This is a genomic window from Polyangium jinanense, assembly GCF_028435365.1.
In genome coordinates, this window is record NZ_JAGTJJ010000026.1 from 57,672 (window position 1) to 163,030 (window position 105,359).

Here is a 105,359-nt window from a genome sequence, read left to right on the forward strand (position 1 = left end):
GGCGCGCACGCGGCGGAGCTCGGCCCCGACGATCCGATGATCGCCGCGCTGCGCCCCGCCCTCGCGACGAAGCCCACGGCCGGCATCTTCGTCCCGATCCGCATCGGCGAGTCCACGATCGGGGGCGCGGCGCTGCTCGCGGAGGACGCGCCGCTCGGCGATCACCACCTCGAGATGGCCGAGCGCCTCGCCGAAGTGCTCGCGTTGACGGTGGAGTCGTTCCGCACCGAGCAGATGATCTTCTCGCTCTTCGCGCGGGCGCTGCCGGACCTGCTCGGCGCGGACGCGCCCACGTCGCTGCGCGAGTCGCTCGCGCAGTACATCCACGCGCTCCGGCTCGGGCCGACGTACAAGGAGCGGCTCGAGCTCGCGCTCGCCGTGGGCAAGCTCTGCGATCGCGGGCCGGCCGAGGCCATGCTCTGCGCCGAAGTGCTCGCGCGCATCGACGCCTACGCGGCCTCGATGGGCGGCGTCGCTTCCTACGACGGGACGCCATGACGGAGACGAACCCCGAAGCGGCGGAAGAGCCCCGGCGCGTGCGTGTCGCCCTCGTGGACTCGGGCGTGGACACGTCGCACCCGTGGCTCGTGAACGCAGAGCTCCGCTCGCTGCGCGTCGAGCGAAAAGGCGAAGGGTACGCGGTTTGTCCCGACGATCCGGTCGATCGATCGGGTCACGGGACAGCGTGCGCGGGCATCATCCACAGGCTCGCGCCGTTCGCCGAGATCACGAGCGTCTGCGTGCTCTCGCCCGAGGGCCGATGCTCGCGCGACGGGCTGCTCGCGGCGGTGCGCTTCTGCGTGCGCGAGGGCTTCGACGTGGTGAACCTGAGCCTCGGCATCGACGTGCCCAAGGGCGCGCCGCTCCGGCCGACCGACTACAAGTCGATCGTCGAGCTCTACGAGATCGCGGACATCGCCTACACGGCCGGCGTCGTGCTCGTCGCCTCGGGGCCGAACGCGTCGGCGTTCCGGACCTATCCGGGCCGCTTCAAATCCCTGATCGGCGTGGGGCGCGCGTCGTCCGACGATCCGGAGTTCTTGCGGACCGAAATCACGGTCGACTGGGAGATCCTCGCGCCGGGCAACGACGTGCTCGCGCCCGCGCTCGGCGGCGGTGAGCGGCGGTGGACGGGCACCTCGTTCGCCGCGCCCCACGTGGCGGCGCACGTCGCGCGGCTCCGGCGCGACCGATCCGATCTCTCGATCCAGGACATCAAGGCCGCGCTGCACGCGCTCGCGGCCCGGCGGCTCGAACGCGAAGCAGGCCTTCCGCGTGTCTCGATGCCCCCCGCGCAGATCGATCACGGAGGCGCGCTCTCATCATGATCCGTCCCTTGGACCCCCTGAACGAGGTCTCTTCGATCGCGCGGCTCCTGAAGAGCGCGCCCGCGGAGGAGGCGCACGCCGAGATGGCGCGCCTCGAAACCCAAGGCCTCGACCCCTTGCGCGCCGCCGCGCGAAACTTCGCGAAAGGCGCTCTCGGACAGCGCGAAGGCGCGCTCGACGTGGCCCGCGAGAGCCTGTCCGCGGCGGCCGCGGCGTTCGCGGATCTCGGCGAAACACGCGCGAGCAAGATCGCGCGGTGCGAGGCGCTCCTCGCGGCCGTGCGGCGGGGCCCGCGCCCGGTGTATCGCGAGTCGATCGCGACGCTCGAGGCGATCACACGGGAGGCGGACGGCGACGCGCTCGTCGAGGTCGTCGCGACGCACTACCGCGGCACGGCGGAGCGGCTGCTCGGCGACGCGGCCGCGACGCAGCGGAGCCTGCTCTGGGCGCTCGAACGATCGCAGCCGTTCCTCGACGAACGCGCGAAGATCCTGAACTCGCTCGGCACGCTCTACGTGGTCATGGGCGCGCACGGCGCGGCGCGGGAGCTGCTCGAGCACGCGGCCGAGCTGCACCACCAGCACGGCGACGTCATTGGCGAGGCGATCTCCTTCGGTCAGCTCGGCTCGGCCGCGCTCGCGCTCGGCAACCTCGAACGCGCGCGGCATTTCTTGCAGCGGCAAGAGTGGCTCTGCTCGCGCGTCGGCGACGTCTTCGGCCAGGCCCGCGCGCTGAACTTCCTCGCGGACGTGGCGAGCGCGCGTGGCCGCCCCGACGACGCCCTCGCCCTCGCGACCCGCGCCCGCGAGATCGCTGCCGCCGCGCGCCCGCCGCTCCGCCTGTGGATCGCCTACGCCACGCGCGCGATCGGCCGCGCTCGGATGGACCTCGGCGATACGAACGCGCGTGAAGAACTCGAAGCGGCCGCGACGCTGTTCGGCGAGGTCGGCAATCCCCTCGGCGCCGCGCTGACGAGCTGGGATCGCGCGCGGATCGAGGCACGCGCGAACGCCGCCGCGCCCGAGCCGCGGGCGCACGCGAGCTTCTTCGGCCCCGCCTCGCAGCTCGCCGCGCTCGGCCTCTCGGGCCGCGTCGCCGAGGTGCTACGGGACGATCGCACGTTCTCCCGGTCCGACGCGCGCGCCTCCGAGAAGGCCATCGCGGCCGCGTCGCAGGGCTTGCCGCACCTCTCCGTGGCGCAGGAGGTGGAGCTCCTCCACGGCTCGCCGGACGAGCTCGCGCGCCTGGCCGAGGCGAAGACCACCGCACAACGCAACCTCGCCCGCCTCTCCTCGTTTTGCCTCGCTCCCCCGGGCCTCCTCGTGGCGGCCGTGGCGAGCCCGAGCGCGGGCACAGGAAGGCCCTCGCTGCCTTCCGAGCGCAGCGCGGCCGCGGCGATCGCGGACATGCCCGGCCTCGTCGTGTGGGCCTGGGTCGCGAGCGCGCCGGTCGACGAGGTGGCTCGAGATCTCGCCTCGCTGAAGGTCGCGCTCGGCGGCGATGCGCGGGCGAGGCTCTCACGCGTGGCGGACGCGCGGGTACTCTCGGCGCCACTCGCGGGCGAAGTCGGGCCCCTCGTCGAGGCGCTGGATCTCGGCCCGATCGTGGCTGCGGCGCTCTCCTTGCCGCCGGGGACGCTCGAGGTCGGCGCGGGCATCACGTGGGATGCCGAGGCCGAGGGGCGCGCGGTGATGGCGGGCTTTGGGGTGCGCAGGGATCCTACGGACGGGCCCGCTTGACGTAACGTCACCTCCCCCTATGTTCCGCGTCGCCGGATGAAAAAACCCGAGACGTTCGAGGTGCGGCTCGCGTCGGCGACGATGATCGCGCCGATGGTGCGGCAGCTCGTGTTCGAACGGGTCGACGGTCGGCCTCTCGATCACGACCCGGGTCAGTGGATCAACCTCGCCTTGCCGCTTCCCGAAGGCGAACGGCGACGCGCGTATTCGATCGCGTCGGCGCCCGACGGATCGAACCGCTTCGAGCTCGCCGTCACGCGTGTCCCCTGCGGCTCGGGCTCGATGTTCCTCCACGATCTCCCCGAGGGCTCCGTCCTCTCGGCGATCGGCCCGCATGGCCTGTTCACGCGCGCGTCCGAGGACCCGAGCCCTTCGCTCTTCGTCGGCACGGGAACGGGCGTGACGCCGCTCCGCGCGATGATGCAGGCCGCGCTCGCGACCCGTTCGAGGGCGCCGCTCTGGCTCCTCTTCGGCGCGCGCTTCGAGGAGGACATCCTCTACCGCGCCGAGATGGAAGCCTTTACCCGCGCGCATCCGCACGTGCGGTACACGATCACGCTCTCGCGCCCTGGTGAGTCATGGACGGGCAAGAGCGGTTATGTCCAGACGCACGTCCCTGCCCTGCTCCGCGATCTCCAAGCGGCGAGCGCGCCAGCTCTGCCACACGTCTACGTTTGTGGCCTCGAACGAATGGTGAAGGCCGTGCGCGAGCTCTGTCGCCACGAGCTCGGCGTCGACCGCAAGCACGTGCACACCGAGCGGTACGACTGACGACGCCATTCGCCCGAGGGCAAGCAATACTCGGGGAAGCCGCGCGCGCGGCCTCTCGCCAGGAGTCTCCGCATGCCCTCGCTTCGCCCTCGTTTCGTGCTCTTCGCGTCGTCCTTGCTCGCCACCTTCGCGACCGGCTGCGGCGACGGCGGCGGTGGTGCCGGCGGCTCCGGCGGCTCTGGCGGATCGGGCGGGAGCGGCGGATCGCATGCAGTCGCGTGTGACGAAGCGCCGACCACGCTCGATCTCTCGGGCACCTGGGCCGCCTACGCCCGGCTCGCCGTGACGCTCGAAGGGACGCCCGGCGGCGCGATCACCATCTGCCCCGCCGATCAGATCGGCGAGTCGACGATGCTCCTCTTCGTCACGATGAGCGCGGACATCATGTTTCCGACGCAGCTCTTCGTGAGGTCCACGCTCTGCTCGATCGAGCTGCCCATCGTGACGGCGCTCGTCGGCACGTGCGACCCGAACGCGGAGACGCTCGTGTCGACGCAGATCATTGCACCTCAAACGTTGATCGACGCGCTCCCCGGCGTGCCCGCCGCGCCCGTCGCGGGCTCGCTCGACGGTCTCTCGCCCGGCGCCGAGCTCGCGGTCGAGCGCTTCTTCGTGACCGTCGGCTCGAACGAGACGGGTCTCTCGATGCCCGCGTGGAACGACGCCGCCGCGGGGTGTGGCGGGACGAACCTCGGCCGCACGGACCTCTGCGAGCCCACGTGCGTGACCGACTGCATGGGTCTGCGCGACGACGACGGGGATGGTTATCCGGGCGTCACGGTCGAGGTCTGCGGAAAAACCTCGGACGACGTGAATTCGGGCGTCGCCTGCAACGCGGCGGAGCCCAATGTCCCGGGGACGACGCTCCAGGGCCGCGCCTTCATCGACATGGAGATCAATCCGCTGTTCACGGGCCAGGCGAAGAGCTCGTGCGAACTTTCGGGGACCGTCGACTCCGAGGTGCTCTACAACCTCGTCGGCGCGGACATCTACCTCGCGGGCACGCCGATCGGGGTCACGAGCGCGATCAAGTCGCTCCCCACGTTCCAGGTCGAGCCTCTGGACAGCCGTTTCCGCATGGTGCGCATCGACGGCAAATTCGGCGCGCCCGACTGGAACGTCGACCCCCAGAACGCTGCCGCGGCCTGCGCAACGCTCCTCGCGCGCCAAAACGAGCTCTGAGCAACCCGCCGTAGGGACGGGCGACCCATCGCGTCGACGAGCGCCAAAATCCCGGCACGTTCGGTGGACGACGGCTGGCGCCGAAGCTATAAATTTTCCATGTTACGTCGAATGTCTGCTCTTGGAGAAGCTTCTTCTATGCGAGGAGGGGTCATGCGTTTCGTCTTACTGGCTCAGGTTGCTGGGGCCGCGCTGTTTTTGGCAGGATGCCCGGGAGATCAGCAGGTCGAGCCCAGCGGCGGCAACGGCTGCCCGGCCGGTCAGGTCTGTCCCCCCGGAGCGGGCGGCGGAGGCAACGGCGGAAACGGCGGCGACGGCGCCGGCGGCGCGGGCAACGGCACCGCGCAAGGCGGCAGCGGGCAAGGCGGCGCAGGCAATGGCGGCGCGGGCGGCGCGGGCAACAATGGCGGCTCGGGCGGCGCGGGCAACAATGGCGCGGGCGGCAATGGCTCCGGCGGCGCGGGCAACAATGGCGCGGGCGGCGGCACCGGCGGCACCGGCGGAAACGCGGCGGTCTGCGAGCCGCTCGAGGCCGACGTCAATCTCAAGCTCGTCCCGGCGACGAAGTGTTACCCGCAGCAGCCCGAGATCCCGCAGTGCCAGGAGATCATCGACGGCCCCTGCTGCCCGATCAGCGTGGTCGCCCAGGATCTGCCCGAGGTCATCGCTTACAAAGAGGCGCTCCAGAAGTTCAAGAACGAGAGCTGCGAGCCGGCGGAATGCCCCCTTCCCTGCCCGGCGATGCCCCAGTTCAAGTGCACGGCGGACCAGGGCGATCCGACCACGGGCACCTGCACGCCGGTCACGCCCTGACGCACCGGGAAACCCCCTCCACGCTCCCCTGCCCCTTCGTCTTCGCCCCCGCGGCGCGGAGAGAAGGGGCAGTCGTTTTTTTGGCGCCTCTGCGCGCCGACCGATGATTCGATACCGATCGCCCCTCGCGACCGAGGCGGAAGATAGAGGAGCTCCCATGACCCCGCATGAATCCCTGTTCGAGCAAGCCGCCCGCGCCCTCGAAAACGCGCGTGCACTCGTCATCACGGCGGGCGCGGGCATGGGCGTCGACTCGGGGCTGCCCGATTTCCGCGGCAACGATGGGTTCTGGCGCGCCTACCCGCCGTACAAGGAGCTCGGCCTCGGCTTCTCGTCGCTCGCGAATCCACGCTGGTTCGCAAGCGATCCCACCCTCGCGTGGGGTTTTTATGGTCATCGCCTGGAGCTCTACCGGACGACCGTGCCGCACGCGGGCTTCGAGATCCTCGCGCGGTTCGCGCGGCGCATGGCAGAGGGGTATTTCGTGTTCACCTCGAACGTCGACGGTCAGTTCCAGCGCGCAGGCTTCGACCCGGAGCGCATCGTCGAGTGCCACGGCGCCATCGACTTCCTGCAATGCACGGGCGTCTGCGGCGCCGGCATCTTCCCCGCGGACCCGTACCACGTGAAGGTCGATCGCACGTCGTTTCGTGCCGCGGAGCCGCTCCCGAAGTGCCCACGCTGCGGCGCGATGGCCCGCCCGAACGTGCTCATGTTCGGCGACGGACACTGGGATGGAAGCCGCTCGTACGCGCAGGAAGAGCGGCTCGGCGCGTGGTTTTCGGGGCTTTCGCGCGAGGCGCGCGGACGCGTCGTCGTCATCGAATGCGGCGCCGGGACGGCCATCCCCACGGTCCGATCCTTCAGCGAGCGCGCCGCGAAGAGCCTCGGCGGCCTGCTCGTTCGCATCAACGTGCGCGAGCCCGAGGTCCCGTCGGGCCATGTGGGTCTGCCGCTCGGGGCGCGCGCCGCGCTCTCGGAGATCCAGCTCCGGTTCGCGCGCGGCGCCCAGGTTTGACGCCGCGCCCCGCACGGGCGCCAAGACTGGGACGCCAAAAAAAGAAGCGGCGGCATCCCGGAGGACGCCGCCGCTCTTTTTTCGTTACTCGGACGAACTACGCCGCCTTGCGCCGCCGACGCGCCGCCACGAGCGCGCCCGCGAGCACGAGGACGACCGCGCTGCCCGCGTCGCGGGTCTCGCCGACGGTCCGGCAGCCGCAGCTCTCGTCACTGCCCGGGTCACGCCCGCCGGTACCCGCGCCGCCTTCGCCGCCGGCGCCGCCGGCGCCGCCCATGCCGCCGTCGCCGCCCATGCCGCCGTCGCCGCCGCCGCCGCCGGCGCCGCCCTGACCTTCGAGCTTGCAGTCGAAGGTGCAGCCATCGCCGGAGACGCCGTTCGCGTCGTCGCACTCCTCGGTGCCACCCCAGACGAACCCGTCGCCGCAGCTCGCCTTGAGGCAGCCGCTCAGGCAGGCGTCGAAGTTCGACGCATTGCCGTCGTCGCAAGCCTCACCCGGCTGCACCACGCCATCGCCGCACGTCGCGCTCGTGCACAGGTTCGAGCACGCGTCGTCGTTGTTCTGGTTGCCGTCGTCGCAGGTCTCGACGCCGAGCTCGACGTAGCCGTCGCCGCAGGCCGCGGCCTTGCAGTCCTGCACGCAAGCGTCGGAGTTCGAGCTGTTCTCGTCGTCGCACTCCTCGACGCCATCGAGGACGAACCCGTCGCCGCACGTCGCGTCCTTGCACGTCGTCGGGCACTCGTCGGTGTCGTCGGTGTTGCCGTCGTCGCACGCCTCCACGCCCGCGCGGACGAACCCGTCGCCGCACGTCGCGTTCTTGCACGTCACGAGGCACGCATCCGTGTTCGACACGTTGCCGTCGTCGCACTCCTCGTTCGGGCCCACGATGCCGTCGCCGCACCCCGGCAGGCTGCAGTTGTTCTTGCAGCCGTCGGTGTCGTTCTGGTTGCCGTCGTCGCAGGCCTCGACGCCGCCTTGCACGTAGCCGTCGCCGCACGACGCGCTCTTGCAATTGAGGACGCAGGCGTCCGTGTTCGATGCGTTGCCGTCGTCGCACGCCTCGACGCCCTGCTGGACGACGCCGTCGCCGCACGTCGCGTTCTTGCAGGCGTTGAGGCACGCGTCGCCGTTCGTCAGGTTGCCGTCGTCGCACTCCTCGACGCCCGCCTGCACGTGGCCGTCGCCGCACACCGCATTCTTGCACGTCGACGGGCACTGGTCGCTGTTCACCATGTTGCCGTCGTCGCACTCCTCGACGCCCGCTTGCACGAAGCCGTCGCCGCACGAGGCCGGCTTGCAGCTCGCGAGGCAGCCGTCGCCGTTCGACATGTTCCCGTCGTCGCACTGCTCGACGCCCGCTTGCACGAAGCCGTCGCCGCACGAGGCCGGCTTGCAGCTCGCGAGGCAGCCGTCGGTGTCCGACATGTTCCCGTCGTCGCACTGCTCGACGCCGGCCTGCACGTGGCCGTCGCCGCACGACGCGGGCTGGCACGAGGCGAGGCACGCGTCGCTGTTCGACGTGTTCCCGTCGTCGCAGGTCTCGACGCCTATCTGCACGTGGCCGTCGCCGCACGACGCGGTCTTGCAGCCCGCGACGCAGCCGTCGGTGCTCGACATGTTCCCGTCGTCGCACTGCTCGACGCCGACGTTCACGTAGCCGTCGCCGCACGAGGCCGGGACGCACATCGCGAGGCATGCGTCGCCGTTCGACGTGTTGCCGTCATCGCACTGCTCGACACCCGCCTGCACGAACCCGTCGCCGCACGAGGCCGTGACGCACGTGGTCAAGCAGGCGTCCGTGTTCGATGCGTTCGCATCGTCGCACTGCTCGGGGCCGTTGACCATGCCGTCACCGCAACGCGGGCCGGGCCCGGAGCAATCGGCCTTGCAGTAGCCGTACTGGCCGTTCTGCACGCCGTCGTCGCAGATCTCGCCGCTGTTCGTCACGCCGTCGCCGCAGAAGAAGGCCGGCGCGTACTCGTAGGCGCCCATGTCGTACGCGGCGCCGTTGATCCCGTCGCCGTCGATCGGGCGGATCTTGCCTTCGATGTCCGAGTTCGGCGCGCCCATCGGCGTGCCCGCGTCGATGCACACGCTCCCGGACGCGAGCTTGAGGTCCGTCGGCGCGTTGACGAAGTTCGGGTTCTGCGAGATGCAGCCCGTACCCGCGGCGGCGCTGGAATAGTTGCTGCTCGTGTTGCCCCAGACGTTGGAGTACGTGATGTTCGCCGCCGTCGTGCCGTTGGCGGTCACGCGGTAGACGCCGTACTGCTGCGGGCTCGACGCCAGACTCGTGATGATGGCGTTCTTGATGTTGACGGACATGGAGCCGCCGGTCGCCGCGAAGACGTACACGCCGTAGGTGCCGTTGCCGTGGATCGTCGCGTTCGTCAGGTTGAGCGTGCCGGCCGCGCCGCTCGACGCGCCCGTGCGCACGCCGTACGTGCCGCTCGAGCGAATGAGGGCGTTCTCGACCGTCGTGATCGAATTGCCGCTATTCGGCACGAAATACAGGCCCAAGGTCGAGTTCCCTTTGAGGGTCAACCCCTGCACCGTGGGCGCGGCGGTGCCCGTCACGTACATGCCGTACGAGCCGTTGTTCGCCGTGACGTTCTTCAGCGTCGGCGTGCCGGCTTCGAGGTAGACGCCGTACGTCGACGCGTCGCTCGCCACGTTCGTGAGCGAGAGGAGCGAGCCGTTGGCCGCCGAGCGCACCGCGTACGATGCGTACAACAGGTTCACGTTCGTCAGCGTCGCGCCCTTCGACGTCGACGGGACCACGACGCCGTACCAGTTGCCCGTGCCCACCGTCGTCGCGCGCAGCGTGATCGGCGAAGCACTCGTGCCGAGCGCGTCCAGCGTGCCGTTCACCCGGATCTCGCCGCGCGCCGTGTCGTCGCCCGACCCCATGAGGTCGCCGTTCGAGAAGTTCACCACCACGCCAGGCTCGATCGTGAGCTTCGCGCTCGGTCCCACCGTCATGTCGCCCGCGATCGTGTAGGGCGAACCCGCCAGCGTGAGCGTCGTGTTGACCCACAACGTCCCGTGGTAGCCGGGCGTCGCGTCGTTCGTGTAGTCGAGCGGCCCGAGATCACCGCCCGCGTCACCCGCGAAGCGCGACGGCGAGTTCGACGTCAGCCGCATGTTCGTCGGGACCGACACGTACAGCGGGTTTGCCGAAAAACACCCCGTACCCGCCGCCGCGCTGCTGTAGTCGGCGCTCGAACTGCCCCACACGTTCGAGTACGTCGTCGTCACCGCCGTCGTGCCGTTGGCCGTCACACGGTAGATGCCGTACTGCTGCGGGCTCGACGCCAGGCCCGTCACGTTGGAACTCTTCACGTTCACCGTCGTCGAGCCGCCCGTCGCCGCGAACACGTACACGCCGTACGTGCCGTTGCCGTGGAGCGTGCTGTCCGTGATGTTCACCGTCGACGTCGCACCGGAGCTCGCGCCCGTGCGCACGCCGTACGTGCCGCTCCCCTGCACCAGGCAGCCCGTGAAGCTGTTCGTCGTGATCCCGCTCGACGGCACCACGTAGATGCCCGCGCTCGTGTTGTTCTTCGACGTGCAACCCGAGACGGTCGCGGACGTCGCGCCCGTGACGTAGAAGCCGTACGAGCCGTTGTTCGCGGTGACGTTGGTGAGCGTCGGCGTGCCGGCTTCGAGGTAGACGCCGTACGTCGACGAGTCGCTCGCCACGTTCGTGAGCGAAAGAAGCGAGCCGTTGGCCGCGGAGCGCACCGCGTACGAGCCGTACTGCAGGTTCACGTTCGTCAGCGTCGCGCCCTTCGACGTCGACGGGACCACGACGCCGTACCAGTTGCCCGCGCCCACCGTGGTCGCGCGCAGCGTGATCGGCGAAGCACTCGTGCCGAGCGCGTCCAGCGTGCCGTTCACCCGGATCTCGCCGCGCGCCGTGTCGTCGCCCGACCCCATGAGGTCGCCGTTCGAGAAGTTCACCACCACGCCAGGCTCGATCGTGAGCTTCGCGCTCGGTCCCACCGTCATGTCGCCCGCGAGCGTGTACGGCGACCCCGCGAGGGTCAGCGTCGTGTTGACCCACAACGTCCCGTGGTAGCCGGGCGTCGCGTCGTTCGTGTAGTCGAGCGGCCCGAGATCACCGCCCGCGTCACCCGCGAAGCGTGACGGCGAGTTCGACGTCAGCCGCATGTTCGTCGGGACCGACACGTACAGCGGGTTTGCCGAAAAACACCCCGTACCCGCCGCCGCGCTGCTGTAGTCGGCGCTCGAGCTGCCCCACACGTTCGAGTACGTCGTCGTCACTGCCGTCGTGCCGTTGGCCGTCACACGGTAGATGCCGTACTGCTGCGGGCTCGACGCCAGGCCCGTCACGTTGGAGCTCTTCACGTTCACCGTCGTCGAGCCGCCCGTCGCCGCGAACACGTACACGCCGTACGTGCCGTTGCCGTGGAGCGTGCTGTCCGTGACGTTCACCGTCGACGTCGCACCGGAGCTCGCGCCCGTGCGCACACCGTACGTGCCGCTCCCCTGCACCAGGCAGCCCGCGAAGCTGTTCGTCGTCGTCCCGCTCGACGGCACCACGTAGATGCCCGCGCTCGAGTTGTTCTTCGCCGCGCAACCCGAGACGGTCGCGGACGTCGCGCCCGTGACGTAGAAGCCGTACGAGCCGCCGTTCGCCTCGACATTCGTGAGCGTCGGCGTCCCGGCTTCGAGGTAGGCGCCGTACGTCGAGCTGTTGATGACCGTGTTCGAGACCGCGAGGCCCATGGCCGTCGCGCTCGATCGAATCGCGTAACTCGCGTTCGTCATCGTCGCGTTGGCGATCGTCGCGACGCCCGTCGACTCGACGACGATGCCGTACCAGATGCCCGCGCCCGAGCCGCTCTGCGCCGCGAAGGTCACGGGGCTCGCCGCCGTGCCGTTCACGTTGAGCTGGCCCTTGGCGGTGATCTCGGTGCGCGCCGAGTCGAGGCCCGCGGCCTGGGCGTCGCCGTTCGCGAACTGCACGACGGTGCCGGCCTGGATGGTCAAGAACGCGCCTTCAGGCACGGTGACGTCGCCCGAGACGATGTACGGGCTGCCTGCAGGGGTCCACGTCTGGTTGATGACGTTGCCGCCCGTGACATTCGTCGCCGCGCGCGCGGCGCGTGGCACGAGGGCCACGAGGGCGAGCGCGAGCGCGAGCACCACGAGGTGCGCGGCACGCGCGATCGATCGATTCGACATACGAGAAGCCTCCGGGGACGAACCCCGCCTTCGAGACTGTTGGGGCACAAATCATCCGGCGTACGCCGCCGCCCCGGCGCCACGGAGGCCCCGGCCGGGCAGGGTGAATTCACCGAAATGATTTGGGTTTTTGAGGAGATACGTTCGCTTCGGAACGTCCAGGTGGAAAAGTACAACCGATCCGAGGCAGCGACGTCAAGCGGCGGACCCCAGGATCCGCCGCCGTTCGACGCATCGATCAGCCAGACGTGAACGCGCTGCCCGTCCAGCGGAGTGTCACGGGCTTGCCGGTCGGCGGGAGCTCGACGTCGATTGAAACGAGCTTCGGCGGCTTGCCGTCGCCGTCGGGCACGAGCGCATCGACGCGAACCTTCGTGGCGCGCGCGGGCGCGAGCTCTTCGGGGCGCGCGAGCTGCAAGGAGATCGGCGATTTCTCCGCGAGGCCAAAACGGAGCGCGTAGAGGCCCACGCCCGCCGCGACGACGTCGGGGCCGAGGGGGTCGGCGGCCTTGTCGCGCAGGAGCTTCACGTCGAGGGCGAGGGCGCCCGCAGGCGCGCGGACGAGCGCGACCACGGCCGCGTTCGGATACGGGAGCTCGAGCGAGGCCCGCGCGAGGCGATCCGTGTCCGACTCCGCGAGCCCTTGGCGACCACGGCCCTCGGCGAGCAGGACGTGCGCGAGGTAGCCCGCGAGCCTGCCGAGCGTCTCGTCACCCGCGCGACCGCCCGTCTGCGTGACACGCGCGAGCATGCGGTGCGCGATGTCGAGCCGGCCCGCGCCCGCATGCGCGAGCGCAAAACGAATGACGGCCGCGGGCTCCTCGGGGACGAGCTCTTCGAGCACGGCGTAGGCGAGCGACGCGTCGTCGAAAAAACCCTCGTTGCGCAGGCGATCGCCGAGGAAGGCGCGTGCCCACGGGTCCCGCGGGGCGCGCTCGGAGAGCTCGCCGAACGTCCGGCGCGCCTCCGCCTCGTCGCCGATGCGCAGGAGCGCGGACGCCGCGTCCGCGAGCAGGCCCGCATCCGCGAAGGGATCGCGGCGGGCGCGGCGGATCTCCTCGGAGAGCTCGGCCTTCATGTCGAGCGCTTCGAGCAGCGCGAAGAGCCGGCGCCGAAGCCGCGCATCGTGCGGCGCGATCCCGAGGAAACGGCGCACGACCGCGAGCCGCCCCTTGTCATCGTTCGCCGCGCGGTACTGCTTGCGGAACGTGCCCACGGGGTAGCGCTCACTGCCCACGAGCTCGCGCTTGATGGCAAAGAGCTCCTCGGGGCTCTGCGCGCGACGGATCGCTTCGCGCCGCAGCAGCGCGGCCGCGTCACTCTCGCCGAGCAGCTCGAGCTTCCCGGCGACGCCCACGCGCGCAAGGCCGTTCGGCTCATTCACGAGGATGAGCTCGAGCAGCGCACGACGATCGGTCCACGTGGGCAGCTCGCACGACTGCTTCGCTTCGACGTACACCACGTCGGCCTGGCCGCGGTCGAGCCGCTCGCGCCACACGCCGCGGCGGAGCGGCAGCGGCAGGAACGAGGTCGGCGAGCACTTGCGGCCCCGCAGCGTCGCGCGCGGCGGCGGCAAGCCGAGCGTGCGCGTCACGTCGATCGACACGGTGAGCCCGCTCGCAGGGAAGATCATCCCACGCACCACGACCTCGACGCAGCGGTCGAGCGCGTCGTCGTCCGCGCCTGACACGCCCTTCACGCGGACCTTCTCGGCGCGGCCGTCGCCGTCGATCGAGAAGTTCACTTCGAGCTTGCCCGAGAGCTCGGGCCGGAGCGCCGCGCGCGAGTCGCGGCACGCCCGCACCGAGGGGCCGGCCTCGTCGAGCAGCCTCGCTGCGGCCTCGGCCACCGCGGCCTTGTAGGCGGCCTCGTCGTCCTTGTCCTCGGCCGACTCGGTCTCCTGCGGGACGTTCATCAGCGTCCCGGCCGCCGCGCGCGGCGTGGCGAACGCCGCGGAGAAGCCGGACTCGGGCCCGGCCGAGAGATCGAGGATGCGCGTCTGCAAGAGCGTCGGCGTGTAGACGCGCGGGCCGCCGATCACGAAGCCGGTCCACGGCGTGAGCAGGCCGGCGCGCAAGGCCACGTCGGTCGCGGCCTCCCGCCCCTTGCCCTTCAGCGCGATCTCCTCGACACGCGCCGCGGCCCAGCGCCGGGCCACGTCCTGCTCGCGGAACGCGCGCTCCACGACGACGGGCCGCTTCTCCTCGTGCACGCCGCGCGCGTCGCGGTAGCGCAGCGTGATCGAGCGAGGCGGATCGCCCCGCACGCGGCCCACCGCGAAGACCGTCTCGCCGGCCGTGATCGCCCGCGCCGAGCGCGGGTAGATGCGATCGACCTCGGTCCCGAACACGATCTCGACGCCCGCCACCGCGGGCTGCAGCGCCTCGGCGATGAGCTCGGTCGCGACACGCGCGGCGTCCGTCGTGTCCGCGATCTCGAGCAGCGGCCCCGAGCCGCGCACCAGGCTCGCGAGGGCGAAACGGTTCACGAGCGGCCCGACGCCCACAGCGCCGAGGCGCGGCGCCCCACCCTGTCGGCGCGCGAGCCGCGCCTGGATTCGATCGACCGTTGGATCTCCAACGGTCGGCCAGCCGTCGCCCACGTAGATCACCATGCCGGCGGGCGCGTCGACCGGCAGCGCGTCCGCGCCGACTTCGAGGGCACGGCCGAGATCCGTCGCACCGCCCGTCGAGATCTGCCCGAGCGCCTCGCGGATCGCCTTGCGGCGCGCCTCGTCCACCGGCCCGATCGTGGGCGGTCCGATCGGACGCACCGTTTGATCGGCGGCCAGCACGACCACCTTGTCCCGCGCTCCCAGGCCCGAGAGCACCGCGTCGACGAGCGCGCGCTCCGCGTCGAGCAGCGCCGGCTCCACGCTCGACGAGACGTCGAGCACGAGCGCGAGCGTCACCCCGTCCTCGGCGCGCGCCTCGGGCACCTCGGTGCGCACGAGGATCGTCGAAGCCGGATCATCGTCGTCGCCCTCGAACGGCGGCGCCACGAAGAGCCGCGCGGGCGACGACGAAGGCTCGATCGCCACGTCCACCACGAGGTCCGCGGTCGGCCGATAATCGGGCCGCCGCAGCTCGACGGTGCTGCCCGTCACGCGCGCGCCGAGTCCCGCGCCGATCGACTTCGGGCTCGACTGCGTCGCGTCGATCTTCGCGGAGAACTCGCCGATGAGCGGGGGCGCGGCATCCGAGACCATCGGATAGCGGTACTGCACGACCCAGGTCCCATCGCCCTTCGGCCGCGGCGAGAGCCACTCGACGTACCGGACGATCACCTGCACCGTCGCGCCGGGCGAGATGCTCGGAATCGTCGCGCGGACCCAGCCTTCGCCGGCCCACTCGAGCACCTCGCCGCTCGAGCTTCCGCTCCCGGGGCCGCGTAGATCACGCGTGGCGAGCGCGATGTGTCCCTCGTTCGGGTTGCCAATGCGGACCGAGGCGAACCGCGCCACGATCGCGCCCGGCGGGATCGCCAGGCGATAGTCGCCGGTCACGTACGTGCTGCCGGCGTTGAAGAACGTCGTCCGCACCTCGGTCTCGGCGAGCTCGCGCGCGACCGTCGCCTCGACGTCGTGCGCGCGGATCGTGAGCGGCGAGCCGGCGTCGCCGGGGTTGTCCTGCCGACCCTCCGGCCGACCCCAGAGCTCACCGACGGCCCTGCGCGGCGCGCCCTTCGCGCCCCACGGCGCGGCCATGCCGCCCGTCCAGTCGTCGTAGCCGCGCTCGGGCGCGACCTCGACCTTGCTGCCGTCCACCGTGGCCGTCTCGCCCGCGCGCACCGTCTTCTCGGCGCCGCCCGCGCGCACCGTGATCTCCTCGGTCGCCGCGTAGAGCTTCGCGCTCGAGGGGCGCTCGCGCGAGCGCTCGATGCCGGTGTTCGCGCCGCTCACGATGCCCGTGGCCTCGCCGAGCTCGATCTCGGTCCGCGCGCCGAGCGCACCCTGCACGAAGATGCGCCCGTGCTCGAGCGCCACGCCCTTCTGCGTGATGCGCAGGCTCGTCGATCGATCCAGCACGAGGCCCGTGCCGTCGTCGAGGCGCAGGCGCGCCCGACCGTCGGCGTCGGTCTTGACGACATCCCCCTCGGAAAGCCGCCGCGTCTTGTGCACGGGCACGCCCGCGGCGGTTACCGACGCGTGCACCGCCTGCAGATCGGCCACGGTCGGCACGAGCGGCTGGCTCGGCTTCCGTTCGCCTTGCCCGCGCAGGAGCATGACGGTCACGAGGATGACCACGATCGAGCTCACGATCGCGAAGAGCGCGGGCGGGATGGTCCCGCCTTCGGGCGGCAGGGGCGTCGATGGCGTCCGCCGGATCTGCTCCTGCGCGCGCGGATCACTCACGGGTAGCCATTCGGCCGTGTCGAGTTTGTCGCCACGCGTGACCACGACGATACGGCGCTCGTTCACGCGCGGAGGCTCGGGCACGGCGGCCGCCGGCTCGTCGTCGCCATCGTCGTCATCATCGTCGTCGTCGCTTCCGCCGTCGCTCCCGCCTCCGCCACCGCTGTCGCTACCGCCTCCGCTTCCGCTGCCGCCTGCGCTCGCGCTTTCGTCTCCGCTTTCGCTCGCGCTCGCGTTTTCCTCCGCGCTGGTCGTGGGTTCTTCGGGACGAACGGATGCCTCTCCGGCCGCCAGGGTCGCTTCCTCGGAGGGCGTGCCCTTCACGTCTTGCTCTTCTCGTCGCTCGTCGCTCACGGCTCGACCTCCCGGGCCTCACCCTTCGAGATGGCGAACGCCCGCACCGGCTTGCCGCCGCGCGCGAAGCGGATCGTTTGCTTCACGATGGTCTCGCCGTCCTCCCCCTCGTCGAACACGATCGTCAGGATCGCTTCCGCGCCGAGGCGCGCGGCATGCTCCACGTCCTCGCCTTCGAGCCGCACCTCCACGCGTGCGTCCGGACGCATCGGGAGGAGCGCCTGCGCGATCCCCAGCGTCACGTCGCCCTCGGGTGCCGGCATCTGCGTGCCGAGCCCGTTCGTCCAGAGCGACGGATGGAACTCGGGGTGCGACCACGTCAGCAACACGCGCGCCCCGCGCGGCGCCTTGCCGGCCGCGCGTTCGGTCGAGATCACCCGCAGGAGCCGCGCGCGCAGCGTCTGTTCCTCGTCCTTCTTGCCGTTCTTCTGCGCGAGGAGACGGCCCCACGCGAGGTACGTCGCGGCGAACGCGCGCGCCGTCACGGCCGGGCTCTGCTCCGCGTCGGGCGCGCCCGCTGCGCCGCCCTTCTCGGTCCACTTGATGGCCTCTTCGAGCTTGCCCATGCCCTCGGCGGCCGCCGCGAGCAGCAGCGAGACGCTCGTGTCGTCGGGCGCGAGCCGCGCCAGCGTCTCGTACTGCCGCGCCGCGTCCGCGTACCAACCGTGGGCCCTCAAAAGATCGCCGAGCCTGCGCCGCGCGACCGGATCGTCGGGGGCAAACTCCACGATCTCGCCGAACGACCTTCGCGCCTCGGCCTCGTACGCGGCCTTCTTGCCCGCGTCGGTCTCCTTCGCTGCGCGGCGCAAGTACAGCTCGCCGACCGCGGTCCGCACCCGCGCGTCCGCGTCGGGCCTCGACCTGAGCGTCCGGCCGAGCTCACGCGCGCCCGCGTCGTCCGACGCGTCCTCCAGCATGTCGAGCAGCCGCAGCGCGAGCGCGAAATCGTCCGGCCACTGCGCCACGAGCTCCCGCAGCTTCTTCACCCGCTCGTCGGGCGACTTCGTGTCCTTGATGAGCTTCTCGAGCAGGCCCGGATCCATCGACTTCAGGCCGAGCGCGGCGTGAAGCTCGCGCATCTCCTGCGCGGTGCGCACGCGCGCGAGGATCCCGCGGTAGAGCGCGTCGGCCACGCCGAGGTCCGTGAACATCACGCGCCAGAGCGTCACCTTCGCGGCGATCGACGGCATCGCGTCGAGCATGAGCGACACGAGCTTCGACCTCTCGCGCCACGTCGGCGCCTCGCACGCGGAGAGCGCGGCGCGATAAACCGAGCGCACGCCCTGCGCGTTCCCCGCGACGCGACCGAACCGCTCGCGCCACAGGCCCACGCGCTCCTCGAACGGCACGAGCGCGGCGCCGCTGCACGGCGACGCCTGATGCGGCACGTCGCCCACGTGCACCACGATCGTCGTGCCCGTCGATCCGGCGACGCGCTTGGCTTTGTCCGTGGGCTTCTGGGCCTCGTCGGGCTTGTCCTCGCCTGCGGACGCCTTGCCACTCAGGTCCCCGCCCGCGAGCGGATCCCCCGGAGCGTTCGACTGCTTCGTGAACCCCTGCGGCAGCGACGGCGCGGCCTGCGGTGGACGCGGAGGCGCCGCCGGCGAGGCCGTCGCCGCGGCGCTCGGCATCGCGATCGGGGCCTCCATGATCTTCGGCGGCGCGCTCTTGTGCGTGCCGCCGAGCCGCCCGTGCCCCGAGCCGAACCCTTGCCCCGTGCCCGTGCCCGCGCCTTGCCCGATCGTCCCGATGGAACCGAGCCCGATGCCTTCGCCTCGTCCGCCGCCGCCTTCAGCAAGGCCCGAGAGCCCGAGGCCGCCGGCGCCGTACGCGTCGCCGATCGTGCTGCCCCACTGGTTGCCATTCGCGGCGAGACCATCACTCCCGAGCGAATCGTCGCGGCCCCACGGCGCCGTGGGCGCGTTCGGATCGCCGCCCGCGCCCGTATTCAGCATGCCGATCATCCCGAACTCGGCCGCGTCGCGCAGCGCTTGTTGCCGCGCGATGTGCGGATCGGCGTTGTCCGCGGGCCCTTGCACGCCGTAGCGGTTGCCCGACGAGCGAACCGGGCCGCTGCCCATGGAGCCTTCTTCGCCCTTCGCCCGCGTGCCCGTACCACCTTCCTTGTTGTCGCCGTTCGGCGCGGCAGCGACCTCCGCGGCCGCGACTCCGTTCGCCTCTTCTTCTTCGTCGTCGACGTCCGCCTTGATGATCGGCGTCCACATCATCCGGCGCTTCGTCTCCACGAGGCTCCGCGCCATGCCCTTCTTGCGCTCGAGCTCGGCGCGCTCCTCCGGCGTCATCTCGTTCTTCGTCGGCACGTAGAGCGACGTGACCGGCGTGATGATCGCGTGACGCGATCCGAGATCGACCATCGCCGCGCGCCCCGTCGCCTCGACCATCATCTGCAGGAGGCGCCCTTCCGCCCAGCGACGCCGCAGATCCCCCTCGTCCTCGATCCGCGTCACCTGAAGGTTTGTCCGGACCGTACCTGCAGGCCCCGTCAGCGCCACCGACGTCGGCAAACCCGCAGCCGTCACGCGGCCGATCACCGCGATGCTCTCGTCCGCCACGAGCGCGCCGAGATCTCGCGGGAAAATCCGCTCCACCGTGGGCCCGAGATCCACCTGCGCGCCCAGCCAAACCGGCCGCTCGGCATGCTCGAGCAAGCGAAGCGCCACGCGCGCCGCGGCGTTCGCGTCGGCCACGCGCTCGGCGAAACCGCCCCGCGCGAGACCTTCGAGAAGCGCCATGTCCGCGTCGTCGCCCACGCCCACGCCGAACATCCGCACCGGCCGCGGCAGCTTCGCCATCCGATCCCGCAGTTCCTGCAGCCGGAGCTCGCCGACCGTGGGCGCGCCGTCGCCGACGTACACCACCGCGCCACGCCGCGAAGGATCGAGCAGCGCCGCGGCCTGGCTCAACATCGCCCCGAGATCCGTCGCGCCGCCTCGCTCGATCCGCGACATCCGCGCGAGCACCTCGCGCCGCCCCGCCTCGTCGATCGGCGCGAGCCCGTCCTTGCCCGGCACGACCGGCACGAGCGACGTATCCCCGCCGAATACGCCCACCCGATCGTCCTTGCCGAGGTGCGCGAGCAAGGCCGCCGTCGTCGCCCGCGCGATCGCGAGCGAGGGCGCGTCCGTCGCGGCCGACGTGTCGATCACGATCGCCAGATCGAGCCCGCCCTTCGCGATCGGAACGTCGGCGGATCGCACCGGCACGATCACGTAGTCGGCCTCCGTCTTCGCGCGTTCCATCGCGTGCGCGCGCTCCGAAGGCTGCACTGTCTCGAGATCCATCGTGTGCGGCGCCGTGTAGCCGCGCGGCGCGACGAGGCCGTCGTCGAAGAGCTCGATCGCGAGATCGGCCCTCGGCACGAAGTCCTGCGCGCGCACCCTGATCGTCCCGCCCTCGCGCACGCCGCTCATGCCCGTGCGCACCTCGCGCGCGCCGGCCCGCGCGAGATCGATCGTCGCCGTCAGCTCCTCGATGTGCGGCAAGGACCCCTCGGCGCCCTCGGCCGCCATCGGGTACACGTAGAGCCGTCGCTCTCCGCGCGCCCCCGTGCGCCCGAGCCACTCGGCGTACCGCACCACGACGCGCCGCGATTGTCCGGGCAAAATCGGGTAGAGCCGCGCCTTGTACACGCCCGGCGCCTCCCACTCGAGCAGCGCCGGATCTTCCTTGCTGCCCTCGTAGACGTTCGCCTGGTACTGCGCCGCGGCGGCCTGCTTCTCCTTGACGTACCCCCAGAACACCACGCCGTCGCGATCCACGCCGAACTTGTGCAGCGTCGCGCCCGCGGGCGTGCGGAAGCGGTACACACCTTCGACCGTCGCCGAGCTCGGGTTGAAGAAAAGCTCGTCGACCTCGGTGATCGCGAAGTCGTCCTGGATCGACACGCGCACGTCGAGCCTCTGGATCGCGAGCGGGAAGCGCGGCGCGCCTTGCTCACCCGGCCGACGCGCGCCCACCGTGCCCACGCCGTACGGCGAAGGTTCGGCCGAACGATCCGTTGTCGCGAGGCCGCCCGTCCAGTCCTCCCACGTCAGCACCGGCGACGTCTTCGCCGTGGGCTCACCCTTGTGCGGCTCGAGCGTGAGCCGCTCGCCGGCCGTCGCGCGCGCCGAACCGTCCGTGCGCACCTCGCCGGCGAGCACATACACGTCCGACGCGCCGTCCTTCTGGGCCACATCGATGCTCGCGCGCACGTGCGCGAGGTGCAGCGGCCCGGTCGGCGTCTTGAGCTCGGTCGTGATCGTCGCAGGCGTATCCACGAAGACGCGCCCGTGCTTGATGTCGATCACATCGGCGTGGACGACGAGCTCAGCGGGCCCGCGGACGAGCAGCGTCGCGCCTCCGTCCCGCCGGAGCCACGCGAGCCCGTTTTGCTGCACCCGCACCACCTCGCCGTCCACGAGCCGTTCTCGTGGGTACGGTGGGCGTTCCGGCTCACCGGGCGGCGCGACGAGCACGTCGCGACGGACCGTCCTGAGCTCGGCCCAGGTCTGGGATCGTGGCAGGAGCGGGCGCTCCGGTTCACGACATGCGGTGAGCAGCCCCGGACAAACCAGGGCGAAAAACGCCAGCACCACGAGGGCGAGGCGCGGACGAACGCGGTTCGAGGACATCCTGGGGTGCCTCCACATCGAAAAGGAATGCGGAGACACAGGCGCGCCCCCGATCCTGTCGAGAAGACTCTACCAGGACACCCGACCCGGGATTTGGTTCCTTTTGGAGATTGGATCGCGAGGGAGGAGGGAGGGGCGAGGAGCGAGGCGAAGACGTCGTCGCCCCGCTCCTCCATCGAGCCGGCTCAGGGCGGGGGGGCCGCCTGTGCCTTCTTCGCCGACTTCAGGATGTTGAACTCGACGCGGCGGTTCTTCTGGCGGCCAGCGGCCTGCTTGTTGTCGGCGATCGGCTTATCCGGGCCGTAGCCCTTCGCCTGGAGCCGCGCCTTGTCGACGCCCTTGTCGATCAGGTACTTGACCACGGCCTCCGCGCGCTTCTGCGACAGCGCCCGGTTCTCCTCCGTCTTGCCGACGTTGTCCGTGTGACCCGCGACCTCCACGAGGAAGATCTCCTTGTGGATCTCGAGCACGCTCGAGACCGCGTTGAGCACGGCGAAGCTCGTCGCGCCCTGGATCTTGTCGCTGTTCGTCGCGAACTCGACGCGCTGGAGGATCTTGATGTCGTCCTCCGTGATCGTGACGAGCGCCGGGCCCTTGTCCGGGCAGCCGTCCGTGTCCTCGAAGCCGTTCAGGTTCTCGGGCTGCTTCGGGCACTTGTCCTTGTCGTCCGGGATGCCGTCCTTGTCCGAGTCCGGCGACTCGTCGGGGCAGCCGTCCTCGTCCTTGAAGCCGTTGTAGACCTCGGGCGTGTCGATGCACTCGTCGAGATCGTCGTTGATCTTGTCGCCGTCGTTGTCCGGATCCGGGCAGCCGTCGGTGTCGGAGAAGCCGTCCGTGTCTTCCGGCTGATCGGGGCAACCGTCGGCCTTGTCGGCGACGCCGTCCTGATCCTTGTCCGGGCAGCCGTAGAACTCCTTCACGCGCATCTTGCCGAAGTCGTCCGGGCACTTGTCGTCCGCGTCCCCGATGCCGTCCTTGTCCTTGTCGGGCAGCTCGTCGGGGCAGCCGTCGTCGTCCTTCAGGCCGTTGATCGTCTCCGGCTTGAGCGGGCACTTGTCGTTGACGTCGATGACCTTGTCCTGGTCGTTGTCGTCTTCCAGGCAGCCGTCGTCGTCCTCGAATTCGTCCTTGTCCTCGGCGATCGACGGACACTTGTCGTCCTTGTCGTTGATGCCGTCGCCATCCTCGTCGCCGACCTCGGCGACGAACGCGATGCCGCCGAGCGCGCGGAAGAGCGGCACGCCCACGCCTTGCAGCACGCCGCCGCCGCCGCCGAGCGTGAAGGCGAGCGGGACGCTGAGCGGCGTGATCTGGAGGGCGCCGTCGACCTCGAGCGAGTTCGTCCCGTTCTGCGAGCTGAACTTCGTGCCGCCGAAGCCCTCGGCGAACACGCGGACCGTCGGGCTCACGCGATAGCCGAGCGCGGCGCCGTAGCGGAACTCGAAGGGACCCACCGTCGTCGAGCCGAGGCGCGCCTCGGGGCGGTAGACGCCGCGCAGGTTCAGGCCGAACGAGACCCCGCCGAACGAGCCGTCGAAGATCAGCCGGCCGCCCGCGGTGATCGGCGTGCTGTTGCCGATGTACTTGTCCTTCGCGGTGATCGTGCCGAGTGGCGCCGACACGTCGACGGCGCCGCCGAGCACCACGGCGCTCGTCTTCGGATCACCGAAGAAGCGGAACTTGCCTTCGAGCGTCGCGTCACCCACGCCAAACGCCTTGAGGCCGTTCGGATCGGGCCCGCCCGTGTCGAGGTTGATGCCCGAGCCGCTCACGTACATCACGGGCAGGCGCAGGCCGATCTGCACGACCGGCACCGGCGTCAGCGACGCGAGCACATCGGCGGTGAACATGTCGCTGATGACCGCGACATCCTGCGTCGCGGCGTTCGGCGCGCTGCAGTCGGCCTGCGCCCTACAGCTCTTCACCACGAACGGCTTGTTCGCGTAGTTCACCATCAGGCCCGCGGTGAAGCCCATCGCGGCGTCCATGCGAGCCCCCGCGACCGTGAGGTAGTTCTTCGACCCCGGCACGGGTTCGAACCGCTGGACGGAGAACTCTCCCTCCTTCGCGCCGCTCGCGGCGCTCTCCTGGGACAGCGCAGCAGTCGGGACGAGCGAGACGGAGAGAAGTCCCAGAAGAGTCAGCAGCCTTGGCGATAGTCGCGTTCTCATCAACCCTCTTGGCGCGGACGGCAAACCGGCACGTTGGGAACGGCGGTACACGAGAATTGCAGGAATAGAAGACCGTCCCGAGCGCCGCAACGGGGATCCTGGATTCGGGTGAAATTTCGGGCCGTTCTGGCCGTACTGGACGCGATTCGCCGGCCGGCTGACGCTCGGCCGGCCGCTCCGGCCCCGCGAAAAGCACGTTCGCGGCGGGGCCGTCCGCGGCCCGAGGGGCCGGGCCGGGTTTTCCCCGAGGGACCTCGGAACCTGTCCCTTGGCCACGCGGCCAACATCGATCCACGTTGACCACACCCGCTCGGCGTGAGACATCGCCCCTGCCCGAGCGCCCGGACGAGCCGTGCGCGGGCACGGCGAGACGAACCTCGTTACGACACCCAAAGCGCGCGGCACGCGGATTCCAAGGCGGGGCCCCGTCCGGCGCGACACACGCAGCAAACGCGCCATGCGAATTTCGTCGCGGTACCTAGGCTCCTCGTACGGATCGGGAACGAGAACGGCAGCATCCCTCGCGGCGCTCGCCTTCGGCCTCACGGCGGCAGGGTCCGCCCTCGCCCAGCCCGCGGCGCCGCCTCCGCCAAAGCCCGCAGAAACCACGCCTGCGCCTGCGCCTGCGCCCGCGCCCGCGCCCGCGCCCGCAGACGAGCCGCTCGTGCCTCCGAACGGCACGGGCGCAGGCACGTCGACGCAAGCCGCGCCGGAAGCCGCGTCGCAGACCTCCACCCCGCCTGCGCCGAAGCCTGCCGCGCCCGTCGCTGCCACGCCGGATCCGGATCGCGACGCGCGCGCGCTCACGCGCCAGGGCGCCGATCGTCCTCCGCCGACGGGCGATGTCGGCGTGCGACCGAGCGACGTCTTCGCCGAGGACTGGTGGTCACAGGCGCGACCAAGCCTGGAGATTCACGGCCTCTTCCGCGTGCGCGCCGAGCTCTTCCATCACTTCGCGCTCGGCCGTCGCGAGCTGCCCGATCGCGCGCTCTGGCCGCAGCCGCCCGACAACGCCTACTACCCCACGTCGGGCGCGGTCCAGACCGTCCCCCTCTGCGGCGACGATCCCACGGCGACCTCGGCTTGCGAGAACAACACGCAGGCCGGCGCGAACATGCGCTTCCGCCTCACGCCGGAGCTGCACATCAGCGACAACCTCCGGGTCCTCTCGCAGATCGACATCCTCGACAACTTCGTCCTCGGCTCCACCCCCGAGGGCTACTGGAACACGCCCGCGGTCGGCGGCAACTACACCGTGGGCGAGCGCGGCGGCTACGCGCCGCTCGGCGTGCTCGCGACCACCTCGTGGGCGCCCGTCGCGGGACAAACCAGCACCGTCGACAGCATCATCGTCAAGCGCGCCTGGGGCGAGTACGTCACGCCCGTCGGCCTCCTCCGCTTCGGCCGCATGCCGAACCAGTGGGGCCTCGGCATCCTCAACAACGAGGGCAACGGCTACGACTCGGACTACCAGAGCACGGTCGACCGGATCATGTTCGTGACCGGCATCAAGAAGTACGACCTCTACTTCGCCGGCGCGTGGGACTTCATCAGCGAGGGGCCGACAAGCGCGGCGCTCCGCGAGCAGCAGGGCCAGCCCTACGATCTCGGCCAGCTCGACGACGTGAGCCAGTACGTGTTCATGGCCGCGCGCAAGCGTGATCCCGAGCTCGCGCGGCTCGACCTCGCCAAGGGGCTGCCGGTCATCAACGGCGGCATCTACTTCGCGTACCGCAACCAGGTCCTCGCGAACGACACCACCGATGCCGCGACGAGCGCCACGTTCGGCCAGTCGGCAACCGGCATCCGCGCCGGCTATGCACGCCGCGGCGCGCAGTTCTTCACGCCAGACCTCTGGTTCCAGTTCCTCTACAAGAAGTTCCGCTTCGAGGCCGAGGCCTCGATGACCTACGGCACGATCGACAACCTCCAGCCCGCGGGCAGCACCACCGTCGAGCGCAACCCGCTCGACGCCGAGGACACCGGCTGGACCGTGCGGAGCTTCATCGTCGCGTCGCAGAGCGAGATCCGCCTCCTCGACGACAAGCTCCGCATCGACCTCGGCTTCGGCTGGGCTTCGGGTGATCCCGACGTCGAGGGTCTCGCGCCGCCATCGGGCCGGATCGATCGGCAGCTCACGGCCGATCGGACGTTCTCGACGGGCCGGTTCCACCCGGACTACCGCGTCGATCTCATCCTCTGGCGCAACATCATGAGCCGCGTGCAGGGCGCGTATTACTTCCGCCCCTCCGTGCAGTACGACTTCGCGCGCGACCCGAACGGACAGCGCCTCGGCGGCAGCGCGGCGCTCATCTGGAGCCGCGCGAGCGAGTTCATTCAGACGCCGGGCAACAAGCGCGACCTCGGCGTCGAGCTCGACTTCTCGCTGTATTTCCAGGCGAAGGACGGCACGCTGAACGACAAGCCCGATCAGATGGGCGGCTTCTACACGATGCTCCAGTACGGCGTGCTCTTCCCGCTCGGCGGCTTCGACTACCTGCCCGGCGAGATCGGCCGCTACGAGAGCGCGCCGGAGAACCGCAATGCGCCCACGCTCGAGACCGAGACGGCGCAGACGCTCCGCTGGTACCTCGGGATCATGTTCTGAGGCGCGAAACATGGTAGATGGGCGGGCGCCATGTCCGCCTCGAGCCATCAGATTCGCCGCACCTTCCTCGATTTCTTCGCCTCCCGCGGCCACGAGGTCGTCCCGAGCGCGCCGATCGTCCCGCAGAACGATCCCACGTTGATGTTCGTCAACGCCGGGATGGTGCCGTTCAAGGACGTCTTCACGGGCAAGGATCGCCGCCCGTACACGCGCGCCGCGAGCAGCCAAAAGTGCATCCGCATCAGCGGCAAGCACAACGACCTCGAGAACGTCGGCGTCACCGCGCGCCACCACACGTTCTTCGAGATGCTCGGCAACTTCAGCTTCGGCGACTACTTCAAGGAAGAGGCCATCACGAGCGCCTGGGAGCTGCTCACGAAGGTCTACGGCGTCCCGAAGGAGCGGCTCGTCGTCACCGTGTTCAAGGGCGAAAACAACTTCCCCGCGGACGAGGAGGCGGCCGAGATCTGGCGCAAGGTCACGGGCTTCGGCGACGATCGCATCCTCCGGCTCGGCATGGCGGACAACTTCTGGACCATGGGCGACACCGGCCCGTGTGGCCCCTGCTCGGAGATCCACTTCTTCACGGGCGACGAGGTCGACCTCTCGCGGTTCGGCGAGGAGCCCCGGCTCGACGGCTCGGGCTGGACCGAGATCTGGAACCTCGTCTTCATGCAGTACGACCGCGCGGAGAAGGACGCGCCGGTCACGCCGCTGCCTGCGCCGAGCATCGACACGGGCATGGGCCTCGAGCGCATCTCGTTCGTGCTCCAAGGGGTCACGTCGAACTACGACACCGACCTGCTCCGCCCGCTCGTCGAGCGCGCGGCCGAGATCGCGGGCAAGACGTACGGGGCGAGCCTCGCGCCGGACGACATCTCGCTGCGCGTCATCGCCGACCACGCCCGCACCACGGCCTTCCTCATGGCCGAGGGCGTGATGCCCGAGAAGCAGCGGCGCGAGTACGTGCTCCGTCGCGTCATGCGCCGCGCGATCCGGCACGGCTACCGGCTCGGGATCGAAAAGCCGTTCCTCCACGAGGTCGCGCTGCTCGTCGTGGATCGCATGGGCGACGTCTACCCCGAGCTCCGCGACCGGCGTGAGCTCATCGCGCGTGTCACCGAGGACGAGGAGGTCCGCTTCCGCGCCACGTTGAAGCGCGGCATGAAGATCCTCGACGAGCACTTCGATACGATGCGCGAGAAGGGCGACAAGACCCTCGCGGCGCCCGCGGCCGCGGATCTTTTCACCACGTACGGCTTCCCCCTGGATCTCACGCAGGTCATCTGCGGCGAGCAGGGCTACGGCGTGGATGTCGAGGGCGCCAACAAGATCATCAAGGGCGCGGACGAGGCCGACGGACCGATCGATCCGACGGCCGCCCTCGACCCCGCGTACCGGCAGGCGCGGGAAAAACTCGGTTCGCCCGTGGCCTTCACCGGCTACGAGCGCGAGGCGGGCGAGAGCGAGGTCGTCGCGATCCTCGCGGTCGAAAAGAAAGACGGCCAAGGCAAACCCACCCGCGCGCTCGTCGACCGGGCGAACGCGGGCGCGCACGTCGAGGTCGTGGTGAAGGAGACGCCGTTCTACGCCGAGAGCGGCGGCCAGGTCGGCGACATCGGCGTGATCACGGCCGGCGACCTCCGCATCCGCGTCACGGACACGCAGCGCCCGCTCACGGGGCTCGTGGTGCACGAGGGCGTGATCGAGACGGGCGAGGTCAGCGTGGGCCAGAAGGTCACGCTCACCGTCGATCCCGCGGCGCGCTCGGCCACGCGGCGCAACCACTCCGCGACGCACCTGCTCCACTGGGCCCTGCGCACGGTGCTCGGCGAGCACGCGCAGCAGAAGGGCTCGCGTGTCGCGCCGGACATGCTCCGGTTCGACTTCGCGCACAACAAGCCCCTCACGCGCGACGAGATCGAGCGCATCGAGGACCTCGTGAACGGCAAGGTCCTGGAGAACGCGCCGGTGCTCACGGAGGTCCTGCCCGTCGACGAGGCCCGCAAGCGCGGCGCCGTCGCCATCTTCGAGGAGAAGTACGGCGACGTCGTCCGCATGCTGACGATGACCCAGGACTCGATCGAGCTCTGCGGCGGCACGCACGCGCGGGCGCTCGGCGACATCGGCCTGTTCAAGATCACGGGCGAGGGCGGCGTCGCGGCCGGCGTGCGGCGCGTCTTCGCGGCGACGGGCAAGAACGCGCTCGGCTACGTGCGGAGCCTCGAAGACGACATCCAGAAGGCGCGCCAGGTCGCGAAGGCGCAGGGCGGCGATCTCTCGGACAAGATCGGCAAGATCGTGGCGCACGAGCGCGAGCTCGAGAAGAAGGTCGCCGAGCTCGAGCGCAGGCTCATCGAGGGCGGCGGTCCCGGCGGCGGCGGGGGCGGCGGGATCGACGCGATGCTCGCGGAGGCCCGCGATATCTCGGGCATCAAGGTCCTCGCGCGTCGCATGCCCGATGGCACGCAGGCGGCGGCGCTGCGCGAGATCGCGGAAAAGCTCCGGGACAAACTCGGCGAGTCGAGCCTCGTGCTCGTGGGCGCGGTGGACGCGGGCAAGGCGCAGCTCGCGGTGATGGTCTCGAAGGCCGCGACGAGCCGCGTGAAGGCCGGCGACGTGATCAAGAACGTGGCCGCGATCGTGGGCGGGCGCGGCGGCGGCCGGCCCGACATGGCGCAGGCCGGCGGCCCCGAGGCCGGCAAGATCGACGAGGCCATCGCGGCGACGTATGGCGAGGTCGAGCGTCTCGTGACGGCGTAATTCGGGCGTCCCCCTACACGTCTCCCCTACCTCTTTCAGGATCTTCCTCACGCCGCGCTTGCCTCGGCGCGGCGTATTGCCCTACCGTCGACCGGTTCCACGGGTCGATGGGGATGAGCCAGGACACGGATTCGCTCGAAGCGCAGGTGGCGGAGCTCCAGCGCCGCAACGCGGAGCTCCAGCGGGAGCTGTGGTTGAAGACGCAGATGTACGCGACGCTGGTGGAGGACCAGCGTGAGCTCATCTGCAGGTTCAGCATGGATGGCACGCTCTCCTTCGTGAACGACGCGTATTGCCGCTACTTCAGCAAGACGCGCGAAGAGCTCATCGGCCACCGTTTCGCGCCCCTCGTCCCGGAGGAGGATCAGGTCCTCATCGCCGACGTGCTCGCCCGACTCGGGCCGAACGAGCCAGTCATCGAACTCGAGCACCGGGTGCTGCCGCCTGGGGGCGAGGTGCGATGGCTCAACTGGATCGATCGCGCGATCCTCGACGAAGCGGGCAACGTCGCGGCGTTTCAGGCCGTCGGGATCGACGTCACGGATCGGCGGCGCGCGGAGGAGCACGCAACGCGGAACGAGCAACTGCGCGCGGAGCTCATCGACGCGCAGGAGCAGGCGCTCCGGGAGCTCTCGGCGCCGCTCATTCCCATTGCCGACGACGTGCTCGCAATGCCGCTCGTCGGGCGTATCGACGAGAAGCGCGCGCAGGTCGTGCTGGAGACGCTGCTCGAAGGTGTGGTGAACATGGCGGCCGAGACGGTGCTGCTCGACGTGACGGGCATCACGACGATCGACACCCAGGTCGCCGAGGCGCTCGTGCGCACGGCGCACGCCGTGAAGCTCATCGGCGCCAAGGCCGTCTTCACCGGGATCCAGCCCCACGTGGCGCAGACGCTGATCACCATGGGCGTCGAGGTGCACGGCGTGATCACGGTGCGCAGCCTGAAAGACGGGATCGCGTGGGCGATCCAGGAGCGCGGCAAGGCCCGCAAGGCAGCGCGGCCCCGGCCCCGCCAAGCCTGAACCGCTAGGTCAGGAGGCCGGACGATTCCGGTCCAGCACCAGGATGCTGTACGCGGGGGACGTGGTCCCCTGCTCCGGTTCGTCGCGGCGCGTGATCTCCCGCCATTCTGCCCGGTCGAATGCGGGAAAAAAGGCGTCGCCCGCGGGCCGGGCGTGGACCTCCGTCAGATACAGCCGATCCGCCTGCGCGAGCGCCTCCGCAAACAAGGCCTCCCCGCCAATGACCACGATCTCGCCGGCGCCGACCTCCGCCGCAAAGAGGCGCGCCCGTCCGATGGCCTCGGCAAAGGAGTGGCAGACCACCGCTCCCGGCGCGCGATAATCGTCCTTCCGCGTGACGACCAGGTTCTTGCGGCCAGGCAGGGGTTTTGCCCCGATGCTCTCCCAGGTCTTGCGGCCCATGACAATGGGCTTGCCCATGGTCGTGGCCTTGAAGTGGGCGAGGTCGCCCGGAAGCCGCCAGGGCAGGCGGTTGTCGACGCCGATGACGCCATTCTCCGCGACGGCGGCGATCAGGGCGAGGCGGGGCTCGGTCGTCATTTCCCGTCCTTCACCTCGAGCCTATCGAGCAGCCACGCGTACTTGAACGCCATCTCCTGCATTCGCTCGTAACGCCCTGATTTGCCCCCGTGCCCGGCCGGATCGAGGTGAATGCGCAGGAGGAGCTGGTTCTGGTCCGTTTTCATTTCACGGAGCTTCGCCACCCATTTCGCGGGCTCCCAGTACATCACCTGGCTGTCGTTGTACGACGTGTTCACGAGGATCGACGGATACGCCTTCTTCCCGACGTTCTCGTAGGGGCTGTAGCGGGCGATGTATTCGAATTCGTCCTTCTTCTTGGGATTGCCCCACTCCTCGAATTCCTCGACGGTGAGCGGGAGGGATTCGTCGAGCATCGTGTTGATCACGTCGACGAAAGGCACGTCGGCGATCGCCGCGCGATACAGATCCGGGCGCATGTTCAGGACCGCGCCCATGAGCAGACCGCCCGCGCTCGCGCCCTGGATCGCGATGCGATCCTTCGCGGCCCAGCCCATTTGCACGAGGCCCTCGGTCGCGTCCACGAAATCGGTGAACGTGTTCATCTTCGTCTTCATGCGCCCGGCGTCGTGCCAGATCTCGCCGAGCTCGCCGCCGCCGCGAATATGGGCGATCGCGCAGACCACGCCGCGATCCACGAGCGAGAACGCCTGCGCCGAGAACATCGGGAAGATGGGGAAGCCGTACGAGCCGTATGCATATAGGAAGAGCGGGTTCTTCCCGTCCGGGTTCGTCCCTTTTTTGTAGAGCAGCGAAACCGGGATCTTCGTGCCGTCCTTGGCCGTCGCGTGCACCCGCTTCGACTCGTACCGGCCGGGATCGTAGTTCGGGACCTCCACGCGCTTCTTCTGCACGAGCGCGCGCTTCTTCGGTTCGTAATCGTACACCGTGGGAGGCGTCGTCGGTGATTCGAACCGGAATCGATAGAACGTCGCGTCGAACTCGCGGTTGTCCCCCTGCCGCAGCGTGAAGATCGGCTCGGGCAGCGTGACCCGGTGCGAGCCGTCGAGGGAGAGCTTTTTCGGGTCGAGCACCCGGATCTGGCGCAGGCCGTCCTCGCGCTCGAAGGCCACGGCAAACGTCGAGAAGAGCTCGACGAATTCGATCATCACGTTCTTGCGGTGCGCAATCGTCTCCTTCCACGACGCACGCCCCGGGGATGAGACCTTGGCCACGACGAGCCGGTAGTTCGTCGATTTCGGATCGCCCGGCTTCGCGGGGCTGTTCGTGCGGATCACGAGTTCGTCGCCGCGATGATCCACGTCGTACTCGTGGTCCTGCTCCCGCGGCTCGACGAGCGTGAGCGACGCGCTGGGTTTGTCCGCGGGCAGGAAACGGACCTCGCTCGTCGTGTGGCTGTTCGACTGGACGAAGATGAGCTTCTTGCTGCTCGAACGAGCCGAATGCAGGCGGAACCGCTCGTCCTTCTCCTCGTAGAGCAGCGCATCCTTGGCCGCGTCGTCGCCGAGGTTGTGCCGGAAAAACTTGTGCGAGCGCTTCGTGACGGGATCCTCGACCGTATAAAAGAGCGTCTTGCCATCCTTGGCGAACACGACCGACGTGACGCGCTCGGCCCGATCCGCGAGATCCTTGCCCGTCTTGAGGTCCCGCACGTGAAGCACGAATTGCCGGAAGCCGGTGGTGTCGAGGCCATACGCGAGGAGATTGCCGTCCTCGGAGAACGCGAGCGGGCCGAGGCCCACGTATTTCTCGGTCTTCGCGATCTCGTTCGGATCGATCACGATCTCCTCGGGCGCCTTGTCCCCGCCCTTCACGGCCTTGCGGCAGTAAATGGGGTATTGTTTCCCTTTTTCGGTGCGCGTGTAATAGAGATACGCGCCCTCCCGGGAGGGGACCTCCACGTCGGTCTCCTGCAGGCGGCCGAGGATTTCGCCATAGATGCGGTCCTTCACCGGCGTGAGCGCGGCGGTCATGGCCTCGCTGTACGCGTTCTCCGCGCGCAGGTGCTCGAGCACCTCGGGCGCGTCCTTCTTGCTCAGCCACGCATAGTCGTCGACGAGCTTCACGCCGTGGAGCTCGGTGACGCGCGGCTCCTTCTTGGCAATCGGCGCGACCGGGCCCTTCGGTGCCGGTTTTTCCGCGGCGGCGGCGCTCGTCGCGGCGGACGGCGACGCGGCCGGCAGGCTCGTGGTCGGCGCGGGCGCCGGAGGCAGGCCCTCGCCCGAACAGCCGAGGACGAGGAGGAGCGGAAGGACGAACGGGGTGCGTCGGATCATCGCGGCGAAGGATAGCCCAGGTTCGCCCTCGGGCATGGCCTACGGAACGCGCCTCCAGGAGCGGAACCGCCGAGCCGGCGCGTTCCGCGCCGCGCCCTGGCCCGGACATCGCATCGCCCCTACCGTCGCCGACGAGGACAGGCAACCCGAAACGTTTTTCAAATCTGCAACGTGCGGCGCGCGCGGGTGCTTCTCTCGCGTTCCGCCACGAGGTCCGGCTGCCCGTTGCGGCCCTCGGGGCGCCTTCGGTATCGTACGAGCCTGCCGCGGCGGAAAGACGCGGCCAGACGAGGAGCGCCATGTCGTATCGAGCGGGTGATGTCATCGACGGTCGGTACAAGCTCCTCGATCTCATCGGCAGCGGCGGCCACGGCTACGTGTTCCGCGCCGAGGACATGGACCTCAGCGCGCCCGTCGCCGTGAAGTGCCTCCTGCCGAACATCACGAGCGAGCCCGTGTTCACGACGCGCATCGCCCGCGAGGCGCGCGCCATGGGCCTGCTCAGCGGCACGGCGGCGACGCAGATCCTCGCCTTCAACCGCTCGGACAACGGCACGCTCTACATCGTGATGGAGCTGCTCGAGGGCAAGGATCTCGAGGCCTACGTGCGCGGCGTCGAGGCGAAAGGTGGGCCCATGCCCATCGATCGCGCGCTCGAGATCATGCGCCCCGTCGCCGAGACGCTCTCCGCCGCGCACGCGCGCGGCATCGTGCACCGCGACGTCAAACCCGCGAACATCTTCGTCCTGCGCACGCGCGCGCGGGGCCGCGTGCGGCTGCTCGACTTCGGCCTCGCCAAGGAGGTCGGAGGTTTCACGGTCACGCGCGACGGCACCATCGCCGGATCCCCGACGTACATGGCGCCCGAGATCTGGGCGGGCAAACCCAAGGACCTCGATCACCGCGCCGACGTCTACTCGTTCGGCGCCGTCGTCTTCCGCATGATCGGCAGCAGGCTCCCGTTCCCCGCACGCAAGATGGTGGAACTTTTGCGCGCTGTCTCGACCGACCCGCGCCCGAGCCTGCGCGCGCTCCGGCCCGATCTGCCGGAGGCCGTGGATCCGTGGGTCGCGCGGGTGCTCGCGAGCCAGCCTTCGCACCGCTTCACGTCGATGCAGGAGGCGTGGACCGAGCTCTGCAAGGCGCTCGGTCGCACCACGGAGCTCGAGGACGACGATCTCGGCTTGCCTTGAATCGGCGTTTGTCTGCCCGTACGCTCGGCACATGTCGGACCCCGGCGCGGACACGGTGCCGATCTTTCTGCTCGCCCCCGCGCAGCTCTTTCATGAGCGATACCGCATCGTGCGCACGATCCGCACGGGCGGGATGGGCGCCGTCTACGAGGCCACGGACGAACGCACCGCCGGCCGCCGCGCCCTGAAGATCATCCACCCGAACCTGCTCGCCGAGCACGCAGACTTCAAGGCGCGCTTCGAACGCGAGGCGCGGATCCTCGGGGAGCTCGAGAGTGATCACATCGTCCGCGTGATCGACGCCGGCGTGGACGTGCCCTCGGGTTTGCCCTTCCTCGCGATGGAGCTCCTGCGCGGGCGCGACCTCGGCATGGTCGTCACCGAGCGCGGCGCCCTGCCCCCCGGCGAGGTGCGCACCTACCTCGCGCAGGCCGCGTTCGCGCTCGACAAGACCCACGCGGCAGGCGTCGTGCATCGCGACATCAAGCCCGACAACCTCTTTCTGACGTACCGCGACGACGGCTCGCCGTGCCTCAAGCTGCTCGACTTCGGCATCGCCAAGGCCGACGGCCACCTCGGCATCGGGATGCAGACGAAGACCATCCTCGGCAGCCCCTACTTCATGGCGCCCGAGCAGATCTTCATGGACCAGCCCATCGGCCCCGCCGTCGACGTCTACGCGCTCGGGCACACGGCGTTCATGCTGCTCGTCGGCGCGCCGTACTGGGCCGAGGAGTTCGAGAAGGCACCCTCGATCATCACGCTCGCGCGTTGCCTCGACAACCCGCTGCCCGAGCCCCCCGCGACGCGGGCGCGGCGGCGCCACGCCGTGGAGCTGCCCGCGGCAGTCGACGCCTGGTTTTCACGGTGTGTCGCGCGAAACCCGGGCGATCGATTCCCGAGCGCCTCCGCCGCACTCGTCGCGCTCTCCGAGGCCCTCTTCCCCGCGGACCATGTGGACCCGAGCCACTCGACGCCGCCTCCGCCGCGGGAGCCCTACATTTCGGTCACGTACGAATCGACGCCGCCCCCTCCGGCGCGCGGCTCCCGCCCCTCGATCCCGCCGCCGAGCGAGGAAACGAAGCACCCGACGCCGTCACGGACGAGCCGGCACTCGACGCCGCCGTCCTCGCTGGAGCGGGTGAAGTCGTCCGTGTCGCGGGCCCGGAGCGGATACACGATCCGCGTGGAGCGGGAGCGTAGGCTCGTGCGGCTTTCGGTATGGGGCTTCTGGACGGTCGATCAGGCGCGGGCCTACTACGAGGAGTTCGCGCGCGTGACGCAGCCGCTCTGGGGCAAGCGCTGGCGCGTCCTCGCGGACACCGCGGACTTCGCAGCCCAGAAGCCCGACGTGAGCGCGTTCGTGGAGCGGACGATGGAGGTCGCCCAGAAAAACGGCTGCGTGCGAGCCGCAAATATCGTGTCGAGTACGCTGACGAAGATGCAGCTCGCGCGCATGTCCATCGAGCAAGGCTTGCCCTCGTTCGCGTTCTTCCAGGACGAGGCCGAGGCCATGATCTGGCTGCTCGATGGCACGTAAGAGGGGTTTTCACAGCGTAGCGCCGGGGTTTCACCCCGGACCCGACGAGGGGTTGTCCACCCCTCGACCCGGACCAGGGCAAGCCCTGGACGTTGGATGCAAAGGCCGCGATGCGGCCTTTGCACGCGATTCAACCGAGCAAGAACTTCCGGATCCGACCCGCGAGCCCGTCCGGGCTCGCTTGCCGCATGCGGCCCTCCCGATCGAGCTGCCGCGCGGCGATCAGCAGGCCGAGCTCGACCACGAGCTGCGGGCGTGACTCGATGATCGGCGCGAGCGCCTGCTTGCTGATCTCGTAGAGCGTCGACTCGCAGGTCGTGCGCACGGTAGCAGTGCGCTCGCAGCCCGTGAGCAACGCGACCTCCCCGAAGACCGCGCCGCGCTCCAGCGTGGCCACGGCGACGTCCTGGCCGCCCTGCTGGCGCACGAGGACCTCGACCGTGCCCGCGGCGAGGATGAAGAGTGAGGAGCCCCGGTCGCCCTCGCGCACCACACGATCGTGCGGGCCGTAGACGACGGGGCGTGTCTTCTGCGCGAGCCTTTCGACCTCGCGATCCGTGAGCGGCTTGAAGACCGGCACGCGGCGAAGGAGCGCCGCGATGTCGGCATGCGTGGGCTCGGGCCCGAGGGAGAGCGGCTCGGCCGCGTCGAGCCCGCCGCCGTAGCCGTCACGCCGCTGCAGGGCGTCGACGAGGGAGCTGTCGCCGCGCATGTACGCCTCGAAGAGGCTCGCGGTGCGCGGGATGCACTCGTCGCCCGTGTGATCCATGAGTCCACGCTCACGGGCGAAACGCGCGACCTCGTTCATCGACTGGCGGTACTGCCGACACGCCGAGGGGAAGAGGCCGTCCTGATCGCCGAAGGCCCCGGTCAACGACTCGGGAAGCGCGTAGCTGCCGAAGACGCCGCGCTGGTGCCACATGGCGAAGTCACGCGTGCGTTGGTCGAGCCAACCGAGCTCGGGGAACGCGGCGAGGCCGTTCTTGAGGACCGCGCGCTCGGCGTCGCGGAAGACGCGGTGCCAGGTCTCCTGCGCGTTCTCGACGTTCGGGCCGGCGAGCGCGATGGCGTGCTTCAGGTCCTCGTGATGCGCGTGCAGGAACGCGAGCGTCGCCTTCTGCTTGCGCAGGAGGTTCGCGAAGCTCACGGGCCCGGCCGCGAGCAGATCCGACGAGCGCGGGACGATCTCGCGCATGGCCCAGACCCGCCTCCACGCCGCGACGTCGATCCGCTCGCGGATCCGCGCGAAGACCGGGCTTTTCTCGAACACCTGGCGCTCGGCCGGCGAGAGCAGATCGGGGTGCTCGGCCCGCACGGCCCCGAAGATGCCGAGGCACGTGAGCAGCTCCAGGTAGAGGCCGACGCGCAGGAGCCACGCGGGATCGGGGAGGTTTCGCCGCTGCTCGCCGAGGTCCTGCCGGATGGCGTGCAGGTAGAGCATCGCCTTGTCGGTGCCAATCGTGAGGACCGGGAACCACGGGTGGTATCCGACGTGCAGATCCGGGATGTCCAGCACGTCGGCCTGCAGCTTCGTGTCGGCCGGGATGAGCCGCTCGCAGAGCCGCGCGTAGAGCGATCCGAAGCGGCCCGTGTCGTAGATCTCGGCCTCGATCGTGTCTTCGGCCATGTACTTGCTGCCCTCCGTGTGAAGGGCGAGCGTGATGCGCAGCTTCTGGTGGAAGAGGTGCGCGAACGTGAACGGATCGGCACCGTCGGGCGTGCGCGCGCGCAGGGAGGGTGCGACCTCGGACCAGTCGTACCCGCGCCCCTCGGGGCTGCCTTTGCGGCGCGGCAGGAGGCCCTCTGGATTCAACGTCGCCGCGTAGACGGTCTTGTAGAACTCGTTCCACGACGCCTCCTCGATCGCGGGGAACGGGTACGCGGCGGCCGAGACGACCTGTGGCTTGAGCACGATGCCCGAAAGCCCCGGGACGGGGCAAGGCTCGCCGTCGCCCTCGACGTGCGGCAGGAACTCGACCGACATGCGGACCTCGAACGAGCGCTGGAACGGCGCGACGTACGCGTAGAGGTCCTTCACCTGGTAGAGCAGGCAGAGGTCGTCTGTGTGCGCGTCCTTTGCCGCGGTCGACACGAGGCCCGCGTGCTCGCTCGCGCCGAGCCCGGGGCCGAGCGCCTCGTCCATGGGCCTTCGGCCGGCCTCGAACGGGACGATCTCGATCGCCGGCTCGAGCTCGGCGGACTCCTCCATCGGGTCCTTGCGCGACTCGAGCTCGCGCATGTACGCGCGCACGAACGCGAGCTTGTCCTCCCAGGACATGCCCGCGACGGGGCTCAGGAGAAGGCGTTTGAAGAGCTTCTTGAAGTCTCGGGGGTTCTGCATGCTTCGTCGCGATCACGCGCCTCGCGGGCGCGCGCATCGAGCTCCTCCTCGAGGTCCGCGTAGAGCGAAGGATCCACCGGAAGGAGGAACTCGCGGAAGGGATTTTGCGGCAGCCTGCGCACCCGCGCCCCCATGTCCCGGCAAAGGTCGTCGATGTAGTGGAAGTTCCACGGGACGATGCAAGCTCCGCCCGTGAACGCGTCCGGCCGCTCGCGCTTGCGGAAGGCGAGGTGCTCGTCGATGCGGGCGATCACCTCCTCGCGCGGCGGCAGCTTCATCCGGCCCCGGAAGAGCTCGCAGAGCCACCGCGCGCCGACCTCCGAGGTGAGCTGGCTGTAGAGGCTGTTGATGAAGCCGCAGAAACCGAGGCCCGGGACGTCGGGGTGGTAGAGGCCGCGATAGAGCCGGAATGTGCCCTCCTCGTCCTGCACGATGCGCTGGAGCGAGGGTTCGAGGAACGGGAACTCCTGGCGAAAACCCGTCCCGAAGATCACAACGTCGGCCGGGATGCGCTTGCCGTCCGAGGTCTCGACGGCGCCTTCGTGGAACCGCGCGATCTCGCCCCGGTGGAGCTTCAGCGCCCCGCGCTGCGCGGCCTCGTAGAAGCCCACGGGCGCCATGTTGAGCGAGCAACCGACGTCGCTCAGAGGCGCCTCGGGCCGGAGGCCGGTCTTGGTGAGCCCGAGGTCCATGTCGAGGGCGCCCATGACCTGGTTCCAGTACCAGGCGACAAACCCGAAAGCCTTTTCGTGCATCGCGCGCTCGAAGCCCTCCGCGCGCGGGTGCAGGAAAAACATCTCGGAGAAGCGGTTCAGGAGCAGGTACTTCGTGGGCACGACCCCGAACAGGAACCGCGGCGCCTTCCACGCAGTGCTCCGGTGGACGAGCGTCACCTCGCGCGCGGGCTCCACCGCGACGGACGCCACGTCGCACGCCGACTTCGAGAAGCCCACGACGACCACGCGTTTGCCCCGCACGACGCTCGTGTCGTGGAACGCCGTCGTGTGCAGCACGCGGCCCCCGTTCGCCTCGAACGCCTCGCGGCCGGGGATCGCGGGGATGTGCGGCAGGCTGAAGAGGCCGCTGGAGATGATCACCTGGTCGAAGGTGTGGGTGTTCCGCTCGGATGCGGGGGCGCCCACGGGGCGCGTGTCCACGACAAACCCGCCTCCGTCGCGGCGGCGGATCTCGCCCACCTGGGTGCGGAGACGGACGCGTGGCGTGACGCCGAAATGGTCGGCGTAGCTCGCGAGATAGGCCTGGACCTGGGCGCCCTCGGGCCACTCGGGGTAGTGGCTGGGCATGGGGAAATCGGAGAATGCGTAGGTGTCGCGGGCGTTTTGCGTCTGGAGGCCGGGGTAGCGGCGCGAGCGTGCCCAGACGCCGCCGACCTCGTCTTCCTTCTCGAACACCGTGACCTCGAAGCCGCCCCGCAGGAACGTCTTCGCGGCCACGAGCCCACTCAATCCACCCCCGATGATGCCCACCGATGCCATGCGCCCTCCGTGGTTCAAGAAAGAACCCGGATGCTACGGCAAAGGCCGGCCGAGGACCAGAGAGGCCGCCCGCAGCCCGGTTCACCAGGTGACGGGGAACTCGTTCATGCCGTAGACGGTGGAGCTGTCCTTGAACGAGAGCTCCTCGAAAGGCACGGCCGGCCTGAGCTCGGGGATGCGGCGGAACAGCGTGTCGATGACGATCTGGAGCTCCAGCCGGGCGAGGTTCTGCCCGAGGCATTGGTGCGGGCCGAAGCCGAACGCGAGGTGGTTGCGCGAGCCTCGCTCGAGGTCGAGCTCGTCGGCGTTCTCGAAGACCTCCGGATCGCGGTTCGCCGTGTTGGCCAGGGCGAACACGCCTTCGCCGGCCTTGATGACCACGCCGCCGATTTCCACGTCCGCCGTGGCGACCCGACCGAGCGCGGACTCCGCAATGGTGAAGTACCGCAAAAGCTCCTCGACGGCCCCGATGGTCTTCGACGGGTCCTGCTTGATGGCGGCGAGCTTCTCCGGGTGCTGCAGCAGCACCAGCGTGCTCAGCGAGATCATGTTCGCGGTGGTCTCGTGCCCGGCGATGAGGAGCAGGAACGCCATGCTGACCATGCCCTCGAAATCGACGGCGCCGGTCTCGGCCAGCTGCTTCCGGATCTGGCGGCTCAGCAGATCCTCGGTGGGGTTCTGCGCCTTCGCGCCCACGAGTTTTCCGAGATACGTCATGAGCTCGACGACCGATCCCATGATCACGTCGGCCGGCAGCTTCTGGCTCACGATGACCGAAGAGTGCTTCTGGAAGAACTCGTGATCGGCGTAGGGCACGCCGAGCAGCTCGCAAATGACGAGCGAGGGCACCGGCAGGGAGAGCGCCTGCACCAGGTCGACCGGGCGCGGCCCGGCGAGCATCGCGTCGATGTGCTCGTCCACGATCTGCTGGATGCGCGGCCCGAGCGCGTTGATCCGCTGCAACGTGAACTCACCGAGCACGGCGCGGCGCGCGGGCCCGTGCTCGGGCGGGTCGAGCTCGAGCAGCATCGGCTTGAGGTTGCTCGAGGCCGGGCGCTCGTACGCCAGCGAGGGGAAATTGGGATCGCGCCGGTTGCTGCTGAACCGCGGATCGGACAGGATCGCCCGAATGTCCTTGTGGCTCGTGGCGACCCACACGATCCTCCCATTGGGCAGTTTTACCTTGGCGATCGGCGTCTCCACGCGGAGCTTGCGATGCTCCGCGGGCGGCGCATACGGGCAGGTTCGGCTGATATGAAGCGTCGGAACGGCATCGGCTGACATGGTTCCACCTCGATTCGGGCGAGCAGCCTAGCCGATCGGCAAGCACAGCTCAAGCCGAGCGGCAAGTACGTGACCTGTGTCCAGCAGCCGGGGTACTGTCTGGCGTTCCGCGAGGAGAGCGCATGACCGCCGGCACCGCCGCCACCGACACCCGATCCAGACTGCTCGACACCGCGCTGAAGCTGTTCAGCGAACACGGGGTGGAGGGCACGTCCCTGCAGATGATCGCCGACGAGCTCGGCGTCACGAAGGCCGCCGTCTACTACCACTTCAAGACGAAGGACGAGATCACGGAGGCCGTCGCCGCGCCCGGGGTCCAGGAGCTCGACCAGATCATCGAAGAAGCGCGCGCGCTACGGAGCCGGGGCGCGCAGATCGATCACGCGCTCTCGGGATTCGTCGAGCTCATCGTCCGCCAGCGCTCGCTGCTCAGCCTGTACAACAGCGACCCCGGCATCCAGCGGGTCATCAACCGGGCGTTCCGGACGCCGCGCGGCGAGGACGTCAAAACCAGAATGAAAGCGGTGCTCGCCGGGGAAAACCCGAGCCTCGCCGACGCGATCGCGGTGCACGTCGTGTTCACGGGGCTCGCGATGGTCGGCGGCGCACCCGAATACGCGGGCATCGACGACGACACCCTGCGCGAGCACCTGCTCGAAGCGGGGCGGCGCCTGCTCGGCCGCCCCCGCCGCAAGCGCCCGGACAACCACCTGCCCGGGCGCTGAGGCCCCGCGTCAAACCTTCCGGTAGATCTCGCTCCCGCCCTCGACGAACTCGGCGCTCTTCTCCTTCATGCCACGCACGAGCGCCTTCTCCGGCAGGACCTCGCCCTTCTCGGCGGCGTATTTGCGCACGTCCTCGGTGATCTTCATCGAGCAGAAATGGGGGCCGCACATCGAGCAGAAATGGGCGACCTTGGCATTCTCGCTCGGGAGCGTCTCGTCGTGGAACGCGCGGGCCCGCTCGGGATCGAGGCCCAGGTTGAACTGGTCCTCCCAGCGGAACTCGAAGCGCGCCTTGCTCATCGCGTCGTCGCGCGCCTGCGCGCCCGGGTGACCCTTCGCGAGATCGGCCGCGTGCGCCGCGATCTTGTAGGTGATCACGCCCTCCTTCACGTCGTCGCGATTCGGCAGCCCGAGGTGCTCCTTCGGCGTGACGTAACAGAGCATCGCCGTGCCGAACCAGCCGATCATGGCGGCGCCGATGCCGCTCGTGAAATGGTCGTAGCCGGGGGCGATGTCGGTCGTGAGCGGCCCGAGCGTATAAAACGGCGCCTCGTGACAGATGCGGAGCTGCTCGGTCATGTTGTGCTCGATCATGTGCATCGGCACGTGGCCGGGGCCTTCGATCATGACCTGCACGTCGTGCTTCCAGGCGATCTGCGTGAGCTCGCCGAGCGTCGCGAGCTCGCCCATCTGCGCGTCGTCGTTCGCGTCCGCGATGCTGCCGGGCCGGAGGCCATCGCCGAGCGAGAAGCTCACGTCGTAGGCCCGCATGATCTCGCAGATCTCCTCGAAATGCGTGTAGAGGAAGTTCTCCTCGTGGTGCGCGAGACACCATTTCGCGAGAATGGATCCGCCGCGCGAGACGATACCCGTCAATCGATTCGCCGTGAGCGGGACGTACCGGAGCAAAACGCCCGCGTGAATCGTGAAGTAATCGACGCCCTGCTCGGCCTGCTCGATCAGCGTGTCGCGATAGATCTCCCAGGTGAGGTCCTCGGCCTTGCCGCCGACCTTTTCGAGCGCCTGGTAAATCGGCACCGTGCCGATCGGGACGGGGGCATTGCGGAGAATCCACTCGCGCGTCTCGTGGATGTTCCGGCCCGTGGAAAGATCCATCACGGTATCGGCGCCCCAGCGGATGGACCAGACCATCTTCTCGACCTCCTCCTCGATCGAGGAGGTGACCGCGCTGTTGCCGATGTTCGCGTTGATCTTCACGAGGAAGTTGCGGCCGATGATCATCGGCTCGAGCTCGGGGTGATTGACGTTCGCCGGGATGATGGCCCTGCCGCGGGCGACCTCGTCGCGGACGAACTCCGGCGTGATCTTCTCGGGGATCGCCGCGCCGAACGAGCGCCCCGGGTGCTGCTTGCGGATGCGCTCCGCGGCCCGCTGCTGCTCGCGAATCGCGACGAACTCCATCTCGGGCGTGATGATCCCGCGCCGCGCATAATGCATCTGCGTGACGTTTTTCCCGGCCGCGGCGCGCAGCGGCCGGCGGGGCGCATGAAACCGCAATGCGTCGAGCGAGCGATCGTCGAGGCGCTTCTGCCCATACTCCGAGCTCACGCGCGGGAGTTCGACGACGTCCTCGCGCGAGCGAATCCACGCGGCGCGCAGCGGCGCGAGGCCCTTCCTGACGTCGATCTCGGCCTCGGGATCGGTGTACGGGCCGCTCGTGTCGTAGACGCAGACGGGCGGGTTCGGCACGAGACGCACCGCGTCGCCGTAGCCTTCCCGCGTCGGTGTTTGCGAGATTTCGCGCAGCGGGACGCGCAGGTCCGGGTGGAGGACGCCCGTCTGGTACGACTTCTTCGATCCGGGCAGCGGCCCGCGCGTGATGGTCTGGAGGCGGGCCTCGTCGACCCGCTGCTGTTTCACGGTGCTCATGACACTTCCCTCCGCCGGTACGAACCGGTTCAGGTTCCAAGGGTTCGACCCGCCACAAAAAGCGGCAGACCGTCTCAGCCAGAGGCTCCCCTAGGTCGAGCCGTGGGTCTGGTCGAAGCTCGGCCCGGCGTCAACGCCCGAACGACACACATGGGTTCTCCGCGGCCCTTCGGCTTGACGTCCTCACCGGCCCGTGGTCCGCTCGCTCGCCTGCCATGCACCCCAATCAAGCCTTGATCGAGCAATTTTATCGGGCGTTTCAGAAGCGCGACGCCGAGGGAATGATCGCCTGTTATCACCGAGACGTCACGTTCTCGGACTCGGTTTTCGTGGGCCTCGACGCGGCCGGAGCGCGCGGGATGTGGCGCATGCTCTGCGAGCGAGGGAAAGACCTCACGCTCGAATTCAGCGACGTGCGCGCCGATGATTCCACGGGAAGCGCGCACTGGGAGGCCCACTATTCGTTTTCGGCCACAGGGAGACACGTGCACAACGTGGTCGACGCCTCGTTCGAGTTCCGCGACGGAAAGATCGCCCGCCACACGGACCGATTCGACCTCTGGCGCTGGACACGGATGGCGCTCGGGCCCGCGGGGATCCTGCTCGGATGGACGCCCTTCTTGCAGGGCAAGGTCCGCGCAATGGCGACGAAGGGGCTCGCCGAGTACATGGCAAAGAACCCCGAACGCGCGGGCGCCTGAAGCCGCGGCGCTCGTCGCCGGGGACGGCCCGGCTGCCCCCACATTTCGCGCGTGGATCGCGCCGCGAGTCCGCTTATCATGCGAGATCCGAGGGCCGCGCTCCCGGCCCCTTCCGCACTCCAAAGGCGAGGCTTCGCATGCGATATCGACGGCTCATCCCGCTCTGCTTCCTCCCGGCCCTCCACGTGCTCGTTCCCGGCTGCTCGGACGACGTCTCCGAGTTCGCGATCGCAGACGCGGTCGTCACGATCGACGCGCGCGCCAAGCCCGGCGGCACGGTCAACGTCAAGGTCGACGCACGAAACAGCGGGCAAGCGACGTGGGTGCCCGGCGAGGTCACGCTCACGCTCCCGGAGGGGCAGGGCTTCGCGAGCGCATCGCTCGCGCTCTCCGGCGAGGTGGATCCGGACGGCCGCGGCACGTTTACGGGCACGCTGACGGCGCCCGTGCGCACGGGCCTCTTCAAGCTGAACTTCAACGCGCAATACGAGGGCGCGAGATTCGGCGAGCCGATCACCTCGCCCGCGACGGAGCTCACGTGCAGCGACGGCGTCTACTGCAACGGCGCGGAGCGGCTCGTCGCGGGCCAGTGTGTAAACGGGAAAGACCCGTGTGACGACGGCGCCGAATGCACGGCGGACTCTTGCGACGAGGCCACGGACACCTGCAAGCACGAGCTCGGGCCGGGGTGTGCGTCGTGCACGTCGGATTGCACGCCCGACTGTACGGGCAAGGTCTGCGGCGACGACGGCTGCGGCGGGAGCTGCGGGAGCTGTCCCGCGGGTGAGGCGTGCGCGAACGCGACGAACGAGTGCAAACCCGCGAACCAGCCGGGCTCCTGCGCGGCGCCGCTCGAGCTGCTCCCGGCGGGCACGGAATTCCTCGGGGTCCACCAGATCACGGGGGACACGACGAACGGCCTGCACGAGGTCGTGCCGACGTGCAACTCGACGAGCACGGCGGTGGAGACGGTCTACACGTTCACGCTGACGGAGAAGATGGGCATCGAGGCGCGCGTCTCCGGCTACGATACGGTGCTTCACATCCGGACGAATTGCCTCGACAACAAACCCGCGGCGACCGTGGGCTGCAGCGACGACGCCTCGCCGCCCGGCGATTACGGCTCGCGCGTGGATGCGGCGCTCGATCCGGGGACGTATTACCTCATCGTCGACGGGTTCGACGCGTCCCAGTACGGCGCGTTCGACCTGCAGGTGAAGTTCACGGCGAACGGCTGCGTGCCGCATTGCGACGGTCTCTATTGCGGCACGGACGACGGCTGCGGCGGCGACTGCGGGACGTGCGATACGGGCTTCGCCTGCTCGGCCGAGGGCAAATGCCGTCCCGACCCGTGCACGCCGGATTGCCAGGACAAACAATGCGGCGACGACGGCTGCGGCGGGACGTGCGGGACGTGCGCCGAGGGCTCGCTCTGCGTGCCGGCGACGTCGAAATGCCAGGTGTTCGCGGACTGCAACAACGAGGCGCCCGTGTGTGATCCGCCCTGCGGCGCGGGCGAGTTCTGCGGGACGGACTGCGGCTGCCACGCGGCGAACGAGCCGATGGCGGACCTCGTAATCGACGAGAAGCGGCTCGCCGAGGAGATCCTCTTCGACAAGCTCGACGTGAGCCCGAACTCGTGCGCGTTCATCGAGGAGTGCGTGGGCGGGACGGGCGAACGAAAGCTCCTGCGCTTCAGCGTGGAGGCGAAGAACCAGGGCATGGCGACGCTGACGGTGCCACCGCCGTCGGAGCGGCCGGACCTGTTCCTGTTCTCGCCCTGCCACGGCCATTACCACTTCAACGGGTTCGCGACGTACGCGCTGCTCGACAAGAACGGCAAGGAGGTCGTGACCGGGCGCAAGCAGGCGTATTGCATGGAGGACACGCAGCAGATCGCCTTCGGCCCGAACGTGGGCTGCAACAAGATCTACACGTGCGAGGATCAGGGCATCCAGCGCGGCTGGTCGGATCTTTACGGCAACACGCTCGATTGCCAGTGGCTCGACATCACGGACGTGCCGGCGGGTGAGTACTTCATCCAGGTGAAGCTCAACCCGAGCCGGGAGTTCGAGGAGGTGAGCCTCGACAACAACACGGCCACGGTGCCCGTGACGATCCCCTGATCACCATGCATTACAAGGACGGCCCCCGCCCCCGCCTGTTCGCGCACCGCGGCGCCTCCGGTACGGCGCCCGAGAACACGTTGCCCGCCTTCGCCGCCGCGCTCGCGGCGGGGGCGGACCGCCTCGAGCTCGACGTGCACCTCACGGCCGACGAGGAAGTGATCGTGCTGCACGACGAGGACGTGGCGCGCACGACGGACGGCGCGGGGCCGGCCTCGAAAAAACGTTTTTCCGAGACTCGTGAGCTCGACGCGGGATACGGGTTCCAGGATCCGGACGGCGCCTACCCATTCCGGGGCCGCGGCATCCGGATCCCGACGCTCGCCGAGGTGCTGACGTCCTTCCCTGGCGTGCCGCTCAACATCGAGCTCAAGGACGACGCGGAGTCGCTGGTCTCCGCGGTGCAATGGGTGCTCCATCGGCACGAAGGGCGAGAGCGGGTGCTCTTGACGGCGGAGCCCGGGTCCTTGATGGAGAAGATCCGGCGGCGGATCCCGGGGGTCTTGACCGGGATGTGCCTGCCCGAGTCGCTGGAATTCCTCTGCAATGGGGGAAACCCGGGCTACGTGGCGCGGGGGTTTGCCTTGCAGGTGCCGACGAGCCTCGCGGGGATCCCGATCGTGACGCCGTATTTCGTGGAGGTCGCGCACGCGTGTGGGCTCGAGGTGCACGCGTGGGTGATCAACGAGGAAGCCGAGATGCGCGCGCTCGTCGCGATGGGCGTGGACGGGATCATGACGGACTTTCCGGAGCTCGGCGCGCGGGTGCTCGGGCGACAGCCGGGCGATTGACGCCGGACGGACGGGCTCCATGTCCCGCATGAGACGGTCTGCCTGCTCGGCCAGGGGGGTCGGGCGGCATTCCCTCGGGGGGAGTCACCATGAAGAGCTACTGGGCCGGCGCCGCATTGCTGATCGCGGGCCTCTTCACGAGCGCGGCCGCCGATGCGGCTTGCACCCGGAATCCTTTTCAAATGGGCTGGGACGCCGCGAATCAGGCGTGTCAGGACATCGCGCAAGGGTATACGCCCATGCCCTGGGGCCACAGGCGGCTCGCGAGCGGGGACTTCGTCCCGCTGCCGGAGCCGGAGCGGACGTGCACGTGGCAGGACGTCGTCGAATGCAAAAACGCGGCGGCCCAGTATCTCCGGCGATTCCACAACCAAGGCTGCGCCCGGCTCATCCGGCGCAACGTCCGGCTGACGAGCGCGATCGGCAGGCCCATCGGATCAGCCCAGCAGGTCTGGCGGACCTACGTCAACACGACCTGCAACCTGCCGTAACGTAGCGATTTCAGAATTTCCCGCGCACCCAGCCCGTGGACGACGTGATCGTCCGCTGCGAGTGGGGCGCCGCGTCGGGCGAGCGTTGCGAGAGAGGCGCCGCGTCGAAGCTGCGCTGCGACAAAGGCGCGGCGTCCGCGTTGCGCGACGAGAGCGCGGCGGCGGACAAGGGCGGGAGCGATTGGGACGTGGAGCCGGAGAGGGGCGGGACCTCCGAGGGGCGCGTCATGCGCGGCGGGACGTCGGTGCGCGGGCCCGGCGGCGCCGTGCTCGGCCGGATGCTCTCCGGGGCGCGGTCCCGCTTCTGCCACGTGCCATTCAGATACTCTTCGATGCGCGAGGCGAGCTCGTCACCGTCGTTCGTCTTCGAGATGAAGCCCGAGGCGCCCGTGCTCAAAACGAGGCTCTGGAGCTCCCGCGCCGGCCGGTCGGAGTGAAAAACGATGGGGCACGAGAGGATGCCCTTCTGGAGCGCCACCTCGACCAGCTTGCCCCCGTGCAACGCCGGCATGTTGACGTCCACGAGCACGAGATCCGGCTGCTCACGCGCCACAGCCGCGCCGAAGCCGAACGGCGAGTCGAGCGTGATCACCTCGAAGCCGCGAGATTGCAGGAGCAGCTTGACCAGCTCACGGCAAATCTCGCTGTCGTCGACCACGAGAATCCGTCGCTTCGTCGCGCTCATGGCTGCCTCTCGCCGGACGAGGGGGGTTCTGCCCGAGCGTCATGCTGGGGCCATTGACGGCATGGTATCGAGGAGCCGTTGCTACGGCAAGAAGGACGTAAACGTAGGGCACGATTCACGCGCGTGGCGGAAAAACCGGGTATGGACGGAGTCAGAATACCTCGGGCCGCACGAGCAGGACCTCGGCCCCATCGACGGTCACGATCTCGGCTGGGCAATCGTCGGCCGTCGGACAAAGGCGCGTGGCCACGGCCGCGTAAGGCGCTCCGCCGGCCCGCAACGTGAAGCGAGCTTCCCCGCGCCGGACCTCGATCCGAACCCCCTCGCCGCTCCGCGCACCACCCGGTGGCGCCATATCAAAGTATTCCACCGGATCGAGGGCCGGCATGCCCCCTTCGGCGGGCACGACGCGGACGCCGGGGCCGGCCGCCACGGCGAGGACGAGATCGGCGCCCCGCGCAGGAAAACACACGACGGGGAGCAGGTGGCTCGCCTGGGGGACGCGGAGCACGAGGAGCGTGCCCTGGCCGCGGCGCGTGGTGATGGAGATACAGCCGCCGACGCGCTGGATGGCCGCGCGCGCCGCATCGAGGCCGATGCCGCGGCCCGAGACGTCCGTGACCTTGGTGCGCGTGGACAGGCCCGGGCGAAAGAGCAGCTCCGTGAGCTCGTCGTCCTGCGCGCGCAGGGCGAGCTCCGGCGTGGAGAGGCCGAGGTCGATCGCGCGCCTCCGCACCGCCTCGAGGTTCACGCCCGCGCCGTCGTCCTCGACCGTGATCTCGATCTCGCCGCCCTTCTGCCGCGCCGAGACGCGGATCGAGGCCATGGACGCCTTGCCCGCGGCGCGGCGCGCCTCGGGCCGCTCGATGCCGTGATCCACCGCGTTGCGGAGGGCGTGGAGCAGGACGACCTCGACGGACTCGGCGACCTCGGCGCGGACGCGCACGTCACCCACGTCGAAGGCCACGCGGACCTCCTTGCCGAGGCTCTCCGCGAGGCCACGCGCTCCCGCTTCGTGGGGCGCGAGCCGCGGCGCGAGGGAGACGGCCGAGAGCGAGGTGACCTCCTCGGAGAGCGCGTGGACCACGTCGCCGAGCCGCCCGCGCGCGCGCCCGGCCGCGACATGCTCCAGAAAGACCCGCACCGCGAGGGCGGCGAGGCGCTGCTGCGTGGCCATCGACACGCGATCGCGCAGGTCGACCGGGGCGCTGCGGGACCCGGGGACGGGCGCCGGGGTTTCGGGCTCGTCGGCCGCGACCTCGGCGACGATCTCCTCGATCTGCTGCACGAACCCGTCGACGTCCATCCCCGCGCTCGAGGCTGCGTCCTTCTTGCGAAGCATCACGACCATGAACCGGATGGCCATGGTCACGACGAGATCGACCTCTTCGGGCACGCGCCGACTGCGCCTCGCCACGGCCGCGACGAGACCTTCGAGCGCGTGGCAGAGGGTGGCGAGCCCGCCGAAGTGCATCATCCGGGCTTCGCCCTTCAGCGTGTGCAGCTCTTGCTGCATCACGGCGGCGACCTCGGGCCGGCCCCCGCCGTGCATGAAGTTGCCCCAATCGCTCTCGACGCGGTCGAGCCGTTCGAGCGCCACGCCGCGGAAACGCGCGAGGAGCTCGCTGGGAAGCGCGGTCGGGCTCAAGTCGCCCCTTTCCGCACGGCAGGATCGCTCACGGGTTCGGACAACAATGGCGCCCCCTGGACGGCAGGCATCATACCGAAGCAAAGAGAGAAGCGGGAGCGCAATCAACGCTCGACGGGGCCGTTCGGTCCCTGTAGGGTCGCATCGGGACATGAGGAAGCGGCTTGCGATCGTGCTCTTCCTGTCCGTCGTCGGAATCGTGCCTCGTGTTGCGCGGGCCACGGACGGGGATGGGAACGCCGCGACGAACGGGCGTGAACCTTCGGCCTCGGAGCGGGTCGAAGCGCGGCTTCGGGCGCTCGAAGAGGAGAACCGCCGCATGCGCGAGCGCGTGGCGGAGCTCGAGCGCGCGGCAAAACAGAACGAGGCCGTACGCGAGAAAGTCGCGAAGCTCGAGGACGACGCGAGCTACGTCGACCAGCAGATCACGAGGCTTCTGCCGATCGTGAGCAAGCTCGGCGGCTACCTCGACTTCGGGTTTTTCCGGGCCACGGGCAACGGTTCGGGGATACGGAGTGACCGCGGGTACCGGTATTTCCCGGAGTACGAGGGCGACATCCCCGCGTCGTGGGTCTTTTATGGGGACCCGCTCTCGACGATGGTGAACGCGCGCGGCGAGCCGGCCGACACCGGCGAATCACGGGCGCTCACGTTCGACGCGATCGATAGCGGCGGAAAATCGTCGTTCGCCGTGAACGCGCTCAACATGCAGCTCTTCGCGGCACCGCGGGAGGACCTCACGCTGACGGCGTCGATCGACTTCGCGCCGCGGACGCGGGACGTCTCGGCGCCCGGGGATCGGGCGCTCGGCGATTTCATCGACGTCAAGCTTGCGTACGCCGAGTACCTCGTCCCGATCGAGCGCTTCGAGCTCAGCCTCTATGCCGGGAAGTTCGATTCGGTGCTCGGCTGGGAGTACCGGAGCCGCGAGGCGCCCGACAGGCTCACGGTGACGCCGTCTTTGCTCTGTCGATACACCTGCGGATCTCCGCTCGGGCTGAAGGCGCGCGGGAAATTCTGGGACGGCGCGATGATCTTGAACGTGGCCGTGACGAACGGCAGCCACGGGAGCGAGTCGTTCCCATTTCACGGCGAGATCGATCGAAACGACTGGAAGACCGTGGCGGGCCGGATCGCCTCGCGCGCGCCGCTCGGGGCCGGGCTCGAGGTGGGGCTCTCGGGCTCGATCGGCGCGCAGGACCTGCAAAGCGCCGAGGACGCGCTGCACACGCACGTCGGCGTGGACCTACACCTCGATTGGCGCGATCTGGAGGTGACGGCCGAGGTCATGCAGGGCGTCATCGATGGGAAGAGCGCCGCGGGGGACACGAAATGTGGCCTCGCCCCCTGCCTCCGGTACCGCGGTGGTTATGCGCTCGTGGGATATCGGGTGCTGAACTGGCTCACGCCGTATGCTCGGGTCGACGCGCGTGATGCAGTACATCGGAGCGGCGTGAGCTTCGTCTACCAGTCCCAGGTCCTGCGCGCGACGGCCGGGGTGCGGATGGAGCTCGGGACCCATCTCATCCTCAAGGCCGAGTACAATCTGAACCGCGAGCTGGGCCGCGCCCCCCAGTTTCCCAACGACGTGTTCACGAGCTCGATGCTCCTGAAATACTGACGCTCCCGAGGAGAATGGCGCATGCGTCTCTGGTCTCGCCTCCTAGGCCTCCTGATCCCCCTCGGCGTGGTGACGATCCCGCTCACCGTCTCCTTCTCCCCGCGCGTAAGCCGCGCCGAGGCGCCAGCCGCGGGCAACGTCTCGGGCGTGGTGACGGTCCTCGTGGACGACGCGCCGAAGGCCGATCGATCGGGCATCGTGGTCTACCTCGAGAACGCGCCCGGCTCGCCGGCGCCGGCCGGCAAGCGCGAGATTCGACAGAAGAACCTCACGTTCACGCCGGGGCTGATGGTCATCGTGAAGGGGACGACCGTGGAGTTCCCGAACGACGACAAGGTCTTCCACAACGTGTTTTCGGTCTCGAAGGCCGCGCGCTTCGATCTCGGGCTCTACAAGAGCGGCGAGAGCAAGTCTGTCACGTTCCGCGAGGCCGGCGTGGTGGACGTCTACTGCAACATCCACCCGCACATGGTCACGAAGATCAAGGTGCTCGACAACGGCTTCTACGCCGTGACGGGCGCGGATGGATCGTTCCAGATCAAGAACGTGCCCGCAGGGACCTACCCGGTCGTGGCGTGGCAAGTGCACGGGCCCGAGGTGCGAGGCGAGGTGACGGTGGCCGCGGGCGGGACGGCGTCGTTCAAGCCGACGCTCGCGGAAGGCGCGTCGCCGAAGCGGCACCTGAGAAAGGACGGGACGCCATACGGCCGCTACAAGTAACGGCGCTCCTCGCGTTCACGTTCGGCTGCGATCCCAGAACGCCGCCGGAAGGATCGCCGCGCGCGGCGGCGATGCAAGAAGCGTCCGCGTCCCCGTCCGCATCCCCGCCCCCGGACAAACCCTCGCTCGAAAAGCCGCGCGCCCGCGCGTTCCCCGCCGATCGATGCGGCGACTGCCACAGCATGCTCCACGCGGAGTGGAAGACGTCGGCGCATGCGCGCGCGCGGCACGCGCCGCTCTACGTCGCGATGCGGGATCAGTCGAAGAATCCCGTGTGCGAGGTGTGTCACGCGCCGCTTGCGGGGCTCACGGCTCCGGCGGAGCGGGCGGTCGACGAGGGCGTGACGTGCGAGGCGTGCCACGCGATCCGCGACGTCGGAGAGGACGCGGCCGAGCCGCGGTATACGTTTGATCTCGAAGGAAATCGGAAGTTCGGGCCGTACTGCGACGCGAAGGACAACTACTTCCACAAGGTGGGCTGCGCGCCCGCGTTCCGCGACGCGCGCGTCTGCGGAGGCTGTCACGCATTCTCGATGCCGCTCGCGGACGGCAAGAGCTTGCCGATCATCACCGAGTTCACCGAGTGGCGCGCGTCGAGCTTCGCGGTCTCGGGCACGGCCTGCCAGGAGTGCCACATGCCGGCGGAGATGACCTACGCGGCGACGGGCACGGAGCGAAAGGTGCGCGTGGCGCATCACGGGTTCATGGGCGAGAAGGGCGAGCTCGTGCGCAAGGCGCTCGGGATCGTCGCGTCGGCGACCGACCACGCAGGTAAGATCGCGCTGTCCGTGGTGCTGAAGAACGAAGGCGCAGGGCACGCGGTGCCGTCGGGGGTGGCCGGGCGGCAGGTCGTCGTGCGCGTGCAGGCGCTCGACGAGAAGGGGCAAATGCAGGCGCGCGAGGAGCGCATGCTCGGGCGGGTGCTCGTGGACGAGGCGGGGCGTGAAGTGCCGTTTTACCTCGCGCGGGCAGAGAAGAGCGACAACCGGATCGCGCCGGGCGAGGCGCGCACGCTCGCGTTCGAGCTCGACGCGCCGCAACCGGGATCGCTCGTGATCGAGGTGGCCTGGCGCTCGGCGTCGCCGGCGATTTCGGAGGCGCTCGGCGTGCCCGCGGAGGAGCGTTCGATGGGGAAGATCGAGATCCCGTTCGGCGGAAAGCGAAGCGGCAAGGGGCGCGAGCACCTGCCGAAGACGGTGGTGGTGCGGCCATGAAGTTTCGCAGCACGTTGCTCCTCTGGATCGTGCTGCTCATCGCGGCGATCACGGTGGCCACGGCGGGAAGCGCGGCGATCGTGCTGGAGCGGCGCGCGCGGGTGGAGCTCGGCGAGGCGCTCGAACGGAGCGCGCGGGTCTTCGAGGCGCACCGCACCGAGCGGCTGCGCGCGCATGCAGCGAAGGCGCACGTGGTGGCGGAAGAGCCGCGGGTCAAAGCCGTGGTGGCGACGGAAGACGTGTCGCCGGAGACGGTCCACGGCGTGGCCGACGAGCTGCACAAAGCTGTGAAGAGCGAGCTGTTCCTGATGACGGACGGAACGGGGCTCTTGCTCGCGGACGTGGCCGATCCGAAGGCGTCGGGCTTCGACATGTCGAAGGATCCGATCATCGCGGGCGCGCTGCGCGGCGGCGAGAAGTCCGGGCTCTGGACGAACGAGGGGAAGCTCTACGAGGTGGTCGCGCGGCGGCTCGCGTTCGGCACCGAGACGGTCGGCGTGCTGGTGCTCGGCTTCAAACTCGACCATGCGCTCGTCGAGGAGGTGCGTCTCCAGACGGGGAGCCTCGTGGTGGTGACGGATGGAGCCACGGTGGTGGCGCATTCGAAGCTCGAAGATGGGACGGAGGCGCCGAGCGAGGTGCTCCGGATGGTCACGGCGTCGTCCGCGTCCGAGGGTGGGCCGTATCTATCGACGTCGCGGACGCTGGATACGGCCGCGGGCGGGGCGCGCACCGTTCACCTCGCGCGCTCGCTCGATCGCGCGCTCGCGCCGTCCCGCGAGCTCGAGGCGCGCGTGGCGCTCATCGCGCTCGTCGCGCTCGCGGCGGCGGCGGCGCTCGCGATCGTGCTCTCGCGCAGGCTCTCGCGTCCGCTCGACGGGCTCATGGCGTTCGTGGGTGACGTGTCGCGCGGGAAGCTCGACGCGCAGGCGACCGTGACAGGCCCGATGGAGCTCCGCGCGCTCGGCGACGCGATGAACCGGATGGCGCGCGAGCTCGCGGAATCACGCGAGCAGATGGCGGCGAAGGAGCGACTCGAAAAAGAGCTCGAGATCAGCGCGCGGATCCAGACGTCGATCCTGCCGCGGCGCCTCGACGTGCCGGGGCTCGAAGTGGCGGCGCGGATGATCCCGGCGAGCGAGGTCGGCGGCGACTACTACGACGTCTTCCCCGTGGAGGGCGGCGGGATCCTCGCGATCGGCGACGTGGCGGGGCACGGGCTGCAATCGGGGCTCGTGATGCTGATGGTGCAGAGCGCGATCGCGGCGCTCGGCCGGGAGGATCCGTCAGCGCGACCGAAGGACCTCGTGCGCGTGCTGAACCTCGTGCTCTACGACAACATCCGCAACCGCCTGCGCAACGATGAGCACGTGACGCTCACAGTGATGCGCTACCACCGGAGCGGACGCGTGGTGTTCGCCGGCGCGCACGAGGACATCCTCGTCCTGCGCGCGAGCACCGGGAAGATTGAAGCGATCCCCACGCTCGGCCCGTGGGTCGGCGCGATGCGCGACGTCGCGCGCACGGTGCAGGACGACGAGCTCGTCCTCGAAGACGGCGACGTGATGGTGCTCTACACGGACGGGGTGACGGAGGCGCGAACCGCGTCGGGCGAAATGTACGGAATGGCGCGACTCACGGCGCAGATCGAGGCGCTCGCGGGCGAGCCCGTGGAGCGGATTCGCGATGTTATCCTCGACGACGTGGCCCGCTTCTCCCACGGCAAGGGGCAAGAGGATGACGTGACGCTCGTCGTCGTGCGGTTCCGCGCGAGCGAGACGCGCGCCGAAGGCTGAGATAGATTGGACCTCCGATCCGCAGAGGAATGATGACCGAGACCCCGACCGCTTTCGAGCTGACGTTCCGGCCCAACGTCGAGCTCATCTCCGTCGTTCGGAGGTTCCTGACCGATTTTTACGAGCGGATGATCGAGGACCACGACACCGTGTCGCGGATCGCGCTCGCGACCCACGAGCTTCTGGAGAACGCCGTCAAGTACGGGAGCGACGGCGTGACGTTTCTGTCCATCACGTTCGAGCCCGGAGACACGTCGAGCACGGTCTCCATCCGGCTCGCGAACCGGGCGAACGCCGAGCACATCGCCGCGCTCGCCACTATCTTCGAGGAGATGAGCCGACACGACGATCCCTTCGACCACTACCAGATCGCGATGGCGCGCAGCGCCAAGCGAAAGGTTGGTTCTGGGCTCGGCATCGTGCGCGTGCGGGCCGAAGGAGAGATGACGATGAGCCACACCATCGAGGACGACAGGGTCACGATCCTGGCGCAAACGACCGTTGCCGCGCGGAGGAACGCGTGAGCGCGACCTCGGATCTCTCGGTCTCGCTCCGCGACTTCTCGGCAAGCGTGCGCGCGGAAGGTCGCTCGCTCGTCGTCTGCCTCTCGGGCAACGCGGACATGGCGGCGAAGGACAGCTTGGATTCGCTCCTGCCACGCGTGCACGCCGAGGCTCTGCGGATGAGTGCCACCGAGGTGCAGGTGGATTTCCGCCAGCTCGAGTTCATGAACTCGTCCTGCTTCAAGAGCTTCGTGTCCTGGATCAGCGAGCTCGGCGAACTCGAAAGGAGTCAGGAGTACAAGATCCGGCTCCTGTCGAACCCCGAGATGCACTGGCAGCGCCGCAGCCTGCACGCGCTCCGGTGCTTTGCCGTGGATCTGATCACCGTCGAGTCATGACGCCGCCCGGCGCGCTCGCTCCCCGGTGAGATCCTTGGTCCCCAAATGAAAAGAGGCCCGGCGAGGTTGGTCAGCACGCCGGGCCGAGCCCAAGCCTTCCAAGGAGACCGGGCTTTTTCCAACGTACGTCGGGTGCGCGACGCGTTGCAAGCCCATCACGAGTGGTGACGTATCGTCATCGGGATGCGTGCGGCTCGTCCGTGGAAGGCCCGAACGAACCGTACGTTTCGTCCCGTCGCTTTCGCGCGGCTCGCGGATCCATCGCGTCGCGCAGCGCATCCGCGACGAGGTACGAGCCGCCCACGGTCACGAGGAGCAAGAAGACCGGCAAGACGAGCAAGCGCAGCGCCGCGGGGTTTCGCGCGCCCTGCGCGAGCGTCTCGCCCCAGGACGCCGCCGACGTCGGCGCGCCCATCTCGAGGAACGAGATCGCCGTTTCGAGGAGCACGACGGACGCGACACCGAACACCGAGCTCACAGTGACGGGGCCAAGCGCGTTCGGGAGCACGTGGCGCATGAAGATGCGCGCACGCGAGGCGCCGAGGGCACGCGCGGCGAGAGCATAATCTTCCGAGGCGCCGCGCAAGGTCTCGGCATGTACGAGGCGCGCGACCTCGGCCCAGCGCACGAAGGCCACCGCGAGCACGAGCGAGAGCGCGGAGGGCTCGTGCTCGATGGCACGCACGAGCGCGACGACGAGGATGGCGGGGAAGGTGTCGACGGTCTCGACGAGGCGCACGAGAGCGTCACGCGAGGTGCCGCCGCGGATGCCCGAGAGGCCGCCGAGGAGGACGCCGAGGAGCGCGCTCAGGAGGACGGCAACGAGCGAGAGACCGAGCGCGGTGCGCGCGCCGTAGACGAGGCGCGCGAAGAGGTCGCGGCCCTTCTCGTCGGTGCCGAGCGGGTGCACGCGGGACGAGGGCGCGAAGGGGCCCGCGGCACTCGACGCCTTGGGGCCGGATCGCACGAGGGGCCAGACGGCGAAGCTGTCCGCGTACGAGCGCGCGATTTCGTCCTGGGAGAGGTGCTCGTACCGCTCGGCGTGCACGATCGCCGGAAGGAGCTCGACGCCGCGCGGTCCTACGGCGAGGAGCGGCGCGGGCGCGGCGAGGATCTCGGCGAAGACGCCGACGAGCACGAGCAAGCCAAGCAGCGCAGCGCCGAGGCCCGCGCGGCGGCTGTGCGCGACGCGCCGGAGCACGATCCCGCGATGGCTCATGTGCGTGGCCTCTGGCGCAGGATGCTCTGCGCGAGCCGAGGATCGAGCGCGGTGTACACGAGGTCCGTCATGATGACCCCGAGCGTCGCGGTCGCGGCCGTGAAGATCGAGACGGCCATGAGCCAGCTCGTGTCGCGCGACTGCACGGCGACGATCGTGGCAGCGCCGAGGCCTTCGAGGCCGAAGACACGCTCGACGACGAACGCGCCGCCGAGGGCCATCGGGGCTTCGAGCGTGGCGAGCGTGACGACCGGGAGCAGCGCGCCCGGGAGCGCGTGGACCATGAGCGCACGCGCGCGGCTCGCCCCCCGCGCGAGCGAAGCCCGCACGTGATCTTGCGCGAACGCCGACGCGAGCCCCGCGCGCGCTTGACGTGCCGGCGCGGCCACGAGGCCGAGCGCGAGCACGACCGTGGGCAACAAGAGCCCGTGCCCGTCATAACCGCGCGCCGCGAGGATCGCGAAGAACGCCGTGGGGATCGCGTACAGCACGAGCACGATGGCCGCCGTGATCCCGTCGCGACGCCGCCCGCGCGACGCCGCCCCGACGAGACCGATCGGTACGGCCGCCGCGTATGCGAGCAGGATCGAGCCGAAAACAAGGGTCAGCGTGACGGGTGCGCGTCGGAAAATGCCGTCGAGCACGGGCACGCCGTCGATGCCCACGCCGAGCCGCCGCGTGATGGCGCCGAGCGCCCACTTGCCGTAGCGTGTTTCCAGCACGATGGCCGCGATCCGCGAGGGACCGTCGAGCGTGACGAAGTCGTTCTTGTAGACCATCCAGAACGAGCCCCACCGCTCGACGCAGGCGCGGGCCGTTTCGTGGTCGTCGCCGGGCGAGATGCGATCGTCGCGGCCCGTGACGTGCGCGGCGATGTCGACGAGGGCCCGGGCCCGCTCGAACGAGGCCGCGTCGGTCGGATGTTCGAGCGCGCCGAGCACGTCCTCCAGCACGAACGTGTCGAGCTCGCGCAACTCGGCCGCGCGCGAGGTGCTGCCGTAACGCGAGAGCCTGCGGACCGCGCTGCGCACGGAGGCGCGGCGGAACTCGATGCCGCGGTCGTCCCAGAACCGCGTCCAGAACGCGACCGCGCGCGCCGGATCCGCGAGCCGCTCCCCCGAAAAACCCATCCGCTCGCCCACGGGCGCGAGCGCGAGCGCGACCTCGGCGCGTGGCCCGGGCGCGAGCGAGTCGAGCGCGGGCAGCACATGCGGTAGTGCCGCGCCGCCGAGCCGCGCGAGCTCTTCCTGCCCACGCGCTTTCTTCGCGGCGTCGCCGTCGACGATCGCGCGCATCGCCTCGGCGGACTGCGTGCGGACGTCACGCGTTCCGAGGTTCACGAAGCGCGGCAGGTCGAGGAACCGCTCCCGGCGCAGGCGCGCCCGCTCGGAGGGCGACACGGCGAGCGCCGGATCGTCCGTCGGATCGGGGACGTACGAGAGAAACAGGAACGTGACGACCGAGACCGCGATCAGCGTCGGAAGAATGAACAGCAGCCTGCGGATCGCCAGCCTGAGCATCGTGACTACTTGAGGAGCGCCTCGACGAGATCGATCCGCATGCCGAACTTGTACGGTGAGGCCTTCACGACCTCCGTCTTCCGACCTGCGATCTTCTCCTCGCCCTCTTCGAGGTAGCCGCCCGAGTTCACCGCGATCACCTTGCCCTGGCCGCTCCAGATGGGGCTGCCGTTCGAGCCGCGTGTCGTCGCGGCGTCGTGCTGCACGAGCCAGGCGTCCTGGTATGCCGCGGGCCGGCCGGATGCGCCCGTGACGCGGCCGATGTGCGCGGCGAGGAAGGTCGCGGCGGGGTTCGTCGCGTCCATCAAGCGGCCGGGAAAGCCGATGAGGTACACGTCGTCGCCCGCGCCCGTCGCCGAAAGCTCTTGCTTCGTCGCGATCTCCAGCACGACGGCCGAGCGGCCGCGGATGGTCACGACACCGACGTCGGGTGTGATGCTCTCCTGATCGGTCGGGCGATAGCCGGGATGCGTGCGCATCTCGATCACGTCGAAGCGCGCCTGCCCGCGCCCCTCGTTCTCCAGCGCGACCACCGAGCCCTTCGCCTTCGCCTCCTGGATGCAGTGCGCGCTCGTCGCAAGCATCGAGGGCCTCACGGCGAACGCCGTGCAGAAGCCCTCGCCCTTCGAAGCGAGCATGAAGATGCCCTTCTTCGAGCGGTCGTAGAGGTTTCGGCCGAAGCTTGCGTTCGACGGGTGCAGGTTGCCGAGCCGCCCCTCGATCTCCTTGCGGCGCGGATCCTCGGGCGGCATCTGCGCGAGCTCCTCGCGCAGGCGCTGGATCTCGTCCTGCGAGCGCGTGCTCCAGAAGATGAGCCCGCCGAGCGCGAGCAGCGCGACGACGAGGAGCCCGCCGAGCGCGTACGCCGTTCTCCGCTGCGACGCCGTCGCCGCCGTGACCTTCTCCTCGACGATCGCGTTGAGCTCCGCCGTCCGCCCGAACTTCTGGCGCCCGCTCGCCGCGGCGACGGCCTGCGAGATCATCATCGCGATCGTCCGTTGCCCGACGCGCGCGCCCGCGGGCGGCGCCGGCTGCACGGCCTGCGCGATCTGCACGCGCGGCGCCGCGGCGACGTGCGCCATCTCCGGCATCGGCTGCGGCATCGGCTGCGGCATCGGCTGCGGCATCGGCATGGCCGGCATCGGCGGCATCGGCGGCGGCGCAGCGGCGGGCACGAGCTCGATCCGGATCCGCGGCCCCTTCGCGCCGAAGCTCACCTCCGTCCCCGGCGCGAGCGGGTACCGCTGCTGGATCCGCTGCCCGTTGGCGTACGTTCCGTTGCGGCTGCCGAGATCCACGACGTACCAGGCGCCGCCCTCGCGACGCAGCTCCGCGTGATGCCCGCTCGCCTCGCGGTCGTGGTTCGCGTCGAAGACGACGTCGTTGTCCGGCGAGCGACCGAGCCGCACGACGTCGCGTTCGAAGATCTGGAACGTCCCGGCTCTTTGCCCTGCGGTGTGCACGATCCGGAGGTTCACGGCGTGGGTACCCCGCGGACGAGATCGATCCGCATGCCGATGCGGTACGGAGAGGCTTGCACGATCGTCGTCTTCTGCCCGTCGATGGAGATGTTTTCCTCGTCGTCCACATGGGCCGCGTGAACGCCGATGACGTGGCCGTACTGGTTGAAGATGGGGCTACCGCTGTTGCCGCCGCGCGTGACCGCGTCGTGCAGGATCACCGTGGCCTTGTCACCCGATGTGGCCTGCTCGTCGAAGCCCATCAGCCGGCCGAGGTGCCCACTCAGGAACGTCGCCGACGGGCTCACCGGATCCATCACGCGCCCCGGAAATCCGAGCACGTACACGTCGTCGCCGGGCCCGAGCGCGCGGAGCTCCGTGTCGCTCGCCAGCGTGACGGCCACGGGCAGCGTCCCCTTCACGCGGAGCAGCGCCACGTCGGGCGTGTCCGCGCGCTTCGAGTTTGCGTTGTAGGTCGGGTGCGCGCGCTGCGCGACGACCTCGAGCTCGACCTTCCCGGCCGATTCGTTCTGCACGACGACGGGCTTTCCGCCGCGCGCTCCGCACGACGTGACGCAGTGGGCGTTCGTCACGAGCTGGGTCTTGTTGATCGCGAACGCGCTGCAGCACCCGCTGATGCGGCGGTTCTGCGTGTACGCGAGCACGTAGAGCGCGCCCTTGTTCTGCTCGTAGATCTCTCGCCCCGTGAGCACCTTCGTCGGCAACGTGCCCACGGGCGCGGTCGCTGGACGCGCGTCGAGCCCCGCCTCGGCCGTCAGGATCGCCGCCGCGCGCTGCGATCGGTACACGACGAAGGCCGCCACCACGAGGGCGACCAGCGTCACGGCCACGCCGAATGCGAGCAGCGCGTTCAGCCGCGCGCCTCGCCGCGTCGCCTCGGCGACCTTCGCCTCGATGATGCTTGTGCTCTTGTCGGGCCCGCTCGTGGCGCGCGCGACAGCGTTCTCGACGATGCGCTGCGCGGTCGCGACGTCCACACGACCGTCCGCGTCCATCGCCTCGCGCGGCACCTCGCTCGGCATCCCGCGAGTATATTTTTGGTGGCCGGGCTTCGCCAGCCGAACGCTAGAACATCGAGCGGTTGTAAACCGCTCGCTGTTCTAGCTCTTTTGTCCCGAGGGGGACGCCTCGCGTCCCCCTCTCGTCCGGGCAAAGCCCGGACGATTCACCCCCCGAGGGAAGCTCGCTTCGCGCGCTTCCGAGCACGTCGATGCTCTAGGGCTTGAGCAGGTAGTACCCGGCGATCGTGATACACGCGAGCGCACTCGCGATCATCATCACGATGAGCCACTGCGGCGCGCCGTCGGTCGGGATGTGGATGGGATCGTCCGAGCCGTGGGAACGCGGCCCGTACGAAGATGGACCCTCTCCGTCCTTCGAGGGCTCTTCCCGCCGCTCCGAGTCGCTCTCCCGGCGGTGCCCCTCGGACGAGGACGACGAGGGCAGCGGCGTGAGCGGCACCGAGATCTTCGGCTGATCGAGCTCCTTGACACGGCGGCTCGGATCGGGGGCGTTGAGCGAGCTCGGCGGCATCGGCTCGGGGAGCTGGTACTTGCGGTAGCGCAGCCCCGAGATGTCCTCCTCCGTCGGCTCGGGCAGCGCCTCGCCCTCGAACTTCGACACGACGACGGTGATGTTGTCGTGACCGCCCGCTTGATTCGCGCGATCGGTCAGGGTCTTACAGACCTCGAGCGGATCATCGATCGTGCGCAGGACCTCGCGGATCTCCTCGTTGCGCACCATGCCCGAGAGACCGTCGGAGCAGAGCAGCAGCGTGTCGCCGCGCTTGAGCTCGACGAACGTGAGGTCCACCTGCACGCTGTCCGAGGTGCCGAGCGCCTGCAGGATGATGTTGTTGTGCTCGAAGGTTTCGGCCTCCTCCTCGGTGAGCTGACCGGCCTCGATGAGCTGGTTGACGAGCGACTGATCCCGCGTGACCTGCACGAGCCTGTCGCCGCGAAGGATGTACGCGCGGCTGTCGCCGACCTGGCCGATGAAGAGGTGATCGTCGACGAGCGCCGCCACGGTGGACGTCGTGCCCATGCCGCGCCGGGTGCGATCGAGCTTCGCCTCGCTGAAGATGCGCAGGCCCGCGGACTCGATCGAGTGCACGAGCCTCGCCGCGATCTCGTCGTGATCCTTCGGCGGCTCGCCCGAGATCATCTTTTGGAAGATGATGTCGACCGCGAGCTGACTCGCGACCTCGCCGGCGGCCGCGCCGCCCATGCCGTCGCAGACGCCGAGGAGCACGCCGCGCTCGCCGACGATCTGGTTCCGGTCGGTCTCCATCAAGCCGCGGCTCGCCTTCGTCAGGTCCGCGACGATGAAGTTGTCCTCGTTGTGCTCGCGTACCTGGCCCACGTCCGTGCGGCCGAACAAGCGAAGCTTGATCGGAGCGGACTTCTTCAGCTTCCGCTCGCCGGGTAGACCTTCGGCGCTGTCCGCGGGGCGGTTCGAGTCGGGCTGCGTCTCTCGGGAGGCTTGTTCGCTCATGGGCTCACTACGAGAGGTCCACCCGGAACAGGTGCTGGCCGATGCGTAGGTAGTCGCCGTTGTCGAGGGTGACGTCCGAGCGGATCGCGACGTAGGTGCCGTTCGAAGAGTCCAGATCCGTGATCGTGAACTCGCCGCTCATCGAGCTCCTACGAAGGACGGCGTGCCGTCTCGACAGGAACGGATCTGCCGTAAAAACGATGTCTCCCACCTCTCGCCCGATCACCGTTTCGTCCCGGAACAGATGGTACACGTCGCGGGTCACCCCCTCGACCGTCCGCTGACAGAGCCGTGCGCGTCGCGGGGTCGAGGGAGACCCGAACAACAGGGTCCCATGCTGGGTTGCATGCCCGAGCCCTCGCTCCGCGTCGTTCACGGTTTCGAACTGTAACACTTCGAGGCCCAGGAGGAGCAAGTCGCCGTCTTTCAGCGCGTGCGGTTCCCGGATGCGCCGGTAGACCCCGTTCGTGGAATGAAGATTCCGGAGGATCCAGTGACCACCCTGGGGCAGGAGGCGCGCATGCCGCGGGGAGACGTACAGATCGTCCGGCAGAAGGATGTCTCCCTCGGTCCGGCCCACGTCGACCTGGCGGTCCACGAGCGGAAACGACTTGCCTTCGCTGCCATCCTCCACGATCACGACGAGCCGGCCGGTCTGGACGCGACCACTCGGCGTCACCGAAGGCGAGGCCGGCGCGGGCGCCACGAAGGTGGACACGAGCCGCTCGTCCCTGCGGCCCGCGGTCACGGGCTCGGTGAACGTGGGCTCGGCCTCCGCACGGGCGGCCTTCTCCCCCTCGTCGAGCGGCGCGCCGCAATACTTGCAGAAGCGCATGCCCTCCGCGGAATGACCGTGGCAGCGAGCACAACGGACGAGCCGCGGAGGGCCGGTCCGGGTCGTCGCAATGCCCACGACGGGCGCGCCGATGATCTTGTCGCCCGCATCGTCGGGGCTCGTGGCCGGCGCGCTCTCCGCGCTCGGCGCGACGACCGAACGGGGAAGCGTAGGCCGGGCCGCGGGGGCCTCCGTGATCGGCGTGGGCGCGGGAGGCTGCGTGGGAGCAGCCGCGGGCAGCGACGGAGACGGCTCCGGCGGCGCGGCCACGGGCGCGGCGAAAAACTCGGGCTCGGGCTCGGACTCCGGCGCGCGACGTACGACGGCTGCTTCGCTCGAAGCGGTCGAGGCGGGACGCCCGAGCGACGCGCCGCACGTCACGCAGAAGCGATAGCCGGGCGGATTCGACGAGCGACAGCTCGGGCACGTCGTGATCGCCTCGGCGCCGAACGAGACGGTGAACTGAAGCGCGGGCGCTTCGGGCCTGGAGCGCGGCGCCGAGGGCTTCGGAGACGAAGCCGAGCCGCCGGACGTCGGGCTACCGGACGTCGGGCTGCCGGACGTCGGGCTGCCGGACGTCGGACTGCCGGATGTCGGACTGCCGGATGTCGGGTTCGCTGAGGGAGCGGGGTTCGAGGCGATCGCGGGGGCGGAGTTCGGCGTGTCGTCCGTGCTGCGGACCTCGGCGACGGCAGCGCGCTCGACGCGCTCGATGCCGTGGGGCGGCGTGGGCGGGACGCCGCGCCCCTGGGTCCGGAGGCGCCTGCCGCAATCCAGGCAAAACGTCAGGTTGCCCTCGTTATCACGACCGCAGACGTCGCAGATCACAGCCGCGAGAGGACCGCGGAGGCGCTTTCGAGTCAAGTGCCCGAGCGCAAGCTCGACACGAAAACCGCGCCCCGCGGCCCGCTCGAGCTACCTGCGCCCGATCTCGCTGCGGAGCTCGAACTGGAATTCGGCCCCCAGAAAGTGCGCCACGCCCGTGGCACGGACTGCTCCCGCCGTATCGGTCCATCCAGCGATGAGCATCGGTCGATAGACCAGACCGAAGCCGAGGATCGCCACCCGGGAAAGCTCGATTTCGACGCCGAGGCCCCCGAAGAGCAGCCCGCCGCCCGTCTCGACGCCCCACTCGTTCCCGTATGCGAGCGCCCCGATCCCCCAGGAAGCGTAGGGCGCGGCGCGCGTCCCCAAGTCCGGCAGGTAGCGCATCTCGAAGCGGAGCTGCTGGAAGATCCCGAGCCGATAGAGATTGCTCGAGTCCATCTTCGCGAACTGGTAGGCGCCGCCGATGTACCAGGGCCCGGCGGATCGATATCCGCCGCGGATCGCGAGCCCCCCGGCTCCGCCCAGGATACACGGCGCGGCCTTTCCACCTTCGGGTGCGCAGACCGCGCCGGCGTCGAGGTTCGTCTCGGCCACGATCGCCACGCCGTACTGGAAGTACTCGACGTGGAGCGGCGGTGGACGGACGCCCCCGAGGACGCGCAAAGGCTCGTTTGCCGGAGGCAGCGAGGCGCTCGGCTCACCACGCGCCGTTCCGGAGGCGGCGAGCAGAGAGGCGCAGAGGAGCAGACCGAAGGGCCGTTGCGCGCTCACCGGCGCTCACGCTACGCGCGTGCGCGGGAGCCCGCAACCCGCCGCGCGCGCCGGGGCGCCCGGCGGGGGCGGGACCTCTCGACCCCTACCCTTTCCGCTCCGGGCAAGGCCGAGGAAGGCGCGACCCGACGCGACGGGCGGGGGGCACCTGGTCATGCCGGACTCCGGGACTCTCGCCTTGACGCGGCGCGCGCCTGCGCCAACGTCTCGGAAACCTTTTCGCCGATCATCGGCGCGCTTGACGTCGCCATGGTTGGTCGCCTAAACGGAGCCACGCTCATGGAGATCCACCTCGACAAGCGTGCGGTTAAGCAGATCCGCCTCTCCGCTGCGGACGCGATCGACGAAGGCGATACGGAGGCCCTGCGCGAGGACGTCCTCGAGGCGTTCAGCGAGGAGCAGGTCGAAGAGATCGAGCGTCGGCTCGACAGCGGTGATTTCTTCGAATTCTTGACCGACGTCCTCGACGAGTGGAGCGGCGACGACGTCGACGAGCTCTTCGAGCTCCTCGAAACGCAGCTCGGCGAGATGGGCATCGATCTCAAGTACGAGCAGCGTGAAGAAGAGGACGAGGAGGAGGTCGAGGACGACGACGTCGACGACGACGACGACGACCTCGACGACGACGAAGACGAGGAGCTCGAGGAAGAGGACGACGAGGAGGACTGACGCTCGCCGTCAGTTTTCCCCGGGATCCGCCGGCGCCTCGTCCTTCTGTCCGCTCGCCTCTCGCTCGATGTAGCCCGCGCACGGCTTTTCGTTCGGCGCGGGCCTGATCTCGTCGCAGACGAGGTGCGCGCAGCGCGCGTATCGCGAGTCGGAAAAGTCCTTGCGCAAGCGTTCGGCGAGGTCGCAAGCCTCGCCTGCGTCGCCGTCCTCGCGCGCGAGGCGTGCCTCGGCCCAGAGCGCGTCGTCGCGCAGGACGGACGTCGGATGATCGGCGTAGACCTTGTGCAGCTCGCGGCGCGCGGCGCGATGATCGTGCAGTCGATCGCGGTAGAGCTCCGCCACGCGCATCTGCGCCGGTGAATACCGCGGACGTTCGTAGCTGCCCGTGAGGTGCGAGGACTCGCGCACCGCGAGCAGCGTGCGCAGATGATCGATCGCCGCCTCGTAGCGCCCGAGCTTCTCTTCGATCAGCGACGCGTGCCAGAGCGCGTCGTCCGTCAGCGTCCCGAACGGGTACGGATGCGCTTGCGAGAGCGCGACGAGCGTATCGCGGGCCTCCGCGAGGCGCCCGAGCCGTTCGAGCGCGAGCGCCGTTTCGTAGTCGACGTTCTCTTCGAGGTCCGTGTTCCGGAGGATCCGCGCCGGGCCTTTTGCCCACGCGAGCACCGCCTCGTCGCCGCCGCGCTCGCGCTCGTGCTCCACGAGTCGCTTCACCGCTCTCCGTGCGAGGCCGTTCTTCGTGTGCTTCGCCGTCGCGTCGAAGAGCATCGCGTATCCGCGCTCCGCGTCGCCGTGCTCGATCTCGAGATCGGCGAGCTCGAAGGCGGCGCGGCCTGCGCGTGGCCCATCCGGTGAAGTCTCGGCGAGCTTCTGGAGCGCGACCTTCGCCTCGGCGTGCGCGCCGCGCCGCTCGTGCATGCGCGCCACGAGGAAGAGAGCCTCGTCGCGATCCTTCACGCGCTCGGCGACACGCGCGGCTTCCTCGTAGCTCTTCGCGGCGTCCTCGTAGCGCCCCGCGTGATGCGCCCTCTGCCCTGCGGCGAACGAGCGCTCGTACGCGTCGCCGAGGCTCGGCCCGCACCCCACGAGCCACCACGCGAGGACAAACCCGAAGGCGCGCCGCGCGCTCACGTCGGCGTCGCCTTTCGCGTGACGACCTCGCGCGTTGCATCCGCGAGCGCAGCGGCGGCCTCGGAGACACGCGCGGCCGGCAGATCGAGGTGCGTCACCACGCGCACGCGCCGCGCGCCCGATGCGCCGACGAGCACACCACGCGCGCGCGCAGCCGCCACGAGCTCGTCGGCCGCCACGGGCAGATCGATCTGCACGATGTTCGTCTCCACCTCGCGCACGGACGCCCCGGACACCTCGCGGATCGCAGCGCCGATCACGCGTGCAGCGGCATGATCCTCCGCGAGCCGCGCGCGGTGATGTTCGAGCGCGTAAAGCGCGCCCGCGGCGAGCACACCGGCCTGCCGCATGCCGCCGCCGAGCATCTTCCGGAACCTACGCGCGCGTACGATCGTCTGCGCGTCGCCGCAGAGCGCCGATCCCACCGGCGCGCCGAGACCTTTTGAGAAGCAAACACTCACCGTGTCGAACGGTGCACACAGCTCCGCGACCGAGAGCCCCGACGTGACCGACGCGTTCCACACGCGCGCCCCGTCGAGGTGCATCGCGAGCCCGTGTGCCCGCGCGACCTCCGCGATCGCGAGCACGTCGTGTTGCGGAAACACCCGACCGCCTGCTCGGTTGTGCGTGTTCTCCAGCGCGACCACGCGCGGCCGCGGGTGGTAGTCGTACGGCGGCTTGATGACCTCTTTCAGCTCGTCCGGCTTGAACAGACCGCCGCGCCCGGCGATCTCGAACTGCACACCGGACCAAGCCGCGCCTGCACCCGACTCGTAGAACGCGCAGTGCGCGCCTTCGCCGATGATCACCTCGTCGCCGCGCTGCGTGTGGCAGAGCAGGGCGATCTGATTGCTCATCGTCCCGCTCGGCACGAACAGCGCCGCCGCCTTGCCGGTGATCTCGGCCGTGTACGTCTCGAGGCGCGCGATCGTCGGGTCTTCCCCGTACACGTCGTCGCCCACCTCGGCCCGGGCCATGGCCTCCCGCATCGCGGCCGTGGGCCGCGTCACGGTATCCGAGCGCAGATCGATCATGCCCCTACTTCACCCGGAATAGCGCGCATGGCAACGCCTTGTTCGTGGGCGGCAGCGCGTTACGGGCAGACGCCGCGCAAGCGAACTAGCAGAAGAAGCACTTGTCGCGCTGAGGCGGCTCGGGGTCGAAACGCACGCGGCCGCAGGTGTCGCAAATGCACAGGTTTTGCGCGTAAAACTCCCGCTGGCCCAGAATGTCGGAGACGAACAGGCTCATCACGATGTCGCTCAGGATGTCGTGGCTGCGCGGGCGCGGCACCCATTGCATCGAATCGCCCACGACGACCCGACGGACCCGACCCGCGAAGATCGCGGCCGAAAGGAAGCGGTCGTCGACCGGCGACTGGAGCAGCCCGCGCAGGTACCCGACCACGCGCGCGCGCGTGCGGACCAGGATCGCGGCCGTCTCGTCCGTCGGCGGGATCTCGGGCAGGAACGCGCTGCAGTGCTTGTCGGCGGGCAAGGCGCCGAAAAGCGGCTCCTGGATGCGCCAGGGACGGGCCATGTAACCCGTGTGCACGAGGTTCCGGTCGATCCACGAGCGCAGCTCTTCCCGGCACATCCGTCGCGAGGCGACGCCCTCGAGGAACGACAGCGCCGCGGCGAGCCCTTCGCTCGGCGGCGGCAACGGCTCGGGGAGGACCACGCGACGGATGCCGCTGCCCCGGTTCGACGAGACGGGCGCCGCGTCGTTCGTGCCTTCGCTCTTCGTGGCGAGAACGTTCCTGCTGGGCGAGGACCGCGTCGACATGTTCAGGATTCGGAGCAATCGCCGGACCAGACGCCGGGGCTCCGCCATGTACGCCTGACGCTCGACCCGGACGAATGACGACAGTCTGGACGGTCGGGAATCGGCACCGGGCGAGCAGCTCTTGCCATGCGACCGTCGCCGATTGCATTTCCCGGATCGCGCAGGTCGGATCGGTGTGCGGCGCGGATACGGTAGAGCCAGTGAGCAGTCGCAGTTCCCGTCGCGGAAAGAGCCACCCTCTGGCCGACTCCATTCTTTTCAGATTCTACCGGCTGCACCTGATTCGCATTACGATACCGCAGAGAATCGACGCGCCTCCGGTGTCAACCTTATGCCGCTGCGATGAGCAGGAAATCGGGGCCCCCGGAGACCGTGAGCAAAATCACTGCCACTCGAAATTCGCGCGCGGATCGCGGACATCGAGACATGGAACCGCCGCGTCCCGCTGCGCGTATGCGAGGGACTCCGACCTCCTTTCGCCATGGACGTGCTCCGCTTGCGAGCGAATTTCGCACGGAGGACGCCCCAGGCTCGACGTTCTGGTCGGAACGGAGAGAGTGCTTTACATGACCAAACATGGCCTTGTTTTCCTGGGTGCTTTGCTGGCCTCCACCTCGCTCATCGCGGCCACGGGTTGCGGCGATGAGAACAGCGGCGGCTCCGGCGGTACGGGCGGCTCCGGTGCGGCCGGCGGTACGGGCGGCGCGGGCGGTACGGGCGGCGCGGGCGGCGCGGGTGGCGGCGCGAGCGCGGTCGACTGCGACAAATATTGCACGGACATCGCGACGAACTGCGCGGGCGAATACCAGCAGTATGCCGACAAGGCGAGCTGCATGGGCAGCTGCGCGGGCTTCCCGGCCGACGGCAAGGACAACGACGCGGCCGGCAACACGATGCAGTGTCGCGTTTATCACACGAGCGCGGCGACGGGTGATCCGGCGAAGCACTGCCCGCACGGCGGCCCGAGCGGCGGCGCGATGTGCGGCTCGCTTTGCGAGGCGTTCTGCTCGCTCGCCGTGAAGACCTGCCCGACCGAGTGGCCGCAGGAGGGCGAATGCATGACGTCGTGCATGGCGTGGACGGCCGCGGGCATGCCGTACAACGCGGCGAACTTCACGGGCGGCAATACGACCGAGTGCCGCCTCTATCACCTCTCGGTGGCGGCGACCGACGCGGATGCGGCGGATGAGCATTGCAAGCACACGATCGCGATGTCCGAGCCCTGCAAGTGAGCAAGTGAGATAGACGGCCCTCGCACCCGGGCGAGCGGGGTGCGTGGCGTGTTTCCCCCGAGAAAGCCACCCCCCGACGCCCGCCCGGTTGCGCTATTCTCCCGCAATGCCTCTTCTTTCTCGTCGACTCGCGCCGCTCGCCTTGCTCTCGTTCCTCGCCGCCCTCGGCCCCGCGTGCACCGCGGAGCTCGAAGAAGGCTGTCTCGGCGGGCAATGTGTCCCGCCTGGCAGCCCTCCGATCCCTCCCCTCCCGACGAGCGACGGGGGCGGCGGCGCGGGCGGCGGCGGGGGCGGCGACGCCGGCCCGACCTGCGAGGACACGCCGGCCACCGGCGATTTCCCCTGCGACGTCTTCACTGTCCTCCAAACGCACTGCCACGGCTGCCACCAATCGCCGCCGCTCAACAACGCGCCTTACTCGCTGCTCACGTACGAGGACACCCGCCTGCCCCATGGCATGACCACGAAGCCCCGCTTCGTGCGTATGGCCGAGGTCGTTGAGAGCGGCTTCATGCCCCTCATGGCCACGCTCCCCGAAGCGGACAAACAAATCCTGCTCGACTGGCTCTCCACCTGCGGCCTGCCCGCCGAGGGAATGGGCTGCGAATGACGGCGGCCGCCGTCCGTCCGCTCGGCACTGCTTGACGCAGCTCGCGCGCCTTTGACGCGGCGAGCCGATGCATTTCCCCGACTTCTGTCCGGGCCTCCTCGTGCCACAATCCGCCGCATGCAAGCGCCCGCGGCACCGGATACGGCCACGTCCCCGCGCACCGTCACGCTCACGATCGACGGACAGAGCGTCACCGTCCCCGAGGGCACCACGATCTGGGAAGCGGCGAAGGCCCTCGGCATCGACATCCCGGTCCTCTGCCACGACGAGCGCCTCCGCCCCGTCGGCGTCTGTCGTCTTTGCGTCGTCGACGTCGGCGGCCGGACGCTCGCGGCTTCGTGCGTACGGCCTTGCGAGCCGAACATGAAAGTCGCGACGGCGTCACCGCGCGTCGAACGCCAGCGCAAGGTCCTCGTCGAGCTGCTCATGAGCGACCAGCCCGAGGTTTGCCCCAAGGAGAGCACCACCGGGGGAAATGAGCTTTACGCGCTCGCCCGCCGCTACGGCGTGGATGGCAGCCGCTTGCCCCACGGCCATGCCCGCGGCGAGGACAAATCCTCGAAGGTCATTTCCGTCCACCACGACGCCTGCATCCTCTGCGATCGATGCGTCCGCGGCTGCGACGAGATCCAGCACAACGACGTCATCGGCCGGACGGGCAAGGGGTATGGTGCGCGGATCGGTTTCGACCTCGATCGCCCGATGGGCGAGAGCACGTGCGTCTCGTGCGGGGAATGTATGGCGGTGTGTCCCACGGGCGCGCTCGTCAACAAGCCCGTGAGCGCCCCGCTCGCGCCGCGCGTGCATTTGAAGCAGGTCGACAGCGTTTGTCCCTATTGCGGCGTGGGCTGCGCGCTCACGTACAACGTCGACGAGGAGGCGAACCGCATCGTGTACGTCGACGGCCGCGACGGCGAGGCGAACCACGAGCGGCTCTGCGTGAAGGGTCGGTATGGCTACGATTACGCCATGCACCCGCAGCGGCTCCAGAAGCCGCTCATCCGCGTGCGGTATCCGAAAGGCTCGCTCTCGGATGCGTCGCCCAACGCACAGGAAGCGCGCGGCGGGCGCCGAAAAGGGCACCTCGTGCGGTACGAGGACGTCCTGCCTGCCTTCCGCGAGGCGAGCTGGGACGAAGCGCTCGACCTCGTGGCGACCCGCCTCCGCGAGGCGCGGGATACGCATGGCCCCGCGGCGATGGCCGGCTTCGGCTCGGCGAAATGCTCGATCGAGGAGGCGTACGTCTTCCAGAAGCTCGTGCGCGCCGTCTTCGGCACGAACAACGTCGACCATTGCACCCGCCTCTGCCATGCGTCGAGCGTGGCCGCGTTGCTCGAGACGATCGGCTCGGGCGCCGTCACGAACACGTTCGCCGGCATCGCCGAGGCCGACGTCGCGCTGCTCGCGGGCACGAACACCACGGCGAACCACCCGGTCGCCTCGTCCTTCTTCAAGCAGGCCGCGGCCCGCGGCACGAAGCTCATCGTCGTCGACCCGCGCCGCCCCGACGTCGCGCAATACGCCTGGCGTTACGCCCGCATTCGCAACGGCACCGACGTCGCATTCTACAATGGCCTCCTCCACGTCCTCCTCGCCGAAGGCCTGTACCGCGCCGATTACGTCGAAAACCACACGACCGGCTTCGAGGCCCTGAAGGAAACCGTGGCGCGTTACAGCCCCGAGGTCGCGAGCGAGATCTGCGGCGTCGCGCCGGATCTCATCCGCGAGATCGCGCGGGCGTACGGCTCTGCGCGGGCGGCGATTACGTTCTGGGGCATGGGCATCTCGCAGCACACGCACGGCACGGACAACGCGCGTTGCCTCATCTCGCTTTGCCTCGTCACGGGCAACGTCGGCCGGCCCGGCACGGGCCTGCACCCCTTGCGCGGGCAAAACAACGTCCAGGGCGCGAGCGACGCCGGCCTCATCCCCATGATGTACCCCGATTACCAGCGCGTCGCCGACCCGGCCATCCGCGCCAAATTCGAAAGCGCCTGGGGCGTCCCGCTCGATCCGAAACCGGGCCTCACGGTCACCGAAATCACGACCGCCGCGCTCGAAGACAAGCTCAAGGCCCTCTATTGCATGGGCGAAAACCCGTTCCTCTCGGATCCCAACGTCAACAAGGTCAAAAAAGCCCTCGCGAAGCTCGATTTCCTCGTCGTGCAGGACATCTTCCTCACCGAGACGGCCGAGTTCGCCGACGTGATCCTCCCGGCCACGAGTTACCTCGAAAAACTCGGGACGTACACGAACACCGATCGCCGCGTCCAGATCGGCCGCCCCGCCCTGAAACCGCCGGGCGACGCGCGGCTCGATTGGCAGATCGTCTGCGAGATCTCGAACCGCATGGGTTATCCCATGCCCTATACGAAGGCCTCCGACATCTTCGACGAGTTCACCTCGCTCACGGACGCCTACCAGAACCTCGATTACGACATCCTCGGCAAGGCCGGCCGCCTCTGGCCCGCACCGGATCGTGCGGCCAAGGACGGCGTCCAGATCCTCTTCGACGACGGCTTCCCAACCCCCGACGGCCGCGGAAAGCTCGTGCCCTGCGAATACACGCCGGCCCGCGAGACGCCCGACGCCGAGTATCCGTTCGTCCTCAACACGGGCCGCCTGCTCGAACACTGGCACACGGGCACCATGACCCGGCGCTCCTACGCCCTCGACGCCATCGCCCCCGAAGCCTTCGTCGAGGTGCACCCCGAGGACCTCGCCCGCCTCGGGGTTCGTCCGGGCGAACGCGTCCGTGTCACCTCGCGCCGCGGCTCGATCGAACTCGTCGCGCGATCGAGCACGAAGGTCGGCGTCGGCAGCGTCTTCATCGCGTTCCATTTCCGCGAGGCCGCCGCCAACGTGCTCACGATCGACGCGATCGATCCGTTCGGAAAGATCCCCGAATTCAAGTTCTGCGCGGTCCGCCTCTCGCGCCCCTCCGGCGACGCGGCGGAGGCCTTGCCACCCACGGGGCTGCCTGCCTGAGCATTGGTCTCTTCTTGGGCTGGGGCCGCCGCGCCGGGGCGCTGCCCCGGACCCCGCGGGGGCTGTTCGCCCCTCGACCCGAACCAGGGCAAGCCCTGGACTCGGGTTGGAAGAACCGCGCGATGCGCGGTTCTTCCACAGGCCGGTGGCAAGACTGTCGAGGTGCGTCTCACGCACGGACCGTGATGCCAGCGTCGCTGTCTTGGTCTTGCCTTGGCCTGTTCGATGAACTGCGCATCGCGCAGTTCATCGACCCCGGGTCCAGCGCTTGCGCAGGCCCCGGGTCCAGGGGCGGATAGCCCCTGGTGGGGCCTGGGGCAACGCCCCAGCGAAGCGGCTTTGAGATGAGACCACATGAGCTGACGCGTCAGCGGTCCCGTTGACGTCACCCGCGCGGGATTGACGCGTCAGCCGCCCTCCACGGCCAAACCCGCTCGAGCTTTTACCCCCTATTTCCGCTTCCCGAGCGTTGGCCCGGTTCCTGCCAATGCTGCCTCCGACAACGGGAGGCACACGATGAATCCTGCGCATACCTTGGGCAAAGCGATGATGACGACGGGCCGATGGACGGCTGCGGGGCTCTGTTTGGCCTGCCTCGCGCCGGCGATGGGTTGCGCGCCCGTGGACGAGATGGTCGTCGAAGAGTGGGAGGAGGTCGAGGTGAGCGGCGGCTCCGACGTGGTGGGCGAAGAGGAGAACGTCGCCGAGGCGACGGAGGCGCTCACCTCGCTGGGTTTCTCGACGTTCGTCGGAGGAACGGGAGAAGACTGGCGCACCAAGCCGGCGGTTGACCCGGCGGGGAACGTGTACGTGGCGGGTCAGAATAACCAGGATATCTTCGTAGCCAAATACAGCGCCAGCGGCGTGCCCTTGTGGACGGCGACCTTCGGCGGCGAGGGCTGGGAGGATGTCCGGGATGTCGCGGTGGACAAAGCGGGATGCGTGTACGTGCTCGCGAAGACCGATTCGTACGGCCCGACGCAGACGATCCTCGTCGCGAAGCTCAATGCCGCGGGCAATGCGCTCGCCTACTACAGCCGGTTCGGCGGTAGCGGTGATGACCAGCCGAACGGAATCGCCGTGGATTCCGCGGGAAATGCTTACGTGACGGGCGAGACGCGTTCGGTCGATTTCCCCGTGACGCCAGGGGCAATGCAGCAAGCACACCACGGGGACTCGGATGCATTCGTCACGAAGCTGAATGCGTCGGGCTCGAGCCTCGTGTACTCGACGTACCTCGGAGGGAGCGGCTCCGACGCCGCCATGGACATCGCCGTCGATGCGGCCGGTTATGCCTACGTCGTCGGGAGCACGACCCCTCTACCGAACGTCGCCGGCCTCCCCTTCCCGACGACGCCCGGCGCATATCAGAGGAACCCCGGTGACCCCTGGTGGGGTTATGATGTTTTCGTCACCGAGCTGATCCCGAACGGGTCGGCGCCTTATTATTCGACCCTGATCGGAGGCAGCTACGGCGACTCCGGGGTCGGAATCGCGGTGGACAGCGCTTACAATGCGTACGTGGTTGGAACGTCGTGGTCCACCAACTTCCCCACGACGCCGGGCGCGTTCCGCAGCGCCAAGAGCGGACCTGCCCATGAAATAGACGTATTCGTGACGAAGGTCAACGAGCCTGGCAGCGCCCTTTTGTACTCCACCTGGGTGGGGAGCGGCGAGACCGGGTACGACTTCCCCAGCATCGCCGTGAGCAGCAGCGGAAAGGCGTACGTCACGGGGGTGGCGGAATCGACCAGCTTCCCAGTGACGGCGAATGCGCTTCAGACGTCTCACCACGGCACCTTCGACGGATTCTTGATGGAGCTGAATACTTCGGGATCGGCGGCGGCGTACGCGACGTATCTGGGCGGGAGCGGCATCGATTATCTGTTCGGCATCGCCGTCGATGGTCATGGAAACGCCTTCGTGGCTGGTCACACGACCTCCACGGATTTCCCCGTCTATAACGCCGCGCAGCCGAGCTACTCCGGCTACGGGTACGGCGTTCTCACGAAGTTCCTGGGCCCCTGACGCTCCAACGATGTAGCAGACGCGCCTGGAGCATCGAACCGGTCGATGCTCTACGCCGCGGAGACACGCTCGGGGGGCCGGGCGGGACCACAGAGCTCCGCGAGGAGCCGATCCAGCGTTTTGAGGTCCAGCGGCTTCGCGAGATGCCGATCGAAGCCCGCCGCGCGCGAGCGCTTCCGATCCTCGGGCGAGGCGTACCCCGTGAGCGCGATGAGGATCCTGTCCCGGTGCGCAGAATCCGCCCGGAGCGCCCGCGCGACCTCGTAGCCATTCATCCCGGGCAAACCGAGATCACACAAAATCACCTCGGGATCGAAAATCCGCGCCTTCGCGATTCCCTCGGAGCCGGAGTGGGCGACCTCCACCCGCACGTTGCGCTGCCCGAGCGCGAGCGCCTCGGCCAGGCTCGCGGCGGCGTCGTGGTTGTCCTCGATGACCAGGATGCGGCTGCAGCGGTGCGGCTCGCGGCTCACGCTCGCCGCGCCGTTCGAGGCCACAGGCTCCCCCACGGGCAGCTCGATCGTGAACGTGGCGCCCCGGCCCGGGCCGTCGCTCTCGGCGCGCACGTCACCGCCGTGCAGCTCCACCAGGCCCTTGACCAGCGAGAGGCCGAGGCCGAGCCCCCCGCGGCTCCGCGTGATCGTCCGGTCGGCCTGCGTGAACGCATCGAACAGCTTCGGCAACATCTCCGCCGCAATGCCGGCGCCGTTGTCGCTCACGGAAATGCACGCCCGCGCCGGCTCCGCGCGCGAGACCGTGACGTGCACCCGCCCGCCGCGATCCGTGAACTTGGCCGCATTGTGCAGCAAATTGCCGACGACCTGCGCGAGCCGCGTCCCGTCGCCGTTCACCCAGACGGGCCGGACCGGCACTTCCACGCCGAGCGTCACCCCGCCCTGTTCGAAGACCGAGCGGTGATCCTCGGCGGCGCGATAGACGAGCTCGCAGAGCTCGATCGGCCCGTGCTGGAGGAGGATTTTACCGCGTGAGATCCGCGTCACGTCGAGCAGATCGTCGATGAGCCGCGTCATGTGGACGATCTGCCGCTCGATCACGCGCTCGGCGCGCTTCGCCTGCTCGCTCCCCGGCGCCGCGCGGCCGAGCACGTAGAGGCTGTTGCGGACCGGAGCCAATGGGTTTCTGAGCTCGTGGGAAAGCATGGCCAGAAACTCGTCTTTGCGACGATCGGCCTCCCGCAGCGCCTCGGCGAGAGCGCGATGGCGCTCCTCGCTCTCGTGGAGCGCCGCGAGCGACGCCCGAGCCGCCGCGGCGGCCCGCTCGGCCTCCAGCCTGGAGCGCTCGGCGAGCAGACGCTCGGCCTGCGCACGTTGCCGCAACCTGCGCTCCGAGCCCATGACGAGAATCACGACCACGCCGGTCACGAAAAACACGACGAGCCTGGATAGGTATGTGAATACGAAATCCGAATGGGCGTTCCCCGACGCCATCGCGAACGAGAGGAATCCGAAGCCGACCGCGGAGACGGCGAGCGAAACGAGGCTCGGAAGAAACCCCACGACGAGCGCGAGCAGCGCGAGGATCCCGATCGGCCCGAAGAGGAACAGGCCGCCGAGCGGCCGGATCAGCATTGCGCTGATCGCGACCGAGACCATGGCTGTGGAGACCGCGAGCAACCACGGCCAGATCACGGCGAACGTGGATCGCGCGGGGGGCGCTTCGGGGGTGATGATTTCCTGCATTGAGCGAATGGATAACGATTGGGGTGCTGCAACGTAACATACGAGCGAGGCCACGCCAGGCGAGGACGTCCCTGTCATGCCCTGAAAAACCATGGACGGATGAGCCCGCTCGCGGCGGCTGATATCGCTCGCTTCGTGCGGGGCGACAAAAAGCAAGAGGCCCCGATCGTTCGATCGGAGCCCCTCGGTCGCAGCGGCTCATAAGCCGAGTTCTGTCTCGCTCCGGGGTCACCCCCGAGAGCGTCGGCGATCATTCCTCTAGGGCACGCATTGCTACGTGCCTCCAGCAGCCAACCCGGAGGCATCGGACGGGCCGTCCTCTCGGGACCTTGCGGTCCCATCGCCTCCCTACACGGCCTTGCACCGGGTGGGGTTTGCCTAGCCACCTCCGTTACCGGAGGTGCGGTGGGCTCTTACCCCACCGTTTCACCCTTACCGACTGGACGAGCACCACGAGGGCACCTTCGAGCCGGCGGTTTCTCTCTGTTGCACTCTCCTCGAGGTCACCCTCACCGGGCGTTACCCGGCACCCTGCCCTGCGGAGCTCGGACTTTCCTCCCGCGGAAACCCGCCGGCGATCACCTGCTCCGCTGCGACACGGCGAAGATAACGCCCCCCGATCCGGAAGTCGAGATGTCGTCAGAGCGTCACGTACGGCCGCAGCGCGTCGCACGTCGCCGTGGCGGGCGGCGCAGGCCAGCGCTCCCGCAGCGCTTTACAGAAGCGGGACGCGAGCTCGGTCTCCTGCACGGCGCCCGCGTGCAGGTTGTCCCAGAACTCTTGAAACTCGGAGGTCGCGCCCTCGTCGGGGCTCTGCAGCAGCGTCGCGATCCACCGCAGCTCGCTCACACTCTCGTCCGCGATGCGCTCGCCCAGGGCGCGCTCCTCGGCGCTCGGCTCCTTGTGACGGCTGAAGGGGCTGCGCACGCCCTCCACGTAGAGCTCCCTCCACGGGATCGAGCGCGACAGCGCGAGCAGCGCCTCCGCCAGCTCGGCCCGCGCGCTCGTCGCGGCCAGCGCGTCCACCATGGGCGTCGGGCACCTGCACCGCGACCACAGGTAGCGCCGCTCGGCCTCGGTCACCGCGGGGATCTCCGGGATGCTCGGCGCGAGCAGCACGATCGTCGGCCCGTCCCAGTCCCCGTGCAACCACACATCGCCGAGCGCGTACCCGCGCGCCGCGAGCTCTTCCGCCGGGTCGAGCGGGCACGCCGGGAGCTTCACGCTGCTCGCGGCCTGCATATTCCTCCGCAAGACGCCCGCGAGCTCCCGGTGCTGCGCGCGCAGCGCCTCGAACGTCGCGGGGCGCGGCGGCGGCGCGTTGTCCCGCGCGGGCGCGTCGGGCGCGTGAAGGAACAGCGCCCTGGCGAGCGCCTCGAACCAGCCCCCCTCGATCTCGCCGGCGTCCTCGAGCGACCCCTCGGGCGCCACCTGCCACACCAGCGTCCACGGCTCGCGCACGCCCTCCTCCACCCAGCGCGGCCAGCGCACGGCGACCTCCTGCGCGAGCGCCTCGGCCGTGGCGAACCCCTGCGACGAGGCCGCGAGCGACAGGCACGCGTGCAGGGTCTGAGGCACCTCGTCGAGCGCAGGCGACTCGCAGTACTCGCTGATCGTGCGCCGCCACGCGGGCGTAAACATCCGCCGCGCGACCCACGCGGGCTTCGGGCCCAAAAGCCCCGCCTCCGTGAGGCGCGACCACGCCTCGCGCGGCGAGCCCACGCCCTCCACCACCTCCAGCGCGCGCAGCAATGTCGAACGGTCCGGCTCGGTCATCACGTCCCGCGCAGTTTGCCACCCGCGAGCCCCTCCTGTACACGAAAACGCCCCATGCTCACCGCTGCAGAAATCGCCGCGATCCGTGCCGACGACACCAGCGACACCACGCGCCTCGCGCACGCCGCGCGGCTTCGGTCGGAAGGAGATCCGCGAGGAGAGTTCATCGAAGTGCAATGCGCGCTCGCGCGCCTCGATCCCTGGTCGTCGCATCCCGAACGCGCGCGCTGGGAGCGGCGTGAGCGCGAGCTACTCGCGGCGCACGGCGGCACCTTTCGTGCGCCGCTCGGACTGCGCAGGTCCGAGTGCGTATTTCGACGGGGCTTCGTCGATCTGGTGGCGCTGACTGCGGAGCGGGTGCTCGAGGTGGCGGACGCGTGGGAGCGCGGCGCGCCGATCCAAGACCTGATGCTGCTGGGTCAGGACCCCGCGAGCCTCGCCGACGCGCTGTCGCATCCCGCGATGCGACATCTTCGCTCGCTCACGATCCACGGCGGCGGCCACGACTTGTCGCGCGACGTCAGCGAGATGCTGCTAGAGCACGCGAGCTCGCTGGTCCGACTCCGGAGCCTCTCGCTGACGCAGATGGACCTGCGCAGCGACTGGGTGAAGCGCCTGGCAGCAGGCGGCCCCTTCACGGCGCTCGAGCGCCTGACCCTCGATCGATGCGATCTCGCCGCGGAGGACGTGCAGGCGCTGGTGTCGTCTCCGATGGGCGCGCGGCTTCGGTCCCTCACGCTCGACAACAATCCCTTCGGCGACGACGGCGTGCGCGCCATCGCAGCCGCAGACGGTCTGACGCAGCTCGAAGCGCTGTCTCTGACCGACGTGAAGATGACGAGCGAGGGCGTGCGTGCGCTCGCGGCGTCCCCGGGTCTCGCGTCGCTGCGGCATCTGGATCTATCGCTGAACAAGTTCGGACCGGAAGGCGCGCAGGCGCTCGCGCAGGCCACGCCGCGGAGCCGCCTCGAAGAACTGAAGCTCTGGTACTGCGGCATCCGCTCGGAAGGGCTGCGCGCGCTGGCGAGCGCACCGCAGTTCGCGTCGCTTCGACGCCTCGACCTCGGCAACAACGCCATCGACGCCGAGGGCGTTCGCGCAGTCGCCGCGGAGCGGTCCTTTGCGCAGCTCCGTCACCTCGGGCTCAACGGCAATTCGCTGGGGAGCGCTGGCGGCAAGGCGCTCGCGGAAGCCACGCAGCTCGAACACCTGCGGGTGCTCGAGCTCGGCGGCACGCAGCTGGGCTCCGAGGGTACGCGCGCGATCGTCTCCGCGCCGACCTTTGCCGCGCTGACCCGACTCAATCTCGCGTGCAACGCGGTGGGACCCGATGGTGTGCGTGCCCTCGCGCGCGCGAGCCACCTGGCGCGATTGGAGCAGCTCATCCTGCGCCTCAACGCCCTTGGGCCCGAAGGCGCGCAGGCCCTCGCCGGGGCGCGACACCTCGCGCGGCTCACGGAGCTCGATCTCACAGACAACGAGCTCCACGACGAGGGCGCGCGAGCGCTCCTCGCTGCGACGCAGCTCGCTTCGCTACAGAAGCTCGGTCTGCAGCACAACCAGCTCAGCGAGGAGAGCGCGCAGGCGCTCGCGTCGGCGACGCACCTGACCGAGCTCTCGACGCTCGAGCTCGCGCAGAACGACTTGGGCGACGAGGGGGTCCGTCTCCTCGCCGAGGCGCCACATCTCGCGGGCCTCGTGGTTCTCGACCTGTCGCGCACCCGGTTCGGGGACGACGGCGTCCGCGCCCTCGCGGCGGCCTCCCACCTCACCCACCTCGCGTTGTTGTCGCTCGCGGAGAACGGGCTGGACCGCGCGCAATACGACGCGCTCGCGTCCGCGTCGCAGTTCGCCGACACGACGATCCTCGAATAGGGCTGGTGTCCTGGGACCGAAGTTCGTCGAAGAACGATTCCCTCACCCCCATCGCCTCTCCCTCCGGGAGAGGGGAGAAACGCCGTCTGTCACCCCTCTCCCGGAGGGAGAGGGGCCGGGGGTGAGGCGCGTCCGCCTTTTGCAGCGGACTTCCGCTCCAGGACACTAGCTGCCCTGCGGTCCACCACCGTTCGGCTCGTCCGCCTTCTTCTTGCCGCGCCGTTTGTACAACGCCGAGAGCTCGAACGCCGTGGCGATGGCGGGCTCGCCGAGCTCCCGCGCCGCCGCCTCGGCCGCCTCGCGCGCCGTCCGCGCGAGGCTCACGATGAGCCCGTCGATGAGATCCAGCGTCTCGGTCTCGACAGGGGTCCCCTTCGGCTCTGCCTTGGCCTTGGCCGCGACACGGAGCGCCGTCGCCTTCACTTCGAGATCGAGGGCCGCTTGCGCGCCGCCGCGCTTCTGGGCGGCCTCCGCGACCGCAGGCTCCTTCAGGACGGCGCACAGGGCATCGAGCTGCTTGGCCAGCCCTTCGGCGTCCTCGGCGGCCGCGGACTCGCGTTCGAGCAGAACCTCGATTCTCTGGACGGCTTCGGTATGACCGGCGACCAAGAGCACGCGTTTCGCCCCGGCGAGCACCGACCGTGCGCGCAATCGCACGCCCTGCCCGTCCCGCATGGCCGTCGCGTGCGCGGCGGTGTCGAGCATCTTGTTCGTCCGCTTGACCTCGCGCCCCACGCCCGCCTGGATGAGCAAGTCCCGCGCGTCCGAGAGCTCGGCGGCGTCATCCGGCGCGAAGCCGGACGCGGCGAGCTTCGGCCCGTGGGTCTTGTAGGCATTCAACGTCTGATTGGCCTGTTCGAGCGTGTCCTCGGAGCTCCACCGCTCGCCGTCCTTGATGAATACCGCGCGCGCTTCGGGAGAAATCGTCGTCAAGTCGAGCGCCATGGGATGTTCTCCTGTTGGATGGGGCACGCTACAGGAGCGTTCGCGTGCGTGTCCAGCGTCACAGCGCGTGGAGTTGGCCACGGAGCGCGTGCGGTTGACCTGGGGACGCCATGGAGGTCACGCGGCGGCGCGTGAGGTTCGCGAGGGAGCGTGTGGGGTTCGGTCGGGATTGGCTGAGGTTCACGACCCGGTCACGTGGACCTCGGGTCCGACCGGCTTTCGCCCCACGCTGGCACGCCTGAGGTTCACGAGGGAGCGCCTGCGGCTCTCGAAGGGACGCGTGTGTTTCGTGAACCGGTCGCCTGAATCCGAAGAACACCCGCGTGAAGTCGACGAGCCGGCGCGTGGACCTGGGAGACGGCATGGCTCGACCGCGCGCGGCATTGCGCGCGGTTCGCAGAGGCAGCTCTGGACCTGCGTGGGTATGCCACAGGGGACGTGGAATACCCGCTGAGGCGCTGCGGCGCCTGACGGCGCAACCTGCTGGGCGCCCGTGGCTGGCCGTGCTCGTCGTGCCCCTGTTGGCCAACCATACTCCCTGACAGGGTATGTCCCACCTACCTGCGAATCTCGTTGCGCAGGTCAGCACTCGCCGTGCACAAGGATCGTCAGGAACAACGCGGGCCCGCGCATAAAGCCACGGGGGTGGATTGGTGTGGCCTGCGGGAACGGAAGGGTCCTTCCATGGCCTGGCTTCCCTCGGCTCGTCCGATCGGCCGGACGTGTAATGCGTCACGTCGTCATCGCCATTCTTTGGCCGTTGGGTTCATCGCCGCGCTCGTTGCGCTGTCGCTCGTTCTGTCCGGGTGCGCCTCTGCGCGCGATCCCACGATGGCCCGGATCTTCGAGGCGCCGAACGTCGTCCACGTCTGCGTACGTCCGCCGAACGTACCGAAAGACAAGCGAATCTGGGGGCTCACCCCCGACGGCACGCCCTTCTTCGGGGTCCGGGAGGTGGACCGCGCGAGAGGCAATGGCAGCCCCACCTATGTTTTCGACCTGGACGCGCCTGCCGCGAGCGCGAGGCTTTTACCGATTCCGTACAACACGCTCGAATGCCCGGCGAGGACCCCGCCAAAGCCTCGCGTCGCCGCGGCGACGGAGAAGGCCAAAGAAGCCGAAGAGAAGAAGGACGAGGGCAAGAAGGCGGAGCGGCCGAAGCCGCTGTCGCGACCGATCGCGAGGACGCCAGGGCAAGAGCGGTGCACGGCGTATCGGGAGCCGGGTCAGACGCGGAGACGGAGCGGGACGGGCGCAGGTGCTTGCACGAGGGTGCTCGTCAAGTGGCGCTGCGCGGAGCAGGCTGTCGCGGACAAACGGCCGCCCGCGGCCGAGCCTTGCCCCGGCCAGGGGCCCGAGCCGGCCAAGCCGAGGGAGTTGCCGGCGAGCGCGGCGCAGGCGTATGAGGACTGGGGACTCAGCCGGGTGGAGGCCTCCGCGCTCGCGGAAGACCGAGCCAGGGAGTGCCTCCAGGGGCTTTGCCATGCCCGCCATCCGAACTTCGTTCCGAAGTCCAAAAAGAAGCCCGCCGAGACGAACAACGGGCAGTCGTTGTCAACGGGGAGTGGCAGCGGTGGGGGAGCGAGTTCGCCGCAGCCGGCGCCGAAGACGACGACGGTCAAGACGACGACGAAGCCGGTCTCGAAGCCGAACGGCGCGGCGGCGGGGCAGGCGGGGTCGAGCGGAGGGAAGACGGCGGGAAGTGGAGGCGGTACGGTTGTTCCGGAGGGCAGGAGAATTCCTAACGATGAGCTCAAAACGCCGCCGGCAAAACGTGGAAAGGCACCAACAGGAAGCGATGGGCATCCGGTTGAGTTGCATCACCGCGGGCAGAAACCGGATAGCCCTCTGGACGAAATGACTCGCACCGAGCACCGTGGCAAAGGGAACTTCTCGGAAAATCACTCGAATACCGGGCAAGAGCCCAGCAAAATTGATAGAAAGGCCTGGAAAGAGCAGCAGCGGCGGTACTGGACGAAGGAGCACGACCGTGGGCGATTCGACGGCAAAAAGCAATGAGGTTCTCTTGCGGTTCGATCATCCGGATGGAAGCCTTGCAGTCGTCTTGGATGATGACAATCGAGTGGCGTACGCATACCTCCTTGAAGACGAGGAGGTCGTGGGCGATGTATGGCTTTACAATGTCATGGATCCACCTGACACGGTGAATTGGGAGGACCCCAGTCCGATGCCCTTCCTCAATCCGAGGGACTACTGCAAATCCGAGAAGGTGCGTCGGTTGACCCCGCAGTCTGCTGTCCAGTGTGCATGGTTCGACGCGGGGGTTGAAGTAAGTATCGATGGCATACTATGGGCTCGAATCGAGCGCGGTTCGAAGCCGGGTTGGTCGCGTCTCGCAGCGCAACCCGGGCCGCTCGCCATCCCGTTGGAAGAACGTATGCCTAGCCGATAAGCCGCCACGGCATCGTTTCCCGCCGGAGGACGAAAATCGACGCGAGCCGGTCGATTCCTTCGATCCAAACATCTCGCCCGATCATGCTGAAGACGCTTTCGCCGGAGCAGCTCGCCGTGCTCGTCCTCGTCGACCTCGCCGAGTGCTCGTGCTCGGAGGCGGCCGAGTTGCTCGGGATCCCGCTCGGCACCGTAAAATCGAGGCTCCTCGCGGCGCGCACGAACATGCAGCGCGCCCGTCGAGTACCACCAAGTCGGGAAACAAAGGAAGGACGGGCAGCCCGTGGCGCGTGAACGGAAGGCGCTCGACGACGTGGAGCGCGCGAAGGGTGAGCGGCCGACGTTCCATCCCTACAACAAGGAGAAGTGAGGAGATCCATGGGACATCAGTCATCCTTCTACCTCACGCCAAAGGACAAGGCGGACCTCGAGCGGCGGCTTCGGGAGAAGACGGACTTCATCATCCTTCTCGATGACTCACCCACGGCGTCGCCACGCGTCGTGGACTCGCTGAACTTCTCCGAGGACGACAACCCGTGGTACGGCAAGTACCTCGCGCGGCCCGAGGACCTCGACAAGATCGTAATGCGCCACGTGAAAACGCAGGGGTATTGGACTGTGGAGGATCTTTTTTCGCCCGTGCTCGAGTTCACCGGCTGCTTCTTCGACGGGAAGATCCTGCGGCGGGGGCGCGTGTACTACGTCGAGGGGTTTTATGGTCCGGATGGCGGGTGGGAGGAGAAGAGCGAGGCGTTCCGGAAGTGGGCCAAGATGGTGCATACGACCATCAAGAAGTCGTTGAAGCGGCGTGACTCGAAGTATGTCGAGTACATCGGCGCGGATGCCCAGGCGTGGGTCGACGCCGGAGGACAGCTCGTCGACTGAAGTGGGCAGCCCGTGACCTGGTAGCGGACCGTCTGTCGACGGAGCCCAGGCCCTCCTCGTGTCGAGCGTCGTGCCGGTCGTCCGCCGCGCCAAACGCAGGGGCGACCGGCACGACCACGACCGTCAGAGGCGCGTAGGCGGGCGGGTCAGGCGAGCGCGAGCCTTTTCAGGTGCTCCCGGGCGAGGTGCAGGCGGGCGAAGGCGGTCTTCGTCTTGATGCCGAGCGCTTCGGCGATCTCCCGGATGGAACGACCCTCCAGGTAAGGCACCACCACGGCCCGGATGCGCGGCCCGATTCTCAAGAGGAACCGCTTGAGCCGGAACATCCCGTACGTCGCCTGCAAAAGCATTTCCATCGGCGCAGCGACTTCCTGCTCGGGAAGGTCATCCGCGAGCCCTGCCAGGACCTCCCGCTCGCAACGCGCCAGATTTCGATGATTGCGGGCATGGTTCAGCCCGATCACCAGGAGCCACGGGCGAGCCTGCTCGGGCGTGACAAGACATTCGAGGCGTCGCCAGGCCGTGAGGAAGACCTCTTGCACCACATCCTCGACGTCGCTGGAAGGGATGGCCTGGACCAGAAGAAGGCGGCGCAGGAAATCGCGATGTTCGAGGTAAAGCCGCCCAAGGAGGGCGTGTGCCGCCGTAAAGTTTGCCGGCGGCGGATGGAACGGTATCGTTGCCATACTCATGACTCCGGGTATCGCGGGGTTGTGGGGAGACGCCGGTCGGTGATGTCAGCACCGGCTGGCGTCGCTTGCTTTGTCTCACGAGTTATCGGAGAAGGCAACGAAAAAACGGCAATGGTTCGTCTTGAAAGAACCGCTGCCGCTGCTGCTGCTGCTGGAAGGCGTGCCGCCCAACGGAGGGCGGCACGCCGGGGCCATTAACGCCGGGTCAGGCGATGCAGGGTGCCGATGACATGGTCCAGCTTGCTGCGTAGTTCTTCGTTCAGAGTGTTCACGTATCCGAGTGCTTCCGCCACGTCCAGGCACGCGCGGACCTCCGCCGCCGAACCCATGGCCGTATGCCACCGGGCCCGTTCGTTCCTTCCCTGTGAATACGCGCCCTCGCTCAGGTTCAGCGGCACACTCGCCGCCGCCCGCCGCAACTGGTCCCCGAGATTCGGATCCTTCGTCCCGATCCTCTGAATCACCGGCCGCAACAGCCTGAGCATTTCAATCGCCACGCCATAAATCCTGAGCGCCATCGTTTCCTCCGTATCCCCGACCGGGGACCCCGAACCCCGGCCCGCGCGCGGAGGAAGGCGAAAGGCTGCGAGGCGAAGCCTCGCACCGCGCGCAGCCGCGCGGAGCCGCGCGCAGCGAAGCGAGCACGGCGAGCACGGCGAGCACGGCTCGGCCTTTCGCCTTCCGAGCACGCGGGCACAATCGACCTCCCCGGACGAGAAGAAAGGACGAGCGTTCCGGAGGCAGCAGCAGCAGCGGCAGCAGCAGCAGCAGCAGCGGCAGCGGCAGCGGCAGCGGCAGCGGCAGCAGCAGCAGCAGCAGCAGCAGCAGCAGCAGCAGCAGCAGCAGCACGCCAGGGGGACGCTGTGCGTCCCCCTCGGCCAAAGAGAATCAAGCCGCCAGCGGGTGCAGCCGGTCGCGCAGCTTCCGCTTGGCGCGGGCCTCGAGCTGGCGCGCGCGCTCGCGCGACACGCCGAGGCGCCTGCCAATCTCGGCGAGCGACAGCTCCTCCTCCGGATCGGCCATCATGCGCGTCTCTACGATGTATCGCTCCCGCGGATCGAGATTCTGCACCGCCTGCTCGAGCCGCTCGCGCAGGAGCGCTCCCTCCTCGGCGCGTGAGAATCGCTCCTCTTGATCCTGGTCCTCGGCGACGAGCGTATCGACGAGCGAGCGCGCGCCGTCCTCGAACACCTTCGTATCGAGCGAGACGTCTCGGGCTTCGAGCCGCCGGGCCATCTCGACGACCTTCTCCGCGGGGGCGCCGAACTTCTCGGCGAGGAGCTTGTCCCCCGCTTCGCCCTCGCCCACGAGCCCTGCGATACGCGCGCGCTCGCGGCGGAGACGGAAAAACATCTTCGACCGGAGCGGGCCGGATCCGACGCCGACGAGGCTCCACGAATGAATCACGTGGTTCAGGATGTACGCACGGATCCAGTATGCCGCATACGTGACGAACCGATTGCCGCGATCCGGGTCGTACTTGCGGATCGCGTGTACGATCCCGAAGTTCCCCTCGGCGATGAGATCGGCGAGAGGAATGCCATAACGCCGGTAGCTGATCGCGATGGACACGACATGCCGCAGGTTGGCGAGCGCCAGCCGTGCGGCCGCGCGCTCGTCTCCCCGATCCCGGAAAGCACGGGCGAGCTCGACCTCCTCCTCGCGCGAGAGCTCCGGAATTTGCCGAACGTGCGCGATATACCGAGAAACCGCGCTGCTTTGGTCTCGAGAGGTCTGCACGTCTTCCCTCATTCTCATGAAAGGTGCGATTTCCAGTGAGGCGCACCGTCGTCGCTCGGGCCTACCCGCCGTGGACGCCGTTTGAGGGGCCTTCGAGGACGTCGGCCCCGACGGACCGACTCCCTGCATGACTCACGCCGCCCGCGATTCGTTTGAAGGTGGCCAACGTGTGGCACGCCCCTGGCTCACGGGGTGACATGGCCCCAGAGAGAAAGGACCATGGGTGCGGCGTGGCTGCACGCTGTGCGACCGGAACGGGCGCAACGGGGGCGATCTCCGAGGGACCGGAGAACGCAGAAAACCGGAAATCGAAGGGATTTTCGTGTCTTTTGCCGTCCGCGGGAGAGCGGACGGCGAGGCGCGTGGGAGCGCCTCGGGCGGGCTCAGGGAGCGTGCTAGGCGTTGAACGAAGAGCCGCAGCCGCAGGTGCTCTTCACGTTCGGGTTCGAGAATTTGAAACCCGAGCCGTGGAGGCCTTCCACGTAATCGATCTCCGTACCGTCGAGGTACTGATAGCTCAGGGGGTCGACGTAGAGCTTGATGCCCTTGTCCTCGAAGGTCTCGTCGAGGTCGGTCGGCTTGTCCTCGAAGTAGAGATCGTAGGAGAAGCCGGCGCAACCACCGCCGATGACACGCAGACGCAGGCCCTGCCCGATGAGGTCCTCGGCCGTCGCAATCTCGACGACCTTCTCGGCCGCTTTAGGCGTGATGCTGATAGACATAGTCCTCCTCGTAGCCTCGTCCGGAGGAGCCATGGACGCCGGTTGTTGCGTCACAGAGGCCGCGCAGAGGCCGGCGGCTCCCAGACGCTCCCTAAGATAGGCAACCTCCCGCGCACTTGCCAGTGGTAGATGACGCTACGGAACAAAACGCCATGCGGCTGCTACGTCACGGCGTGATCACGATGCGGAGCGGGCTCGAGGCGCCGGACGAGCGCGAGGTGCTGCGCGCCCTCCGCGTGCCGCACGCGACGCGGATCACCGACATCGAGGAGCGCGGGGTGCAGGAGGCAATTCGGCTCGCGTACGGCCGCGCGCTCGCGATGGCCTCGTTCGAAGGGGTGTTTCGAACGGCGGAAGTCGAGGAGATCCGCGAGGACGAGGTCGTGACGTGCGGGGCGCCGCCGGGGCTTCTGCGTTCGTCCGTGCTCGCGAGGCGGTTTGCGGGCGCGCGTGAGGTCGGGTTCCTGGCGGTCACGCTCGGGGAGCGATGGGACGAGGCGCTGGATGAGCTCGCACGGCGCGGCGAGCCGGCCGAGGCGTGGTTCCTCGACGCGCTGGGGACGTTCCTCGTGGACCGTGCGTCGCGGGCCGTGGAGGCGCGGATCGCATCGGATCTCGCGCGGGCCGGGCTCGCGCGGCTTTCGCGGTATCGGCCGGGGTATGAAGGCTATCCGATCGAGGCACAAGGCGCGCTTTGCCAGTTCGTGGAGGCTTCGCGGATCGGCGTGACGGCAAACGAGGCGATGAGCCTCTGGCCCCGGAAATCCGTGACGACGGTGGTGGCGTTCGTACCGCGGGAGGACGGGGGAGCGCTGGAAAACGAGGGGGATCCGGTCGTCACCGGCTCGAAATCGAGCTAAGGAGACCGCGTGAATCGTCAGGAATTCGCGAGGCGGCTGCGCAGCGAGGTGCTGATCCTCGATGGCTCGATGGGCGCGTTCTTGCAGGCGCGCGGGCTTCCCGACGGATACGCGCCGGACCTCTGGAACGTGGAGGAGCCCGACGCGATCGTCGCCGTGCACCGCGAGTACGTGAACGCCGGCGCGGACATCCTCCTGACGAACACGTTCGGGGCCTCGCGGCTCCGGCTCGGCGAGTACGGCGCGTCGGACCGCGTGCGCGAGATCAACGCGGCGGCCGTGCAGAACGCGCGGCGCGCGATCGGGGATAAGCGCGCGCTCGTCGCGGGCGACATCGGCCCGAGCGGGACGACGCTGCAACCGGGCGGAGAGCTGCCGTTCGAAGAGGCCGTCGAGATCTTCGCGGAGCAAGCACGCGCGCTCGTGGACGCGGGCGTCGACGTGATCGCGATCGAGACGATGTTCGACCTCGTCGAGATGAAGGCGGCGCTCATCGGCGTGCGCGACGTCTCGCGGACGGTCCCCGTGATCGCGCACATGACGTACACGGTGCGCGGATTGACGGACACGGGCACGGATCCAGAGACGGCGGCGATCGTGCTCGAAGCCTGCGGCGCCGACGTGATCGGCGTGAACTGCTCGGTCGGGCCGGAGGACATGCTGGAGGTCGTGGGGCGCATGGCGCGCGCGACGTCACTGCCGCTTTCGGTGCAGCCGAACGCGGGCCTGCCGGTGATGCGGCACGGCCGCACGGTCTTCCCGCAGACGGCCGATCAGATGGCGCCGTTCGCGAAGCAGTTCGTGGATCGCGGCGCGGCGATCGTGGGCGGCTGCTGCGGCACGACGCCCGAGTACATCCGCATGATCGCCTCGGAGGTCGGGCACAAGCCGCACGCGGCGACAAGCCGCTTGCCGGGGACGTGGATCACGTCGCGGAGCCGGAGCCTCCGGATCGGGAAGGGCGCGCCGTTCGTGACGATCGGCGAGCGGATCAACCCGACGGGGCGGAAGGTGTTCTCGCAGGCGATCCGCGAGGGCCGGACGGACCTCATCGTGCAAGACGCGCGGGCGCAGGCCGAGGGCGGAGCGATGGCGCTCGACGTGAACGTCGGCGTGCCGCTCGTGGACGAGGCGGCGATGCTGGAGAAGGCCGTGCTCGCCGTGCAGAACGTGACGGATCTGCCGCTCGTCGTGGACTCGGCGAACGTGCACGCGCTCGAGCGTGGTATCCGGGCGTTCCCGGGCCGGCCGCTCGTGAACAGCGTCGATCCGGTGCGCGAGAAGGCGGACTTCTTACTTCCGATCATCAAGCGTTATGGCTGCGCCGTGATCGGTATGTGCGCCGAGAGCGAGATCCCCGAGCGCGCGATCGATCGCGTGCGCAACGCCGAGAAGATCCTGCGGATGTGCGAGGAGCACGGGATCCCCAAGGAGTGGGTGGTCTTCGACTGCATCTCGATCCCGGTGAGCGCGGCACCCGCGTCCGCGGCGCAGACGATCGAGACGATCCGCATCATCACGACCGAGCTCGGATGCGCGACGACGCTGGGGTTGTCCAACGTCTCGTTCGGCATCCCGCTGCGGAAGACCGTGCACAACACGTTCCTCGCGCAGGCGATCGCGGCGGGGCTCGACAGCGCGATCTGCAACGCGGTCGATCCTCTGCTCAAGGAGACCGTGGCCGCGGCGAGCCTGTTCGCAGGAAGGGACGCGGGCTGCCGGCGCTACATCGACATGGCCGTGCCGCTCGAAGCGCAGAGGAAGCGTGATCAGGCGATGCTCGACGCGGCGAAGGCGGGTCAGCTCCTCAACGTGGCGACGCCGGGCGGCGACGAGCCGAAGGGCGAAGCGGGCGCGGGCAAGGCGAAGGGGACACGCGACCTTCTCTGGGACGCGGTCGTCGAGGGCGACAAGGACGGCGTGCCCGGGCTCGTGAAGCGCGGGCTCGCGGAGGGCCTGGATCCCTTCGACATCTTCCTGAACGTGCTCACGCCGGCGATCCGGCACCTCGGTGATCTGTTCGGCACGGGCAAGAAGTTCATCCCGCACCTCATCGCCAGCGCCGACGCGATGAAGGCCGGCGTCGCCGTGCTGATGCCGCTGCTCGAAGCGTCGGGCAACGTCGAGAAGAAGGGCACGGTCATCCTCGCCACGGTGAAGGGCGACATCCACGACATCGGCAAGAACATCGTGGGGCTGATGCTCCGGAACTTCGGCTTCGACGTGCACGATCTCGGCCGCAACGTGCCGCTCGAGGACATCCTCGCCGCCGCGCGCGAGCACAAGGCGCAGATCATCGGCCTGTCCGCGCTGATGACGACGACGATGATGCGCATGAAGGACGTCATCGACGCCGTGCGAGGCCAGGGGCTGCCGCACGTGGTGATGATCGGCGGCGCCGTGACGACGCCCTCGTTCGCCGAGGAGATCCGCGCCGATGGATACGGCAAGGACGTAGGCGACGTGGTCGCGATCGCCGAACGGATGCTCGCGACGCACAAGGAGCGGTTCCCGCGGGATGCGTCGGACAAGCCCGCCACGCAGGAGCCGCGCTCGCCCGCGCCGTAACGCATTGCGCTCGGCAGACGAGCACGTCTCCTCCCTTTCCCGCGCCCCCTTCCCCCTCCCCCTCACGGGCAGAGTCAGAATACGCTCGTCTCGATGGCGCACCTCGAGACGACCACGCTCTGGGAAAGCACGCTCGCGCCCCGCGAGGCCGACGACGCCGCGAGTCCACGCGGGACCTTGCGCGACGCGCTGATGCGCATCCGCGGGCGCGCCACGGCCATCGCGAACGAGATGGTCGCGGCGCGCACCGACGAGCCGAGCCTCGCGGACCTTTTGCACACCGACGATCTGTGGATCAGCGCGGACACGGTGGCGGGGCCGAATTTCCCGCTCACGCCACCCGAGGCGTTCGTGCTCGCATCGTCGCTCGTGGTGCACGATCTCGCGCTCGCGCTGGCGACGATGCACGAAGGCACGGACGCGCTGAAGGGCGAGCGCACATGGCTCGACGCGGTCGTGGGCATGCTGGTGCGCAAGCTCGGGCGCGCGCCGACGACAGCGGAGCTCGAGCAGCCGCCGGCCGACATCGAGCAAGAGGCGATCGCGGAGACGTTGCGCACGCTCTACGCGCGGCACGCCGAGCGGCTCGCGCTCGCGCCGTACGGGGACGCGCGCGGGCAGGAGCACCACCTGGTCGAGCCGGCAGAGCTCAGGCACGCGTACGGGTCGACGATCGGGCGTATCGCGCGGAGCCACCTGTGGCTCGCGACGGAGCTGCCGGAGCACTTCCACGAAACGATCGCGCCGCTGCCCGGGATGCCCTCGAGCTGGACGGTGGACGCGTTCAAGCTCGCGTGCCTTCTGCGCATCGCGGACGTGTCGCGGATCGATTTTTCACGCGCGCCGCACTTCTGGCGCGCGGCGCGCAGGCCCGCGGGGGCGCGGCGGGAGCACTGGGTTCTGCAGGAGAAACTGCGCGAGCCGTACGTCGCGAACAGCCGGTTGATCTTCCTCGCGGATAGTCCCTTCACCGTGGAGGAAGCGCCCGCGTTCTGGCTCGGGATGGACACGCTGGTCGCGGTGGATCGCGAGCTCCGGATCGTGGACACGCTGCTCGCGGAGGCAGGTCGTCCGAGGCTCGTGGCGCGGGGCGTGGCGGGCGTGGAGGATCCGAGCCGGCTCGCGGATTTCCTTCCCGTCGAAGGATGGACGCCGGTGGACACGCGGGTGCACGTGACGGACATCCCGTCGCTCGTGGAGCGGCTCGGCGCGACGCGGCTCGACGAGAGCGACGCGTCGATACCGCTGCGCGAGCTCGTGCAAAACGCGGCGAGCGCGGTGCGCGCGCGGCGCATGCTGGAGGAGTGGCCGAGCGACTGGGGCACGATCACGGTACGGCTCGGCGAGGACGAGGAAGGGCACTGGCTCGAGATCGAGGACACGGGTACGGGGATGTCCGCGGCGGCGCTCTCGGCGCCGCTGCGCGACACGGCGAGCGAGTACTGGTCGTCGCTGCTCCTGCGCCGTGATCCGCCGGGGCTTCTGGCGAAGGGTTTCCGCCGCGGAGGCGGCGGGCTCGGGCCGTTCGCCGTGTTCCTTTGGGGTCAAAGGGCCCGGATCACGACACGCACGTCGGAGCGGGGGCGCAAGGAGACGAGCGTGCTCGAGCTCTACGCGGGCGGGACGACGCGCCCGATCTTGCGCGCAGCCGGCGAAGGCGAGGTGATGAGCGACGCGGGGACGCGCGTGCGGGTGTGGCTGCGCGCGCCGCCGGACGCGCCGGACGGGATCTTCTATCGGCGCGGGCACGACCGCTGCTGGACGCTGGAGGAGCTCTGCGCGTGGCTGTGCCCGGCGCTCGACGTGCACCTCGACATGGAGGACGCGCACGGCAAGCGCACGCGCGTGGTGCCCGCGTCGGACTGGATGACGATCGACGGCTACGAGCTGCTCGGTCGGACATGGAGCCCGGAGCCCGAGCCGTTCGAGAGGCTCTGGCCACGCGAGATCCCGGAGATGGCGCAGAACCTGCGACCGCTCGCGACCTCGTCGGGCGACATGGTGGGCCGCGCGTGCATCCACCCGACCTACGCGGGCGTGGTGGCCGTGGGCGGGCTGCGCGCGTGTTCGATGCGCGGGATCTCGGGCGTGCTCGTGGGTCGGCCCGGGGCGACACGGCAGGCGACGGTGGTGCCGGTGGTGGAGCGGCAGGAGCTCGCGCGGTGGGCGTCGGAGCAAGCCGCGCTCTTGCCGGCGCTCGTGAAGGAGCCGGCGGAGCAGATGGCGTGCGCGCAGGTCGTGCGTGCATGCGGCGGTCGGCTCGGGGCGCTGCCGATCGCGGAGGGCGCCACGGGATGGCTGTCGGAGCAAGCGATCGCAGCGTGGGACGCGGTGCCGGACGAGGTGCTGCTCGTGCGGGATCACCAGAGCGGGCGCGGTCCGTGGTGGCGCTCGAAGATCAAGCTCGCGCCGAACGTGCTCGTGGTGCGGATGCACCTGCCGGCGATCCTCGAAGACACGCGTGATCCGACGCTGTGGCCAAGCGAGGAAGCGCCGAGGAGCGAGCCATGGCGCGCGGTGTTGCAGACGCTGGCAGGCGCGGTGCTAGAGGCGCTGGCGCGCGCGTGGGGCGTGCCGCTCGACGAGGTGGTGCGAGCGACGGGGCCGTCGCGGGAGACACGGGTGATCGGGGTGGCGGATGGGCGGACGGTGGAGAGTTTTGTGGATGTGGTGAAGCGGCCGGGTTGAGAGGGGGTTCCACAGGCATCCGACCTCACCCACCCCAACCCTCCCTCTCCACTGTGTGGAGAGGGAGGGTTGGGGGGTGAGGTCAAAGCTCCTGCATGGGAGCAAAGAGTCTCCTCGCGTTGCGGGGCGTGTGTTGCACGCGCGCAAATGGATCCATCACCCGTCGCCGAATGCGCTTGCACACGCGCAAGCAGGTCCGCGCCATCTGCTCGGAGTGGCTTGCACCCGCGCAAGGCGCATCGCGCACATGGCGCGGGGGCGCTCGCACCGGCGCGAGCGAGGAGATTGGGTGTGCGGGCTCGCGCTTGCGTCGGTGCAAGCGGAGGGATCCACGGTCGTTGGTTGCGCTCGCCCGGGTGCAAGGAGCTCCGTGCACGTGGATCGAGGCGAGTTGCACGCGCGCAAGGACAGTCACGGCACGCGGTGGGGAGCTTTTGCGTCGATCGAGGTGCGGCCGGGATGCCGCCTAGTCGGCAGCGTGCTTGCCGAGCCCCTCCGGCGCGCCCGCGCGGCGCGGGGCGAGCGCGAGCACGAGCAGCGTCGCGACGTAGGGCAAGGTCTGGATCAGGTCGCCGATGGCCGTCTTGCGCACGTCACCCTGAAGCATGATCTGCAAGGCTTCGAGCACGCCGAACGCGAGGCACGCGAGCGCTGCACGGCCCGCGCGCCATCCCGAGACGACGACGGCCGCGAGCGCGATGAAGCCACGCCCCGCGGACATGCCGGACTCGAAACGTTGCTGGTCGTACGCGAGGTGCGCGCCGCCGAGCGCGCAGATCGCGCCGGAGACGGCGAGCGCGGCCAGGCGGACGCGCGTGACGGAGATGCCGACGCTCGCGACCGCGACAGGGTTTTCCCCCGCAGCGCGAACACGCAGGCCGAAGCGGGTGCGTTGCAGGACGAAGGGGGTCGCGGCGACGGCCGCGAGCGCGCAGAAGAAGACGGGATCGGCGAGGACGCGCAGGAGCATCGCGCCGCCCGTGGCGCCCGTGGGGCCGAAGCGGAACGCCTCGATGCCGGGGGAGTTCGAGGCGCTGTCGTAAAGAGCGCGCAGGCCCATGCGCGTCGCGGCGAGCGCGAGCAGGTTCAAGGCGATGCCGCTGATGACGGCGTGCACGCGGGCGCGCTCGGTGAGCTGGCCGTGGCCGAGCGAAAGCGCGACGCCCGCGCCGATCGCCGCGACGAGGCCGAGCGTGGGGCTGTTCGTCGCGTGCGTGACGGCGACCGCGGTGAACGCGCCCGTGAGCAGGATGCCTTCGAGGCCGATCTGGATGACGCCCGCGCGCTCGGCCCACACGCCGCCGATCGCCGCGCACGCGTAAGGCACGGCGATGCGGATCGACTCGGCGAGCATGGTGAGGGAGAAGATCGAGCTCACGAGCGGACCTCCTCGGAGGCAGGCGTGGCGGCGGGTTTGTCGCGGGGAGGTTCAGGCTCGGGATCGGCGGTCTGCACGACGCCCGTGCGCTTGGTCGCGACACGGCTCGCCACGGCGACGAGGACGATGAGCGTGGCTTCGAGGACGTCCATCGCCTCCTTCGGGACACGCGCGTTCACCGCGAGGCCGGCTTGCTCCAGCGTGCCGAGGAAAATCGCGGCGAGCACGATGCCGATCGCCTTGCCGCGTCCGAGCATCGCAACCGCGATGCCGCTCCACCCCGCGCCCGCGCCGAGGCCAAGCTCGTAGTAGCCCTTGTACCCGAGCGCGGTGGAGGAGACGGCGAGCGCGGCGAGCGCGCCGGAGAGGAGCATCGCGAAGAGCATGCGCCGCTCGACGTCGATGCCCTCGGCGCGGCAAGCCTCGGGGCGAAGGCCGACCCAGCGGATCTCGCGGCCAGGCCGGGTGCGGTCGAGCAGCGACATCGCGACGAAGACGGTCACGACGGCGAACGGGAACGCAAAACTCGCGGCGCTGCCCGCGAACGAGGGAACGACACGATCGAGGCGCGGGAGCGCAGCGCCGGGCGCGATGTCCGCGGTGCGGAGCGACGTGGAGCCAAGCACCGTGGAGAACGTCCACGGGAGGATCGCGTCCACGATGCGGTTCACCATGATCGCCGTGATGATCTCGTGCACGCCGCGACGCGCGCGCAGGATCGCCGGGACGAACGCGACGAGGGCGCCAACCGCGGCGGCCGAGGCGAGCACGATCGGCAGGGCGATCGGCATGGGCAGCGAGGCGGGCAGCTTCGCGGCGACGAGCGCGCCCACGAGGCTCGCGAGCGCGAGTTGTCCCTCGGCGCCGATGTTGAAGAGGCCTGCGCGGAGCGCGACCTCGAACGCGAGGCCCGTGAAGAGCAGCGGCGTGGCCTTGAAGAGGACCTGCCCGAAACCGTAGGGCGTTCCCCACGTGCCCTCGAACGCGAGGCGCAGCGCCGAGGCCGGCGCCTCTCCGAACGCGAACGCGATCAGGTTGAAGAGCAGGATGCCGCCCGCGATCGCGAGGACGATCGGGAGCAGGGCGCGGGCGCGTTTGTCGTTCACGCGTCCTCCATGCCGAGCATGGCCCGGCCGATGACGTCGTCCGAGGTCGTGGGCGGGAGCTCGGCCACGATGCGGCCGCGGTGGAGGACGAGGATGCGATGCGAGAGGCGCCGGAGCTCGCCGAGGTCCGCGCTCACGACGAGCACGGCGAGGCCTTTTTCCGCGGCCTTGACGATCGCGCCGTGGATCGTCGACGCCGCGCCGACGTCGACGCCGCGGGTCGGTTGTCCGAGGACGACGAGCGCGCGCTCGGGGCTCGCCTCGATGCGATCGAGCGCGCGCCCCACCACGACCTTCTGCTGGTTGCCGCCGGAGAGCTCCCCCGCGCGCCGCGCCGGTTCGGGCGGATTCACGCCGAACCGCTCGATCCGCCGCGAGATCAACGCAGCTTCCGCGCCCGGTCCGTCGATCTCGCCGAGCTCGCCGAGCACGAGGTTGTCGCCCACGGACGCGTCGAGCATGAGCCCGTCCGCGTGGCGATCCTCGTGGACCACGGCGATCGCGCGGCGCCGTTTGCGAAGATCCTCCGTGGATCGAACGGCGGGCAGGCGCGCCCCGCCGAGGACGATCGAGCCGGCCACGCCGGGTTCGAGCCCCGCCACGGCGCGCACGAGCTCGCGCTGCCCGTTGCCCTCGATGCCCGCGATCCCCACGATCTCGCCCTTCTTCACGGTGAGGCTGAGGCCGTCGAGCACACGTTTGCCCCCGGCGTCGACGAGCACGAGGTCTTCGATCGAGAGCGCGATCTTCGCATCGTCCGCGAGCGCGGGCGGGCTCGCCTCGGGCGGCGGCTCTCCGCCCATGATCGCTCGCGTGAGCTGGTCCTCCAGCCGCTTCGGATCGCTGCGCTCCTCCGCGGCGATCGGCCGCGAGAGCACGGTCCTGCCGCGCCGCATGATCGTCACGTGGCCGGCGAAGCGGATGACCTCGTCCATGCGGTGCGTGACCACGGCGATCGTCGCGCCGCCTTCTGCGAGCGCGCCGAGTGTCGTGTAGAGCTCCTCCGCTTCGAGCGGCGAGAGCACCGCGGTCGGCTCGTCGAGCAGGATCGCGCGGGCGCCGCGGTAGAGCACGCGCAGGATCTCCAGCCGCTGCCGCTCGCCTACCGCGAGATCCGAGGTGCGCGCGTCGAGGTTCACCCGGAGCCCCGTCTTTTCCATGAGCGCCTCGGCCTCACGCCGCGCCTTCGCGAGATCGAGTCGGCCAAACGAGCGCGTGGGCTCGTTCCCGAGGACGAGGTTCTCCAGCGCCGTGAACGCGGAGACGAGCATGAAGTGCTGGTGCACCATTCCAATGGCGCCCGCACCGCCCTCGATCCGCACCGTGCCGGCCACGCGCGGGGCGACCCCCACCGCCGCCTTGAGCAGCGTCGACTTGCCCGCCCCGTTTTCCCCGAGGATCGCGTGGATCACGCCGGGTTCGAGGGTGATCGTGGCCGATCGGATGGACCAGCAATCACCGTAACGAACGGCGATGTCCTCGATCTTCATCACAGGGCCACGCATCGCGCCCCGAGGATACCGCGGGCCACGCGCGCCGGGATCAACGCGATGGCCTTTTTCGCGCCGTGCGATCTCGGCCCCTTCGACTATCGTCCGCGGCGTGCGACCTCGGTTTTCCCTCGTCGTGACGCTCTTCCTCGTCTCCGGTTCGACCGGGCTCCTCTACGAGGTCGCGTTCGGCAAGCTGCTCGGCTACGTCTTCGGCGCGACCGCGTACGCCGTGAGCACGGTGCTCGCCGCGTTCATGGGAGGCATGGCGCTCGGCGCGCACCTCGGCGGCAAGCGCGCCGCGCGCATCGCCCGCCCGCTCGTGGCCTACGGGGTGCTGGAGATCATCGTCGGCCTCGTCGTCGCCGCCTCGCCCGCCGCGCTCGAAGCCCTGACCGCGGCGTACGTCCACGTCGCGCAAAAGGCCCCGGGTTCGCTCGCGATCCTCACGGCGGCGCGCGGCGCGCTGACGGCGCTCGTGGTCATCGTTCCGACGGTGGCGATGGGCGCGACGCTGCCGATCCTGTCGCGCGTGGTCGCCGGCGAGGTCGGCGAGCACAGCCGGCGCAGGCTGTCGCTGCTGTACGCCATCAACACGGCCGGTGGCGCGATCGGCGCGCTGACGAGCGCGTACCTCGTCCTGCCCGCGCTCGGCGTGCGCGGGACGATCTGGGCCGCGGCCCTGGCGAACGTGACGATCGGCGTGACCGCGATCGTCGCGGGCAGACGCGCGCCCGCGGAGACCCCGGCGCGTTCCATCTTGAATGCGAAGGAGACGAACGAGCCGGACGATGCGGGCCGGAAAGCCACGGCGCCCGCCGCGCAGGATCACGGTCCTTACCGCGAGGAAATGGCGCTCGCGTTCGCGTTCGCCTCGGGGTTCATCGTGTTCGCGGCCGAGGTCGTCGAGACGCACCTGCTCGCGCTGCTCATCGGCAACAGCGCGTACGCGTTCGGCCTGATGCTCGCCGTCTTCCTCGTGTGCCTGGCCATCGGCGCGGCGCGCTCCCCTGCCCTCGCCGAGAAACGCGGCGATCGCGCGCTCGCGCTCGGCCTCGGCGCCGCCGCGATCTCGCTCGCGGTCACGATGCCGCTCTGGGCCGAGCTCCCGCGCCTCTTCCTCTTCGCGGGCAAGCACGTGCACTCCTGGGCCGGCCGCGAGCTCGTGCGTGCTCTCGCCGCGCTCCTGATCCTTGCGGTCCCAACGGTCTTCCTGGGCACGACGTTTCCGCTCCTCCTCCACCGCGTCGCCTCGATGCCCGACGTCGGCGCGCGGGTCGGACGGCTGACCGTGGTGAACACGGTCGGCACGATCTTCGGCTCGATCATCACGGGTTACTTCATCCTCCCGGCGCTCGGGTCGCAGGGCACGCTCCTCGGCGTGGTCGCGGCGCTCGCGATCGCCTCGGTGCTCGCGTCACGCGTGGCGGCCGGGGACAAGGGCTCGGCGGTGTCGCGTTTCGCGCTGCCCGCGGCCGCGATCGTCGTCGCGCTCGTACTCCCGCGCTGGGACATGGCGCGCATGACGAACGGCGCGAACGTCTACTTCTCCGCGGGCCCGCCGCCCGATCGTATCGAGATGGTGCGCGAGGACGTGCACGGCGGCGTGACCACGGTGGCGCGGCGCGCCGAGGTGCTCACGCTCTACACGAACGGCAAATTCCAGGGCGACAACGGCCCCGAGATGGCCGCGCAGCGCAGGTTCGCGCACTTCCCCTCGATGTTCCTCCGCGGAAGCGAAAAGCGCGTGCTCGTCATCGGCCTCGGCACGGGCACGACGCTCGGCACGATCGCCACCTATCCGTGGGAGCGCATCGAGGTCGCCGAGATCTCGCCCGCGATCGTGGACGCGTCGCGGAAATATTTCTCGGGCCCGGCGCGAAACTCGCTCGACGATCCGCGCACGGTGCTCTCGCTCGAGGACGGTCGAAACCACCTGCTCGTCTCGCCGGGCGGATACGACCTCGTCACGATGGAGCTCACGAGCGTGTGGTTCGCGGGCGCCGCGAGCCTCTACAGCCGCGAATTCTACGAGCTCGTACGAGCGCGCCTCGCCGAGGGCGGCATCCTCCAGCAGTGGGTGCAGCTCCACCACATCCGCAGGCGCGAGCTCGCCGCCATCGTGCGCACGCTGCGCGTCGTCTTCCCGCACGTCGCGCTCTTCGTCGGCGGATCGCAGGGCATCCTTGTGGCGAGCGCGCGGCCCCTCGTCGCCTCGCGCGCCGAGCTCGATCGCCTCGCCACCGTGCCCGCAATCCGCGAGACGCTCGGCGCCGGCACGCTCCCGGGCCTGCTCGACGAGCTCGTGGCGTCGGGCGAGGAGCTCGATCGGTTCGTCGCGGAGACGCCCGGGGAGCCGATCGTCTCCACCGACGACAACCTCTTCCTCGAATACGCGACGCCCAAGGGCAACGTGCTCGATTACTGGCAGTCGCTCCGCGAGACGCTCGCGATGCTCGATCGGTACCGCACGCCGAACCCCGCCGCGCGGCACCTCGGACCGTAGCCGCTACTTCTTCTGCTCGGGCTTCTTCTGCGTCGGGTCGAGCGAGATCTGCTTGTCCTGGACCTTCTTCACTTCGTTGCCCGTGGGCTTGAAGTTCAAGGTCGGCACGACCGCGATCACCGGCTTCTTGCGCGCTTCTTCCTCGGCCTTGCGCTCTTCGAGGCTCGGCACGTCGAGCACCATGCCGCCGGCGGTCGGGTCCTTGCCGAGGAACGCCTTGCCGTCGACCTCGGCGACGTGGAACTCGGTACGGCGGTTCTCGGCGCGGCCCATTTCGAGCTCGTTCGGCGCGAGCGGCTTCGTCTCGCCGAAGCCCACGGCGAGCAGGCGCAGGTGGCTCACGCCGTTGTCGACGAGCCAGTTGCACACGCTGAGCGCGCGCCTCGCGCTGAGGTCCTGGTTCTTGTCCTCGGCTCCGGCGTCGTCCGTATGCCCCTCGATGCGCAGGCGCGTGACCTCGGGGTGCTCGTTGATGAACGCGAGCAGCGTCTTCAGGACCTTCTCGGTCTCGCCGAACTTGTGGATCGTGGCGCTGCCGGTCTGGAAGACGATCTTGCCCTCGATGTAGATCTGGCTCTGGCCTTCCTTCGCGGTCCAGGCCTTCTCGGGGTACCAGCGCGGCAGTTGGCTCTTCTGCTCCGCCTTCGGCACGGGCACGGGCGGGAGGCGGTTGTCCGAGCAGCCGACGAGCGCGGCGAAAGCCCCCAGCGTGGCGGCGAGCGCGACGGACCTTCCAAGCGAGGTGCGGTTCATGAGAGGCCCCAAGCGTCACCCATTCCGGCCTTCTCCCGCAAGTAACTCGGTGCGAGGCGGGCTCGACTTGTGTTCCGGCTCCGATTTAGGCACCGTCCCGAGGACGTGGAGGCCCGCATGGCGCTCGTCGGCAAGCTCGAAGTCACCATCAAAATCAACCGACTCCCCACCGAGGTCACCACGGACAAGAACGGCTGGAAGGAATTCCACGTCGACTTCGGCAAGCGAGGCGCGCGCGTGAGCCTGCGCCCGCGCATGTGGAACCGTCTCGAACAGGCCGCGAACACGCACCCGCACTGGATCGCCGTGATCACCGGCCAGATGGGCGACGACGTGCAAAAGGGCATCTTCAAGCTGCTCGAACCGAACCTGCAGGTGTTCGAGTACACACCGAAGGCGCCCTCGACCGAAGCCAAACCCGAGGATACGAAGGCGCCCGATGGAAAGGCCGCGCCCGTGGCCGCTCCGGAGAACGCCGACGAAAAGCGGGCCGCCTCCCCTCCCGGGGACTGACCGCGTGTTACATCCTCAGCCCATGGCCGAAGCACCTGCCATCGAGGACAAGCTCGCTCGGCTTCGCGAGAGGCTCGTCGAGCTCGGCTCGGTCCTCGTCTGTTACTCCGGCGGCGTCGACAGCGCGTTCGTGCTCGCGGCCGCCCACGCGGCCCTCGGTCCTCGCGCCATCGGCATGACGGCCGTTTCGCCGAGCCTCGCGCCGGGCGAACACGAGGATGCCATCGAGGTCGCCCGCTCGATCGGCGCCGATCATCGGCTGGTCGCGTCGAACGAGATCGAGGATCCCGGCTACGTCGCGAACAACCCCGACCGCTGCTTCCACTGCAAGAGCGAGCTCTACCGGATCGCCGCGCAGAAGCGGGCCGAGTGGGGGCTTTCGGCGATCCTGAACGGGACGAACATCGACGATCTCGGCGATTACCGGCCGGGGCTCGAAGCGGCGCGGCTCGCCGGCGTGCTGAGCCCGCTCGTCGAGCTCGGCTTCACGAAGGCCGACGTCCGAGCGGGCGCGTCGGCGATGGGACTGCCCATCTGGGACAAACCCGCGGCCGCCTGCCTGTCGAGCCGCATCCCGTACGGTACGAGCGTCACGCGGGAACGGCTTTCGCAGATCGGCGGCTTCGAGGCCGCGCTGAAGCGGCTCGGCTTCCGGCAGGTGCGCGTGCGTTACCACGGCGAGCTCGCTCGGATCGAGCTCGCGCTCGCCGAGCTCACGCGCGCGGCCGAGCCGGAGATCCGCGACGCGATCGTCGCGGCGGGCAAGCAGAACGGATTCAAGTACGTCACGCTCGACCTCGCCGGCTACCGCGTGGGCAGCCACAACGAGGTCCTCGTCGGCAAGAGCCTGCGTATCGTGAGCTAGCGCGTTCCGAAAAGGAGGAGGTCTCGTGGGTCGATTCGATCACCTCGCCACCCAGCCTCGCCGCGGCCCGGCCGACCTCTTCCGCTGGCGGGTCCTCGATCCGCTGAAAGGCAAGAAGATCAAGGATCCGGGCGGGTTCATCACGCCGAGCCGCCCGCACGACGCGGACCTCGTGAAGAGCCCCGAGCCGAGCCTTTCCTGGATCGGGCACGCGAGTTTTCTGCTCACGCTCGGCAAGAAGAACATTCTCTTCGATCCGGTCCTCGGCGAGCGGATCGGCCCGATCAAGCGGCTCGTCGCGCCGGGGATCACGTGGCAGGACTTGCCGCCGATCGACATCGTCGTGATCACGCACAACCACCGGGATCACCTCGACGCGTGGAGCATCGAGCGGCTCGGCGATCGGCCGACGTACGTGGCGCCGCTCGGCAATGCGCGGTTTTTGAAGGCGGCCGGGGCGTCGGCGAAGATCGTGGAGCTCGACTGGTGGGAGACGACGGGCATCGATTCGCTGGAAATCACGCTCGTGCCGGCGCGGCACTGGTCGATGTATCTTCCTTGGGATCGCAATGACGCGCTCTGGGGCGGATACGTGATCCGCGGGCCCGAGGGCACGGCGTATCACTCCGGGGATACCGCGTACTGGGATACGTTCGAAGAGATTGGCCGCCGGGCGGGGCCGATCGACTGGGCGATGCTGCCCATTGGCGCGTACGAGCCGCGCTGGTTCATGGAGCCGCAACACATGGGGCCCGAGGAGGCGGCGTCGGCCGCGAAGATGCTACGCGCGAAGCATTTCGTGGCCATGCATTGGGGGACGTTCAAGCTGACGGACGAGCCGATCGGCGAGCCGCCCGAGCGGGCGCGCGCGGCGTGGCAGGCCGAGGGCGGCGCCGAGGACAACCTCTGGATCCTCGACGTGGGCGAGACGCGATATCTCGGGCGTTAGCCGCGTACCCGGAAAGCTTTACCGGGAAACGATCTGGCGCTCAGCGCTCATGGGCACGGGGAACTCGGCCCCGTACCGGAGCCGTCGGTGCTGTTCGTCACGCAGGGCGGATTGGCGGACGTATACCATACGTTGCCGGGGAGGTTCCGGATCGAGGCGGCAACACTGTTCACGCGCACCTCGAAATGGACGTGGGTGCCGCTGCAGTTGCCCGTGCAGCCAGCGTACGCGACCGTGCAGCCGGTGCTCCTCGCTTGACCATTCCACATCGTGCCGGCCCAGCCATTGAGATGCGCGTAGAAGGACTCCTCGCTGTTCTGATGGTTGATCTTGAGCAGGTTACCAAAACCTTCATTGTTCCACCCAAAGAATGAGACCCATCCGCTGTAAGCCGCACGGACCGGGAAGTTGTCGCTCAGCATGTAGTCGATGGCCTCGTAATGGCTTCCCTGGTGCGTCGCGCTGCACCCCGGGCCCGTGCTGATGGCCGAGGTTCCGACGAACGGGAGCCGGTACGTCCCCACGAGGTTGGTCGCCGAGGTCGGCGCCTTGATGGCGAGAACGCCGGACGAATCGTATGCGTCGAGATCGAGCGCGCGGAAGTCCGGGCCATAGACCTCGGCGAGCGTCCGAGGGCTCGTCTCGTCGAAGGTGAATGACGCAACGGCGCGGTCGAAGAGGGCCGCGTCGCTTTCGGGGAGGTTCGACCAGACGAACCATATGGCGTCACCACGACGGATGTTCACCATTCGGTACGAGATCTCGGGCGTCGTGCCCGTCATGAGCAACGCATCCTCGCCGGACACCCGAAAGCCCGTCTCGAGGGTCGTGGACGTTTCCCCGGGCCCGTAGACGGCAGAAGCCTTCTCGTACTTCCGAGTCCAGCTCGCCAGCGTATCGTTTGGCTTGAACGATGCCGTGTGGACGCCGATCTCGATTTTCGCGGTGGAGTTCGGATCGCGGAAGGAGACCGTCGTGCCGATGCCCATGGGCTGCTCGTCGGGGAGCTTCCAGCCCGCGGGGACCTGAAGCGAGAAGCCGAGCTCGCTGTCGTGGTAGGAGTGGACGTCCTCAGCGGGTACGCTCTCGTCGATCTGGCTGCATGCGCCGCTGCCAGCGACGGCGAGGGTGGCAAACAGGACGGCGAAAAGGCGGTTGATGATTCGGAAATCGTCGCGGGGCATAACTCTCCAACACCGCGTCTCGAGACACACGAAAACTCTGGTGTTGGAGCGGCAAGGTAGTCGCCCTACAATGGGTGGCCAACTTTACAGGCGCGCCCGCCGCAATGATCGACGAGGCAGGCGAGAGCGGACTCCCGAAACGTGCGCGGGGGGGGCTGAGCATTGGTCTCATCTGGGAGCCGCTTCGCTGGGGCGTTGCCCCAGGCCCCACCGGGGCTATCCGCCCCTGGACCCGGACCAGCGCAAGCGC

At 69.2% G+C, this 105,359-nt stretch carries 74 protein-coding genes, 1 other RNA gene and 1 riboswitch (1 of these 76 only partly in view); of the genes, 39 read left to right on the forward strand and 36 right to left on the reverse strand.

What is annotated here, in order from left to right; translation table 11 throughout:
- The 7 genes from KEG57_RS31960 to KEG57_RS31990 all read left to right on the forward strand — a co-directional run.
- A protein-coding gene (locus KEG57_RS31960; protein ID WP_272421113.1) for a hypothetical protein crosses the window boundary here: on the forward strand, positions 1-498 show its 3' portion. The gene continues 315 nt to the left of window position 1, outside the view; 498 of the gene's 813 nt are visible here — the last part of the coding sequence; the start codon falls outside the window, past its left edge; its stop codon occupies positions 496-498.
- Positions 495-1,328, forward strand: coding sequence for a S8 family serine peptidase (locus KEG57_RS31965; RefSeq protein ID WP_272421112.1), 834 nt, complete (start codon positions 495-497; stop codon positions 1,326-1,328). Before KEG57_RS31960 ends, KEG57_RS31965 begins: the two co-directional genes overlap by 4 nt.
- Positions 1,325-3,067, forward strand: a complete 1,743-nt coding sequence (locus KEG57_RS31970; RefSeq protein ID WP_272421111.1) for a tetratricopeptide repeat protein — start codon at positions 1,325-1,327, stop codon at positions 3,065-3,067. Before KEG57_RS31965 ends, KEG57_RS31970 begins: the two co-directional genes overlap by 4 nt.
- A gap of 36 nt (positions 3,068-3,103) precedes the next feature.
- Positions 3,104-3,838 carry a ferredoxin--NADP reductase gene (locus KEG57_RS31975; RefSeq protein WP_272421110.1) on the forward strand — a complete coding sequence of 245 codons (735 nt, stop codon included), beginning with the start codon at positions 3,104-3,106 and terminating at the stop codon, positions 3,836-3,838.
- 72 nt (positions 3,839-3,910) lie between these two features.
- Positions 3,911-5,020 (forward strand): hypothetical protein, encoded by a 1,110-nt coding sequence (locus KEG57_RS31980; RefSeq protein ID WP_272421109.1) that lies wholly within the window; start codon positions 3,911-3,913, stop codon positions 5,018-5,020.
- 153 nt (positions 5,021-5,173) lie between these two features.
- Complete coding sequence (locus KEG57_RS31985; RefSeq protein ID WP_272421108.1) at positions 5,174-5,833, forward strand: hypothetical protein; 660 nt, start codon at positions 5,174-5,176, stop codon at positions 5,831-5,833.
- Between the two features lie 157 nt (positions 5,834-5,990).
- Positions 5,991-6,851, forward strand: coding sequence for an SIR2 family NAD-dependent protein deacylase (locus KEG57_RS31990; protein WP_272421107.1), 861 nt, complete (start codon positions 5,991-5,993; stop codon positions 6,849-6,851).
- Between the two features lie 97 nt (positions 6,852-6,948).
- On the opposite strand, the gene KEG57_RS31995 is transcribed toward KEG57_RS31990, so the two are convergent.
- From KEG57_RS31995 to KEG57_RS32010, 4 genes are all read right to left on the reverse strand, one after another.
- Entirely contained in the window at positions 6,949-12,063 is a 5,115-nt protein-coding gene (locus KEG57_RS31995; RefSeq protein ID WP_272459146.1) for a DUF4215 domain-containing protein, read from the reverse strand.
- A 238-nt stretch (positions 12,064-12,301) separates the two neighbouring features.
- Positions 12,302-16,771 (reverse strand): VWA domain-containing protein, encoded by a 4,470-nt coding sequence (locus tag KEG57_RS32000; RefSeq protein WP_272421105.1) that lies wholly within the window; start codon positions 16,769-16,771, stop codon positions 12,302-12,304.
- Positions 16,768-21,405 (reverse strand): VIT domain-containing protein, encoded by a 4,638-nt coding sequence (locus KEG57_RS32005; RefSeq protein ID WP_272421104.1) that lies wholly within the window; start codon positions 21,403-21,405, stop codon positions 16,768-16,770. Before KEG57_RS32005 ends, KEG57_RS32000 begins: the two co-directional genes overlap by 4 nt.
- 185 nt (positions 21,406-21,590) lie before the next feature.
- Positions 21,591-23,576: an OmpA family protein gene (locus tag KEG57_RS32010; protein WP_272421103.1), complete on the reverse strand. Its 1,986-nt coding sequence runs from the start codon at positions 23,574-23,576 to the stop codon at positions 21,591-21,593.
- Between the two features lie 457 nt (positions 23,577-24,033).
- Between KEG57_RS32010 and KEG57_RS32015 the strand changes: the two genes are divergently transcribed.
- The 3 genes from KEG57_RS32015 to KEG57_RS32025 all read left to right on the forward strand — a co-directional run bounded on the left by KEG57_RS32015 (position 24,034) and on the right by KEG57_RS32025 (position 29,972).
- Positions 24,034-26,184 (forward strand): TIGR04551 family protein, encoded by a 2,151-nt coding sequence (locus tag KEG57_RS32015; protein ID WP_272421102.1) that lies wholly within the window; start codon positions 24,034-24,036, stop codon positions 26,182-26,184.
- Positions 26,185-26,214: 30 nt separating this feature from the next.
- A complete protein-coding gene (gene alaS, locus KEG57_RS32020) occupies positions 26,215-28,947 on the forward strand; it encodes an alanine--tRNA ligase (RefSeq protein WP_272421101.1) in 2,733 nt (910 codons plus the stop codon).
- Between the two features lie 113 nt (positions 28,948-29,060).
- The gene (locus KEG57_RS32025; protein ID WP_272421100.1) at positions 29,061-29,972 is read left to right on the forward strand and encodes a PAS domain S-box protein; all 912 of its coding nucleotides are present in this window, start codon (positions 29,061-29,063) and stop codon (positions 29,970-29,972) included.
- 9 nt (positions 29,973-29,981) lie between these two features.
- Here KEG57_RS32025 and KEG57_RS32030 read toward each other — a convergent pair whose 3' ends face one another.
- Positions 29,982-30,512 carry a dihydrofolate reductase gene (locus tag KEG57_RS32030; protein WP_272421099.1) on the reverse strand — a complete coding sequence of 177 codons (531 nt, stop codon included), beginning with the start codon at positions 30,510-30,512 and terminating at the stop codon, positions 29,982-29,984.
- A complete protein-coding gene (locus KEG57_RS32035) occupies positions 30,509-32,749 on the reverse strand; it encodes a S9 family peptidase (protein ID WP_272458790.1) in 2,241 nt (746 codons plus the stop codon). The genes KEG57_RS32030 and KEG57_RS32035 overlap by 4 nt, the downstream gene beginning before the upstream one ends.
- Before the next feature lie 299 nt (positions 32,750-33,048).
- Between KEG57_RS32035 and KEG57_RS32040 the strand changes: the two genes are divergently transcribed.
- Together KEG57_RS32040 and KEG57_RS32045 are read left to right on the forward strand one after the other, a co-directional pair.
- Positions 33,049-33,942 carry a serine/threonine-protein kinase gene (locus KEG57_RS32040; protein ID WP_272421097.1) on the forward strand — a complete coding sequence of 298 codons (894 nt, stop codon included), beginning with the start codon at positions 33,049-33,051 and terminating at the stop codon, positions 33,940-33,942.
- A gap of 31 nt (positions 33,943-33,973) precedes the next feature.
- A complete protein-coding gene (locus KEG57_RS32045; protein ID WP_272421096.1) occupies positions 33,974-35,482 on the forward strand; it encodes a protein kinase domain-containing protein in 1,509 nt (502 codons plus the stop codon).
- A 130-nt stretch (positions 35,483-35,612) separates the two neighbouring features.
- Here the strand turns inward: KEG57_RS32045 and KEG57_RS32050 are convergent, their stop codons facing one another.
- The 3 genes from KEG57_RS32050 to KEG57_RS32060 all read right to left on the reverse strand — a co-directional run bounded on the left by KEG57_RS32050 (position 35,613) and on the right by KEG57_RS32060 (position 40,603).
- Positions 35,613-37,823, reverse strand: coding sequence for a cyclic nucleotide-binding domain-containing protein (locus KEG57_RS32050; RefSeq protein ID WP_272421095.1), 2,211 nt, complete (start codon positions 37,821-37,823; stop codon positions 35,613-35,615).
- Positions 37,775-39,319 (reverse strand): flavin-containing monooxygenase, encoded by a 1,545-nt coding sequence (locus KEG57_RS32055; protein WP_272458789.1) that lies wholly within the window; start codon positions 39,317-39,319, stop codon positions 37,775-37,777. The genes KEG57_RS32050 and KEG57_RS32055 overlap by 49 nt, the downstream gene beginning before the upstream one ends.
- 81 nt (positions 39,320-39,400) lie before the next feature.
- On the reverse strand, positions 39,401-40,603 hold the full coding sequence (locus KEG57_RS32060) for a cytochrome P450 (protein WP_272458788.1): 1,203 nt from the start codon (positions 40,601-40,603) through the stop codon (positions 39,401-39,403).
- Between the two features lie 122 nt (positions 40,604-40,725).
- Here KEG57_RS32060 and KEG57_RS32065 point away from each other — a divergent pair, with 122 nt between their 5' ends.
- Positions 40,726-41,328 (forward strand): TetR/AcrR family transcriptional regulator, encoded by a 603-nt coding sequence (locus tag KEG57_RS32065; protein WP_272421092.1) that lies wholly within the window; start codon positions 40,726-40,728, stop codon positions 41,326-41,328.
- A 9-nt stretch (positions 41,329-41,337) separates the two neighbouring features.
- Here KEG57_RS32065 and thiC read toward each other — a convergent pair whose 3' ends face one another.
- On the reverse strand, positions 41,338-43,218 hold the full coding sequence (gene thiC / locus KEG57_RS32070; RefSeq protein WP_272421091.1) for a phosphomethylpyrimidine synthase ThiC: 1,881 nt from the start codon (positions 43,216-43,218) through the stop codon (positions 41,338-41,340).
- Positions 43,207-43,320: riboswitch (TPP riboswitch) on the reverse strand. Its footprint overlaps the gene before it by 12 nt.
- A gap of 113 nt (positions 43,321-43,433) precedes the next feature.
- On the opposite strand from thiC, the gene KEG57_RS32075 reads away from it, so the two are divergent.
- The 4 genes from KEG57_RS32075 (at position 43,434) to KEG57_RS32090 (ending at position 47,327) form a co-directional block, all read left to right on the forward strand.
- A complete protein-coding gene (locus tag KEG57_RS32075; RefSeq protein ID WP_272421090.1) occupies positions 43,434-43,919 on the forward strand; it encodes a nuclear transport factor 2 family protein in 486 nt (161 codons plus the stop codon).
- Between the two features lie 137 nt (positions 43,920-44,056).
- A complete protein-coding gene (locus KEG57_RS32080) occupies positions 44,057-46,045 on the forward strand; it encodes a lysyl oxidase family protein (protein ID WP_272421089.1) in 1,989 nt (662 codons plus the stop codon).
- 5 nt (positions 46,046-46,050) lie between these two features.
- Entirely contained in the window at positions 46,051-46,836 is a 786-nt protein-coding gene (locus tag KEG57_RS32085; protein WP_272421088.1) for a glycerophosphodiester phosphodiesterase family protein, read from the forward strand.
- Between the two features lie 89 nt (positions 46,837-46,925).
- On the forward strand, positions 46,926-47,327 hold the full coding sequence (locus KEG57_RS32090) for a hypothetical protein (RefSeq protein WP_272421087.1): 402 nt from the start codon (positions 46,926-46,928) through the stop codon (positions 47,325-47,327).
- Between the two features lie 10 nt (positions 47,328-47,337).
- Here the strand turns inward: KEG57_RS32090 and KEG57_RS32095 are convergent, their stop codons facing one another.
- Both KEG57_RS32095 and KEG57_RS32100 read right to left on the reverse strand, forming a co-directional pair.
- Positions 47,338-48,012, reverse strand: coding sequence for a response regulator (locus KEG57_RS32095; RefSeq protein ID WP_272421086.1), 675 nt, complete (start codon positions 48,010-48,012; stop codon positions 47,338-47,340).
- 151 nt (positions 48,013-48,163) lie between these two features.
- On the reverse strand, positions 48,164-49,660 hold the full coding sequence (locus tag KEG57_RS32100) for an ATP-binding protein (RefSeq protein WP_272421085.1): 1,497 nt from the start codon (positions 49,658-49,660) through the stop codon (positions 48,164-48,166).
- A gap of 151 nt (positions 49,661-49,811) precedes the next feature.
- Here KEG57_RS32100 and KEG57_RS32105 point away from each other — a divergent pair, with 151 nt between their 5' ends.
- The 6 genes from KEG57_RS32105 (at position 49,812) to KEG57_RS32130 (ending at position 55,912) form a co-directional block, all read left to right on the forward strand.
- Positions 49,812-51,281 carry a hypothetical protein gene (locus tag KEG57_RS32105; RefSeq protein ID WP_272421084.1) on the forward strand — a complete coding sequence of 490 codons (1,470 nt, stop codon included), beginning with the start codon at positions 49,812-49,814 and terminating at the stop codon, positions 51,279-51,281.
- Positions 51,282-51,302: 21 nt separating this feature from the next.
- A complete protein-coding gene (locus KEG57_RS32110) occupies positions 51,303-52,001 on the forward strand; it encodes a plastocyanin/azurin family copper-binding protein (RefSeq protein WP_272421083.1) in 699 nt (232 codons plus the stop codon).
- A 71-nt stretch (positions 52,002-52,072) separates the two neighbouring features.
- Complete coding sequence (locus tag KEG57_RS32115) at positions 52,073-53,215, forward strand: multiheme c-type cytochrome (RefSeq protein ID WP_272421082.1); 1,143 nt, start codon at positions 52,073-52,075, stop codon at positions 53,213-53,215.
- A complete protein-coding gene (locus KEG57_RS32120; RefSeq protein WP_272421081.1) occupies positions 53,212-55,011 on the forward strand; it encodes a PP2C family protein-serine/threonine phosphatase in 1,800 nt (599 codons plus the stop codon). Before KEG57_RS32115 ends, KEG57_RS32120 begins: the two co-directional genes overlap by 4 nt.
- Before the next feature lie 29 nt (positions 55,012-55,040).
- Positions 55,041-55,535, forward strand: a complete 495-nt coding sequence (locus KEG57_RS32125) for a hypothetical protein (RefSeq protein WP_272458787.1) — start codon at positions 55,041-55,043, stop codon at positions 55,533-55,535.
- A complete protein-coding gene (locus KEG57_RS32130) occupies positions 55,532-55,912 on the forward strand; it encodes an STAS domain-containing protein (protein WP_272421079.1) in 381 nt (126 codons plus the stop codon). Before KEG57_RS32125 ends, KEG57_RS32130 begins: the two co-directional genes overlap by 4 nt.
- A gap of 175 nt (positions 55,913-56,087) precedes the next feature.
- On the opposite strand, the gene KEG57_RS32135 is transcribed toward KEG57_RS32130, so the two are convergent.
- The 7 genes from KEG57_RS32135 to KEG57_RS32165 form a co-directional block, all read right to left on the reverse strand.
- Positions 56,088-57,131 carry an ABC transporter permease gene (locus KEG57_RS32135; RefSeq protein WP_272421078.1) on the reverse strand — a complete coding sequence of 348 codons (1,044 nt, stop codon included), beginning with the start codon at positions 57,129-57,131 and terminating at the stop codon, positions 56,088-56,090.
- Entirely contained in the window at positions 57,128-58,651 is a 1,524-nt protein-coding gene (locus KEG57_RS32140) for an ABC transporter permease subunit (RefSeq protein WP_272421077.1), read from the reverse strand. Before KEG57_RS32140 ends, KEG57_RS32135 begins: the two co-directional genes overlap by 4 nt.
- Before the next feature lie 5 nt (positions 58,652-58,656).
- A complete protein-coding gene (locus tag KEG57_RS55780) occupies positions 58,657-60,129 on the reverse strand; it encodes an FHA domain-containing protein (protein WP_272421076.1) in 1,473 nt (490 codons plus the stop codon).
- On the reverse strand, positions 60,126-61,154 hold the full coding sequence (locus KEG57_RS32150; RefSeq protein WP_272421075.1) for a trypsin-like serine peptidase: 1,029 nt from the start codon (positions 61,152-61,154) through the stop codon (positions 60,126-60,128). The genes KEG57_RS55780 and KEG57_RS32150 overlap by 4 nt, the downstream gene beginning before the upstream one ends.
- A 193-nt stretch (positions 61,155-61,347) precedes the next feature.
- On the reverse strand, positions 61,348-62,625 hold the full coding sequence (locus tag KEG57_RS32155) for a Stp1/IreP family PP2C-type Ser/Thr phosphatase (RefSeq protein ID WP_272421074.1): 1,278 nt from the start codon (positions 62,623-62,625) through the stop codon (positions 61,348-61,350).
- A gap of 7 nt (positions 62,626-62,632) precedes the next feature.
- On the reverse strand, positions 62,633-64,324 hold the full coding sequence (locus KEG57_RS32160; RefSeq protein ID WP_272421073.1) for an FHA domain-containing protein: 1,692 nt from the start codon (positions 64,322-64,324) through the stop codon (positions 62,633-62,635).
- Between the two features lie 51 nt (positions 64,325-64,375).
- On the reverse strand, positions 64,376-65,059 hold the full coding sequence (locus KEG57_RS32165) for a hypothetical protein (protein WP_272421072.1): 684 nt from the start codon (positions 65,057-65,059) through the stop codon (positions 64,376-64,378).
- Between the two features lie 279 nt (positions 65,060-65,338).
- On the opposite strand from KEG57_RS32165, the gene KEG57_RS32170 reads away from it, so the two are divergent.
- On the forward strand, positions 65,339-65,728 hold the full coding sequence (locus tag KEG57_RS32170; protein WP_272421071.1) for a hypothetical protein: 390 nt from the start codon (positions 65,339-65,341) through the stop codon (positions 65,726-65,728).
- A 9-nt stretch (positions 65,729-65,737) separates the two neighbouring features.
- Here KEG57_RS32170 and KEG57_RS32175 read toward each other — a convergent pair whose 3' ends face one another.
- The 3 genes from KEG57_RS32175 to KEG57_RS32185 form a co-directional block, all read right to left on the reverse strand.
- Complete coding sequence (locus KEG57_RS32175; RefSeq protein WP_272421070.1) at positions 65,738-66,859, reverse strand: tetratricopeptide repeat protein; 1,122 nt, start codon at positions 66,857-66,859, stop codon at positions 65,738-65,740.
- Positions 66,856-67,893 (reverse strand): low-specificity L-threonine aldolase, encoded by a 1,038-nt coding sequence (gene ltaE / locus KEG57_RS32180; protein WP_272421069.1) that lies wholly within the window; start codon positions 67,891-67,893, stop codon positions 66,856-66,858. The genes KEG57_RS32175 and ltaE overlap by 4 nt, the downstream gene beginning before the upstream one ends.
- 85 nt (positions 67,894-67,978) lie before the next feature.
- A complete protein-coding gene (locus tag KEG57_RS32185) occupies positions 67,979-68,644 on the reverse strand; it encodes a hypothetical protein (protein WP_272421068.1) in 666 nt (221 codons plus the stop codon).
- 566 nt (positions 68,645-69,210) lie between these two features.
- Here KEG57_RS32185 and KEG57_RS32190 point away from each other — a divergent pair.
- The 4 genes from KEG57_RS32190 (at position 69,211) to KEG57_RS32205 (ending at position 75,502) form a co-directional block, all read left to right on the forward strand.
- A complete protein-coding gene (locus tag KEG57_RS32190) occupies positions 69,211-69,876 on the forward strand; it encodes a hypothetical protein (RefSeq protein ID WP_272421067.1) in 666 nt (221 codons plus the stop codon).
- 106 nt (positions 69,877-69,982) lie between these two features.
- Positions 69,983-70,486 carry a hypothetical protein gene (locus tag KEG57_RS32195; RefSeq protein WP_272421066.1) on the forward strand — a complete coding sequence of 168 codons (504 nt, stop codon included), beginning with the start codon at positions 69,983-69,985 and terminating at the stop codon, positions 70,484-70,486.
- Between the two features lie 117 nt (positions 70,487-70,603).
- Positions 70,604-73,474, forward strand: a complete 2,871-nt coding sequence (gene fdhF, locus KEG57_RS32200) for a formate dehydrogenase subunit alpha (protein WP_272421065.1) — start codon at positions 70,604-70,606, stop codon at positions 73,472-73,474.
- A gap of 516 nt (positions 73,475-73,990) precedes the next feature.
- Positions 73,991-75,502, forward strand: coding sequence for an SBBP repeat-containing protein (locus KEG57_RS32205; protein ID WP_272421064.1), 1,512 nt, complete (start codon positions 73,991-73,993; stop codon positions 75,500-75,502).
- Positions 75,503-75,552: 50 nt separating this feature from the next.
- Here KEG57_RS32205 and KEG57_RS32210 read toward each other — a convergent pair whose 3' ends face one another.
- The 3 genes from KEG57_RS32210 to KEG57_RS32220 all read right to left on the reverse strand — a co-directional run bounded on the left by KEG57_RS32210 (position 75,553) and on the right by KEG57_RS32220 (position 78,978).
- Positions 75,553-77,202: a hybrid sensor histidine kinase/response regulator gene (locus tag KEG57_RS32210; protein WP_272421063.1), complete on the reverse strand. Its 1,650-nt coding sequence runs from the start codon at positions 77,200-77,202 to the stop codon at positions 75,553-75,555.
- A 186-nt stretch (positions 77,203-77,388) separates the two neighbouring features.
- Positions 77,389-77,796, reverse strand: an RNA gene (gene rnpB, locus KEG57_RS32215) — RNase P RNA component class A.
- A gap of 45 nt (positions 77,797-77,841) precedes the next feature.
- Entirely contained in the window at positions 77,842-78,978 is a 1,137-nt protein-coding gene (locus tag KEG57_RS32220) for a hypothetical protein (protein ID WP_272421062.1), read from the reverse strand.
- 54 nt (positions 78,979-79,032) lie between these two features.
- Between KEG57_RS32220 and KEG57_RS32225 the strand changes: the two genes are divergently transcribed.
- A complete protein-coding gene (locus tag KEG57_RS32225) occupies positions 79,033-80,853 on the forward strand; it encodes a hypothetical protein (RefSeq protein WP_272421061.1) in 1,821 nt (606 codons plus the stop codon).
- 165 nt (positions 80,854-81,018) lie between these two features.
- Here the strand turns inward: KEG57_RS32225 and KEG57_RS32230 are convergent, their stop codons facing one another.
- Positions 81,019-81,798, reverse strand: coding sequence for a hypothetical protein (locus KEG57_RS32230; protein WP_272421060.1), 780 nt, complete (start codon positions 81,796-81,798; stop codon positions 81,019-81,021).
- An 831-nt stretch (positions 81,799-82,629) separates the two neighbouring features.
- Here KEG57_RS32230 and KEG57_RS32235 point away from each other — a divergent pair.
- The 3 genes from KEG57_RS32235 to KEG57_RS32245 all read left to right on the forward strand — a co-directional run bounded on the left by KEG57_RS32235 (position 82,630) and on the right by KEG57_RS32245 (position 85,095).
- Entirely contained in the window at positions 82,630-83,817 is a 1,188-nt protein-coding gene (locus tag KEG57_RS32235) for an HNH/ENDO VII family nuclease (protein ID WP_272421059.1), read from the forward strand.
- 477 nt (positions 83,818-84,294) lie between these two features.
- Positions 84,295-84,504: a sigma factor-like helix-turn-helix DNA-binding protein gene (locus KEG57_RS32240; protein WP_272421058.1), complete on the forward strand. Its 210-nt coding sequence runs from the start codon at positions 84,295-84,297 to the stop codon at positions 84,502-84,504.
- An 84-nt stretch (positions 84,505-84,588) separates the two neighbouring features.
- Positions 84,589-85,095 (forward strand): hypothetical protein, encoded by a 507-nt coding sequence (locus KEG57_RS32245; protein ID WP_272421057.1) that lies wholly within the window; start codon positions 84,589-84,591, stop codon positions 85,093-85,095.
- A 146-nt stretch (positions 85,096-85,241) separates the two neighbouring features.
- Here KEG57_RS32245 and KEG57_RS32250 read toward each other — a convergent pair whose 3' ends face one another.
- The 5 genes from KEG57_RS32250 to erpA all read right to left on the reverse strand — a co-directional run bounded on the left by KEG57_RS32250 (position 85,242) and on the right by erpA (position 88,249).
- A complete protein-coding gene (locus KEG57_RS32250; protein ID WP_272421056.1) occupies positions 85,242-85,781 on the reverse strand; it encodes an RNA polymerase sigma factor in 540 nt (179 codons plus the stop codon).
- Between the two features lie 200 nt (positions 85,782-85,981).
- Positions 85,982-86,305, reverse strand: a complete 324-nt coding sequence (locus tag KEG57_RS32255; RefSeq protein ID WP_272421055.1) for a four helix bundle protein — start codon at positions 86,303-86,305, stop codon at positions 85,982-85,984.
- Entirely contained in the window at positions 86,274-86,636 is a 363-nt protein-coding gene (locus tag KEG57_RS32260; protein WP_272421054.1) for a hypothetical protein, read from the reverse strand. Before KEG57_RS32260 ends, KEG57_RS32255 begins: the two co-directional genes overlap by 32 nt.
- A 39-nt stretch (positions 86,637-86,675) precedes the next feature.
- On the reverse strand, positions 86,676-87,527 hold the full coding sequence (locus KEG57_RS32265) for a sigma-70 family RNA polymerase sigma factor (RefSeq protein WP_136931464.1): 852 nt from the start codon (positions 87,525-87,527) through the stop codon (positions 86,676-86,678).
- A 395-nt stretch (positions 87,528-87,922) separates the two neighbouring features.
- Positions 87,923-88,249 carry an iron-sulfur cluster insertion protein ErpA gene (gene erpA, locus KEG57_RS32270; RefSeq protein ID WP_272421053.1) on the reverse strand — a complete coding sequence of 109 codons (327 nt, stop codon included), beginning with the start codon at positions 88,247-88,249 and terminating at the stop codon, positions 87,923-87,925.
- A 152-nt stretch (positions 88,250-88,401) separates the two neighbouring features.
- Between erpA and KEG57_RS32275 the strand changes: the two genes are divergently transcribed.
- From KEG57_RS32275 to KEG57_RS32285, 3 genes are all read left to right on the forward strand, one after another.
- Positions 88,402-89,109 (forward strand): hypothetical protein, encoded by a 708-nt coding sequence (locus KEG57_RS32275; RefSeq protein WP_272421052.1) that lies wholly within the window; start codon positions 88,402-88,404, stop codon positions 89,107-89,109.
- 9 nt (positions 89,110-89,118) lie between these two features.
- Positions 89,119-91,677, forward strand: a complete 2,559-nt coding sequence (locus KEG57_RS32280) for a homocysteine S-methyltransferase family protein (RefSeq protein WP_272458786.1) — start codon at positions 89,119-89,121, stop codon at positions 91,675-91,677.
- A gap of 93 nt (positions 91,678-91,770) precedes the next feature.
- Complete coding sequence (locus KEG57_RS32285; protein ID WP_272421050.1) at positions 91,771-94,365, forward strand: HD domain-containing protein; 2,595 nt, start codon at positions 91,771-91,773, stop codon at positions 94,363-94,365.
- Positions 94,366-94,831: 466 nt separating this feature from the next.
- Here the strand turns inward: KEG57_RS32285 and KEG57_RS32290 are convergent, their stop codons facing one another.
- Genes KEG57_RS32290 through KEG57_RS32300 form a run of 3 tightly spaced genes read right to left on the reverse strand, consistent with a single transcriptional unit; the run spans position 94,832 to position 98,354 of the window.
- A complete protein-coding gene (locus KEG57_RS32290; protein WP_272458785.1) occupies positions 94,832-95,743 on the reverse strand; it encodes an ABC transporter permease in 912 nt (303 codons plus the stop codon).
- On the reverse strand, positions 95,740-96,849 hold the full coding sequence (locus KEG57_RS32295; RefSeq protein WP_272421048.1) for an ABC transporter permease: 1,110 nt from the start codon (positions 96,847-96,849) through the stop codon (positions 95,740-95,742). Before KEG57_RS32295 ends, KEG57_RS32290 begins: the two co-directional genes overlap by 4 nt.
- A complete protein-coding gene (locus tag KEG57_RS32300) occupies positions 96,846-98,354 on the reverse strand; it encodes an ABC transporter ATP-binding protein (protein ID WP_272421047.1) in 1,509 nt (502 codons plus the stop codon). Before KEG57_RS32300 ends, KEG57_RS32295 begins: the two co-directional genes overlap by 4 nt.
- Positions 98,355-98,451: 97 nt before the next feature.
- On the opposite strand from KEG57_RS32300, the gene KEG57_RS32305 reads away from it, so the two are divergent.
- A complete protein-coding gene (locus KEG57_RS32305; protein ID WP_272421046.1) occupies positions 98,452-100,845 on the forward strand; it encodes a fused MFS/spermidine synthase in 2,394 nt (797 codons plus the stop codon).
- Between the two features lie 3 nt (positions 100,846-100,848).
- Here KEG57_RS32305 and KEG57_RS32310 read toward each other — a convergent pair whose 3' ends face one another.
- The gene (locus KEG57_RS32310; protein ID WP_272421045.1) at positions 100,849-101,598 is read right to left on the reverse strand and encodes an OmpA family protein; all 750 of its coding nucleotides are present in this window, start codon (positions 101,596-101,598) and stop codon (positions 100,849-100,851) included.
- A gap of 117 nt (positions 101,599-101,715) precedes the next feature.
- On the opposite strand from KEG57_RS32310, the gene KEG57_RS32315 reads away from it, so the two are divergent.
- The 3 genes from KEG57_RS32315 to KEG57_RS32325 are packed head-to-tail and all read left to right on the forward strand — an operon-like array spanning position 101,716 to position 103,925.
- The gene (locus KEG57_RS32315; protein ID WP_272421044.1) at positions 101,716-102,111 is read left to right on the forward strand and encodes a hypothetical protein; all 396 of its coding nucleotides are present in this window, start codon (positions 101,716-101,718) and stop codon (positions 102,109-102,111) included.
- 22 nt (positions 102,112-102,133) lie between these two features.
- Positions 102,134-102,976 (forward strand): ATP-dependent sacrificial sulfur transferase LarE, encoded by an 843-nt coding sequence (larE, locus tag KEG57_RS32320; protein WP_272421043.1) that lies wholly within the window; start codon positions 102,134-102,136, stop codon positions 102,974-102,976.
- A 25-nt stretch (positions 102,977-103,001) separates the two neighbouring features.
- On the forward strand, positions 103,002-103,925 hold the full coding sequence (locus KEG57_RS32325) for an MBL fold metallo-hydrolase (protein ID WP_272421042.1): 924 nt from the start codon (positions 103,002-103,004) through the stop codon (positions 103,923-103,925).
- 47 nt (positions 103,926-103,972) lie between these two features.
- Here KEG57_RS32325 and KEG57_RS32330 read toward each other — a convergent pair whose 3' ends face one another.
- Positions 103,973-105,109 carry a M23 family metallopeptidase gene (locus KEG57_RS32330; RefSeq protein ID WP_272421041.1) on the reverse strand — a complete coding sequence of 379 codons (1,137 nt, stop codon included), beginning with the start codon at positions 105,107-105,109 and terminating at the stop codon, positions 103,973-103,975.
- Positions 105,110-105,359: the final 250 nt, after the last annotated feature.

What these genes read in the sequence shown, in the direction of transcription:
- KEG57_RS32125 (WP_272458787.1), top strand. Translation starts at nt 55,041, where the DNA reads ATGATGACCGAGACCCCGACCGCTTTCGAGCTGACGTTCCGGCCCAAC.
- KEG57_RS32085 (WP_272421088.1), top strand. Translation starts at nt 46,051, where the DNA reads ATGCATTACAAGGACGGCCCCCGCCCCCGCCTGTTCGCGCACCGCGGC.
- KEG57_RS32120 (WP_272421081.1), top strand. Translation starts at nt 53,212, where the DNA reads ATGAAGTTTCGCAGCACGTTGCTCCTCTGGATCGTGCTGCTCATCGCG.
- KEG57_RS32330 (WP_272421041.1), bottom strand. Translation starts at nt 105,109, where the DNA reads ATGCCCCGCGACGATTTCCGAATCATCAACCGCCTTTTCGCCGTCCTG.
- KEG57_RS32275 (WP_272421052.1), top strand. Translation starts at nt 88,402, where the DNA reads ATGCGGCTGCTACGTCACGGCGTGATCACGATGCGGAGCGGGCTCGAG.
- KEG57_RS32015 (WP_272421102.1), top strand. Translation starts at nt 24,034, where the DNA reads ATGCGAATTTCGTCGCGGTACCTAGGCTCCTCGTACGGATCGGGAACG.
- KEG57_RS32110 (WP_272421083.1), top strand. Translation starts at nt 51,303, where the DNA reads ATGCGTCTCTGGTCTCGCCTCCTAGGCCTCCTGATCCCCCTCGGCGTG.
- KEG57_RS32235 (WP_272421059.1), top strand. Translation starts at nt 82,630, where the DNA reads ATGGCCCGGATCTTCGAGGCGCCGAACGTCGTCCACGTCTGCGTACGT.
- KEG57_RS32080 (WP_272421089.1), top strand. Translation starts at nt 44,057, where the DNA reads ATGCGATATCGACGGCTCATCCCGCTCTGCTTCCTCCCGGCCCTCCAC.
- KEG57_RS32005 (WP_272421104.1), bottom strand. Translation starts at nt 21,405, where the DNA reads ATGTCCTCGAACCGCGTTCGTCCGCGCCTCGCCCTCGTGGTGCTGGCG.
- KEG57_RS31990 (WP_272421107.1), top strand. Translation starts at nt 5,991, where the DNA reads ATGACCCCGCATGAATCCCTGTTCGAGCAAGCCGCCCGCGCCCTCGAA.
- KEG57_RS31985 (WP_272421108.1), top strand. Translation starts at nt 5,174, where the DNA reads ATGCGTTTCGTCTTACTGGCTCAGGTTGCTGGGGCCGCGCTGTTTTTG.
- KEG57_RS32135 (WP_272421078.1), bottom strand. Translation starts at nt 57,131, where the DNA reads ATGAGCCATCGCGGGATCGTGCTCCGGCGCGTCGCGCACAGCCGCCGC.
- KEG57_RS32310 (WP_272421045.1), bottom strand. Translation starts at nt 101,598, where the DNA reads ATGAACCGCACCTCGCTTGGAAGGTCCGTCGCGCTCGCCGCCACGCTG.
- KEG57_RS32205 (WP_272421064.1), top strand. Translation starts at nt 73,991, where the DNA reads ATGAATCCTGCGCATACCTTGGGCAAAGCGATGATGACGACGGGCCGA.
- KEG57_RS32090 (WP_272421087.1), top strand. Translation starts at nt 46,926, where the DNA reads ATGAAGAGCTACTGGGCCGGCGCCGCATTGCTGATCGCGGGCCTCTTC.
- KEG57_RS32315 (WP_272421044.1), top strand. Translation starts at nt 101,716, where the DNA reads ATGGCGCTCGTCGGCAAGCTCGAAGTCACCATCAAAATCAACCGACTC.
- KEG57_RS31965 (WP_272421112.1), top strand. Translation starts at nt 495, where the DNA reads ATGACGGAGACGAACCCCGAAGCGGCGGAAGAGCCCCGGCGCGTGCGT.
- KEG57_RS32030 (WP_272421099.1), bottom strand. Translation starts at nt 30,512, where the DNA reads ATGACGACCGAGCCCCGCCTCGCCCTGATCGCCGCCGTCGCGGAGAAT.
- larE (WP_272421043.1), top strand. Translation starts at nt 102,134, where the DNA reads ATGGCCGAAGCACCTGCCATCGAGGACAAGCTCGCTCGGCTTCGCGAG.
- ltaE (WP_272421069.1), bottom strand. Translation starts at nt 67,893, where the DNA reads ATGATCGATCTGCGCTCGGATACCGTGACGCGGCCCACGGCCGCGATG.
- KEG57_RS32140 (WP_272421077.1), bottom strand. Translation starts at nt 58,651, where the DNA reads ATGCTCAGGCTGGCGATCCGCAGGCTGCTGTTCATTCTTCCGACGCTG.
- KEG57_RS32195 (WP_272421066.1), top strand. Translation starts at nt 69,983, where the DNA reads ATGCCTCTTCTTTCTCGTCGACTCGCGCCGCTCGCCTTGCTCTCGTTC.
- KEG57_RS32300 (WP_272421047.1), bottom strand. Translation starts at nt 98,354, where the DNA reads ATGCGTGGCCCTGTGATGAAGATCGAGGACATCGCCGTTCGTTACGGT.
- KEG57_RS32220 (WP_272421062.1), bottom strand. Translation starts at nt 78,978, where the DNA reads ATGACCGAGCCGGACCGTTCGACATTGCTGCGCGCGCTGGAGGTGGTG.
- KEG57_RS32155 (WP_272421074.1), bottom strand. Translation starts at nt 62,625, where the DNA reads ATGAGCGAACAAGCCTCCCGAGAGACGCAGCCCGACTCGAACCGCCCC.
- KEG57_RS32065 (WP_272421092.1), top strand. Translation starts at nt 40,726, where the DNA reads ATGACCGCCGGCACCGCCGCCACCGACACCCGATCCAGACTGCTCGAC.
- KEG57_RS32075 (WP_272421090.1), top strand. Translation starts at nt 43,434, where the DNA reads ATGCACCCCAATCAAGCCTTGATCGAGCAATTTTATCGGGCGTTTCAG.
- KEG57_RS32230 (WP_272421060.1), bottom strand. Translation starts at nt 81,798, where the DNA reads ATGGCGCTCGACTTGACGACGATTTCTCCCGAAGCGCGCGCGGTATTC.
- KEG57_RS32115 (WP_272421082.1), top strand. Translation starts at nt 52,073, where the DNA reads ATGCAAGAAGCGTCCGCGTCCCCGTCCGCATCCCCGCCCCCGGACAAA.
- KEG57_RS32010 (WP_272421103.1), bottom strand. Translation starts at nt 23,576, where the DNA reads ATGAGAACGCGACTATCGCCAAGGCTGCTGACTCTTCTGGGACTTCTC.
- KEG57_RS31980 (WP_272421109.1), top strand. Translation starts at nt 3,911, where the DNA reads ATGCCCTCGCTTCGCCCTCGTTTCGTGCTCTTCGCGTCGTCCTTGCTC.
- KEG57_RS32190 (WP_272421067.1), top strand. Translation starts at nt 69,211, where the DNA reads ATGACCAAACATGGCCTTGTTTTCCTGGGTGCTTTGCTGGCCTCCACC.
- KEG57_RS32285 (WP_272421050.1), top strand. Translation starts at nt 91,771, where the DNA reads ATGGCGCACCTCGAGACGACCACGCTCTGGGAAAGCACGCTCGCGCCC.
- KEG57_RS32095 (WP_272421086.1), bottom strand. Translation starts at nt 48,012, where the DNA reads ATGAGCGCGACGAAGCGACGGATTCTCGTGGTCGACGACAGCGAGATT.
- KEG57_RS32210 (WP_272421063.1), bottom strand. Translation starts at nt 77,202, where the DNA reads ATGCAGGAAATCATCACCCCCGAAGCGCCCCCCGCGCGATCCACGTTC.
- KEG57_RS32150 (WP_272421075.1), bottom strand. Translation starts at nt 61,154, where the DNA reads ATGCCGAGCGAGGTGCCGCGCGAGGCGATGGACGCGGACGGTCGTGTG.
- KEG57_RS32225 (WP_272421061.1), top strand. Translation starts at nt 79,033, where the DNA reads ATGCTCACCGCTGCAGAAATCGCCGCGATCCGTGCCGACGACACCAGC.
- KEG57_RS32255 (WP_272421055.1), bottom strand. Translation starts at nt 86,305, where the DNA reads ATGGCGCTCAGGATTTATGGCGTGGCGATTGAAATGCTCAGGCTGTTG.
- KEG57_RS31970 (WP_272421111.1), top strand. Translation starts at nt 1,325, where the DNA reads ATGATCCGTCCCTTGGACCCCCTGAACGAGGTCTCTTCGATCGCGCGG.
- KEG57_RS32240 (WP_272421058.1), top strand. Translation starts at nt 84,295, where the DNA reads ATGCTGAAGACGCTTTCGCCGGAGCAGCTCGCCGTGCTCGTCCTCGTC.
- KEG57_RS32105 (WP_272421084.1), top strand. Translation starts at nt 49,812, where the DNA reads ATGAGGAAGCGGCTTGCGATCGTGCTCTTCCTGTCCGTCGTCGGAATC.
- KEG57_RS32025 (WP_272421100.1), top strand. Translation starts at nt 29,061, where the DNA reads ATGAGCCAGGACACGGATTCGCTCGAAGCGCAGGTGGCGGAGCTCCAG.
- KEG57_RS32250 (WP_272421056.1), bottom strand. Translation starts at nt 85,781, where the DNA reads ATGGCAACGATACCGTTCCATCCGCCGCCGGCAAACTTTACGGCGGCA.
- KEG57_RS31975 (WP_272421110.1), top strand. Translation starts at nt 3,104, where the DNA reads ATGAAAAAACCCGAGACGTTCGAGGTGCGGCTCGCGTCGGCGACGATG.
- KEG57_RS32185 (WP_272421068.1), bottom strand. Translation starts at nt 68,644, where the DNA reads ATGTCGACGCGGTCCTCGCCCAGCAGGAACGTTCTCGCCACGAAGAGC.
- alaS (WP_272421101.1), top strand. Translation starts at nt 26,215, where the DNA reads ATGTCCGCCTCGAGCCATCAGATTCGCCGCACCTTCCTCGATTTCTTC.
- KEG57_RS32055 (WP_272458789.1), bottom strand. Translation starts at nt 39,319, where the DNA reads ATGGCATCGGTGGGCATCATCGGGGGTGGATTGAGTGGGCTCGTGGCC.
- KEG57_RS32040 (WP_272421097.1), top strand. Translation starts at nt 33,049, where the DNA reads ATGTCGTATCGAGCGGGTGATGTCATCGACGGTCGGTACAAGCTCCTC.
- KEG57_RS32245 (WP_272421057.1), top strand. Translation starts at nt 84,589, where the DNA reads ATGGGACATCAGTCATCCTTCTACCTCACGCCAAAGGACAAGGCGGAC.
- KEG57_RS32050 (WP_272421095.1), bottom strand. Translation starts at nt 37,823, where the DNA reads ATGCAGAACCCCCGAGACTTCAAGAAGCTCTTCAAACGCCTTCTCCTG.
- fdhF (WP_272421065.1), top strand. Translation starts at nt 70,604, where the DNA reads ATGCAAGCGCCCGCGGCACCGGATACGGCCACGTCCCCGCGCACCGTC.
- KEG57_RS31995 (WP_272459146.1), bottom strand. Translation starts at nt 12,063, where the DNA reads ATGTCGAATCGATCGATCGCGCGTGCCGCGCACCTCGTGGTGCTCGCG.
- KEG57_RS32060 (WP_272458788.1), bottom strand. Translation starts at nt 40,603, where the DNA reads ATGTCAGCCGATGCCGTTCCGACGCTTCATATCAGCCGAACCTGCCCG.
- thiC (WP_272421091.1), bottom strand. Translation starts at nt 43,218, where the DNA reads ATGAGCACCGTGAAACAGCAGCGGGTCGACGAGGCCCGCCTCCAGACC.
- erpA (WP_272421053.1), bottom strand. Translation starts at nt 88,249, where the DNA reads ATGTCTATCAGCATCACGCCTAAAGCGGCCGAGAAGGTCGTCGAGATT.
- KEG57_RS32045 (WP_272421096.1), top strand. Translation starts at nt 33,974, where the DNA reads ATGTCGGACCCCGGCGCGGACACGGTGCCGATCTTTCTGCTCGCCCCC.
- KEG57_RS32170 (WP_272421071.1), top strand. Translation starts at nt 65,339, where the DNA reads ATGGAGATCCACCTCGACAAGCGTGCGGTTAAGCAGATCCGCCTCTCC.
- KEG57_RS32035 (WP_272458790.1), bottom strand. Translation starts at nt 32,749, where the DNA reads ATGATCCGACGCACCCCGTTCGTCCTTCCGCTCCTCCTCGTCCTCGGC.